At 72.0% G+C, this 112,589-nt stretch carries 100 protein-coding genes, 1 tRNA gene and 2 pseudogenes (2 of these 103 cut by a window edge); 57 read left to right on the top strand and 46 right to left on the bottom strand.

The window, feature by feature from the left end:
* On the top strand, positions 1 to 1,280 hold the 3' portion of the coding sequence (gene leuA, locus ABT158_RS10515; RefSeq protein ID WP_352352491.1) for a 2-isopropylmalate synthase. 427 nt of this gene lie to the left of the window's left edge; only the last 1,280 of its 1,707 coding nucleotides appear in the window; the start codon falls outside the window, past its left edge; the stop codon is at positions 1,278 to 1,280.
* A gap of 67 nt (positions 1,281 to 1,347) precedes the next feature.
* On the opposite strand, the gene ABT158_RS10520 is transcribed toward leuA, so the two are convergent.
* Complete coding sequence (locus tag ABT158_RS10520; protein ID WP_352352492.1) at positions 1,348 to 2,043, bottom strand: TetR/AcrR family transcriptional regulator; 696 nt, start codon at positions 2,041 to 2,043, stop codon at positions 1,348 to 1,350.
* A 117-nt stretch (positions 2,044 to 2,160) separates the two neighbouring features.
* Here ABT158_RS10520 and ABT158_RS10525 point away from each other — a divergent pair, with 117 nt between their 5' ends.
* From ABT158_RS10525 to ABT158_RS10535, 3 genes are read left to right on the top strand one after another with little or no spacing between them, the layout of a single operon-like run.
* On the top strand, positions 2,161 to 2,514 hold the full coding sequence (locus ABT158_RS10525; RefSeq protein ID WP_352352493.1) for a YrdB family protein: 354 nt from the start codon (positions 2,161 to 2,163) through the stop codon (positions 2,512 to 2,514).
* Positions 2,515 to 2,516: 2 nt separating this feature from the next.
* Positions 2,517 to 3,428: an NAD-dependent epimerase/dehydratase family protein gene (locus tag ABT158_RS10530; RefSeq protein ID WP_352352494.1), complete on the top strand. Its 912-nt coding sequence runs from the start codon at positions 2,517 to 2,519 to the stop codon at positions 3,426 to 3,428.
* Positions 3,425 to 4,309, top strand: coding sequence for a Gfo/Idh/MocA family protein (locus ABT158_RS10535; protein ID WP_352352495.1), 885 nt, complete (start codon positions 3,425 to 3,427; stop codon positions 4,307 to 4,309). Before ABT158_RS10530 ends, ABT158_RS10535 begins: the two co-directional genes overlap by 4 nt.
* Here the strand turns inward: ABT158_RS10535 and ABT158_RS10540 are convergent.
* The 4 genes from ABT158_RS10540 to ABT158_RS10555 all read right to left on the bottom strand — a co-directional run bounded on the left by ABT158_RS10540 (position 4,293) and on the right by ABT158_RS10555 (position 8,697).
* Entirely contained in the window at positions 4,293 to 5,117 is an 825-nt protein-coding gene (locus ABT158_RS10540) for a trypsin-like serine peptidase (protein WP_352352496.1), read from the bottom strand. The genes ABT158_RS10535 and ABT158_RS10540 overlap by 17 nt on opposite strands.
* A 71-nt stretch (positions 5,118 to 5,188) precedes the next feature.
* Positions 5,189 to 6,193: an acetamidase/formamidase family protein gene (locus ABT158_RS10545; protein ID WP_352352497.1), complete on the bottom strand. Its 1,005-nt coding sequence runs from the start codon at positions 6,191 to 6,193 to the stop codon at positions 5,189 to 5,191.
* Positions 6,190 to 7,560 (bottom strand): APC family permease, encoded by a 1,371-nt coding sequence (locus tag ABT158_RS10550; RefSeq protein ID WP_352352498.1) that lies wholly within the window; start codon positions 7,558 to 7,560, stop codon positions 6,190 to 6,192. Before ABT158_RS10550 ends, ABT158_RS10545 begins: the two co-directional genes overlap by 4 nt.
* Positions 7,561 to 7,617: 57 nt before the next feature.
* A complete protein-coding gene (locus ABT158_RS10555; RefSeq protein WP_352352499.1) occupies positions 7,618 to 8,697 on the bottom strand; it encodes a substrate-binding domain-containing protein in 1,080 nt (359 codons plus the stop codon).
* Positions 8,698 to 8,748: 51 nt separating this feature from the next.
* Between ABT158_RS10555 and ABT158_RS10560 the strand changes: the two genes are divergently transcribed.
* Positions 8,749 to 9,234 (top strand): MarR family winged helix-turn-helix transcriptional regulator, encoded by a 486-nt coding sequence (locus tag ABT158_RS10560; protein WP_352352500.1) that lies wholly within the window; start codon positions 8,749 to 8,751, stop codon positions 9,232 to 9,234.
* Here the strand turns inward: ABT158_RS10560 and ABT158_RS10565 are convergent.
* The 3 genes from ABT158_RS10565 to ABT158_RS10575 form a co-directional block, all read right to left on the bottom strand.
* Positions 9,203 to 9,685, bottom strand: coding sequence for a cupin domain-containing protein (locus ABT158_RS10565; protein ID WP_352352501.1), 483 nt, complete (start codon positions 9,683 to 9,685; stop codon positions 9,203 to 9,205). The genes ABT158_RS10560 and ABT158_RS10565 overlap by 32 nt on opposite strands.
* 28 nt (positions 9,686 to 9,713) lie before the next feature.
* Positions 9,714 to 9,908, bottom strand: a complete 195-nt coding sequence (locus ABT158_RS10570) for a hypothetical protein (RefSeq protein ID WP_352352502.1) — start codon at positions 9,906 to 9,908, stop codon at positions 9,714 to 9,716.
* Between the two features lie 72 nt (positions 9,909 to 9,980).
* Entirely contained in the window at positions 9,981 to 11,258 is a 1,278-nt protein-coding gene (locus ABT158_RS10575; protein ID WP_352352503.1) for a Glu/Leu/Phe/Val family dehydrogenase, read from the bottom strand.
* Between the two features lie 216 nt (positions 11,259 to 11,474).
* On the opposite strand from ABT158_RS10575, the gene ABT158_RS10580 reads away from it, so the two are divergent.
* From ABT158_RS10580 to ABT158_RS10595, 4 genes are all read left to right on the top strand, one after another.
* Positions 11,475 to 13,028: an alkaline phosphatase D family protein gene (locus ABT158_RS10580; protein WP_502911507.1), complete on the top strand. Its 1,554-nt coding sequence runs from the start codon at positions 11,475 to 11,477 to the stop codon at positions 13,026 to 13,028.
* Positions 13,029 to 13,037: 9 nt separating this feature from the next.
* Positions 13,038 to 13,763: a class I SAM-dependent methyltransferase gene (locus tag ABT158_RS10585; RefSeq protein ID WP_352352505.1), complete on the top strand. Its 726-nt coding sequence runs from the start codon at positions 13,038 to 13,040 to the stop codon at positions 13,761 to 13,763.
* Between the two features lie 73 nt (positions 13,764 to 13,836).
* Entirely contained in the window at positions 13,837 to 14,427 is a 591-nt protein-coding gene (locus ABT158_RS10590; protein ID WP_352352506.1) for an RNA polymerase sigma factor, read from the top strand.
* Positions 14,420 to 15,613 carry a CU044_5270 family protein gene (locus ABT158_RS10595; RefSeq protein WP_352352507.1) on the top strand — a complete coding sequence of 398 codons (1,194 nt, stop codon included), beginning with the start codon at positions 14,420 to 14,422 and terminating at the stop codon, positions 15,611 to 15,613. Before ABT158_RS10590 ends, ABT158_RS10595 begins: the two co-directional genes overlap by 8 nt.
* A gap of 92 nt (positions 15,614 to 15,705) precedes the next feature.
* On the opposite strand, the gene rocD is transcribed toward ABT158_RS10595, so the two are convergent.
* From rocD to ABT158_RS10610, 3 genes are all read right to left on the bottom strand, one after another.
* Positions 15,706 to 16,911, bottom strand: a complete 1,206-nt coding sequence (gene rocD / locus ABT158_RS10600) for an ornithine--oxo-acid transaminase (protein ID WP_352352508.1) — start codon at positions 16,909 to 16,911, stop codon at positions 15,706 to 15,708.
* A 1-nt stretch (position 16,912) separates the two neighbouring features.
* Positions 16,913 to 17,710, bottom strand: coding sequence for a dimethylargininase (gene ddaH / locus ABT158_RS10605; protein WP_352352509.1), 798 nt, complete (start codon positions 17,708 to 17,710; stop codon positions 16,913 to 16,915).
* Between the two features lie 124 nt (positions 17,711 to 17,834).
* Positions 17,835 to 18,323, bottom strand: a complete 489-nt coding sequence (locus ABT158_RS10610; protein WP_352352510.1) for an Lrp/AsnC family transcriptional regulator — start codon at positions 18,321 to 18,323, stop codon at positions 17,835 to 17,837.
* Between the two features lie 91 nt (positions 18,324 to 18,414).
* Here ABT158_RS10610 and ABT158_RS10615 point away from each other — a divergent pair, with 91 nt between their 5' ends.
* Entirely contained in the window at positions 18,415 to 20,763 is a 2,349-nt protein-coding gene (locus ABT158_RS10615; RefSeq protein WP_352352511.1) for a GH1 family beta-glucosidase, read from the top strand.
* On the opposite strand, the gene ABT158_RS10620 is transcribed toward ABT158_RS10615, so the two are convergent.
* From ABT158_RS10620 to ABT158_RS10635, 4 genes are all read right to left on the bottom strand, one after another.
* A complete protein-coding gene (locus ABT158_RS10620) occupies positions 20,760 to 21,707 on the bottom strand; it encodes an isopenicillin N synthase family dioxygenase (protein WP_352352512.1) in 948 nt (315 codons plus the stop codon). The two genes, ABT158_RS10615 and ABT158_RS10620, sit on opposite strands and share 4 nt — an antisense overlap.
* A gap of 82 nt (positions 21,708 to 21,789) precedes the next feature.
* Complete coding sequence (locus tag ABT158_RS10625; RefSeq protein WP_352352513.1) at positions 21,790 to 23,187, bottom strand: glycoside hydrolase family 16 protein; 1,398 nt, start codon at positions 23,185 to 23,187, stop codon at positions 21,790 to 21,792.
* A 248-nt stretch (positions 23,188 to 23,435) separates the two neighbouring features.
* On the bottom strand, positions 23,436 to 24,155 hold the full coding sequence (locus tag ABT158_RS10630) for a DUF5941 domain-containing protein (protein ID WP_352323408.1): 720 nt from the start codon (positions 24,153 to 24,155) through the stop codon (positions 23,436 to 23,438).
* Complete coding sequence (locus tag ABT158_RS10635) at positions 24,152 to 25,660, bottom strand: CDP-alcohol phosphatidyltransferase family protein (protein WP_352352514.1); 1,509 nt, start codon at positions 25,658 to 25,660, stop codon at positions 24,152 to 24,154. The genes ABT158_RS10630 and ABT158_RS10635 overlap by 4 nt, the downstream gene beginning before the upstream one ends.
* A 140-nt stretch (positions 25,661 to 25,800) precedes the next feature.
* Between ABT158_RS10635 and recO the strand changes: the two genes are divergently transcribed.
* The 4 genes from recO (at position 25,801) to ABT158_RS10655 (ending at position 29,930) form a co-directional block, all read left to right on the top strand.
* Positions 25,801 to 26,535 (top strand): DNA repair protein RecO, encoded by a 735-nt coding sequence (gene recO, locus ABT158_RS10640; RefSeq protein ID WP_352352515.1) that lies wholly within the window; start codon positions 25,801 to 25,803, stop codon positions 26,533 to 26,535.
* Positions 26,532 to 27,314, top strand: a complete 783-nt coding sequence (locus tag ABT158_RS10645) for an isoprenyl transferase (protein WP_352352516.1) — start codon at positions 26,532 to 26,534, stop codon at positions 27,312 to 27,314. Before recO ends, ABT158_RS10645 begins: the two co-directional genes overlap by 4 nt.
* A 121-nt stretch (positions 27,315 to 27,435) precedes the next feature.
* Entirely contained in the window at positions 27,436 to 28,344 is a 909-nt protein-coding gene (locus ABT158_RS10650) for an ABC transporter ATP-binding protein (RefSeq protein WP_352352517.1), read from the top strand.
* On the top strand, positions 28,341 to 29,930 hold the full coding sequence (locus tag ABT158_RS10655) for an ABC transporter permease (protein WP_352352518.1): 1,590 nt from the start codon (positions 28,341 to 28,343) through the stop codon (positions 29,928 to 29,930). Before ABT158_RS10650 ends, ABT158_RS10655 begins: the two co-directional genes overlap by 4 nt.
* A 257-nt stretch (positions 29,931 to 30,187) precedes the next feature.
* Here the strand turns inward: ABT158_RS10655 and ABT158_RS10660 are convergent, their stop codons facing one another.
* Positions 30,188 to 30,715, bottom strand: a complete 528-nt coding sequence (locus ABT158_RS10660) for a CGNR zinc finger domain-containing protein (protein WP_352323427.1) — start codon at positions 30,713 to 30,715, stop codon at positions 30,188 to 30,190.
* A gap of 91 nt (positions 30,716 to 30,806) precedes the next feature.
* Here ABT158_RS10660 and ABT158_RS10665 point away from each other — a divergent pair, with 91 nt between their 5' ends.
* Positions 30,807 to 31,724 carry a DMT family transporter gene (locus ABT158_RS10665; protein ID WP_352352519.1) on the top strand — a complete coding sequence of 306 codons (918 nt, stop codon included), beginning with the start codon at positions 30,807 to 30,809 and terminating at the stop codon, positions 31,722 to 31,724.
* Here the strand turns inward: ABT158_RS10665 and ABT158_RS10670 are convergent.
* The 5 genes from ABT158_RS10670 to ABT158_RS10690 all read right to left on the bottom strand — a co-directional run bounded on the left by ABT158_RS10670 (position 31,664) and on the right by ABT158_RS10690 (position 35,020).
* Complete coding sequence (locus ABT158_RS10670) at positions 31,664 to 32,053, bottom strand: Fur family transcriptional regulator (protein WP_352323403.1); 390 nt, start codon at positions 32,051 to 32,053, stop codon at positions 31,664 to 31,666. The genes ABT158_RS10665 and ABT158_RS10670 overlap by 61 nt on opposite strands.
* Complete coding sequence (locus ABT158_RS10675) at positions 32,050 to 32,922, bottom strand: metal ABC transporter permease (RefSeq protein WP_352352520.1); 873 nt, start codon at positions 32,920 to 32,922, stop codon at positions 32,050 to 32,052. The genes ABT158_RS10670 and ABT158_RS10675 overlap by 4 nt, the downstream gene beginning before the upstream one ends.
* Positions 32,919 to 33,698 carry a metal ABC transporter ATP-binding protein gene (locus ABT158_RS10680; protein ID WP_352352521.1) on the bottom strand — a complete coding sequence of 260 codons (780 nt, stop codon included), beginning with the start codon at positions 33,696 to 33,698 and terminating at the stop codon, positions 32,919 to 32,921. Before ABT158_RS10680 ends, ABT158_RS10675 begins: the two co-directional genes overlap by 4 nt.
* Positions 33,695 to 34,600 (bottom strand): metal ABC transporter substrate-binding protein, encoded by a 906-nt coding sequence (locus ABT158_RS10685; RefSeq protein ID WP_352352522.1) that lies wholly within the window; start codon positions 34,598 to 34,600, stop codon positions 33,695 to 33,697. The genes ABT158_RS10680 and ABT158_RS10685 overlap by 4 nt, the downstream gene beginning before the upstream one ends.
* Before the next feature lie 75 nt (positions 34,601 to 34,675).
* Positions 34,676 to 35,020, bottom strand: a complete 345-nt coding sequence (locus ABT158_RS10690; protein ID WP_352352523.1) for a DUF6703 family protein — start codon at positions 35,018 to 35,020, stop codon at positions 34,676 to 34,678.
* Between the two features lie 57 nt (positions 35,021 to 35,077).
* Between ABT158_RS10690 and ABT158_RS10695 the strand changes: the two genes are divergently transcribed.
* Both ABT158_RS10695 and ABT158_RS10700 read left to right on the top strand, forming a co-directional pair.
* Positions 35,078 to 35,365, top strand: a complete 288-nt coding sequence (locus ABT158_RS10695; RefSeq protein WP_352352524.1) for an antibiotic biosynthesis monooxygenase family protein — start codon at positions 35,078 to 35,080, stop codon at positions 35,363 to 35,365.
* Positions 35,366 to 35,459: 94 nt separating this feature from the next.
* Positions 35,460 to 36,845, top strand: a complete 1,386-nt coding sequence (locus tag ABT158_RS10700) for a glycine--tRNA ligase (protein WP_352352525.1) — start codon at positions 35,460 to 35,462, stop codon at positions 36,843 to 36,845.
* Positions 36,846 to 36,935: 90 nt separating this feature from the next.
* On the opposite strand, the gene ABT158_RS10705 is transcribed toward ABT158_RS10700, so the two are convergent.
* Positions 36,936 to 37,847: a dienelactone hydrolase family protein gene (locus tag ABT158_RS10705; protein WP_352352526.1), complete on the bottom strand. Its 912-nt coding sequence runs from the start codon at positions 37,845 to 37,847 to the stop codon at positions 36,936 to 36,938.
* 150 nt (positions 37,848 to 37,997) lie between these two features.
* Here ABT158_RS10705 and ABT158_RS10710 point away from each other — a divergent pair, with 150 nt between their 5' ends.
* Complete coding sequence (locus ABT158_RS10710) at positions 37,998 to 38,660, top strand: response regulator transcription factor (protein WP_352352527.1); 663 nt, start codon at positions 37,998 to 38,000, stop codon at positions 38,658 to 38,660.
* Entirely contained in the window at positions 38,657 to 39,829 is a 1,173-nt protein-coding gene (locus tag ABT158_RS10715) for a HAMP domain-containing sensor histidine kinase (RefSeq protein WP_352352528.1), read from the top strand. Before ABT158_RS10710 ends, ABT158_RS10715 begins: the two co-directional genes overlap by 4 nt.
* Before the next feature lie 100 nt (positions 39,830 to 39,929).
* On the opposite strand, the gene ABT158_RS10720 is transcribed toward ABT158_RS10715, so the two are convergent.
* Positions 39,930 to 40,373: a hypothetical protein gene (locus tag ABT158_RS10720; RefSeq protein WP_352352529.1), complete on the bottom strand. Its 444-nt coding sequence runs from the start codon at positions 40,371 to 40,373 to the stop codon at positions 39,930 to 39,932.
* 419 nt (positions 40,374 to 40,792) lie between these two features.
* Here ABT158_RS10720 and ppdK point away from each other — a divergent pair, with 419 nt between their 5' ends.
* On the top strand, positions 40,793 to 43,429 hold the full coding sequence (ppdK, locus tag ABT158_RS10725; protein WP_352352530.1) for a pyruvate, phosphate dikinase: 2,637 nt from the start codon (positions 40,793 to 40,795) through the stop codon (positions 43,427 to 43,429).
* 285 nt (positions 43,430 to 43,714) lie between these two features.
* Positions 43,715 to 44,185, top strand: a complete 471-nt coding sequence (locus ABT158_RS10730) for a GNAT family N-acetyltransferase (protein ID WP_352352531.1) — start codon at positions 43,715 to 43,717, stop codon at positions 44,183 to 44,185.
* On the opposite strand, the gene ABT158_RS10735 is transcribed toward ABT158_RS10730, so the two are convergent.
* Positions 44,182 to 45,672, bottom strand: coding sequence for a M48 family metalloprotease (locus ABT158_RS10735; RefSeq protein ID WP_352352532.1), 1,491 nt, complete (start codon positions 45,670 to 45,672; stop codon positions 44,182 to 44,184). The two genes, ABT158_RS10730 and ABT158_RS10735, sit on opposite strands and share 4 nt — an antisense overlap.
* Positions 45,673 to 45,752: 80 nt before the next feature.
* Between ABT158_RS10735 and ABT158_RS10740 the strand changes: the two genes are divergently transcribed.
* Positions 45,753 to 46,973 (top strand): deoxyguanosinetriphosphate triphosphohydrolase, encoded by a 1,221-nt coding sequence (locus ABT158_RS10740; protein ID WP_352352533.1) that lies wholly within the window; start codon positions 45,753 to 45,755, stop codon positions 46,971 to 46,973.
* Between the two features lie 77 nt (positions 46,974 to 47,050).
* Positions 47,051 to 48,214, top strand: a complete 1,164-nt coding sequence (locus tag ABT158_RS10745) for an NAD(P)/FAD-dependent oxidoreductase (RefSeq protein WP_352352534.1) — start codon at positions 47,051 to 47,053, stop codon at positions 48,212 to 48,214.
* Here the strand turns inward: ABT158_RS10745 and ABT158_RS10750 are convergent.
* Positions 48,177 to 49,094 (bottom strand): M23 family metallopeptidase, encoded by a 918-nt coding sequence (locus ABT158_RS10750; RefSeq protein ID WP_352352535.1) that lies wholly within the window; start codon positions 49,092 to 49,094, stop codon positions 48,177 to 48,179. The two genes, ABT158_RS10745 and ABT158_RS10750, sit on opposite strands and share 38 nt — an antisense overlap.
* Positions 49,095 to 49,303: 209 nt before the next feature.
* Here ABT158_RS10750 and dnaG point away from each other — a divergent pair, with 209 nt between their 5' ends.
* On the top strand, positions 49,304 to 52,102 hold the full coding sequence (gene dnaG / locus ABT158_RS10755; protein ID WP_352352536.1) for a DNA primase: 2,799 nt from the start codon (positions 49,304 to 49,306) through the stop codon (positions 52,100 to 52,102).
* Between the two features lie 355 nt (positions 52,103 to 52,457).
* The gene (gene rpoD, locus ABT158_RS10760) at positions 52,458 to 53,561 is read left to right on the top strand and encodes an RNA polymerase sigma factor RpoD (protein WP_241563834.1); all 1,104 of its coding nucleotides are present in this window, start codon (positions 52,458 to 52,460) and stop codon (positions 53,559 to 53,561) included.
* Positions 53,562 to 53,661: 100 nt separating this feature from the next.
* Here rpoD and ABT158_RS10765 read toward each other — a convergent pair whose 3' ends face one another.
* The 7 genes from ABT158_RS10765 to ABT158_RS10795 are packed head-to-tail and all read right to left on the bottom strand — an operon-like array spanning position 53,662 to position 61,955.
* Entirely contained in the window at positions 53,662 to 54,468 is an 807-nt protein-coding gene (locus ABT158_RS10765) for a transporter substrate-binding domain-containing protein (RefSeq protein ID WP_352352537.1), read from the bottom strand.
* Positions 54,465 to 55,847 (bottom strand): GlnX family signal transduction membrane protein, encoded by a 1,383-nt coding sequence (locus tag ABT158_RS10770; protein ID WP_352352538.1) that lies wholly within the window; start codon positions 55,845 to 55,847, stop codon positions 54,465 to 54,467. The genes ABT158_RS10765 and ABT158_RS10770 overlap by 4 nt, the downstream gene beginning before the upstream one ends.
* Entirely contained in the window at positions 55,844 to 56,479 is a 636-nt protein-coding gene (locus ABT158_RS10775) for an FHA domain-containing protein (RefSeq protein WP_352352539.1), read from the bottom strand. The genes ABT158_RS10770 and ABT158_RS10775 overlap by 4 nt, the downstream gene beginning before the upstream one ends.
* Positions 56,479 to 57,765, bottom strand: coding sequence for a vWA domain-containing protein (locus tag ABT158_RS10780; protein ID WP_352352540.1), 1,287 nt, complete (start codon positions 57,763 to 57,765; stop codon positions 56,479 to 56,481). Before ABT158_RS10780 ends, ABT158_RS10775 begins: the two co-directional genes overlap by 1 nt.
* Positions 57,758 to 58,615, bottom strand: a complete 858-nt coding sequence (locus ABT158_RS10785) for a PP2C family protein-serine/threonine phosphatase (protein WP_352352541.1) — start codon at positions 58,613 to 58,615, stop codon at positions 57,758 to 57,760. The genes ABT158_RS10780 and ABT158_RS10785 overlap by 8 nt, the downstream gene beginning before the upstream one ends.
* Positions 58,612 to 60,792 carry a serine/threonine-protein kinase gene (locus ABT158_RS10790; protein WP_352352542.1) on the bottom strand — a complete coding sequence of 727 codons (2,181 nt, stop codon included), beginning with the start codon at positions 60,790 to 60,792 and terminating at the stop codon, positions 58,612 to 58,614. The genes ABT158_RS10785 and ABT158_RS10790 overlap by 4 nt, the downstream gene beginning before the upstream one ends.
* On the bottom strand, positions 60,789 to 61,955 hold the full coding sequence (locus ABT158_RS10795; protein ID WP_352352543.1) for a hypothetical protein: 1,167 nt from the start codon (positions 61,953 to 61,955) through the stop codon (positions 60,789 to 60,791). The genes ABT158_RS10790 and ABT158_RS10795 overlap by 4 nt, the downstream gene beginning before the upstream one ends.
* A 176-nt stretch (positions 61,956 to 62,131) precedes the next feature.
* Between ABT158_RS10795 and ABT158_RS10800 the strand changes: the two genes are divergently transcribed.
* Genes ABT158_RS10800 through ABT158_RS10810 form a run of 3 tightly spaced genes read left to right on the top strand, consistent with a single transcriptional unit; the run spans position 62,132 to position 64,067 of the window.
* The gene (locus ABT158_RS10800) at positions 62,132 to 62,290 is read left to right on the top strand and encodes a hypothetical protein (protein ID WP_352352544.1); all 159 of its coding nucleotides are present in this window, start codon (positions 62,132 to 62,134) and stop codon (positions 62,288 to 62,290) included.
* A gap of 32 nt (positions 62,291 to 62,322) precedes the next feature.
* Positions 62,323 to 63,597 (top strand): amylo-alpha-1,6-glucosidase, encoded by a 1,275-nt coding sequence (locus tag ABT158_RS10805; protein ID WP_352352545.1) that lies wholly within the window; start codon positions 62,323 to 62,325, stop codon positions 63,595 to 63,597.
* Positions 63,594 to 64,067 (top strand): hypothetical protein, encoded by a 474-nt coding sequence (locus ABT158_RS10810; protein ID WP_352352546.1) that lies wholly within the window; start codon positions 63,594 to 63,596, stop codon positions 64,065 to 64,067. The genes ABT158_RS10805 and ABT158_RS10810 overlap by 4 nt, the downstream gene beginning before the upstream one ends.
* 69 nt (positions 64,068 to 64,136) lie before the next feature.
* Here the strand turns inward: ABT158_RS10810 and ABT158_RS10815 are convergent, their stop codons facing one another.
* Positions 64,137 to 64,454, bottom strand: a complete 318-nt coding sequence (locus ABT158_RS10815) for a YtxH domain-containing protein (protein WP_352352547.1) — start codon at positions 64,452 to 64,454, stop codon at positions 64,137 to 64,139.
* Positions 64,455 to 64,580: 126 nt separating this feature from the next.
* Between ABT158_RS10815 and ABT158_RS10820 the strand changes: the two genes are divergently transcribed.
* The 7 genes from ABT158_RS10820 (at position 64,581) to ABT158_RS10850 (ending at position 70,805) form a co-directional block, all read left to right on the top strand.
* Positions 64,581 to 64,652: transfer RNA gene (locus tag ABT158_RS10820), tRNA-Asn, on the top strand.
* Between the two features lie 175 nt (positions 64,653 to 64,827).
* Positions 64,828 to 65,292 (top strand): hypothetical protein, encoded by a 465-nt coding sequence (locus ABT158_RS10825; RefSeq protein ID WP_352352548.1) that lies wholly within the window; start codon positions 64,828 to 64,830, stop codon positions 65,290 to 65,292.
* The gene (locus ABT158_RS10830) at positions 65,289 to 65,549 is read left to right on the top strand and encodes an effector-associated constant component EACC1 (RefSeq protein ID WP_352352549.1); all 261 of its coding nucleotides are present in this window, start codon (positions 65,289 to 65,291) and stop codon (positions 65,547 to 65,549) included. The genes ABT158_RS10825 and ABT158_RS10830 overlap by 4 nt, the downstream gene beginning before the upstream one ends.
* Positions 65,550 to 65,797: 248 nt before the next feature.
* Positions 65,798 to 66,940 carry a nitric oxide synthase oxygenase gene (locus ABT158_RS10835; RefSeq protein ID WP_352352550.1) on the top strand — a complete coding sequence of 381 codons (1,143 nt, stop codon included), beginning with the start codon at positions 65,798 to 65,800 and terminating at the stop codon, positions 66,938 to 66,940.
* Between the two features lie 41 nt (positions 66,941 to 66,981).
* Complete coding sequence (locus ABT158_RS10840; protein ID WP_352352551.1) at positions 66,982 to 67,755, top strand: enoyl-CoA hydratase-related protein; 774 nt, start codon at positions 66,982 to 66,984, stop codon at positions 67,753 to 67,755.
* A 158-nt stretch (positions 67,756 to 67,913) separates the two neighbouring features.
* Positions 67,914 to 68,951 (top strand): NAD(P)-dependent alcohol dehydrogenase, encoded by a 1,038-nt coding sequence (locus ABT158_RS10845; RefSeq protein WP_352352552.1) that lies wholly within the window; start codon positions 67,914 to 67,916, stop codon positions 68,949 to 68,951.
* A 24-nt stretch (positions 68,952 to 68,975) separates the two neighbouring features.
* Complete coding sequence (locus ABT158_RS10850) at positions 68,976 to 70,805, top strand: glycoside hydrolase family 15 protein (protein WP_352352553.1); 1,830 nt, start codon at positions 68,976 to 68,978, stop codon at positions 70,803 to 70,805.
* A gap of 5 nt (positions 70,806 to 70,810) precedes the next feature.
* Here the strand turns inward: ABT158_RS10850 and galK are convergent, their stop codons facing one another.
* Positions 70,811 to 71,923, bottom strand: coding sequence for a galactokinase (gene galK, locus ABT158_RS10855; RefSeq protein WP_352352554.1), 1,113 nt, complete (start codon positions 71,921 to 71,923; stop codon positions 70,811 to 70,813).
* 43 nt (positions 71,924 to 71,966) lie between these two features.
* Between galK and ABT158_RS10860 the strand changes: the two genes are divergently transcribed.
* Positions 71,967 to 72,803: a 1-aminocyclopropane-1-carboxylate deaminase/D-cysteine desulfhydrase gene (locus ABT158_RS10860; protein ID WP_352352555.1), complete on the top strand. Its 837-nt coding sequence runs from the start codon at positions 71,967 to 71,969 to the stop codon at positions 72,801 to 72,803.
* On the opposite strand, the gene ABT158_RS10865 is transcribed toward ABT158_RS10860, so the two are convergent.
* The 3 genes from ABT158_RS10865 to ABT158_RS10875 form a co-directional block, all read right to left on the bottom strand.
* The gene (locus tag ABT158_RS10865) at positions 72,737 to 73,399 is read right to left on the bottom strand and encodes a DUF6766 family protein (RefSeq protein WP_352352556.1); all 663 of its coding nucleotides are present in this window, start codon (positions 73,397 to 73,399) and stop codon (positions 72,737 to 72,739) included. The genes ABT158_RS10860 and ABT158_RS10865 overlap by 67 nt on opposite strands.
* A gap of 88 nt (positions 73,400 to 73,487) precedes the next feature.
* Positions 73,488 to 73,868 carry a hypothetical protein gene (locus ABT158_RS10870; protein ID WP_352352557.1) on the bottom strand — a complete coding sequence of 127 codons (381 nt, stop codon included), beginning with the start codon at positions 73,866 to 73,868 and terminating at the stop codon, positions 73,488 to 73,490.
* Positions 73,869 to 73,918: 50 nt separating this feature from the next.
* Positions 73,919 to 74,464 carry a hypothetical protein gene (locus ABT158_RS10875; protein WP_352318877.1) on the bottom strand — a complete coding sequence of 182 codons (546 nt, stop codon included), beginning with the start codon at positions 74,462 to 74,464 and terminating at the stop codon, positions 73,919 to 73,921.
* A 114-nt stretch (positions 74,465 to 74,578) separates the two neighbouring features.
* On the opposite strand from ABT158_RS10875, the gene ABT158_RS10880 reads away from it, so the two are divergent.
* The 4 genes from ABT158_RS10880 to ABT158_RS10895 are packed head-to-tail and all read left to right on the top strand — an operon-like array spanning position 74,579 to position 78,899.
* Entirely contained in the window at positions 74,579 to 75,310 is a 732-nt protein-coding gene (locus tag ABT158_RS10880; protein WP_352352558.1) for a TetR/AcrR family transcriptional regulator, read from the top strand.
* Positions 75,307 to 77,784 (top strand): PEP/pyruvate-binding domain-containing protein, encoded by a 2,478-nt coding sequence (locus ABT158_RS10885; RefSeq protein ID WP_352352559.1) that lies wholly within the window; start codon positions 75,307 to 75,309, stop codon positions 77,782 to 77,784. The genes ABT158_RS10880 and ABT158_RS10885 overlap by 4 nt, the downstream gene beginning before the upstream one ends.
* 49 nt (positions 77,785 to 77,833) lie before the next feature.
* Positions 77,834 to 77,980 carry a hypothetical protein gene (locus ABT158_RS10890; RefSeq protein WP_352352560.1) on the top strand — a complete coding sequence of 49 codons (147 nt, stop codon included), beginning with the start codon at positions 77,834 to 77,836 and terminating at the stop codon, positions 77,978 to 77,980.
* The gene (locus ABT158_RS10895; RefSeq protein ID WP_352352561.1) at positions 77,967 to 78,899 is read left to right on the top strand and encodes a phosphotransferase; all 933 of its coding nucleotides are present in this window, start codon (positions 77,967 to 77,969) and stop codon (positions 78,897 to 78,899) included. The genes ABT158_RS10890 and ABT158_RS10895 overlap by 14 nt, the downstream gene beginning before the upstream one ends.
* A 38-nt stretch (positions 78,900 to 78,937) precedes the next feature.
* Here the strand turns inward: ABT158_RS10895 and ABT158_RS10900 are convergent, their stop codons facing one another.
* Both ABT158_RS10900 and ABT158_RS10905 read right to left on the bottom strand, forming a co-directional pair.
* Entirely contained in the window at positions 78,938 to 80,920 is a 1,983-nt protein-coding gene (locus ABT158_RS10900) for an APC family permease (RefSeq protein ID WP_352352562.1), read from the bottom strand.
* Positions 80,921 to 81,003: 83 nt separating this feature from the next.
* A complete protein-coding gene (locus tag ABT158_RS10905) occupies positions 81,004 to 81,975 on the bottom strand; it encodes a PP2C family protein-serine/threonine phosphatase (RefSeq protein ID WP_352352563.1) in 972 nt (323 codons plus the stop codon).
* A 138-nt stretch (positions 81,976 to 82,113) separates the two neighbouring features.
* On the opposite strand from ABT158_RS10905, the gene ABT158_RS10910 reads away from it, so the two are divergent.
* The 5 genes and pseudogenes from ABT158_RS10910 to ABT158_RS10930 form a co-directional block, all read left to right on the top strand.
* Positions 82,114 to 84,219: an ATP-binding protein gene (locus tag ABT158_RS10910; protein ID WP_352352564.1), complete on the top strand. Its 2,106-nt coding sequence runs from the start codon at positions 82,114 to 82,116 to the stop codon at positions 84,217 to 84,219.
* Positions 84,220 to 84,350: 131 nt separating this feature from the next.
* Complete coding sequence (locus tag ABT158_RS10915) at positions 84,351 to 85,565, top strand: cytochrome P450 family protein (RefSeq protein WP_352352565.1); 1,215 nt, start codon at positions 84,351 to 84,353, stop codon at positions 85,563 to 85,565.
* Positions 85,566 to 85,805: 240 nt separating this feature from the next.
* Positions 85,806 to 86,750: an alcohol dehydrogenase catalytic domain-containing protein gene (locus ABT158_RS10920; protein WP_352352566.1), complete on the top strand. Its 945-nt coding sequence runs from the start codon at positions 85,806 to 85,808 to the stop codon at positions 86,748 to 86,750.
* Positions 86,751 to 86,753: 3 nt separating this feature from the next.
* Positions 86,754 to 88,046 (top strand): annotated as a pseudogene (melA, locus tag ABT158_RS10925) (alpha-galactosidase).
* 123 nt (positions 88,047 to 88,169) lie between these two features.
* A pseudogene (locus tag ABT158_RS10930) lies at positions 88,170 to 88,715 on the top strand (amidohydrolase family protein); the annotation flags it as partial.
* Between the two features lie 4 nt (positions 88,716 to 88,719).
* On the opposite strand, the gene ABT158_RS10935 reads toward ABT158_RS10930, so the two are convergent.
* Positions 88,720 to 89,634: a sigma-70 family RNA polymerase sigma factor gene (locus ABT158_RS10935; RefSeq protein WP_352352568.1), complete on the bottom strand. Its 915-nt coding sequence runs from the start codon at positions 89,632 to 89,634 to the stop codon at positions 88,720 to 88,722.
* 220 nt (positions 89,635 to 89,854) lie between these two features.
* Here ABT158_RS10935 and ABT158_RS10940 point away from each other — a divergent pair, with 220 nt between their 5' ends.
* Positions 89,855 to 91,162, top strand: a complete 1,308-nt coding sequence (locus ABT158_RS10940) for an FAD-binding oxidoreductase (protein WP_352352569.1) — start codon at positions 89,855 to 89,857, stop codon at positions 91,160 to 91,162.
* Here ABT158_RS10940 and ABT158_RS10945 read toward each other — a convergent pair whose 3' ends face one another.
* Complete coding sequence (locus ABT158_RS10945) at positions 91,163 to 92,437, bottom strand: C39 family peptidase (protein WP_352352570.1); 1,275 nt, start codon at positions 92,435 to 92,437, stop codon at positions 91,163 to 91,165.
* 245 nt (positions 92,438 to 92,682) lie between these two features.
* Here ABT158_RS10945 and ABT158_RS10950 point away from each other — a divergent pair, with 245 nt between their 5' ends.
* Positions 92,683 to 93,669, top strand: coding sequence for a polysaccharide deacetylase family protein (locus ABT158_RS10950; protein WP_352352571.1), 987 nt, complete (start codon positions 92,683 to 92,685; stop codon positions 93,667 to 93,669).
* Positions 93,670 to 93,741: 72 nt separating this feature from the next.
* Entirely contained in the window at positions 93,742 to 94,200 is a 459-nt protein-coding gene (locus tag ABT158_RS10955; RefSeq protein ID WP_352352572.1) for a GNAT family N-acetyltransferase, read from the top strand.
* Between the two features lie 28 nt (positions 94,201 to 94,228).
* Here ABT158_RS10955 and ABT158_RS10960 read toward each other — a convergent pair whose 3' ends face one another.
* Positions 94,229 to 94,675, bottom strand: coding sequence for an Lrp/AsnC family transcriptional regulator (locus ABT158_RS10960; protein WP_352352573.1), 447 nt, complete (start codon positions 94,673 to 94,675; stop codon positions 94,229 to 94,231).
* A gap of 93 nt (positions 94,676 to 94,768) precedes the next feature.
* On the opposite strand from ABT158_RS10960, the gene ABT158_RS10965 reads away from it, so the two are divergent.
* The 3 genes from ABT158_RS10965 to ABT158_RS10975 all read left to right on the top strand — a co-directional run bounded on the left by ABT158_RS10965 (position 94,769) and on the right by ABT158_RS10975 (position 103,974).
* Positions 94,769 to 98,254, top strand: a complete 3,486-nt coding sequence (locus ABT158_RS10965) for an indolepyruvate ferredoxin oxidoreductase family protein (RefSeq protein ID WP_502911509.1) — start codon at positions 94,769 to 94,771, stop codon at positions 98,252 to 98,254.
* Entirely contained in the window at positions 98,251 to 99,384 is a 1,134-nt protein-coding gene (locus ABT158_RS10970) for an acyl-CoA dehydrogenase family protein (protein ID WP_352352574.1), read from the top strand. The genes ABT158_RS10965 and ABT158_RS10970 overlap by 4 nt, the downstream gene beginning before the upstream one ends.
* A 783-nt stretch (positions 99,385 to 100,167) precedes the next feature.
* Positions 100,168 to 103,974 carry an ATP-binding protein gene (locus ABT158_RS10975; RefSeq protein ID WP_352352575.1) on the top strand — a complete coding sequence of 1,269 codons (3,807 nt, stop codon included), beginning with the start codon at positions 100,168 to 100,170 and terminating at the stop codon, positions 103,972 to 103,974.
* Positions 103,975 to 104,388: 414 nt separating this feature from the next.
* On the opposite strand, the gene ABT158_RS10980 is transcribed toward ABT158_RS10975, so the two are convergent.
* Positions 104,389 to 104,949, bottom strand: a complete 561-nt coding sequence (locus ABT158_RS10980) for a GNAT family N-acetyltransferase (protein WP_352352576.1) — start codon at positions 104,947 to 104,949, stop codon at positions 104,389 to 104,391.
* A gap of 167 nt (positions 104,950 to 105,116) precedes the next feature.
* Here ABT158_RS10980 and ABT158_RS10985 point away from each other — a divergent pair, with 167 nt between their 5' ends.
* The 6 genes from ABT158_RS10985 to ABT158_RS11010 all read left to right on the top strand — a co-directional run bounded on the left by ABT158_RS10985 (position 105,117) and on the right by ABT158_RS11010 (position 110,136).
* A complete protein-coding gene (locus tag ABT158_RS10985; protein ID WP_352352577.1) occupies positions 105,117 to 105,437 on the top strand; it encodes a hypothetical protein in 321 nt (106 codons plus the stop codon).
* A gap of 388 nt (positions 105,438 to 105,825) precedes the next feature.
* On the top strand, positions 105,826 to 106,725 hold the full coding sequence (locus ABT158_RS10990) for a lipase family protein (protein WP_352352578.1): 900 nt from the start codon (positions 105,826 to 105,828) through the stop codon (positions 106,723 to 106,725).
* A 258-nt stretch (positions 106,726 to 106,983) separates the two neighbouring features.
* Positions 106,984 to 107,157: a hypothetical protein gene (locus tag ABT158_RS10995; protein ID WP_352352579.1), complete on the top strand. Its 174-nt coding sequence runs from the start codon at positions 106,984 to 106,986 to the stop codon at positions 107,155 to 107,157.
* 28 nt (positions 107,158 to 107,185) lie between these two features.
* The gene (locus ABT158_RS11000) at positions 107,186 to 107,710 is read left to right on the top strand and encodes a MauE/DoxX family redox-associated membrane protein (protein WP_352352580.1); all 525 of its coding nucleotides are present in this window, start codon (positions 107,186 to 107,188) and stop codon (positions 107,708 to 107,710) included.
* Between the two features lie 9 nt (positions 107,711 to 107,719).
* A complete protein-coding gene (locus ABT158_RS11005) occupies positions 107,720 to 108,247 on the top strand; it encodes a TlpA disulfide reductase family protein (RefSeq protein ID WP_352352581.1) in 528 nt (175 codons plus the stop codon).
* Entirely contained in the window at positions 108,244 to 110,136 is a 1,893-nt protein-coding gene (locus tag ABT158_RS11010) for an ABC transporter ATP-binding protein (protein ID WP_352352582.1), read from the top strand. Before ABT158_RS11005 ends, ABT158_RS11010 begins: the two co-directional genes overlap by 4 nt.
* Here the strand turns inward: ABT158_RS11010 and ABT158_RS11015 are convergent.
* The 3 genes from ABT158_RS11015 to ABT158_RS11025 form a co-directional block, all read right to left on the bottom strand.
* The gene (locus tag ABT158_RS11015) at positions 110,052 to 110,540 is read right to left on the bottom strand and encodes a S26 family signal peptidase (protein WP_352352583.1); all 489 of its coding nucleotides are present in this window, start codon (positions 110,538 to 110,540) and stop codon (positions 110,052 to 110,054) included. The genes ABT158_RS11010 and ABT158_RS11015 overlap by 85 nt on opposite strands.
* Before the next feature lie 100 nt (positions 110,541 to 110,640).
* Complete coding sequence (locus tag ABT158_RS11020) at positions 110,641 to 111,315, bottom strand: TetR/AcrR family transcriptional regulator (RefSeq protein ID WP_352352584.1); 675 nt, start codon at positions 111,313 to 111,315, stop codon at positions 110,641 to 110,643.
* A 93-nt stretch (positions 111,316 to 111,408) separates the two neighbouring features.
* Positions 111,409 to 112,589: the 3' portion of a cytochrome P450 gene (locus tag ABT158_RS11025; protein WP_352352585.1), read on the bottom strand. Its footprint extends 109 nt past the window's final position; 1,181 of the gene's 1,290 nt are visible here — the last part of the coding sequence; its start codon lies off the right edge, out of view; it ends in the stop codon at positions 111,409 to 111,411.

The following is a 112,589-nucleotide window of genomic DNA, read 5'->3' on the forward strand; positions in this document are numbered from 1 at the left end:
TCGTGTTCGGCCAGGACAAGGACGGCATCACCGCCATCGCCGTCGAGGGCGCCAAGCTGGTCAGGAAGCTGGCCGAGGCCACCGACGTCGACGTCTTCTACCAGTACTCGCCCGAGTCGTTCACCGGCACCGAGCTGGAGTACGCCGTCGAGGTGTGCGACGCCGTCAACGAGGTGTGGCAGCCCACCCCCGACCGCAAGGTCATCATCAACCTGCCCGCCACGGTCGAGATGGCCACGCCCAACGTCTACGCCGACCAGATCGAGTGGATGCACCGCAACCTGCGGCACCGCGACTCGATCGTGCTGTCGCTGCACCCGCACAACGACCGGGGCAGCGCCGTGGCCGCCGCCGAGCTGGGCTACATGGCCGGCGCCGACCGCATCGAGGGCTGCCTGTTCGGCAACGGCGAGCGCACCGGCAACGTGTGCCTGGTCACCCTGGGCATGAACCTGTTCTCGCAGGGCGTCGACCCCGAGATCGACTTCAGTGACATCGACGAGATCCGCCGCGTCACCGAGTACTGCAACCAGCTGCCGGTGCACCCGCGCCACCCGTGGGGCGGCGAGCTGGTCTACACCGCCTTCTCCGGCTCCCACCAGGACGCCATCAAGAAGGGCTTCGAGCACCTGGAGCGCGACGCCGCGGCGGCCGGCACGCCGGTGGCCGAGTTCACCTGGGCGGTGCCCTACCTGCCGATCGACCCCAAGGACATCGGCCGCACCTACGAGGCCGTCATCCGGGTCAACAGCCAGTCGGGCAAGGGCGGCGTGGCCTACATCATGAAGGCCGACCACCAGCTCGACCTGCCGCGCCGGCTGCAGATCGAGTTCTCCAAGGTCGTGCAGGCCCGCACCGACGCGGGCGGCGGCGAGATCAGCCCCAGCGCCATGTACGAGATCTTCCGCGACGAGTACCTGCCCACCCCCGCCAACCGCTGGGGCCGGCTGAGCCTCATGGCCCACCGCCACGAGTCGACCGTCGACGACAAAGACCGCATCGGCGCCGACGTGCGTCTCGACGGTGAGATCCGGGAGATCGCGGGCGTGGGCAACGGCCCGATCTCGGCCTTCATCGACGCCATCGCGGGCGTCGGCATCAAGGTGCGGGTCCTCGACTACGTCGAGCACGCGATGAGCGCAGGCAGCGACGCCAAGGCCGCCTCCTACCTGGAGTGCGAGGTCGACGGGCAGGTGCTGTGGGGCGTGGGCATCGACGCCAACACCACCACGGCCTCGCTCAAGGCCATCATCTCGGCGGTCAACCGCGCCGCGCGCTGACGTTCTCGCGCAAGGGGCAGGAGTGCACGTGCACCCCTGCCCCTTTCGGCGTGCGGGGACGTTCCGGTCACGTGGCGAGGCCGAGCGCCGCGGCGGCCAGCCGGAGCGCGTGGTCGAAGGCCGCCCGCCGGCTCTCGATCGTGTTGTTGAACTGGCCGAACACCTCGAAGTTGACCCAGCCGTAGAGCGTCGACCAGGACGCCATCGCCCGCCACACCACGTCGTCGGGCACGCCGGGCATCAGGGCGCGGATGTTGTCGGCGTCCGCGGCCACCTCGGCGGGCGGCTCGGGGACGGCCGGCGGGTGCAGCTCGCCCGCGTTCCAGGCGTCGGCGACGATCGCGCCGAGCACGGTGACGTCGCGCAGCCGGGCCGCGACGGTGTCCTGCGGCGCCTGGTAGCCGGGCACGGGGGAGCCGTAGATCAGGGCGTACTCGTGGGGGTGGGCCACCGCCCAGTCGCGCACGGCATGGCCGGCGGCCAGCCAGCGGCCGAGGTGGGCCGTGCGCGGGCAGGCGGCCTCGGCCTGCTCGACGGCCTGGCCCAGCGCGTTGTAGCCGTCGATGATCAGGGCGGTCAGCAGGTCGTCGCGGCTCGGGAAGTAGCGGTAGATGGCCGAGGAGACCATGCCCATCTCCCGGGCCACGGCCCGCAGCGACAGGCCGCCCGCGCCGTCGGTGGCCAGTTGGCGGCGGGCGATGTCGGTGATCTCCCTGGTGAGCTCGGCTCTGACGCGCTCTCGCGCGGTACGGCTGGCTGTCATGCACAGCAGGTTACCAGAGCACTGGCAAAAAACGAGAGCACTGCTCTTGACGAATGCCGCTCTTTTGAGAGAGCATTGCTCTCGTAAGCGAACAGCGCACCCCCTCAGGAGATCCCCATGCTCGCCCTCGCCAAGAACGCCAACGCCGTCCTGATGTTCTTCCTGGAGCTCGGCGTGCTCGGCGCGGTGGCCTACTGGGGCTTCACGCTCAGCCCCAACTGGGCGATCAAGCTCCTGGCGGGGCTGGGCGGCCCGGCGCTGTTCATCGCGGTGTGGGCGCTGTTCGGCGCGGGAGGCGGCGCGAACGCCACGATCCCGCTCACCGGCCTGGCCCGCGTCGTGCTGGAGATCGTCTGGTTCGGCGGCGGCGCGCTCGCGCTCTACGCCGCCGGCCGGGTCACCCCGGCGATCGTCTTCGCCGCCGTCTTCGTCGTCAACGCGCTGCTGCGCTTCATCTGGAAGCAGGTCTGATCATGGGTAAGCACGTCGTCGTGGGGTCCGGCCAGGTCGGCACGCACCTGGCCGCCAAGCTCGCCGCGCAGGGGCACGAGGTCGTCGTCGTGACCCGGTCGGGCCGCGGGCCGGAGGGCACGGTCAGGGTGGCCGCCGACGTGGCCGACCAGGCCCGGCTGTCCGAGCTGGCCAAGGGGGCCGACGTCCTGTACAACTGCGTCAACCCGGCCTACCACCGGTGGCTGACCGACTGGCCGCCGATGGCCGCCTCGTTCCTGACCGCCGCGGAGTCGAGCGGGGCGGTGCTCGCCATCCTGGGCAACCTCTACCCGTACGGGCCGGTCTCCGGCCCGATGACCGAGGACCTGCCGCTGGCCTCCACCACCCCCAAGGCCCGGGTACGGGCGCAGATCTGGCACGACGCGCTGGCCGCCCACCGCGAAGGGCGGATCAGGGTGACCGAGGTGCGCGGCTCGGACTTCTTCGGCCCCGGCGCCACCGACCAGTCCCACCTGGGCACCCGCTTCATCCCCGCGCTCAGGGCCGGCCGGACGATCCGGCTCGTCTTCCCCGCCGACGTCCCGCACAGCTGGACCTACCTGCCGGACGTGGCCGACGCCCTGATCACCGCCGGCGCCGACGAGCGGGCCTGGGGCCGCGCCTGGCACGTGCCCACCAACGACCCGATGACCTTCCGCGAGGTCGGCACCCGGATGGCCGCCCTGCTGGACCTGCCGGCGCCCAGGATGACCACGCTGCCGTGGCCGCTGCTGCGGGTGTCCGGGCTGTTCTCGCCCATGATCGGCGAGCTGCGGCACGTGCGCTACCAGTTCACCGCGCCCTACGTGCTCGACTCCTCGGCGTTTCAGCAGGTCTTCGGCGTCGCGCCTACGCCGGTGGAGGCCGCGCTGAAGGCTACGCTCGACGGATGAAGATAGCCATGATCGGCCTGGGCGACATCGCGGAGAAGGCGTACCTGCCCGTGCTCGCCGCCCAGTCCCTCGACCTCCACCTGTGCACCCGCAACACCGCGCGGCTCGACCGGCTCGGTGACGCCTACCGCGTCGCCGACCGGTCCACCAGCGTCGACGAGGTGATCAAGGCGGGGGTCGACGCCGCGTTCGTGCACGCCGCGACCGAGGCGCACCCGGAGATCGTCGAGCCGCTGCTCAGCGCCGGGATCCACGTCTACGTCGACAAGCCGATCGCCTACAGCCTGGCCGAGTCCGAGCGTCTGGTGCGCCTGGCCGAGTCCGAGGGCAGGTCGCTGATGGTCGGGTTCAACCGCCGCCACGCCCCCGGCTACGCGGGGCTCATGGCCCTTCCCCGTCATCTCGTGCTGCTGGAGAAGAACCGCGACAACTACCCCGACGCCCCCCGGCGGGCCATCTTCGAGGACTTCATCCACGTCGTGGACACGCTCAGGTTCCTCGCCCCCGGCCCGGTCACCGAGACCAGGATCCGCACCCGCGTCCGCCGCGACCTGCTCGAACACATCGTCCTCGAACTGTCGGGCGCCGGGTTCACCGCGATCGGCGTCATGAACCGGGTCAGCGGCGCCGCCGAGGAGACCTGCGAGGTCATGGGCGACGGCATCAAGCGGCGGGTGGTCAACCTCGGCGACGTCCTCGACTACGAGGGCGGCGAGACGCTCACCAGGCGGCCCGACTGGGTGCCGGTCGCCCGGCAGCGCGGCATCGAGCAGATCTGCCAGGAGTTCCTGCTCGCGGTCCGCGAGGGCCGGGTGATCAGCGCCGAGGACGCCCTGCTCACCCATGCCATCTGCGAAGAGGCCGTCAGCCTGGCTTCCTGACCCGCATCGACTCGTCGGCCCTGGTGAACATGCGGTCGAACGTCGTCCCGCCCAGCCGGGCGAGCACCGTGTAGCCGTCGGTGTCGCTCAGCGGGCTGGAGGACGAGACCACGCCCGCCACCGAGTCGCCGTACAGCACCGGGCCGCCGCTCCCTCCGGCGGCGGCATGGCAGTTGCGGGTGACCATCACCCCGGGGCCCACCGTCGAGCCCTCGACCGCGTCGCCCAGGCAGCGGTACATCTGCGTGCCCGGGTAGCGCTTGCCCGCCGGGTAGCCGAGCAGTTCGAGCCCGCGCAGCTCGGCGCCGCGGCTCGTGCGCAGGGGCGGCAGGCCCTGGCCGACCACGTCCTCCAGCGGGCGCCTGCCCTTGACGACCCCGACCAGGCCGACGTCGTACGGCAGCACGTCGGGGGAGTCGGGGTTCGCCCGCCAGCGGTCCGGCGCCCACGTGCGCACCGCGGACCAGACGCCGTGCCGCGGGTTGCCCCTGTCGAACCCGGGCATGAAGACCAGCCGCTTGAGCGGCCGGCCGTCGTGGTAGAGGCAGTGCGCGGCCGTCAGCACCAGGCTGCGGCTGCGCGAGCCGATGATCGCGCCGCCGCACCACACGTCGGTGCGGGTGACGGGGTCATGACCGAGCAGCACCCCGGTCAGCCGCCGCGCCCCCGTGTAGGGGCGCGGGACCGGCGCGTAGCCCAGGCGGTCGCCGTCCGGGGTCAGCACCTGGGGGACGGGGACGCTGCGCTGCGCGACATCGGTGACGCCAGCCGGATCGAGCAGGACCAGAGACAGTACCAACCTGAGCACTTTCCCACTCTACGTGGAAGATGATCAATGCCCTGACCTGCGACACCAAGGTTTACCTAAGTGGGGGATTGTCATGCGTCGTACTGGGCTCCCAGGGCGCGCAGGCGGGCGTGGACGTCCTCGTACACCGAGGGGGCGCCCAGGTAGGTCTTGGGCAGCTTGGCGACCATGGTGTAGTTGGTGTCGCACACGTTCCCGACCGGCGCCTGGCCGGCCTGGCTGACGAGCTGGTACGCGTCCAGCGTGTCGAGGCCGGTCAGCTCCGACGTCCAGGTCACCAGGTCGTGCTGGCTGATGCGGTAGGCGTCCTCCAGGGGCCTGGCCGAGCCGGTGGACATCAGGTGCAGGTCGTCCTCCAGCCGGGGCCACGGCGTGGCCACGCCCTTGATCAGCTCGACCGCGACCACGGTGTTCATGGCCGACTCGACGGCCGTGCCGCAGACCTCGCCGTGCCCCTGCAGGCCGTGGCCGTCGCCGATCGAGAACATGCCGCCCTCGACGTTGACGCCCAGGTAGACGGTGACGCCGGCGCGCAGCTCAGGGGTGTCCATGTTGCCGCCGTGCGCGTCGGGGGTGATGGTCATGCGGGCCTCGTTCGCGCCCGGGGCCACGCCCACCGTGCCGTGCATCGGGTCGAGCGGCAGCGCGACGCTGAAGTCGCTGTTGCGCGCGTGGTAGACGGCCACGCCCTTGTCCACGTCGATGTCGTAGCGCCAGACCCGCTCCTCCAGCGGCGGCTGGAGCGTCGCCGTGGTGTGGGTGCCGGTCAGCGCGCCGAAGTGCGGGAACGTGGTGGAGACCGCCCAGTCGCGGGCCGGGGTGATCCTGACGAAGTGCAGCGCCAGCGTGTCGCCCGGCTCGGCCCCCTCCACGTGGAAGGGACCGGTGACGGGGTTCAGGTACGGGAACTCGCAGACCCGCGACGGCAGGTCCTCCACGGTCCGCACCCGGCCGCCGAAGCAGTCCTCGGTGTACAGCTCCATCACCGTCCCGGGCCGCACCCTGCCCAGGGCGGCACGGCCGCCGAAGGTGTAGCTGAGCTCCTCCGGCGTGGGGTGGTAGGAGACGACGTTCACTTGACCTCCGAGGGAAGAACGGGCCTGCGGCCGACGAGATAGCTGACACCCAGGATGACCAGTCCGGCCGCCAGCCAGATCAGGCCGACCGTCTGGGTCACCAGCTTGGTGTTGTACACCACGGCGGCCAGGACGAGGAAGCCGATCGCCGGCGCGATCACGTGCGCCCACACGTTCCCGCTGCGCCTGCGGAACCAGTGGTGGACGACGACGGCCACGTGCAGGATCAGGAAGGCGGTCATCGCGCCGAAGTTCACGAGCTGGCTGAGCAGCGGGATGCCGTAGTTCTCCAGGCTGCTCATGTAGAGGCCGATGCCCAGCGACAGCACGGCGACGGCCAGCGTGGCGTTCACCGGCACCTTGTGCCTGGGGTGGACCTTGGCCAGGAACGAGGGGAGCATGCGGTCGCGGGCCATCGCGAACAGCAGCCGCGAGGTGGCCGCCTGGGCGACCAGCGAGTTGGCGAAGCCCCACGCGATCGCGGTGGCGACGGCGGTCAGCACGCTCAGCCAGTGGCCGCCGGCGAACTCCGCCATGCGGTAGAAGGCGTCACCGTTCTCGTCGCCCTTGGCGATCAGCTGCGCGCGGTCCGGCATGAGCAGCGCCGCGACCCAGGTCTGCGCCACGAACAGCACCGCGGCCAGTCCGAGCGCCGCCACCATCGAACGGCCGAGCCGCCTGCCGTCCTCCTTGTTCTCCTCGGCCAGCGTGGAGATGCCGTCGAAGCCGAGGAAGGACAGCACCGCCGTGGCCGCCGCGCCGAACACCAGCGTCCAGGTGAACGTCGAGGGCTCGAAGATCGGCGTGAACGCGCCCGCCTGGGCCTTGCCCTGCGCCAGCGCGATGCCGCCGACCACCAGGAAGATCGCCAGCACGGCCAGTTCGGCGACCAGCATCACCCGCGTGATGCGCGCGGTCATCTGGATGCCCATGTAGTTGACGGCCGTGTTGAGCAGCACGAAGATGACCAGCCAGCCCCAGACCGGGATGCCGGGGACGAACGAGTTCATGGCCAGGCTGGCGATGAGGTAGAGCAGCGACGGCACCAGGATGTAGTCGAGCAGGATCGCCCATCCGGCGATGAACCCGACGGGCGCCGAGATGCCGCGCCCGGCGTAGGTGTAGACGGAGCCGGCCATGGGGAACGCCTGGGCCATCTGCGAGTACGACAGCGCCGTGAACGCCATGGCGACCAGGCCGATGATGTAGGCCAGCGCGACCATGCCGCCGGACGACTGGAACACGCCGCCGAAGATGCCGAACGGTGCGATCGGCACCATGAAGATCAGGCCGTAGATCATCAGGTCGGCGAAGCCCAGAGAGCGTTTGAGCTCTTGGCGGTAGCCGAACTGCTCAACGGTGCTCATGTTGCGCGGCTCCTTGTTGAGGTTGGGGGGCGTCTCGCACCTTAGAGCCAAAGCTTTCTAGTGAAAAGGTTTCTCAAGCAAGAAATCCAGGCCGTCCGCCCTGCCGAGGTGCACCGTGCGCCGCACCTGCCGGTTCAGCAGCGTGAGCGGGCCGCGCGCGCTGACGATCGTGGTGCCGTCGGCCACCGCGTCGAGGGCCGGGACGGCCAGGCTGCCCGCCCGCGCGGACAGGGCGGCGAGCATCGCGACGGCCTCGTAGCAGCCCTGGCCGTGGGCGTTGAGCATGGGGGCGTGCGGGCCGAAACGTTTGGCGTACCGCTCGGCGAAGTGCAGGCTGGCCTCGGTCGGCAGGTCGCGGAAGTAGCCCATCGACGCGTAGAGCTCGCCGGTGCCGTCGCCGCCGATGCCGAGCAGGCCGTGCTCCTCCAGCGCCCCGCACAGCCGGGCCGCGCCGAGACCGGCGGCAGCGTAGGCCCGGTTGAAGGCGACCAGGTCGCTGCCGATCAGCGTGAGCAGGATCGCGTCGGGGCGGGCGTCGGCGATCCGGCCGAGCCAGGAGGCCGCCTCGCCGTACCGGACGAACGCCTCGCCGACGACGGTCGCGCCACGCGCGCGCAGCCGGCGGCGGGCGCCCGCGTGCACCAGGCGCGGCCAGACGTAGTCGTTGCCCAGCAGGTACCAGCGGCGTGCCCGGTGGACGCTGACCAGCCATTCGATGCCCGGTTCGAGCTGCCTGCCGGGGGTCTCGCCGAGGAAGTAGACGCCCGGCGCGTGCCCCCCGCCCTCGTACGGCGGCGCGTACACGAACGGGACCCGCCCGCCGATGGCCGCGACCACGTCGATCCGCACGTCGCTCGCGTGCGTGCCCACCACCGCCTCGACCGTGCCGGACGCGACCAGGCCGGCCACCTCGGCCGCCACCTCGCGCCCCGGCCGCCCGCCGTCGACCAGCACCAGCTCGACCTGCCTGCCGAGCACGCCGCCCCGGGCATCGACCTCCTCGGCGGCCAGCACCGCGCAGTTGATCGCACACGGCCCCACCAGCCCGAGCACCCCCGACACGGGCACGACCAGGCCGATCCGGACCGCGTCCGAGGGGATGAGCCGGGCCTCGAAAGGATCGACGATCGCCGCCACGCCGACGAGTATCCTCCGAACTAGCTCTCCGGTGAAAGGACCTGATCTCTCATGGCTAAATCCGGGCTGGGGTCCTCACTCGCGTACGTGCTCAGCCGCGCCGAACGCGAGGTCACGCGCGGCCTGGCGGCGACCCTGGCCGGGGAGGACGTCACCGTCGAGCAGTGGCGCATCCTGCGCGCGCTGGCCGACGGCCGCGGCCACTCGATGGGGGAGCTGGCCGAGGCGGTGCTCATGCCGCACCCGACGCTCACCAAGGCGGTCGACCGGCTGATCGACCGGGCGCTGGTCCACCGGGGCGCGTCGGCGGGCGACCGGCGGCGGGTGGCGGTGTTCCTGGCCGACCGGGGGCGCGACCTGCTGGCCCGCGTGGACGGCTCGGTGGCCGAGCACCACCGGGCCATCGCCGCCGCGTTCGGCCAGGAGCGCACCGAGCGGCTGATGCGCGAGCTGGAAGAGCTGGCCGCGGCCCTCGACCGGGCCTCGGCGCAGGCGCCGGGCCCCGTCAGTCCAGCCAGTACGTGTCGTGGCGGATGAAGAACTCGGCCTTCTCCTCCTCGCTCTTGCCGGCCAGGTCGAGCAGCCCCTCGAAGTAGCCCTCGCGAGGGGCGCCGGGGGCGAAGTGCAGCAGCATGGTCGCGGGCTCGCCCGACTCGTTGCGGAAGGCGTGCACGCCGCCCTCGGGCACGTGCACCCAGTCGCCGGGACGGGTGTCGATCCAGCGGCTGCCGTCGTAGATCCGCACCGATCCGTCGAGGATGTAGAACGACTCGGAGATCGACTTGTGGAAGTGGGGGCTCGGGCCGGACGGCTCGGGCCCCATCACCCAGCGGTAGAGCCCGAACTGGCCGTTGGTGGTGGCCCCGGTGGCCAGGTAGTGGGCGGTGTTGCCGCTCGGGTAGGTCAGCTCGGGGCCGTGCTCGTAGGGGCGGTACGTGGCGGACAGCTCGCCGGTGTCGCCCGAATAGCGTGGTTCCGGATAGGTCATGAGGCCATCCTGCCCGACCCGCCCGCGATCAGCTCTCGCGGTTCTTCCTGTCGTGGTCGGACCACAGCAGCAACGCCAGGCCCGCGACCGCGAGCCCCAGGTAGGCCGCCAGCGGCAGCTCCACGAACCGCCCCACGAACCCCCACTCCGTGTCGAACCAGACGCGCCCGGCGAACCCGCCGAGTCCCTGGATGATGGCGATGACCCCGATGAAACCCCTCATGCCCCTGACCGTCGCAGAACGGGACCCGCCCCGGCATCCGACCTTGGGCGGGTCACGTGCGACCAAAGTAGGTCAGGGGTAGAGGCCCCGCATGCTGTGGGCCTCGGCGACCCGGCCCACGCCGATCACGTGCGCCGCCTCCCGCAGCGTCAGCCCGCGCTCGGCGGACATCGACTTGACCTCGGCGAAGGCGCCCTCCATCAGGTCGCGCAGCTTCACCTCGACCTCGCGCGAGCTCCAGGAGAAGGCCTGCATGTTCTGCACCCACTCCAGGTAGGACACGATCACCCCGCCCGCGTTGGCCAGGATGTCCGGCACGACGGTGGTGCCGTTCGCGGCCAGGATCTCGTCGGCCTCCGGCGTGGTGGGGCCGTTGGCGCCCTCCACGATCAGCCGGGCGCGCACGCGGGGCGCGTTCGCCGCGGTGATCACGCCTTCGAGCGCGGCCGGGACGAGCACGTCCACGTCCAGCTCGAACAGGTCGTCGTGGGCCATCGCGTCGGCGTGCGGGTAGCCGGCCACGCCGCCGGTCTCGGCCACCCAGGCGCGCACGCGGGCGACGTCGAGGCCGCCGGGCGCGTAGAGCGCGCCGGTGACGTCGGAGACGGCGACGACCTTGCAGCCCTCGTCGGACAGGTACTGCGCGGCCAGCGCCCCCACCTTGCCGAAGCCCTGCACGGCGACCGTGACGCCCTCCGGCGAGCGCCCGAGCGCGGCCAGGGCCGCGATCTGCACGCCGCGCGAGGTCGAGCCGGTGCGGCCGAGCGAGCCGCCGAGCGTCATCGGCTTGCCGGTGACCACGCCGGGCACCGAGTAGCCGGCGTTGACGCTGTAGGTGTCCATGATCCAGGCCATGGTCTGCTCGTCGGTGCCGACGTCGGGGGCCGGGATGTCCTTCTCCGGGCCGATCAGCGGCAGGATCTCGTTGACGTAGCGGCGGGTGAGCCGTTCGAGCTCGATCGTGGTCAGCGCGCCCGGGTCCACGGCCACGCCGCCCTTGGCGCCGCCGTACGGGATGCCGACCAGTGCGCACTTCCACGTCATCCACATCGCCAGGGCGGTGACCTCGTGGATGTCGGTGCTGGGATGAAAGCGGATGCCGCCCTTGGCCGGGCCGCGCGAGACGTTGTGCTGGACGCGGAAGCCCTGGACGACGTCCATGCGCCCGTTCTCGCGGCGCACCGGGACCGAGACGGTCAGCGAGCGGCGGGGCGTGGCCAGCATCGTGCGGAGGCCGTCGTCGAGCCCGAGGTGGGCGGCGGCCTGGTTGAGTTGGTGAAGAGCGGAGTCGAGCGCTTGTTGACCAGGTGTGATCAGCGCCGGCGTCTTTGACGGCACCATGATGCTCATGGTCGAGTTTCCTCCTGTATGCGCGCCCATTTTGTGGGAGAAGGCGCCGTTGCCTTCCCTCTTGGGCGTGTTGTCTCGATCATCCTAGGCCGGGCAGTTTGACCTTGCCTAGGTTATGAAGGGATATCCAAGCCGTTGATCAACGTGCTGGGAACGTGCCACTCTGGCAGGCTATCGAGCGAGAGTGTGCCGAATCGTCGAAAACCGGAGGGTTGGATGCCCGCACTCGTGGTTGGGCCGATGTTGCGTCACGTCGACTCGGTCAGTGCCTCGATCTGGGTGGAGACCAGCGAGCCCTGCACGGTCACCGTCGAGACGGCAGGCGGGGCTTATCGGTCGCCCACCTTCACCGTGCACGGTCACCACTACGCGATCGTGGATCTCGTTGACCTGTCCCAGGATATCGCCTCCTATTCCGTCAGCCTCGACGGGGACCAGGTCTGGCCCCTGGCGGGTCGCCCGGCCAGCCGGGTGCGGCTGCTGCCCGCCGAAGGGCCCCGCAGGCTGGCGTTCGGGTCGTGCCGCACGAGCGTGCCGCACGACTCGGCCCACGTCCGCACCCACGGCGACGACGTGCTGCGCGCCTACGGCGTGAGCCTCATGCGCGCCGACGAGGAGGAGTGGCCCGACCTGCTGCTGCTCCTCGGCGACCAGGTCTACGCCGACAGCCCCTCGCCCCAGATGCTCGACTACATCCACGCGCGCAGGACCACCGAGCCGCAGGGCGAGATCGCCGACTACGAGGAGTACGCCGAGCTCTACCGCCAGGCGTGGACCGAACCGGAGATCCGCTGGCTGCTGTCCACCGTGCCCACCGCCATGATCTTCGACGACCACGACCTGCGCGACGACTGGAACACCTCCCAGCCCTGGCGGGAGAAGATGGCCCTGACGAGCTGGTGGCCGCGCCGGGTGATCGCCGGGCTCGGCGCCTACTTCGTCTACCAGCACCTGGGCAACCTGACGCCGGCCGAGCGCGCGGCCGACCCGCTGGTGCGCGAGCTCACCGAGGGCGGCGGCGACGGCGGCCCGGCCCTCGACGCCTTCGCGGCCAAGGCCGACGCCGAGCCGAGCAGCAACCGCTGGAGCTACACCCGCGACCTCGGGCACACCCGGCTCATCATGATCGACACCCGGTGCGCCAGGCAGCTCACCCCGGGCGACCGGCGCATGCTCGACCCCGAGGAGTGGGCCTGGCTCCAGGAGCAGGCCGCCGCCCCGGCCGAGCGGCTGGTCATCGGCTCCTCCATCCCGTTCCTGCTGCCCGAGGGCGTGCACGGCGTCCAGAACTGGAACGAGGCGCTGTGCGACGGCAAGTGGGGCCGTACGGTGCAGCGGTGGTCGGAGCAGCTCCGCCAGGCCGTCGACCTGGAGCACTGGGCGGCCTTCCGGCGCTCGTTCGAGGACCTGGGCAGGCTGCTGGTCCGGCTCGGCAAGCCGGCGGTGATCCTGTCCGGCGACGTCCACTACTCCTATCTGGCCAAGGCCTCGGCCGGGCAGATCTACCAGGTGGTCTGCTCGCCGATCCGCAACCCGCTCAGCCGGCTGCTGCGCTGGGCCAACGTGCTCACCCAGTTCGGGCTGGCGACGCTGGTGGGCAGCCTGCTGGCGCGGCTGGCCGGCATCCCGCGGCCGCCGTTCCGCTGGCGGGTGACCAAGGGCCCGCTGTTCCAGAACGCGCTGGCCACGCTGACCTTCCCCGACACCGTCACCTGGTACGAGTCGGCGGGCGACGGTGTCAGGCCGATCGACTCGGCCCGGCTGGCGTAGAAATGACCCATGAATGACGACCAGTACTCCAGAGCCGTGCCGTTCTACGACCTGTGGCACGAGGACGGGCACGTCCCCGAGATCCGCGAGCTGCTCCCGCCGCTGCTGAAGGGGGTGCGGGGCGGCGTCATGGAGATCGGCGCGGGCACCGGCCTGATCACCGAGGTGATCGTGCGCGCGACGGAGGGCGAGGTGTACGCCGTCGAGCCGGCGCTGGCCATGCGGTCGGTGCTGCTGTCGCGGCTGGCCGCCGACGAGGAGGCCCGGCGCCGGGTCACCGTGCTGGCCTGCGGGGCGCTCGACGTCGACGTCGACGAGCCGGTCGGGGCCGTCGTGATGATCTCGGTGCTGCAGGCGTTCCCGGCCGGGCGGCGGGAGGAGTTGTGGCGGGTGCTGGCCAGGCAGCTCGAACCGGGCGGGCTGCTGCTGTTCAACTGGCGCGAGCGGCCCGCGCCCACGCCGGGTGAGCTGGAGCTCATGGGGTCCTACCAAGTCGGGCGGCACGCCTACGAGGTCTGGGGCCAGGTGCTCGACGTCACCGGCGAGACCGTGCGCTCCCGCTTCCGCTACCGGGTCAGGCAGCGCGGCGTGGTGATCGGCGAGGACGAGGTGACCAGCGAGGCCCACCGGCCCGGCGGCGACCGGCTCGCCGCCGAGCTGACGGCGGCCGGGTTCATCAGGGACGAGGCCCCCGACGGCCTGTCCGCCTGGCGAAAGCGGCGAAAGGTGGCGTAACCCGAAAAAGGTGGAACCGGGCTTCCGGGTGCGGCCAACAACAGGGTGACCGCATGAGAGAGGACCGGATGTGGTGAGTGTCGAGGACACAACCGCAACGCTGGATGACTCGACCCTGATCGGGCATTCGCTGAGCGATCCTGAGCGTTTCGCCGCGCTGTTCGACCGGCACGCCGACGAGATCCACAGGTACGCCGCCCGCCGCCTGGGCGCCGAGCTGGCCGACGACGTGACGGGGGAGGTGTTCCTCGTCGCCTTCCGCGGCCGCGGCCGCTACGACCGCACCCTGCCCGACGCCCGTCCCTGGCTGTACGGCATCGCCACCAAGGTCGTGTCCCAGCACCGCAGGGCCGAACGGCGGCGCACCGCGGCCATGGCCAGGGTCGGCGCCGAGCGTCCGGGCACGTTCGACGAGCGCAGCGCCGACCGGGTCACCGCCGAGCAGCTCCAGCCCCGCCTGGCCAGGGCGCTGACCAGGCTCAGCGCGAGCGAGCGCGACCTGCTGCTGCTCGTGGCGTGGGCCGACCTGACCTACGAGGACGCCGCGCGCGCCCTCGGGGTGCCCGTCGGCACCGTCCGGTCCAGGCTGCACCGGCTCCGCGTCAAGGTACGCAGGGCGCTCGGCGGCATCGATCCCTTCGCAGAGGAGCCCCAGCATGGATGACGAGATCCGGACGTTCGCCGACGGCAGGCCGCCGGCGCCGCCGTACGAGCCGCAGGCCCGCGCGCGGGCCAGGGAACGGCTGCTGGCCGAGGCGCGCGGCGGGCGGCGCCTGCGGCTGCCCAGGCTGGGCTGGCAGACGGCCGCGGCCTTCGGCGTCACGGTGGTCCTGGTGGGCGGCGTGGCGGTGGCGCTGTCCGGCCAGGGTGGGACGGACGCCCGCCCGGCCACCTCCGTGATGCTGTCGGCCGGCGAGCTGAACCCCCGGCCGGACCAGTTCATTTTGATCGAGTCCGACACCATGTACGGCTCGCAGTCGATCGACAGCTCCGGCGCGCAGAGCCGCTACCTCTACCGCCAGCACCGCAGGATCTGGAAGTCCGTGGACGGCAGCAAGGACGGCCTGCTGCAGATCGAGGGCCGCGAGCCGCGCCCCTGGCCGGGTCAGTCGCTGCCGACGGACGCCACGAGCCGGCAGGGCAGCGAGTGGAACTGGCTGGCCGCCTGCCCCGACCTGCGCGGCCCCTACCGCGACGACTACGCCTACCTGAGCACGCTCCCGGCCGACGCCACGGCCATGCGCGACCGTCTGTACGAGTCGGCCCCCAAGGGCGGCAAGGACGTCGATCCCGACGCCGTCGCCTTCACCCGCGCGGGCGACCTCGTCAGGGAGAACTACCTGCCCAAGGCGCAGCGGGACGCCCTGTTCGAGGCGGTCAAGTCGATCCCCGGCGTCGAGGCGGCCGAGGGCGTCGCCGACTCCTCCGGACGCGTGGGTGTGGCGCTGGGCCGGGTCACCGACTGGGGCGTGCGCGAAGAGCTGATCTTCGACCCGGCCGGGCACACGTTCCTGGGCGAGCGGCAGGTCGCGGTCGGCGCCAAGGCGGGCGCGCCCAAGGACAGCGTCCTGGCGCTGACGGCCCAGCTCGACGTCTCCGTGGTGGACGCGCTGCCGGAGGCCCCCGACGCCGCCGCCGACGCGAGCTGCACACCGGAGACAGTGGCCCCCACGCCCATCCCCTCGGAGCTCGACTCCACGATGGCGGGGCTGCCGACGGCCGAGGCGACGATCACGTTCACCCCGGAGCCGACCAGCGAGCCCGCGGTCGAGTCGACCGACACGCCGGAGCCGACGGTGACGCATACCGTCACCCTTACCCCGATGGAGAGCACCCCCGCCGGCTCCTGACCCGTGGCCGGCCGGCCACCCAGGAGGCCCACATGGGCGCGCCGTCACGGCGGCGCGCCCATGCAGGGCCGGCGGCCGAAGCCGCAGGAGACCTAGAGTTCTTCGAGGACGGCGGCGAGCTGGTCGACCGCCCAGACCAGGTCCTCCTCGGAGATCACGATCGGCGGCGCGAGCCGGATCGTGGACCCGTGGGTGTCCTTGGCGAGCACGCCGCGCGCCATGAGCGCCTTGGAGACCTCGCGCCCGGTGCCGAGGGCCGGGTCGATGTCCACGCCCGCCCACAGCCCGCGCCCGCGCACCGCCACCACGCCCTTGCCGGCCAGCTCGCGCAGCCGCGCGTGCAGCACCTCGCCGAGCCGGGCGGCCCTGGCCTGGAACTCGCCGGTGTTCAGGATGTCGATGACGGCGATGCCGACCGCGCAGGCCAGCGGGTTGCCGCCGAACGTGGACCCGTGCTGGCCCGGCTTGATGACCCCGAGGACGTCCTCGTCCGCGGCGATCGCCGAGACCGGCACCACGCCGCCGCCGAGCGCCTTGCCCAGGATGTAGACGTCGGGGACGACGTTCTCGTGGTCGCAGGCGAACGTGCGGCCGGTGCGCCCGAGACCCGACTGGATCTCGTCGGCGATCATCAGCACGTTGTTCTCGGTGCAGATGCGCCGGACCTCGGTCAGGTAGCCGTCCGGCGGCACCAGCACGCCCGCCTCGCCCTGGATCGGCTCGACGAGCACGGCCACGGTGTTGTCGTCGATCGCCTCCCTGATCGCCTCGGCCGAGCCGTAGCGGACGATCCTGAACCCGGGCGTGTACGGCCCGAACCCGTCGTGCGCGTCGGGGTCGGTGGAGAAGCTGATGATCGTGGTGGTGCGGCCGTGGAAGTTGTCCTCCATCACGATGATGTTGGCCTGCTCCGGCGCGACGCCCTTGACCTCGTAGCCCCACTTGCGGGCCACCTTGATCGCGGTCTCGACGGCCTCGGCGCCGGTGTTCATCGGCAGGATCATGTCCTTGCCGGTGAGGTCGCCGAGCCCGGCGCAGAACTGGGCGAACTGGTCGTGATAGAAGGCCCGGCTGGTCAGCGTGAGGTTCTTCAGCTGCTCCTGGGCGGCCTCGATGATCTTCGGGTTGCCGTGGCCGAAGTTCAGTGACGAGTAGCCCGACAGGCAGTCGAGATAACGCTTGCCCTCGACGTCGGTGACCCACGCGCCGTGCGCCTCGTGGATGACCACGGGCAGCGGATGGTAGTTGTGCGCGCTGCGGCGCTCGCTTACTTCGATCAGCTCTGCGCTGGTGCTCATGTTACTTTTCCCCCCTGATCTCCAGTGTGCAGCACTTCGGACCGCCGCCCGCCTTGCGCAGCTCCGACAGCTCGACCGGGATCACCTCGTAGCCGTGCCGCTTGAGCTCCAGCTGGAGCCCGGACGCCTCGGAGTTGATCACCACGTTCCGGCCGTCGCTGACGGCGTTGAGGCCGAGCACCTCGGCGTCCTCGGCGGTCGCGATCACCGCGTCCGGGAACATCGCGCGCAGCACCTCCTGGCTGCCCTGGGAGAAGGCGCCGGGGTAGTAGGCGACGTTGCGGCCGTCGAGCGGGAACAGCGCGGTGTCCAGGTGGTAGAAGCGCGGGTCGACCAGCTTCAGCGAGACGACCGGGCGGCCCAGGTACTCCTGCGCCTCCTGGTGGGCGACCACGTCGGTGCGGAAGCCGGTGCCGGCCAGGATGACGTCGTCGAGGGTGAGGAAGTCGCCCTCGCCCTCGTTGACGTGCGTGGGCTCCAGCGCCGGGTAGCCGCGCTCGACGAACCAGCGCAGGTAGGCCGGGCCCTCGGGGCCGCGCTCGGGGAAGGTGAAGCGGGCGCCGTAGACCCGGCCGCCGACGACCAGCGCGCCGTTGGCGGCGAACACCATGTCGGGCAGGCCCTCGATCGGGTCGATGAGGCTGACCTGGTGCCCGAGCTCCTCGTACGCCGACTTCAGCCCTTCCCACTGCCGGATCGCCACCTCACGGTCGGCGCCGGCCTCGGGGTCCATCCACGGGTTGATGGCGTACTCGACCGCGAAGTAGTCCGGGCGGCACATGAGGAAGTGTTTGGGCATGCAGGGCTCCGTCGTCGTCAGTTCAGGGGAAGTTCCCGTGTCGGGGGAGACGGGGACAGCCTAAGAATTGACGTTTGCGCAGGCCAAGCGGTGCGCATTGCGCGTTGGCGCAGGTCTGTTGCGTCTATCGGCCGGCGACGTGCGATCCGTTGCGCGGGTCCGTCAGGGCGGCTCCCGGCGGGATGTCCACCAGCCGCGACAGCACGATCGAGCTCTTGGTCCGCACCACGAAGGCCTCCGCCGCGATGCGCTCGATGACCCGCTCGACGTGCCGCACGTCGGTGGCCCTGATGTGCAGCAGCGCGTCGGCCTCGCCGGTGATCGTGGCCGCCGCCACCACCTCGGGGAACCTGGCCACCGCCAGGGCGATGTCCGACGGCTTGGTCTTGCCCTGGCAGAACAGCTCGACGTACGCCTCGGTGGTCCAGCCGAGCGCCTGCGGCGCAACCCGCGCGCTGAAGCCGGTGATCGCCCCGCTCTTCTGCAGCCGGTCGACCCGCCGCTTGACGGCCGACGCGCTCAGCCCCACCTGCTGGCCGATGTCCGCGTAGGTCGCGCGGGCGTCGTCGACGAGCGCCGCGATGATGTCACGATCGAGCCGGTCCAGTTCCACGGGCTCTGTATACCGCCTGGCCAGGCTGGCGCGCGACGAGCGCCGCGCGGGAGACTGGGCGTTCGGTCCACTGCCGGAGGATTGCCGCCACATGAATATCGCACGTTTTCCCGAGGGTTTCGTCTGGGGGGTCTCGACGTCGGCCTTCCAGATCGAGGGCGGCACGGCCGCCGACGGCCGCGGGCCGTCCATTTGGGACGCCTTCGCCGGTGGCCCGGCCGACGCCTGCGACCATTACCACCGATATCGCGAGGACGTCTCGCTGATGAAAGAGCTGGGAATGGCCGCGTACCGGTTCTCGGTGAGCTGGCCGCGCATTCTTCCGGACGGCTCGGGAAAGGTGAACGCGGCCGGTCTCGACTTTTACCAGCGACTGGTCGACGCCCTGCTGGAGGCGGGCATCACGCCGTTGGCCACCCTTTATCACTGGGATCTGCCGCAGGCGATGGAGGAGCGCGGCGGATGGCCGTCCCGCGACACCGCCCGCTGTTTCGCGGACTACGCGGCGATCGTCGCCGAGCGGCTCGGCGACCGGGTCGGCACCTGGTTCACCGTCAACGAGCCGTGGGTGGCGGCCTTCGTCGGCCACGGCTCGGGGGTGCACGCGCCGGGCCGCCGGTCGGCCGCCGAGGCGTTCAGAGCCGCCCACCACCTGCTGCTCGCCCACGGCCTGGGCGCCCAGGCCCTGCGCGCCGCCGGGGCCGCCGAGGTGGGGGCGGTGCTCAACTTCTCGCCCGTGCTGACGCCGGCCCAGGTCGGCGACTTCGACCGGCCGCTGTCGGAGGAGGACGCCGAGGCCGTGGCCAGGATCGACGCGCTCGTCCACCGGCAGTTCCTCGACCCGATGCTGCGCGGCGCCTACCCGGCCGACCTGCTGCCGGTCATCGAGGAGCATGCCGGGCTCGGGCACGTCCACGACGGCGACCTGGCCGACATCGCCCAGCCGCTCGACCTGCTCGGCGTCAACTACTACGCCCCGGCCGTCGTCCAGGCGCAGCCCGGCGAGCCGGCCGACCCGGCTTATCCGGGAAGCGCGGGCGTGCTTTTCAGCACCATTCCCACGGCGGTCACCGCGATGGGCTGGCCGATCGTCCCGAACGCCCTGTCCGTGTTACTGCGACGACTCGCCGGCGAATATCCGGACCTCGAACTGATGATCACCGAGAATGGCGCGGACTTCGTCGACACGGTCACTCCCGACGGCATTCACGACGTGGACCGCGTGCATTTCATCGAGGAACACCTGCGGGCCCTGCGGACCGCCGTCGAGGAGGGCGCGAACGTCCGCGGATATCTCGCCTGGACACTGCTCGACAATCTCGAATGGGCCGAGGGATACCGGCGCAAGTTCGGCCTCGTGCACGTCGACTTCGACACCCAGCGCAGGCGGCCCAAGGACAGCGCCCTGTGGTACCGCGACGTGATCAGGCGCAACGGCCTGACCGGGGCCCCGCCCAGGCGTCCCACGCTGGAGACGGTGGCCGCCCGCGCCCGCGTCTCCCGGGCCACGGTCTCCCGCGTCGTCAACGGCGAGGCGTCGGTCAGCCCCGAGGTGCGCTCCACGGTCCTGCAGGCCGTCAAGGAGCTCGGCTACGTGCCCAACGCCGCCGCCCGCAGCCTGGTGACCCGGCGCACCGACACCGTCGCGCTCGTGCTGCCGGCCCCCAGGCGCGCCGCCGACCCGATGGTCGCGGCCGTCGTCCAGTACGTGACGAGCCTGCTGGAGGGCGCGGGCAAGCAGATTACCCTCATGCTCGCCGACACCGCCGAGAGCCAGCGCCGCATCGTCCGGCACGCCGAGGCGCGCCTGGTGGACGGCGTCGTCCTGCTGCCGCCCGAGCGGGGCGACACCCTGGCCGAACGGCTCTCGCGCACCGGCGTGCCGCTCGTGCTGCTGGGCCGGCCGCCGGTCGCCTCGCTGGTGCCGTACGTGGACGCCGACAACGCCGCGGGCGCGGCGGCGGCCACCGAGCACCTGCTGGCCGCCGGCCGCCGCCGGATCGGCATGATCTGCGGCCCGATGGACCTGGTCGCCACCCAGGACCGGCTCGCCGGCCACCGCACGGCCCTCGACCGCGCCGGGCTGCGGCCCAGACTGGCGATCGGCGACCTGACCCGGGCCTCCGGCACGGCGGCGGCCGGGCAGCTCCTCGGCGACGCCCCAGACCTGGACGCGATCTTCGCGGCCGACGACCAGATGGCGATCGGCGCCCTGCTGGCCGCCCGCGCCACGGGCCGGCGGGTGCCCGACGACCTGGCGATCGTGGGCTTCGACGACATCGACGCCGCCTCGGCCACCACCCCGGCACTCACCACCGTCCGGGTGCCCGTGACCGAGCAGGCGCTGGCGCTGGCGCGGCTGCTGCTGTCGCGGCTGGAGGGCCGGAGCACCACGCCGGTCGTCCTGCCCACCCGGCTGATCGTGCGGGAGTCGGCCTAGATCTGCCGCTCGAACAGGCTCGGGAAGACCTTGGACACCTTCGACAGCAGGTACTCGCCGTAGGTGCCGGTGAAGTCGACCTGGCCGTCCCAGCGCTCGCCGGCGGCGTAGGGGAGGGGCGGCACCACGCTGTCCCAGCCGGGGTCGAAGAAGAACGGGTAGCTCAGGCGTTCGTTGCCGCTGCGGTTGCGCACGCGGTGCGGGGTCGAGCGGTAGCGGCCGCCCGTGAGCTTGTCGAGCATGTCGCCGATGTTGCAGACGAACGTGCCCGGCAGCGGCGGCGCCTCGATCCAGCCGTCCGCCGTCCGGACCTGGAGGCCGCCGTTGGCGTCCTGGAGGAGCAGGGTGAGCAGGCCGTAGTCGGTGTGCTCGCCCACGCCCCAGGTCTCGTCGTCGTCCGGGGGCGCGGGCGGGTAGTGGAAGATGCGGAACAGGACGGTCGGGTCCGCGGTGTAGCCGGTGCGGAAGTAGCCCTCGTCCAGGCCCAGGCTGAGCGCGATCCCCGACATGACGGCCTGCGCGACCCCTGTCATCGTGTCCAGGTAGGCGAGCACGGCCTCGCGCAGCTCGGGCACCTGGACGGGGAACTGGTTGGGGCCGTGCAGCGGGAGCGGGCCGGGCGGCTGCTCGGCGCCGAAGTAGACGCCCTCCTTCAGGTCCGGACGCCCCGAGGTCAGCTCGCCGCCCACCGGGAAGAAGCCGCGCCAGGCCGGGCCGCCGCGGTCCATCGAGATCTCGTCCTTGACCTCCTCGGGCAGCGCGAAGAAGCGCCGGGCGGCCGCGTCGAGCCGGTCAAGGAGGTCCTGCGGCACGCCGTGCCCGCGGACGTAGAAGAAGCCGCTGTCCCTGCAGGCCGCGCCGATCGCCGCACCGACGGCCTGCCTGTCACCGCCCGGGGTGTCGCCGAGCAAGGGGGAGATGTCGATCACCGGCAATTCGCGCACCGTCTCATTGTCCCCCAGCCCGGGGGCGGCGAGCCGGGCCTTGGGCACGCCCGCCGCCCCCGAGGAGGACCCTGAGAGGGGGTCAGGCCGTCGAGAAGGTGAACCAGTTGACGTTGACGAAGTCGGCGGGCTGGCCGCTGCTGAAGGTCAGGTAGACGGTGTGCGTCCCGGTCACGCCGCTGATGTTGGCGGGGACCGTGCGCCAGCTCTGCCAGCCGCCCGTACTGGCCAGCGCGAAGTCGCCGATCGGCGGGGCGGACGGGCTGTCCAGCCGCACCTGCACCAGCCCGCTCACGCCGGCCGCCGCCCCGGACGCCACCCTGGCCTTGAACTGGCGGGCGGGCTCGGAGCCGAAGTTCACCCCGTCGTAGCGCAGCCAGTCGCCGCTTGCGATGGCGCCGACGTTCTGGCCGCCGCCGGTGTCGGTGGTGGCCTCGACGATGGTGCCCGACTGGGCCTGGTAGCGCTCGGCCTGGATGGTGGAGCGCGCGTCCACGCCGCCCGGGACGGTCGGGGTCGCCGTCGGCGTGGAGACCGTGCCGCTCTGCCAGACGGCCACGTAGTCCACCAGCAGCGGGTGCCCGGGGACGGTCGCCGCCGTCGGCGTGCCCGTGCCGGCCAGGGCGTTGGGGAACGCGCCGCCCATGGCCAGGTTGAGCAGCAGGAAGTAGCCGCCGTGCCCGGTCATGTTGGTCCAGGTGGTGGCGTCGAGCTGGTTCTGGCTCACGCTGTGGAACTGCTGGCCGTCGACGTACCAGCGGAGCTGGTTCGGGCTGGCGGCGCGGTCCCATTCGAAGCGGTAGGTGTGGAAGGCCGACTGGCAGGACGATCCGGGGCAGGCCCGGCTCGCGCCCAGGCCGGTCGTCTCGTTGCAGGGCCCGCCGGGGCTGACGCCGCAGTGGAGCACGCCCCACACCGAGTTGATGCCGTTGACGTTCTCCATGATGTCGAACTCGCCGATGCCCGGCCAGTTCCAGTAGTTCCCCCGGTACGGCGCCCCGAGCGCCCAGAACGCCGGCCAGTAGCCGAGCGCCGCCTGACCGGTCACGTCCGGCATCTGGATCCGGCCCTCGATCCGCAGGACGCGCCCGTCGGCCGGCTTGAAGTCAGCCCGCCTGGTCTCGATGCGGGCCGAGGTCCACTCGCCCGAGCCGCTGCGCAGGGGCGTGATGCGCAGGTTGCCGGAGCCGTCGAGGCTGACGTTGGAGGTGCTGGAGGTGTAGTTCTGGATCTCGCCGGTGCCCCAGTTGCCCGGCCCGCCGGGGTAGCCGTGCCCGGTGTCGATGATCCACTCGGCGGACGAGGGCGGCGTGCCCGCCGAGCCGTTGAAGTCGTCGGACCAGACCAGCGACCAGCCGGACGGCGTGGACGGCACGGACGCCGAGGCGCTGACGGCCACTTTGACGAGCAGGCCGGTGAGTGCCACGAGCACCACCGCCACGGCCACCAGGCGGCGCCTGTGCCGGATCTCTGTTGTCATCCCTGCTCCATGGGGGGTGGTGGAGTCGAGTGAGAGAGCGCTCTCTTGAGGTGACGTAAACACGCTGCGGACGGCCTGTCAATATGGGAGAGCGCTCCAGAGCAGAGCGACGGACGACGTCCCGGCGGCCTCGGACGCCGCCCGCCGGAAGCTCTCCGGCATCGGTGGCCCGCACGCGAAACGGCGGCCACCGGCGCCCTGGTCGGGAGCCCGTGACCGCCGTCGTGTCCGGAGGGGGAGGTGGCCGCTCAGCCCTTCTCCGCCTCGCCGGTGGCCTGTTCGAGCGCGTCCTCGGGCGAGGCCTCAAGGTCCTGCTCGGCGTCGGCGCCGGCCTGCGCAGAGGCCTTGTCCAGGCGCACCCAGCTCGTCACGCTCTCCACCGCGAACAGCACGAACAGGTACGCCGTCAGCACCGCGAGCACCGGCGTCAGCCAGCCCAGCGCCGCACCGGCACCGATGATCAGCAGGCGCAGCTCCCAGCCGAGCCCCGCGTGGAACACCCACGCGGGCGGCCAGATGCTCTGCCGGGTGCGGTAGACGGTGTCGTAGGTGTGGTAGCCCACCACGTAGACCAGCACGAACAGCAGCCACTTCGGCGCGCCGGCGGCCAGGCCGATCGCGATCATGGCGAGGAACTCGGTGCCGCGCAGCAGCGGCGGGGTGAGCCAGTCGAAGCGGCCCAGGTGGTCGCGCGGCGCGGTCGGCAGCACGAGCAGCAGCGTGATGGCCACCGGCACGAGCAGCAGCGGCCCCTTGTCGGGCAGCCCGACGACGGTGACGGCGACGACGGCGAGCAGCGCCACGAGCGTGGCGGGCACGGGCGGCAGGCCCTTGCCCAGCTTGCCCGCGAGGGCGTGCACGAGCGGGCCGTCGTCGCGGTAGGCGAGCAGGCGGGCGGTCTGGATGCGGCGGCGTTCCTCGTCGGGGTCCGGCGTGGGGGTGGCCATGGCCTGCGGTTGAGTGATCATACGAGCGACCTCATGAGGCGTCCGGTGAGGGTGTAGGCGGCGGCGACGGAGCCCCAGATCACGAGGGTGAGGAAAGTGATCCGGGCGTCGAAGAGGGCGGCGGTGATCGCGATGGCCGCGAACCGCTCGCCGATGGGGAACACGATCATCTTCCGCGCCCAGTGGACCGCGCGGAACTTGCCCGCCCTGGTCCACATCTTGAGCACGCCGCGCAGGCCCTGGCTGCGCTCGGCCTTGCGCCGCTCCAGCGCCCTGCGCAGGTCGCGGTCGTCGGGGGCGTCGAGCGGGAGGGTGGGCAGCTGCGCGGGCGGCTTGCGCCGGTTGGAGATGCCGAAGGAGAAGTCGAGCAGGTGGCGCACGGACTGGAGCCCGATGGCGGCCAGCGCCAGGATCCAGATGTCGTCGCCGTTGCCCGAGACGACCCAGCCGACGGCCAGACCGGCGAAGACCACGTATTCCTTGAAGCGGTCGAAGGTGGCGTCGAGCCAGGCCCCCAGCACGCCGAACTTGCGGGCGTACCGGGCCACCTGCCCGTCGACGCAGTCGAAGACGAAGGCGAAGTAGATCAGCAGGCCGCCGGCGACCATCCACGGCCGGTCGCCGGTGGCGAAGCAGGCGGCGGCGGCCACGCCGAGCGTGATCGAGATCAGCGTCACCTGGTTGGGCGTGAGCCCGCGCCGCGCCGCCCAGCGGGCGATGAAGCGCGAGTAGGTGGAGACGAAGTACGTGGTGAAGAAGCCGTCGGCGCCCTTGACCGCGTTGTTGAGCCGGGCGCGGTCCTCGTTCATGCCGGCCATCTCGGCGCCGGCCTCGTTGACCTCCTCCGGCGTGCTCACCCGGCGGTAGAACAGGTCGCGGCGGCCGCGCACGCCGACCGACACGCCGTTGCGCACCAGGCCGAACACCACGAGCTGGACGAGGTCGTCGTCCGCGCCGAAGCGGTCGGCCATGAGGGCCAGCTCGCGGCAGGTCTGCGCGAGCACGGGGGCGTTGCGGGCGCTGATGTGCAGCGGGCCGAGCACCACCGCGTTGGGCCTGGTCACCGCGTGGTTGGCGGTGCCGACCGACACGATGCGCGACTTGCCGACGCGCGCGCGCACCGGCAGCCCTTCGAGCCGGCCGTAGCCGATCTCCGGGTCGGCCTCGTCGATCGGTACGGTGTCCTCCTGCGCCTCCTCGGTCACCTCCAGACGCGGCTCCTTGGCCACGAGCGCCAGCGCGCCGCGCTTGGCCTTGGTGATCTGGTAGATCAGCTCGTCGTGGACGACCGAGTTCTGGGGGATGATGAAGAGGCTCTCCGTTGCCGATTCTGCGACGTCGGCCAGGGCACGCAGGGCGGCGGCCACGTCGCCGGTCTCGATCGTGGCGGGCCGCGGGTCATAGGAGACGAGCTGGCTGCGCAGCCGCTCGGCCACGGTGGGATTGCCGGGCAGCGCGGCCAGCCTCAGGCCGGTCGGAGAGGTGTCGGGGCCGGGCGAAGAGCCCAGCAGGACCACGCGGGTCATGACTCCCTTTCGAGGCAGTAGCGGGGGGTTGAACAACGGGTGATGCGGGGACAGACGTCAAAGTCTAGTGACGGCAGGGCAAACTCGCGTCACCAGAGCATGCCCGGAACATGCCGCGCGGGCGGCCGTAAGATGGGCAAGTGAGTCTCTACCGCGACGAAGGCGTCGTCCTGCGGACGCAGAAACTCGGTGAGGCCGATCGCATCGTCACCGTTCTGGCCAAGCGCACCGGCAAGATCCGGGCGGTGGCCAGGGGCGTGCGCCGCACCAAGTCCCGCTTCGGCGCGCGGCTGGAGCCGTTCACGCACGTCGACCTCCAGCTCCACACCGGCCGCACGCTCGACGTGATCACCCAGGCGGAGACCATCAGGCCCTACGGCGAGGCCCTGGCCGTCGACTACCCCCGGTACACCGCCGGCAGCGCCATGCTGGAGACGGCCGACCGGCTGACCCACGGCGAGAAGGAGCCGGCGCTGCGGCAGTTCCTGCTGCTGGTCGGCGGCCTGCGCACGCTGTCCGAACGCGCCCACGAGGCCAGGCTGGTCCTCGACGCGTACTTCCTGCGCTCGCTGGCGGTGGCCGGTTACGCGCCCGCGCTGGAGGCGTGCGCCAAGTGCCAGGCCCCGGCGGTCAGGGCCTTCGCCATCGTCGCGGGCGGCGTGGTGTGCGGGGCGTGCCGTCCGGCGGGCTCGGCGGTGCCGGCGGGGGAGACGATCGGGCTCATGACGGCGCTGCTGCGCGGCGACTGGGCCACCGCCGACGCCTCGGAGTCGCGCCACCGCAGCGAGTGCAGCGGCCTGGTGGCCGCATATCTGCAATGGCATCTGGAACACGGAATACGCTCTCTGCGACACGTCGAAAGGGAGCATGCGTGAACGTCCGGCCTCCGACCCCTCATCCGTCAGGCGCCACTCCGCCGCCGATCCCGCGTGACCTCGTGCCCCGGCACGTCGCCATCGTGATGGACGGCAACGGCCGCTGGGCCAAGGCGCGCGGCCTGCCGCGCACCGAAGGGCACAAGGCGGGCGAGTCCTCGCTGTTCGACGTCATCGAGGGGGCTCTTGAGCTGGGCGTCCCCTACCTGAGCGCCTACGCCTTCTCCACGGAGAACTGGAAGCGCTCGCCCGACGAGGTGCGCTTCCTGATGGGCTTCAACCGCGACGTCATCAGGCGGCGGCGCGACGAGCTCAACGCCATGGGCGTGCGGGTGCGCTGGGCGGGCCGGCCGGGCCGGTTGTGGAAGAGCGTGATCTCCGAGCTGCAGAGCGCCGAGGAGATGACCGAGGGCAACAGCAAGCTGACGTTGCAGTTCTGCGTCAACTACGGCGGCCAGGCCGAGATCGTCGACGCGGCGGTCAAGCTGGCGGCCGACATCGCGGCCGGGCGGGTCAAGCCGTCGAAGGTGAGCGAGAAGGTGTTCGCCCGCTACCTCGACGAGCCGGAGATCCCGCCGGTCGACCTGTTCGTGCGTTCCTCGGGCGAGCAGCGCTTCTCGAACTTCCTGCTGTGGCAGTCGGCCTACGCCGAGATGGTCTTCCTCGACCGGCTCTGGCCCGACTTCGACCGCCGTGACCTGTGGGCGGCGTGCGAGATCTACGCCAAGCGCGACCGCCGCTACGGCGGCGCGATCCCCAACGAGGTCGCCGGCGCCTAGACGAACCCCCGGGGTTCACCCCTGCTGAGCTGCCGCGCTGGACAGTGACTATACGCCGATATAGCGTCCTGCTCGTTCGGATAGTCAACTGTACGAGCGAACAGTCACGAGGCAGATCATCATGAGCGACGCCATCTCGGTGGCCGCACTCGTCAAGACGTACGGACGGACCAGGGCCCTCGACGGGCTCGACCTGAGCGTGCGCACCGGCGAGGTGCACGGCTTCCTGGGCCCCAACGGCGCGGGCAAGAGCACGACCTTCCGGATCCTGCTCGGCCTCGCGCGGGCCGAGGCGGGCAGCGTCCGACTGCTCGGCGGCGACCCCTGGCGCGAGGCCGCCGAGCTGCACCGCCGCCTGGCGTACGTGCCGGGCGACGTCACGCTGTGGCCCGACCTGTCCGGCGGCGAGGTGATCGACCTGCTGGGCCGGCTGCGCGGCGGCCTCGACCGCGGGCGCAAGGGGGAGCTGCTCGACCGGTTCGGCCTCGATCCGCGCACGAAGGGCCGGGCCTACTCCAAGGGCAACAGGCAGAAGGTCGCGCTGGTCGCGGCGCTCGCCTCCGACGCCGAGCTGCTGCTGCTCGACGAGCCGACCTCCGGGCTCGACCCGCTCATGGAGGAGACGTTCCGGGAGGTCGTCAGGGAGGAGCGGCGGCGCGGCGACCGTACCGTGCTGCTGTCCAGCCACGTCCTGTCGGAGGTCGAGGCGCTGTGCGACCGGGTCACGATCATCCGCGACGGCCGCGCGGTCGAGAGCGGCACCCTGGCGGCGCTGCGCCACCTGACCCGCACCACCGTGCACGCCGAGCTCGACCGGCCCGCCGAAGGGCTGGCCGGGCTCCCCGGTGTGCACGACCTGCGCGAGGAGGGCGGCCGGGTGCGCTTCGACGTGGACGCCGACGCGCTCGGCCCGGCGCTGCGCCGCCTGAGCGCGGCGGGCGTGCGCACCCTGGACAGCCGCCCGCCCACGCTGGAGGAGCTGTTCCTGCGCCACTACGCGGGCGGCCGGGCGGCGGGGGCCGTGCGATGAGCGGCACGTGGACGCTCGTCCGCCTGGCGCTGCGCCGCGAGCGCGCCGTCGCCCCCTGGTGGCTCCTGCTGCTGGTGGCCCTGAGCCTGGCCATGGTCGGCTACATCAACCGCAACATGGGCACCTACGAGCTGAAGCTGGCCTACACCGAGGTCGTCCGCCGTTACGCCTTCTTCCGTGCGCTGGGCGGCGGGGTCGTCGAGCCGCGCCTGGAGGTGCTGGCGACCTGGCGCAGCGGCGGCTTCCTCTACGTGATCAACGCGTTCGCCGCCCTGACGACCGTGATCAGGCACACCCGCGGGGAGGAGGACGCGGGCCGGACCGAGCTGGTCCGCGCGGGCGTGGTGAGCCGCCGGGCGCCGCTCGGCGCGGCCCTGCTGGTGGCCGGGGCGACCGGCCTGGCCGGCGGGGCGCTGACCGCCGCCGCCCTGCTCGCCGCCGGCCTGGAACCCGCCGGCACGCTCGCCTACGGCGCCGCCGTCGTGGCGGCGGGCTGGGTGTTCGCGGGCGTCGGCGCCGTCGCCGCGCAACTGGCGCGCGACGCCCGCACCGCCACGGTCATCGGCCTGTACGCCCTCGGCCTGGCCTACGTCCTGCGCTACGCCGCCGACGCGAGCGACCGGCCGTGGCTGAAGGCCCTGTCACCGCTCGGCTGGAGCCACCTGGTGGACGCCTACCGGGCCGACCGCTGGTGGCTGCTCGGCGTCTCCACACTGGCCGCCGGTGGGCTGTGCGCGCTGGCGTACGCGCTGCTCGGCCGCCGGGACCTGGGCTCGGGCCTGCTGCCGGAACGGCCAGGCAAGCAGGAGGCCCCCCGGCTGCGCGGCCCGGTCGCCCTGGCCTGGCGGCTGCACCGCGGCCTGCTGCTGAAGTGGGCGGCGGGGACGGCGGCGTTCGCGGCGGCGGGCGGCGCGATGGGCCCGCTGGCCAAGGACGTGCTGGCCCGTCCGAGCATCGTGGTCACCAACATCACGCACCTGCTCGGCGTGCCCGCGGCGGACGCCCTCGACGGTTACATGTGGTACTACCTGCTGATCCTGGCCTACGGCAGCGCGCTCTACCCGGTGCTCATGGTCGTGCGGCTGCGTTCGGAGGAGACCTCGGGCCGCGCCGCCCAGCTGCAGGCCACGCCGCTGACCCGGGTCCGCTGGGCGGCCGGGCACCTGGCGGTGGCCGCGCTCGGCACGGCCGCGCTGATGGCGCTCGCCGCCCTCGCCTTCAGCGCCGTGTACGCCGCGCTCCTCGGCGACTTCGCCGGCACCGCGCCGCGCTTCCTGGCCGCCGCCCTGAGCCAGGCCCCGGCGGCGTGGTGCGTCGGCGCGGTCTGTGTGGCGGCCTACGGGCTGCTGCCCCGGGCGAGCGTGCCGCTGTGCTGGGCGGCCTGGATCCTGACCGCCCTGCTCGGACAGGTCGTCGCGCCCTTCTACGGGGTGTGGGGCGGCACGCCGTTCGAGCCGTTCCACTACCTGCCGAACATCATGGCGGGGCGGGCGTTCGGCACGGTGCCGGAGCTGACGCTGCTCGCGCTGACGGCCGCGCTGACGGCCGGCGGGCTGCTCGCCCTGCGGCGGCGCGACGTCGGCTGAGGAGACGTGGCTTCCCGGCGGTATCCGGAATTCTGGCACGAGGGTCAGGCTGAGAGCCGGTGAAGGCGGGTACAACCCGTTCCCCCACGATGAAGGAGGGCCGATGATCCCAGGTTGCGGCTCGTGCAACTGTTCCGACGTCTTCGCCACCGCCAAGCCGCCGTGGTGGCAGACGTCCAGCGAAGCACCCTGAATCACCCGCACCTGCCGCCCGTCCCCCGATCGTCGCGGGGACGGGCGGCTCGCGTGCGGGACGGTCAGGCGCGGCGGCGGGCCCGGTAGGCGGCGACGTGCATGCGGTTGCCGCAGGTGCGGCTGTCGCAGTAGACCCGCGAGCGGTTGCGGGACTCGTCGACGAACACGCGGTCGCAGTCGGGGGCCGAGCAGGTGCGCAGGCGCTCCATCTCGCCCTCCACCAGCAGGTGCGCCAGCGCCACGCCGCAGTCGGCGGCCACGTGCTCGGCCAGGGAGGCGTCGGTGGCGAAGTAGTGCACGTGCAGCGGGTGGCCGTCGTGCTCGGTCAGCCTGGGCGTGATGCGCGTCTCGGCGAGCAACGCGTTGAGCGTGCGCACGGCGCTCGCCACGTCGGAGGCCGTGAACACCCGGTGGAACGCCTCGCGCACCATGCGCACCTGGCCGAGGTCGCGGGCGGTCAGCGCGCCGATGCCGCTGATCTGCCGGGACTCCACGAACGCCTGCAGCTCGGCCAGGCTGGCCAGACCGTCGTCGCCGCCGGTGGACGGCGAGGTGTTGACCAGGTCGACAACGGTCGCCAAAGAATGCACCATGTCATGGCCAAACGGCATGTTGACTCCTGTCGGGGCCGGTTCTAGCGTGGTCGCAGCGTATCTCTCCCATGGGGCTCCGGGGGTTTCCGTGAGTGCATATCGGCGTATCGTCCTGATCGCGATCGCCGGAGCACTGATCATCTCCACCTCGGCGCCCCTGGTGCGGCTGTCCGGGGTGTCGCCCGCGACGTCGGCGTTGTTCCGCTGCGCGTACGCGGTGCCGCCCATGCTGCTGCTCGCCTGGCTCGAACGGCGGAAGCTGGGGCCCCTGCCCTGGCGGAACGCGCTGCCGGCCTGGGCGGCGGGCGTGCTGTTCTCGCTCGACCTGCTGTTCTGGCACCAGTCGATCAAGCTGGTCGGCGCGGGCCTGGCGACCGTGCTGGGCAACCTGCAGGTGTTCATCGTGGCCTTCGCCGCCTGGGGCCTCTTCCGCGAGCGCCCGTCCAACCGGCTCATGGCGAGCACGCCGATCGTCTTCGGCGGGGTCGTGCTGATCTCCGGGGTGTTCGACGGCGCGGCGTACGGGCTCGACCCCGTCATGGGCGCCGTCACCGGGCTGGCGACGTCCGTCGTGTACGCCGCCTACCTGCTGCTCATGAAGGCCGGGCCGGGCCGGACGGCGGGCCCCCTGGCGCACGCGACCGTCGTGGCCACCGTGCTGATCGCCGCGCTCAGCCCGCTGTTCGGCGGCGCCGACCTGGCGCCGGAATGGCCGGCGCACGGGTGGCTGCTGCTGCTCGCGCTGGGGCCGCAGGTGGCCGGTTGGCTGCTGATCACGTACTCGCTGCCCAGGCAGCCCGCGGCGCTCACGGCGCTGCTGCTGCTCGTGCAGCCGATGACCACGGTCGCCATCTCCACGCTCACGCTGGGGGAGCGGCCCTCCGCGCTGCAGCTCGCCGGATGCGCCGCCGTCGTGCTCGGCGTGCTGTACGGCTCCCGCGGACCTCAGCCCACGCGGGCCGGCGCCGAGCAGGACGAGCAGGTGCCGAAGACCTCGACCGTGTGAGTGATCTCGGTGAAGCCGTGGTCGCTGCCGACCGCCTCCGCCCAGCGCTCGACGGCCGGCCCGGCCACCTCGACCGTGTGCCCGCAACGACGGCAGACCAGGTGGTGGTGATGGTCGTCGCTGGCGCACGCCCGGTAGACCGACTCGCCCTCGTCGGTGCGCAGCACGTCGACCTGGCCGCAGTCGGCCAGCGCCTGCAGCGCCCGGTAGACGGTGGTCAACCCGATCTTGGCGCCGTGCAGGCGCATCTCCGCGTAGACGTCCTGGGCGCTGCGGAACCCCTCGCTGCGGCGAAGGGTGTCGTGCACGGCATCGCGCCTCGTCGTCATGCGACCTCCTCGACACGGACATGTGGTCGCCGGCTCACTGGGGACTCCTGGATACGGCCTCGCCGTACGAATTTACCGACAGCCAGGGCCAGGACGAAGCCGGCGAGGGCGAGAAGCACGATCGCCGCGCCCGGAGGCACCCGCGACGACATCGTCGAGGCCAGCAGACCGCCCACCGAGGCGAGCACGCCGAACAGCATCGCCAGGCCCATCGTGGCCCGAAAGCCCCTGGTGAGCTGCTGGCTCGTGGCCACCGGGATCACCATCAGGGCGCTGACCAGCAGCAGGCCGACCACGCGCATGGCGATGACCACGGTGAGCGCGGCGGTGACCGCGATCAGCAGGCTGAGGAAGCGCACCGGCAGGCCGCTGGCCTTGGCCATCTCCTCGTCCTGGCAGAGCACGAACAGCTCCCTGCCGAAGACGACGACCACGCCGATCACCGCCACGGCCAGCCCGCCGATGATCCAGATGTCCTCCCGCGTGACGCTGGCGATGGCGCCGAACAGGTAGGAGTTCAGCTTGGCGTTGCTGCCGCCGGGGGCGATGCCCATGAGCATGACGCCGCCCGCGATGCCGCCGTAGAACAGCAGGGCGAGCGCGACGTCGCCGCTGGTCCGGCCGCGGGCCCTGACCAGCTCGATCGCCACCGCGCCCAGCACCGAGACGACCACGGCCGTCAGCACCGGCGCGGTGCCGGTCAGGAAGCCCAGCGCCACGCCGGTCAGCGCGACGTGCCCGATGCCGTCGCCGAGCAGCGACAGCCTGCGCTGCACGATGAACGTGCCCACCGCGGGCGCGCACAGCCCCACCAGCAGCGCGGCGATCAGCGCGAGCTGGAAGAGGTTCTCCTGCAGAAGGTCGATCATCGCGGTTCTCCCTGCCAGCCGGTCAGCGGGCCGGCGGCCGGCTCCTCGGCGTGCGGATGCTGGTGCTCGTGTCCGGGCCTGGCGCACTCGCCCTCGGGCCGCGGCGGCTCGCCGTCGTGCGCGACGCGGCCCTCGCGGACCACGACGCCGCGGGTGATCAGCGGCTCCAGCGGGCCCAGCTCGTGGGCGACCAGGACGATCGTCTTGCCGTCGCGGACCAGGCCGCCCAGCGTGTCGGCCAGGAGCTGCTGCGTCTCGGCGTCGACGCCCGCCGTGGGCTCGTCCATCACGTACGTGTCGGGCTCCCCGGCCAGGGCGCGGGCGATGAGCACGCGCTGCTGCTGGCCGCCCGAGAGCGACTGCACGGGGTCGCCGGCCCGGCCGGTCAGGTCGACCGCGTCCAAGGCGTGCGCGACCGCCGCCCGGTCGGCCGCGCTGGTCCTGCGCAGCCGGCTCTGCCTGGCGACGCGGCCCGAGGCCACGACCTCGCGGACCGTGGCGGGCACGCCGCCGCCGACCTGGAGGCGCTGGGGCACGTAGCCGATGCGCCACCAGTCGCGGAAGCGGGCGGGCGGGCGGCCGTACAGGAGGGTCTGGCCGCCGGACAGCGGGGTGAGGCCGAGCAGCGCGCGGACCAGGGTGGACTTGCCCGAGCCGTTGGCCCCCAGGAGGGCCACCACCTCGCCGGGGCGGACGGTCAGGTCGACGCCGCGCAGGATCTGGCGGCCGTCGAAGCTGACCCGGCCGCCGGTCATCGCGAAGGCCGTCTCGCTCATGCCGCGCACCCCAGAGCCGTCCGGAGGGTCTTGAGGTTGTCGCGCATGGCCGTCAGGTAGTCGCCGGCGGGCTTGCTCTCCAGCGGGTCGAGCACGGCCGTCTTCGCACCCACCTCGCCGGCCAGCACCTCGGCCACCTTCGGGCTCACCAGGGACTCGGTGAAGATCGTGGTGGCGCCCTCGGCCCTGGCCAGCGCGGCCACCTCCGACAGGCGCTTGGGCGACGGCTCGGTCTCGGGGTCGAGCGTGATGCCCACCTGCTTGAGCTTGTAGCGGTCGGCCAGGTAGCCGAACGCCTCGTGCGCGGTGACCAGGGTCTTGCCGGCGCAGCCGGCCAGGCCCTTGGCGAACTCCTGGTCGAGGCCGCCCAGCACGCCCGCCGCGGTGGCGGCGCGGTCCTTGTACGCCTGCGCGTGGGCGGGGTCGGCGGCGGCCAGGCGCCCGCCCAGCTTCCCGGCGACCGTGGCCAGCCGGGACGGGTCGAGCCAGATGTGCGGGTCGTAGGAGACGCCGTGCTCCTCGGCGTGCCCCTCCTCACCGGCGTGCCCGCCCGCCGGGATCGTGGTGACGACGGCGGCGGCGTCGAAGGCGGTGTCGGCGGAGACGGCGTCGTCGACGGCCGGCTGCACGCCCTTGACGTAGACCGTGAGCGCGGCGTCCTGGAGCTTGGTCATCTGCTGGATGCCGAGCTCCAGGTCGTGCGGCTCGACGCCGGGCGCGGTCAGGACGGTCACGTCGGCGTCGGGCCCGGCCACCTGCTCCGTGAGCCACTGGAGCGGGTAGAAGGCGGCGATCACCGCGGGCCTGCCGCCCGCGGCGGTCTCGGTGCTCTCCGCGGCCCCGGCGCCACAGGCGGACGTGGCCAGCAGGGCTGCTCCGGCGAGGAAGGTTACGGCGCGCATTGGGGGCGTACGGGACATCACGCCCTCAAGTATGGAGAAAATGAAAATGATTGTCAAAATCTCCGGCGGGCCGGACTAGAACGCCCCAAACCGGTCAGCGGCCAGGAGCGCCAGGAAGACCAGCATCACGACCCGCAGCAGCCGCCCGCCGATGCCCAGCGACGGCCACGACAGGTACGCCAGCCACCCGACGAACGCCAGCACCACCAGCGCCGCCACGCCGCCCAGCCAGTTGGCCAGCGCGAAGGCGGCCAGCAGCAGGATCACCAGCACGGCGGGGGCCACCCACCTGGGCACCTGCGTGAACAGAAACGTCATCGGGACCGCGCTGCGCCGCTCGACGGCCTTGCGCGCGCCGCCCGCGCCCGGCGTGAAGAACTGCTCGCCCCGGGGCAGCGGGCGCTTGTTTTTGGAGGCCACGTCGAGAGCCTATGGGAGTTCGCGTGACAGCAGGGTGCGCACCTCTAGGCTGGGCTGGTGCTCGCCGTGATCCGATACACCGTGCCAGAGTCCCAGTCCCAGGACTTCCTCAAGCAGGGCCACGCCATCCTCGACACCTTCGCCGCCCAGCCGGGTTTCCACCGCGGGCGGCTGGCCCGTTCGGTCGACGAGCCCAACCTGTGGGCGCTGGTCAGCGAATGGGAGGGCGCGGGGTTCTACCGCAGGGCGCTGTCGGCCTCCAGGATGGTCATGTACCCGTTGATGATCCTCATGGTCAACGAACCCAGCGCGTACGAGGACGTGTACACGCAAGAGGGTGCGTAGCGATACTCGCGCGCGGGACCGGGTGAGCGTCCCCTAAGCTGGGATCTCACCGAATTCACTCGCCGACCTCCAGCCGGAAAGAGACGCAACCAAAATGGCACGACGCACCGACGTCATGGACACCATCGTCAGCCTCGCCAAGCGCCGCGGGCTCGTTTACCCGTCGAGCGAGATCTACGGCGGACTTCGCGCGTCGTGGGACTACGGTCCTCTGGGTGTCGAGCTGAAGAACAACGTCAAGCGGCAGTGGTGGCTGTCGATGGTCCAGTCGCGCGACGACGTGGTGGGCCTCGACTCCTGCGTCATCCTGGCCCCCGAGGTCTGGCGGGCCAGCGGCCACGTCGAGACCTTCACCGACCCGCTGACCGAGTGCCAGTCGTGCCACAAGCGCTTCCGCGCCGACCACCTCGTCGAGGCGTACGAGGAGAAGAACGGCAAGGAGCCCGAGAACGGCCTGGCCGACATCACCTGCCCCAACTGCGGCAACAAGGGCACCTTCACCGAGCCCCGGCAGTTCAGCGGCCTGCTCAAGACCTTCCTCGGCCCGGTGGAGGACGAGTCCGGCCTGGCCTGGCTGCGTCCGGAGACCGCCCAGGGCATCTTCATCAACTACCTCAACGTGCAGCAGTCGGCGCGCAAGAAGGTCCCGTTCGGCATCGGCCAGGTCGGCAAGTCCTTCCGCAACGAGATCACCCCGGGCAACTTCATCTTCCGCACCCGCGAGTTCGAGCAGATGGAGATGGAGTTCTTCGTCAAGCCCGGCACCGACGAGGAGTGGCACCAGTACTGGATCGACGAGCGTTTCCGCTGGTACTCCGACCTGGGCATCAACAAGGACAACCTGCGCCTCTACGAGCACCCGAAGGAGAAGCTGTCCCACTACGCCAAGCGCACCGTCGACGTCGAGTACCGCTTCAACTTCCAGGGCTCGGAGTGGGGCGAGCTCGAAGGCATCGCCAACCGCACCGACTTCGACCTCACCGCCCACTCCAAGGCCTCGGGCGTCGACCTGAGCTTCTTCGAGCAGGACACCGGTGAGCGTTACGTCCCCTACGTCATCGAGCCGGCCGCCGGCGTCGACCGGGCCACGCTGACCTTCCTGCTCGACGCCTACACCGAGGACGAGGCGCCCAACGCCAAGGGCGTCCTGGAGAAGCGCACGGTGCTGCGGCTCGACCACCGGCTCGCGCCGGTCAAGGCCGCGGTGCTGCCGCTGTCGCGCAACGCCGACCTGTCGCCGAAGGCCCGCGACCTAGCCGCGCAGCTGCGCAGGCGGTGGAACGTCGAGTTCGACGACGCGGGCGCGATCGGCCGCCGCTACCGCCGCCAGGACGAGATCGGCACCCCGTTCTGCATCACCGTCGACTTCGACACCCTCGAAGACCACGCCGTGACGATCCGCGAGCGCGACAGCATGGCCCAGGAGCGCATCGCCATCGACCAGGTCGACTCCTACCTGCGCCAGCGTCTCAACGACTGACCGCGGCTTCACCTCGCCAGCGCCGCCCCGGCTCTCCGCCGCGGGCGGCGCTCGCGTTTTCCAGCCAGACCGCAGGACAAACCGGGTCGGTCAGGATAGGTGGCGGCCGAACCAGGTCAGCACGTAGTCGTAGGCCTGCGAGGCGGCCCGCTCGTCGTAGCGGGCGCCCGTGTCGTTGAAGAAGGCGTGGCCGACGCCGGGGACGGTCACCAGCTCGTGCGTGAGCCCCGCCTTCGTCAGCGCCGCCTCGGCCGCGTCCCTGGTGGCGTTGACGCGGTCGTCCTGCTCGGCGTAGATCGCCAGCACGGACGCCTTGGCCCCGCTCAGGTCGGCGTCGTCGGGCAGCGGGCCGTAGAAGGGCGCCGCGGCGGCCAGCCGGGTCTCCCCGGCCGACAGCAGCAGCCACGTCATCCCGCCGCCGAAGCAGAACCCGATCATGCCCAGCCCGGCGCCCTCGGCCCGCTGCTCCAGCTCGCCGACGGCCGCCTTCATGTCGGCCACGAACCGCTCCTGGGGGATCTCGCCCAGTCTGGCCGTGACCTGGGCGGTGTCAGCGAACGCGGCCGTGCCGCCGTCCCGGGAGAGCAGGTCGGGCGCCAGGGCCGAGTAGCCGCTCGCGGCCAGCCGGCCGGTGACCGAGCGGATGTGGTCGGTCAACCCGCGGTTCTCGTGCATGACCAGCACCGCGCCCTTGGGGACGGCGGCGGGGGCCCAGGCGGCCCGCAGGGTGGTGCCGTCCGGGCCGGGGAACGTGATCTCCTGCGTGGGCAGCGGGGCCGGGCCCGCGGGGGAGGCCGCGCCGGACGGCGCGGCGGCGGGCGGCGTCGACGTGCTCGCCGGGTCGGTGTCCGGGGTGGCGCCGCAGGCGGCGAGGAGAGCAGTGGCGGCGGGGAGGGTGAGCCCGAGGAGGCCCAGGCGGCGCAGGGCCTCGCGCCGCGAGATCAGGCCCTCTACGTGGTCGAGTGCCACTTCTTCTGCCAAATATCGCTGGAAGGGCGTCATGGTGGAAAGATCTAATGGCGAGCACCGAAAAATCGTGTAAAGGCGATAGTTATGTGGTCTTTCGCTGGCGTTTGGTGAGGTGGTGCGGAAGCCGGGAACGCCGCTCCGGCCCCATGGCGTGACCCCTCATCCGGAACTATGGTCAAGATCATGCGACTGCTGGTGGTCGAGGACGAGGAAGACCTGGTCGACGCGTTACGGGTGGGTCTGGTCCGGGCGGGCTACGCGGTGGACGTGGCCTACGACGCGCCGTCGGCGCACGAGAAGCTGGAGGTCAACACCTACGACCTGGTCCTGCTCGACCTGAACCTGCCCGGCGGCGACGGCTTCGAGCTCTGCCGTTCGGTACGGGCCGCCGGCCGCGGGGTGCGGATCATCATGGTCACCGCCCGCGACCGCCTCGACGACCGGGTGCGCGGCCTCGACGAGGGCGCCGACGACTACCTGGTCAAGCCGTTCGCCTTCCCCGAGCTGCTGGCCAGGGTGCGGGCGCTGCTGCGCAGGGACACCGGCGGCACCGCCGTCCTCCAGGTGGGCGGGCTGCGCATCGACACCGCCCGCATGGAGGTCTCCCTCGACGGCCGCTCCCTGGCCCTGACCCCCAAGGAGTACGGCGTGCTGCACTACCTGATGACCCGTCCCGGCCATGTGGTCTCCACCGAGGAGCTGCTCGAACACGTCTGGGACGAGCACGCCGACCCGTTCACCAACACCGTCCGGGTCACCGTCGGCAACCTGCGCCGCAAGCTCCAGGAGGACGGCCTCATCGAGACGGTGATCGGCCGCGGCTACCGGCTCAGGGAGCCGGCGTGATCCACACCATCCGCTTCCGGCTCACCGTGCTCTACTCGGGGCTGCTGTTCGTGCTGGCCGCGCTGGTGCTGGGCGGCATCTACGTCGCGGTCTCCAAGACCACCGAGGAACGCCCGTACTCGACCGAGTACGCCAAGGCGTACCGCGGCAACCAGTACGTGGGCAAGCAGGAGGTCGTCTTCATCGAGGAGGTCGAGAACGAGGTCAACATCAGGACGCTGGCCACGCTGCGCGACTACTCGCTGGCCACCCTGGCCGGGCTCTACCTGGCGTCCCTGGGCATCGGCTGGGTGTTGTCGGGACGGGTGCTGCGTCCGGTGCGGTCGATCACCCGGACGACGGAGGAGATCCAGGCGACCGACCTGACGCGGCGGATCAGGCTGGGCGGCTCGCGCGACGAGCTCAAGGACCTGGCCGACACCATCGACACCATGCTCGACCGGCTGGAGGAGGCGTTCAGCGCCCAGCGCCGGCTGATCGACGACGCCTCGCACGAACTGCGCAGCCCCCTGACGATCATCCGGGCCAACGTGGACGCCGTGCTCGCCTCGCCCGACGCCAGCGAGGCGGAGCGGGCCAGGGCCGTGCAGATCGTGGACCGGGCGACCACCCGCATGACCAGGCTCGTGGAGGACCTGCTGGCCAGCGCCCGGCGGCAGGCGACCGCGTTCGCCGACACCGACCTCGACCTGGGCAGGGTGGCGCGGGAGGCGTGCGAGGAGTACGCGGCGCCGGCCGCCGCCCGCGGCCTGACGATCACCCGGCGGCTGGACCGGAACCTGGAGATGACCGGCGACCAGGACGCGCTGCGCCGGGCCGTGGCCAACCTGCTGTCCAACGCCGTGCGCCTGACCCCGCCGGGCGGCATCGTCCGGGTGGAGGCCGGCCGGTCGGGCGGCTGGTTGTGGGTCGCGGTCAGGGACGACGGCCCCGGCCTCGGCGTGGCCGAGCAGGAGCGGGTCTTCGACCGGTTCTGGCGCGGCGAGGCCAGCCGGCGCGACCGGCACACGGGCCTGGGCCTGGCGATCGTCCGGCAGATCGTGGAGTCGCACGGGGGACGGGTGGCGGTGTTCTCCAGGCTCGGCCAGGGGGCCACGTTCGTGTTGTGGCTGCCGCCGCGCGACGGCGCGCCGGGCCCGGCGCCCGAGACCAACCCCATCCCCGCCTGACCGTCCCGCCTGACCGCCCGGCCCCGCTTGACGCCCCGCCTGATCGCCCGCCCGCGCCTGATCGCCTCGCGGGGCCCGCGCCGGCGCGGGCCTGTGCGTCCTACTCCACCACGCGCCCGACGAGCTGCCCGTCCCGCGCCACCGCCACGCAGTAGGCCGTGCGGTGGCGCGGCCACTCCTCCTCCAGCGGCGGTAACGCGGTCACCTCGACCTCGCCCCGCCTGCCCGGCGCGATCCGCAGCCGCGGCGCGCAGAATTCCGTGGCCTGCCGCCTGGCCTGCTCGGCGCCCGGCCACGCCCCCTCCGGCACGACGTAGATCATGCCGAACTCGGCCGCGTGCGGGTTGCCGCACGGCACGAGCGTCGCGATCAGGTCGTCGGGGATGGACACGAGGCAGTCGCCCGGCCGGAGCTGGGTCGCGTGCCGCTGTTCCGCTCCCGGCACCGTCGACCCCCCGGAGGGCTCGGGCGTTCCCGAGCCGCAGGCGGACAGCGCCAGGACCAGGCAGGCGGCCATCAGACCTCGGGGCGTCGTGCGGGGCATGCGAGCAGAGTGTCATGCCTCGATCACGTCCATATCGCGGAACGACCCGAGCTGGGTCACGTTGAGCGATCACGACGGCCGCCGGCCGGTCGCGGGGGCCTGAGGTCCAGGTAGATCACCGTGTCCGCGGGGGCTTGGCCGATCCCGCGACGAAGCCTGCACGACGCTTGGGCTTGGCGCGGGCGGCCATGGGCGTCTCCTGGCGGGACCGGATCCGATTCCCCACCTCTCGCTCCTCTTTCTCAAGAATTGGTGTAAACCAATTGGTATAAACCAATTTATCGGGCAGCGGTCCTATAATTGGATTAGACCTGTCACGGGCCGTTGACCTGCAAAAACGATGACTTAACCGAGGAGTGCAGTTTCATCATCAATTTCGCCGGTAGAGTCCGGGACAGAAGCGTTGGATTGGAGCTGTGGTGGCCAAGTACGTTTACGACTTCACCGAGGGCAACAGGAATCTCAAGGATCTTCTCGGTGGAAAGGGCGCGAATCTCGCCGAGATGACGAATCTCGGGCTGCCCGTACCCCCCGGATTCACGATCACCACTGAAGCCTGCCGTCACTACCTGACGGAAGGCGCTCTTCCCGACGGCCTGGAGCGCGAGGTCGCCGAGCACCTGGACGCCCTGGAGGCCCAGATGGGCCGCCGGCTCGGTCAGGCCGACGACCCGCTCCTGGTCAGCGTACGGTCGGGCGCGAAGTTCTCCATGCCGGGCATGATGGAGACGGTCCTCAACATCGGGCTCAACGACGAGTCGGTGCACGGCCTGGCCAAGCAGGCGGGCGGCAACGACCGCTTTGCCTGGGACTCCTACCGCCGGTTGATCCAGATGTTCGGCAAGACGGTGCTCGGCCTCGATGGCGACCTGTTCGAGCACGCGCTCGACGAGCTGAAGGGCCGCCGCCAGGACACCGACCTCGACGCGGCCGAGCTGCAGGGTCTGGTCGAGACCTACAAGGGCATCGTCAGGGAGCAGACCGGCAAGGACTTCCCCGCCGACCCTCGCGAGCAGATGCGGCTGGCCGTCATGGCGGTCTTCGACTCCTGGAACGCCCCGCGCGCCGTCCTCTACCGCCGCCAGGAGCGCATCCCGGCCGACCTCGGCACCGCCGTCAACATCGTGGCCATGGTCTTCGGCAACGTCGGCAACGACTCCGGCACCGGCGTCGCCTTCACCCGCGACCCCGGCTCCGGCCAGCAGGGCATCTACGGCGACTACCTGCAGAACGCCCAGGGCGAGGACGTCGTCGCCGGCATCCGCAACACCATCCCCCTCCAGGAACTCGAACGCCTCGACAAGCGCTCCTACGACGAGCTGCTGCAGATCATGGAGACGCTGGAGAACCACTACAAGGACCTGTGCGACATCGAGTTCACGATCGAGCGCGGCAAGTTGTGGATGCTCCAGACGCGGGTCGGCAAGCGCACCGCCGCGGCTGCCTTCTGCATCGCCACCCAGCTCGTCGACCAGGGCCTGATCACCCTCGACGAGGCCGTCACCCGCGTCACCGGCGACCAGCTCGCCCAGCTCATGTTCCCCCGCTTCGACGGCGGCGCCGAGAAGAAGAAGATCGCCAAGGGCATGAACGCCTCGCCGGGCGCGGCCGTGGGCAAGGTCGTCTTCTCCTCCGAGCGCGCCGTCGAGCTGGCCGGACGGGGTGAGGACGTCATCCTCGTCCGCCGCGAGACCAACCCCGATGACCTGGCCGGCATGATCGCCGCCAAGGGCATCCTGACCAGCCGCGGCGGCAAGACCTCGCACGCCGCCGTGGTCGCCCGCGGCATGGGCAAGACGTGCGTGTGCGGCGCCGAGGAGCTGGAGGTCTCCACCGGCGAGCGCAGGTTCACCGCCCCCGGCGGCGAGGTCGTCGCCGAGGGGGACGTCATCTCCATCGACGGCACCACCGGCGAGGTCTACCTCGGCGAGGTCCCGGTCGTGGACTCGGCCGTCGTCGAGTACTTCGAGGGCGCGCAGCCGGACGACGACCTGGTCAGGGCCGTGGACCGGATCATGGGCCACGCCGACTCCGTGCGCCGGCTCCGGGTCCGCGCCAACGCCGACACCCCCGAGGACGCCGCGCGGGCCCGCCGCTTCGGCGCCCAGGGCATCGGCCTGTGCCGCACCGAGCACATGTTCCTCGGCGAGCGCCGCCAGCTCGTCGAGGACCTCGTCCTGGCCGACGGCGACCAGGAGCGGCAGGCCGCGCTCGACGCCCTCGAACCCCTGCAGAAGGCCGACTTCATCGGCATCTTCAAGGCCATGGGCGGCGACCCGGTGACCATCCGGCTCATCGACCCGCCCCTGCACGAGTTCCTGCCCGACCTGGTGGACCTGTCGGTCAAGGTCGCCACCTCGCCCGACGTGACCGACAAGGACCGCAGGCTGCTGGCCGCCGTCAAGAGGCTGCACGAGCAGAACCCGATGCTGGGCCTGCGCGGCGTGCGGCTCGGCCTGGTGATCCCCGGGCTGTTCGCCATGCAGGTGCGGGCGATCGCCCAGGCCGCGGCCGAGGTCCCGGGTGCGCGTCCGGAGATCATGATCCCGCTGGTGGCGTCGGTCCAGGAGCTGGAGTCGGTACGCGAGGAGGCGACCAGGATCCTCGCCGAGACCGGCGTCGAGGCGCTGATCGGCACCATGATCGAGGTGCCGAGGGCGGCGCTGACCGCGGGCCAGATCGCCGAGGCCGCCGAGTTCTTCTCCTTCGGCACGAACGACCTGACCCAGATGACCTGGGGCTTCAGCCGCGACGACGTGGAGGCCGCCTTCTTCTCGCGCTACCTGGAGCTCGGCATCTTCGGCGTCAGCCCGTTCGAGACCCTGGACCGCGACGGCGTCGGACGGCTGGTCAGGATCGCCGTCGAGGAGGGCCGCGCGGCCCGCCCCGACCTGCACGTCGGCATCTGCGGCGAGCACGGCGGCGACCCCGACTCGGTGCACTTCTGCCACGAGGTCGGCCTCGACTACGTCTCCTGCTCCCCGTTCCGCATCCCGGTGGCCCGGCTGGAGGCCGGTCGCGCGGCCCTGACCGACACCGACTCCGACACCCGCTGACGAGCGCGGCGGCCGGGCCTCCGGGTCCCGGCCGCCCCTACCCGCGGCGCCGGTTGGCCAGCGCCACGGCGGTGAACACCACGATCCCGATCAGGAGGAAGAAGAGCACGAAACCGATGATGATCTCCGGGACGCCTAAGTTCACGGGGGTTCCCTCCCTGCCGGCGCCCCTGGAGGAGCGCTCCTTGCGACGGATCGTAGGAGCGCCCGGTTGAAGATCTGTTGATTTCCTGTCCATGAACCCCGGAGATCACGCGAAAAGCGGCTTTTGGGATACTTTCCGGCATGAAAGATCTCCTGGAATGGGAGCTGCGGCCCGCCGGGCCGGACGAGGTGGAGGCCATCGCGGAGCTGCGGGCCACGGTGATGCGCCCCGACCTGGAACGGCTGGGCCGCTTCGACGAGCACCGGGTACGGCAGCGCTTCCGCGACTCCTTCGCCCCCGGGCACACCTCCGTCATCCTGGCCGGCGGCGCCTTCGCCGGCTGCGTCACCCTGCGCCCCGCCGAGGACGGGCGCTGGCTGGAGCACTTCTACCTCGCCCCCGCCGTCCAGGGACGCGGGCTCGGCTCGGCCGTGCTGCGGGCGCTGCTGGACCGCGCCGACGCCGAGCGGGCGACCGTGCGCCTGGTCGTCCTGCGGGGGAGCGCCGCCCAGCGGCTCTACGCGCGGCACGGCTTCACCGTCGAGGGCGAGGACCAGGTGGACGTCCTCATGGTCCGCCGGCCGGCCGCCGGGCCGCCCGCGACCGGCTAACGGGGCAGGGGCTCCTCGGCCGGCACGTAGTCGTGGCGCATCCCGTGGTCGCCCAGCCACTGCCGCAGCCCGGCCACGGCCTCCGGATCACCGGCGACCCGGGCCGCGTACTCGGCCAGGGCCACCTCCTCGCCGTCGTCGTACAGCAGCCGGGCGGGGCCCGACCAGGACAGCGTCCACCTGGCCTCGCCGAGCTGGATCAGCACCGCCTCCAGCGCCTGCCCCAGCACCCCGGCGAGCAGCGTCTCCGACGGCTTCCAGCCCAGCTCGCGCAGCCGTTCGGCCAGCTCGGCCTGGCGGCCCCTGGCGATCGCCTCGAAGGCCGCGTCGAGGTAGGGGCGCGCCGCCCCCATCACCCGCTGTCCGGCCACCGCCAGGTCGTGCAGGGCCTCGGCGTTGCGCCCGGCGTACATGCCCTGGGCCACCAGCTCGTCCCACGGCACCGGGCGCAGCCCGGCCAGCGCCTCCGGTGTCCACATCGAGCGCTCGACCGCCTCGGCCGCGATGTCGGGGTCGCGCAGCAGCGTCAGCGCCGGACGCGGGTCGGGGACGTGCTCGGGCTCGGGCAGCACCGCGATGGCGGCCAGCCGGTCGGCCAGGCTGGGATGGGAGTCGTACGGCGAGACCTCCTCGGGCCGCTCGCCCAGCCGGGCGATCTCGGCCCGCCGGACGGGGTCGTTCATCAGCGCGTGGAAGCCGCCGAACACCGAGGCGGGCCGGGCGCCGCCCACGCCGGTCAGCGCGAGGTAGTCGCCGGCGTACAGGTCCCAGCCCAGGGAGGTGTCGTGGATCTTGCGGAGCGCGCCCGACATGGCCTGGCGCCCGCCGATCGCCACCGCGAACGCGTCGGCCTCCAGCTCCTGGCGGCGCGACACGGCCTGCGAAACCCGCAGGTAGAGCTTGGCGTACCAGGCGAAGAGCCGTTGAATGAGCGGATGGTTGCCCAGCCCCTGCACGGTCGCGATCAGGGAGACCCGCCCCCGGTAGACGGGCGCGCCGAGCCGCGTGTGCGCCCCGCTGTAGTGGCCCAGCTCGTGCCCCAGCACGGCGCGCAGCTCGTCGACGGTGAGCGTCTGGAGCAGCGGCAGCCCGATGTACATCCGCCGCCGCGTGGCGCGCAGCCCCAGGAACCGGGTGTCCTCCGAGACCGCCGCGTTCACCTCGGGGACGAGCCGGATCTCGTCGGGCGGCGCGGTGCGCACCCGCCGGGCCAGGTCCTCCACCGCCTGCCAGAGCGCGGGCTCGTGCTCGCGCCCCACCGGCACGCCCGGCAGGTCGCCCCCCTGGTTCCTGCCGACCATGAACAGCGCCCGCACCAGCGCGCCCGCCGCCAGCGTGAGCACGATCGCGACCTTCAGCGCCGCGATGTGGAAGTCCACCAGCAGCAGGACGTCGAAGAACACGGCGGCCACCAGGATGACGCCGACCAGCACGTAGAAGCCGGCGAGCAGACTGAAGGCCAGCACCGCTCGGAACGCTGTCGTCATGGGGGAGGGCTCCCGGGGAAGGGGTTCTCGCGAGGCTCGACACTAGCGGAGACAGGAAACTGGATAAAATCACTGCACCAATGTCGTACTACGACGAGCACGACCAGGAACGATGGGTCCCGGAACCACCCGGCAACCCCGGCCGCGGTGCGTTCGAACGCGACCGCGCCCGCGTGCTGCACAGCGCCGCGCTGCGCAGGCTGGCGGCCAAGACCCAGGTCGTGGGCCCCGGCGAGACGCTCGGCGGCGGCCAGCACATCCCGCGCACCCGGCTGACCCACTCGCTCGAATGCGCCCAGGTCGGCAGGGAGATGGGCGCCACGCTCGGCGTCGACCCCGACCTGGTCGAGACCGCCTGCCTGGCCCACGACCTCGGCCATCCGCCGTTCGGGCACAACGGCGAGGTCGCGCTCAACGCGCTGGCCACCTCGTGCGGCGGCTTCGAGGGCAACGCCCAGAGCCTGCGCCTGCTCACCAGGCTGGAGGCCAAGGTCCTGACCGACGACGGCCGCAGCGCCGGCCTCAACCTCACCAGGGCCGCACTCGACGCCTCCGTCAAATACCCCTGGACGTGCGAGAAGTCCCCGAAGTTCGGCGTCTACCACGACGACCTGCCGGTCTTCGAGTGGATCAGGGACGGCGCCCCGGAGGGCCGCGTGAGCTTCGAGGCCCAGATCATGGACTGGGCCGACGACGTCGCCTACTCCGTCCACGACCTGGAGGACGCGCTCCACTCCGGCCACGTCACCCCCGAGGCGCTCCAGTCGCCCGTGGAGCGCGGCGCGGTGGCCCGCGTCACCCGCGCCTGGTACGCGCCCGGCGCCGACCTCAACGAGCTGGAGGAGGTCTTCGCCAAGCTGATCGCCGACCCGCTGTGGCCGCGCCGCTTCGAGGCCACCCTCGCCGACCTGGCCGGCCTCAAGGCGCTCACCAGCGGCCTGATCGGCCGGTTCTGCCGCTCGGCCCAGACCGCCACCAAGGAGGTCCACGGCGCCCGCCACCGCGCCGACCTCGTCGTGCCGCGCGCCACGCTGCTGGAGTGCGCCCTGCTCAAGGGCGTCACCGCCCACTACGTGATGACCACCGAGGGCCACCACGCCAACCAGGCCAGGCAGCGCGAGCTGATCACCGAGCTGGCCTCGCTGATCACGCTCGGCGCCCCCGCCACCCTCGAACCCGCCTTCCGTCCCGCCTTCCTGGACGCCCCCGACGACCCCGCCCGGGTGCGCGTCGTGATCGACCAGATCGCCTCGCTCACCGACACCTCGGCCGTGGCCTGGCACCGGCGGCTGTCGAAGTGACGGCAGGCCGCCGGGGCCGCTGAAACCGCCCCCACAAGCGGCTTTGCGGACCTGCCTCGTCGGCGGATACTGCGCGCATGGCTACATATGTCATCGTCGGCGCGGGCCTTGCGGGAGCCAAGGCAGCGCAGACGTTGCGCGAGGAGGGCTTCGCCGGCGAGGTGGTGCTCGCCGGCGCGGAGAGCGAACGCCCGTACGAACGGCCGCCTCTGTCCAAGGAGTACCTGCGGGGCGGCGGCGAGCGGGAGAAGATCTACGTCCACGCCCCCGGCTGGTACGCCGACAACGACGTGGAGCTGCGGCTCGGCCTGCCCGTCACCCGCATCGAGCCCCGCAACCACGTCGTCAGGTTCGCCAACGGGTCCCGGCGGGCCTACGACAAGCTGCTGATCGCGACCGGCGCGACGCCGAGACGCCTGCCCGGCCCCGCCTACTACCTGCGTACCGTCGAGGACTGCGAGGCGCTCAGGCGGCGCTTCGCCGAGGGCGGCAGCGTCATCGTGGTCGGGGCGTCCTGGATCGGGCTGGAGAGCGCGGCGGCGGCCCGCGCGGCGGGCTGCCCGGTCACCGTCGTCGAGCCCGAGCCCACCGCGCTCCACCGGGCGCTCGGCCCCGAGCTGGGCGCGGTGTTCGCCCGCCTGCACGCCCGCAACGGCGTGGACCTGCGCTTCGGCACCGCCGTCGCCGAGGTCACCGGCACCGGCGTGCGGCTCAGCACGGGGGAGCGGCTGACGGCCGACCTCGTGGTGGCCGGCATCGGCGTCGCGCCCGAGGTGGAGCTGGCCCGCGACGCGGGCCTGGAGGTCCGGCACGGCATCCGCACCGACGCCTCCCTGCGCACCTCGCACCCCGACGTGTACGCCGCCGGCGACGCCGCCGAGCCCTTCCACCCCCTGTACGGCCGGCACGTCCGCGTCGAGCACCGCTCGGGCGCGCTCAAGGGCGGTCCGGCCGCCGCCCGCGCCATGCTCGGCCAGGACGTCGTCCACGACGACATCCCCTACCTCTACACCGACCAGTACGACCTGAGCATGGAGTTCACCGGCGACACCGACGGCCACGACGAGATCGTCTGCCGGGGGGCGCCGGAGGACCTGCGGTTCGTCGCCTTCTGGCTGCGCGAGGGCCGGGTGGTCGCCGGCATGAGCGTCAACACCCGGGACGCCGTGCCGGAGATCCAGGAGCTGATCAGGTCGGGCGTCGTCATTGACCGAAAGGAGTTGACGACGGGTCCGCCGTGATCGGGTTGTCGTCCTTCGGCTCGGCGGTCTTGCGCGGCTTCCTGGGCTGCTTGGTGGCCTGCGGCACCTTCTTCGACGTGCACTGGACCGCGCAGCGCGGCGTCTCGCCGAGTTTGCCGCGCAGCGCCAGCGTCTCCTTGCGGGGGGAGAGCGTGCGGTTGCCGGAGCGCCAGGCGTCCAGGTAGTCCCACGGCTCGACCATGCCCCGGCGCACCCACCAGTAGGCCGGGCCGGTCTTCCAGGAGATCGCGAAGTAGAGGTTGGAGCCGGCGTCGCGGGCGTTGCCCGACCTGCCCACCCGGCCGAGCAGCTGCCCCGCCTTGACCCGCACGCCGGGCCGCACGCCGTCGGCGACGGAGTCGAGGTGGCCGCCGAGGTAGCGCACGCCGTCGTCGCCGATGATCGTGACGAACCGGCCCTCGCGGTCGGCGCCCTTGTCGGTGGAGGGCGCCCACCGGTTCTTGACGTTGACCTCGTCCACGACGCCGTCCACCGGCGCGACGAACGAGCAGCCCTGCGGGGCCCAGATCGTCGTCTTGGGCAGCACCAGCAGGCTGCGCTGGTAGGTCGTGCCGCAGCCCTTGACCGGGAACGTGTAGGTGAACTTCGACAGCTTGGGCGGCGGCACCTTGACCGGGTCGTCCCCCTTGGGCGGCCGCTCGGCCTGCTGCTCGCCGTCCTGGCCGGACGGGCCGGGCGAGGGGATGGTGGCGGTGACCGCCGGGGTGACGGTGGGCGTGCCCGTGGCCGTGCTCGTGGGCGGGGCCGTGGAGGGCGACTGGGCGCTGACGCCTGCCACCCCGGTCGCCTGGGCGCAGGCGCCGGTGAGCAGCACGGCGCCGGCGACAACCGCCCACCGTACGATATGCCCGGAATGCATAGTCTTCCTCACCCGTGTCACCGTTTCCACCGACAACCCTCACCTTTGTAGCCGACCACGGGACTCCGCATCACCAGTTTCCCGCTTTAGCAACCCAGAGGTGACGCGCGTCTTCCCCGGCCGTCGACAGCCCGTGCCACGCCGTTCACCGGCCGCGGCACACCCCGCGCGGGGCGGAACCGTCGGTCGGGCGGAATAGACTCACCGGCGTGGCTGGCCGGATCCGTGATGTCGACATCGCGCTCGTACGCGAGCGTTCCCCCATCGCCGACGTGATCGGCGAGCACATCCAGTTGCGCAACGCCGGAGGGGGCAACCTCAAGGGCCTGTGCCCCTTCCACGACGAGAAGAGCCCGTCCTTCAACGTCACCCCCGAGCGCGGAATGTACTTCTGCCTCGCCGCGGAGACGCGGGTCATGACGTGGGAGGGCGTGCGCCCCATCGCCGAGCTCGCCGGCGGCGTCCATCGGGTGCTGGCCGCCGACGGCACCTGGGTCGACGCGCCGTTCAGGTCGTTCGGCGTGCAATCGCTGATGAAGATCGTGGTGACCCGCAACGGGCAGCGCAAGGAGATCTTCGCGACCCCCGAGCATCGCTGGTTCGTACGATCCGGGCGGCGCCGCGACAAACGCGCCGAGGTCATCACCAAAGACCTGAAGCAGGGGCACCGCCTGGCCTCGGTGTTCCCCGGGTCGCGCATCAAGCGCACCACCCCGTCCCCGTTCGGCGTGGCCCACGGCATCACCTTCGGCGACGGCACCCGCGCGGGCTCCGGCAGCAGGGCCACGCTCGACAGCGTCAAGGACGCCCAGCTGCTCAAGTGGTTCCCGCTCAGCTTCGTGACGGAGGGCCGGGGCGGGAAGTCGGGCAGGAGGCAGCTCCTGGTCCACCACCTGCCCCGGTTCTTCAAGGAGCTGCCCGCGCTCGACGAGTCCGTCTCCTATCTCTACGGCTGGCTCGCGGGCTACCTCGCCGCCGACGGGCACGTCGCCAAAGACGGCACGATCATGCTCAACTGCGCCGACCGGGAGACGCTGGAATACGTCCGGACGGTCTGCACCAGGCTCGGCATAGGCACGTACGGCGTCACGGAGCAGGTCCGTGTGGGCTTCCCCGGCCGCGAGCCGAGTTCGATCTTCCGCGTCCACTTCGTCAACGACGATCTGACCGAAGACTTCTTCCTCATCGACGAGCATCGGCTGCGGTTCTCCGGCGCCTCCAAGGCGTTCGCGCGGCGCGGCTGGGTGGTCCAGTCGGTCGAGGAGACCGACCGGGTCGAGGAGGTCTTCTGCGCCACGGTCGAGCACGGGCACGCCTTCGTCCTGGAGGACAACCTCCTCACCGGCAACTGCTTCGGTTGCGGGGAAGGCGGCGACGTGATCACGTTCGTCGAGAAGATCGAGCATCTGCCGTTCGGTGAGGCGGTCGAGCGGCTGGCCCAGCGGGCCGGCATCCAGCTCCAGTACGAGCAGGGCGGCTACGTCCCCAAGCGCGACCACGGCGAGCGGGCCCGGCTGATCGAGGCCCACCGGGTGGCCGCCGAGTTCTACGCAGAGAAGTTGTTCGGGCCCGACGCGGCCCCGGGGCGGCGGTTCCTGTCCGAGCGCGGGTTCGAGCGCGCCGACGCCGAGATGTTCGGCGTCGGCTACGCGCCGGCCGAGTGGGAGGCGCTGGCGCGCCACCTGATGGGGCGTGGGTTCACCGCCGACGAGCTGGTCAAGGGCGGCCTGGCCAAGGAGGGCAGGCGGGGGCCGATCGACCGGTTCAGGGGGCGGCTGATCTGGCCGATCAGGGACGCCACGGGCGACGTGATCGGATTCGGCGCACGCAAGTTGCTCGATTCCGACGATGGTCCGAAATATCTGAATACGCCTGACTCGCCGCTTTACAAGAAGAGCCAGGTCCTTTATGGCATCGATCTCGCCAAACGAGAGATCAGCAAGCGCGCCCAGGCGGTGATCGTCGAGGGATACACCGACGTGATGGCCTGCCATCTGGCCGGCGTTCCGACCGCGGTGGCCACCTGCGGCACGTCGTTCGGCGAGGAGCACATCAAGATCCTGCGCCGGTTCCTGCTCGACCAGGCCGAGTTCCGCGGCGAGGTCATCTTCACCTTCGACGGCGACGCGGCCGGCCAGAAGGCGGCGCTGCGGGCCTTCGCCGACGAGCAGAAGTTCGTCACGCAGACCTACGTCGCGGTGCAGAGCGACGGCCTCGACCCGTGCGACCTGCGGATCAAGCAGGGCGACGCGGCGGTGCGCGACCTCATCGCGAGCCGCGAGCCGCTGTTCCAGTTCGCCATCAGGAGCACCATCTCCCGCTACGACCTGCGCAGCAACGAGGGCAAGATCGCCGCCCTCGACGCGGCGGCGCCCATCGTGGCCGGGATCAAGGACGTCGGCCTGCGCAAGCGCTACGCCATCGACCTCGACCGCTGGCTCGGGTTCATGGACGAGCGCTTCGTCATGCAGCGCATCGGCGAGGTGGCCAACACCCAGCAGGGCCGCCCCCAGCGCGCCCCCAAGGCGGCCCCCGTCGATCCGAGCGTGCGGGTGGAGGGCGAGCTGCTCAAGCTGGCCGTCCAGCGGCCGGCGCTGCTCGGGCCGCGCTTCGACGCCCTCGACCCGCAGGCGTTCACCGCCCCCGACCACGTCGCGCTGCACAAGGTCGTCCAGGCCGCCGGCGGCGCCGGCTCGGCCGGTCACGGCGGCCGCGAGTGGGTCGACCGGCTGCTGGAGCACGCCCACGACGAGGGCACCAGGGCGCTGGTGACGCGGTTCGCGGTGGAGCCCGTCCAGGCCGACGCGCACGCCGAGGAGCGTTACGCGGGGGCCATGCTGGCGGCCATCGAGGCGATCGCCGTCGACCGGGCCATCGCCCAGGCCAAGTCCCGCATGCAGCGCCTCAACCCGGTGGAGGAGCAGCAGGAGTACAACAAGCTGTTCGGCGAGCTGGTGGCGCTGGAGCAGCAGCGCCGGGTGCTGCGCGATCGCGCCGCGGGAAGCTGACCGCCGGGGCGTTTTGATAACAGTTCGGCAGCGGGGACAGGCGGTGAACCGGGAGGCGTACGGGGAATCCCGGCCGGTCCACGCTGCCGTAATGGGGCATCTCCGGCGTCTTCCGGGCAGCGAAAGAGATACGTCCGGCCGGCGGACGTCGCCGGACGTGGGATTCCAGACCGCGTAATTGACTTTTCTTTCCTGATCAAACTCGGGCCAAACCTTTACTCGATCTCAATTCGGTAATGCTGATCGTCTTACCTTCCGCAACAAAAATGGGTCTGCCATTTGATGGAACCAATACTGCAGACTGTCTCCCGTGGGTGCATCGGTGCTGCCAAGCGGGCCGCCATCGGTAGATCAGGTGGCGGACCTCGTCGCGAAGGGAAGGGAGCGCGGAAGCGTAACCGTCGATGACGTCGCCGCCGCGCTTGACCGATCCGAGCTGCCGTCCGACGCGCTGGAACGCGTCGTGCGGATGCTCGCAGAGAACGGCGTGGAGGTCCTCGAGCCCCAGGGCGACGAGGAGTCCACCCGCGCCGATGAGGAGGACGTAGGCAAGCGGGCGCCGACCAGCGATCTCGTCCGTATCTATCTGCGGGAGATCGGCCGCGTCCCCCTGCTGACCGCCGAGGAGGAGGTGGAGCTCGCCAAGTCGATCGAAGCCGGCCTGTTCGCCGAGGACAAGCTGGCCAACGGGGTCTCGCGTCTGGCCTTCCCGGAGTTCAGGGAGCTCGTCTGGCAGGGCACCAGGGCCAAGCAGCGGCTGATCGAGGCCAACCTCAGGCTCGTGGTGTCGATCGCCAAGCGGTACGTGGGCCGCGGCATGCTGTTCCTCGACCTGATCCAGGAGGGCAACCTCGGGCTCATCCGGGCGGTCGAGAAGTTCGACTACACGAAGGGCTACAAGTTCTCCACCTACGCCACCTGGTGGATCAGGCAGGCGATCACCCGGGCGATCGCCGACCAGGCGCGCACCATCCGCATTCCGGTGCACATGGTGGAGACCATCAACAAGCTCGTCAGAGTGCAGCGTCAGCTCCACCAGGACCTCGGCCGCGAGCCCATCCCCGAGGAGATCGCCAAGGAGATGGACCTCCCGGTCGACCGCGTGGTGGAGATCCAGCGCATCGCCCAGGAGCCGGTGTCCCTGCAGTCGCCGATCGGCGAGGAGGACTCCGACCTCGGTGACTTCATCGAGGACGCCGACGCCGTCGTGCCCATGGAGGCCGCCGCCTTCATCATGCTGCAGGACCAGCTCGACGACATCCTGGCCACGCTGTCCGACCGCGAGCAGCGCATCATCCAGCTCCGCTTCGGCCTGGCCGACGGGCATCCGCGCACGCTGGAGGAGGTGGGCAGGGAGTTCGGCGTGACGCGCGAGCGCATCCGGCAGATCGAGTCGAAGACCCTGGCCAAGCTCCGTCACCCGACGCGCGCGCAGATGCTCAGGGACTACCTGGACTGACCCTTCGACCCCGCGACGGGCCCGGCGAGCGTGCCGGGCCCGTCCGCATGCCGGGCGGCGGGCTCAGGAGCAGCCCTCGAACGGATGCCGGGCGGCGGGCCTAGGAGCAGCCCTCGAACTGCGGCACGGCGATGTTGGTCAGGTCCAGGCCCGCCTTGCTGAACCACTTGTGCAGCAGCTTGCTCGCGGTCCCGTCCTGGTACATGTCGGTGATCGCCCGGTTCACCGCCTCGCAGCCCGGCACGTCGTCCTTGTGCAGGCCCACCCCGCTGCGCTGCTCGTTGAACTGGGCGTTGGCCAGCCGCAGCCCCGAGCCGTCCTGGTTGGCCAGGCCGGCCAGGATCACGTCGTTGGTGGTGACCGCGTCCACCTGCCGGTTCTTCAGCGCGCTCAGGCACGACGCGTAGTCCTTGAACGGCACCAGCTTGGCCGCCACGCTGCGTTCCTCCACGACCCGCTCGGCGGCGTTCGAGCCCTCCACCGCGCAGATCCGGCGGCCCTTCAGCTGCCGGACGTTGTCCACCTTGTCGTCCGGCCGCGTCAGGATGTCCTGGTAGGAGATGTGGTACGGCCCCGCGAACAGCACCTTCGCCTTGCGGTCCATGCTGATCGTGTACGTCGCCACCACCATGTCGGCCCGCCCCTGGACCAGCACCTTGTCCCGGTCGCCCGCCAGCACGGGGATCAGCTTGAAGTCCTTGCCGAGCCGCTTGGCCACGTAACGCGCGACGTCGACGTCGAAGCCCTCGAAGGTGCCGTCCGGCTTGCGGAAGCCCACCGACGGCAGGTCGGGGCGGACGGCGATGACGATGGAGTCCTTGTCGAGGATCGACTCCCGGCCGCCGGTGCCGCAGGCCGCGGCGGCCACCGCGGTCAGGGCCAGGGCCGCTACCAGTGCCCGCTTCAACGGTACTCCTTGAGTCTCGGCCACACTCCGGCGATCATCAGCAGCCCGATCCCGGCGATCGCGAACGGCAGCAGCCGCCACAGGTTGTCCAGCGCGTTCTCGCCGGCGTCGATGGCCTGGTCGAAGGTGCGCTCGTGCCGTTCGGCCAGGGCCACCAGGGCCCGGTCGTAGGCGTCGAACGCGGCGGTGACCGGTTCGAGCTTGGCGGTCACGGCCTCGGCGGTCCTGCCCTCCAGCGCCAGCGCCCGGAAGGAGGTGTCGGCCTTCTGGAAGGCCCGGTACGCCTCCAGCACGCGGACGCCCTCCGGGCCGGTCAGCTCGGGCCCCAGCATGCCGCGGGCCGCCCCGGCGTCGGCGGCCACCTTCGCGTGGTACTGGGTGAGGTTGCCCGACTCGAAGTAGACGATCGTCTGCGACTTGTCGAGGAACGTGTGCTCGTAGGTGTCGGCGCGGTCCTTGTCCAGCAGGTACCGGCTCTGGTCGCCCTGCATGCTGTTGCTGATCGCGCGGGCCTTGGCCAGCGTCAGGACCGAGTCGAAGCCCTGCGTCTTGGCCGTGCGCAGGTCCGTCTGGTCCTGGCCGAGCACGTTCACGCCGAGGATCAGCGAGACGACGGTGGCCAGCGTGGCGACCAGCAGCGCCGGGCCGAACACCCGGCGGAACCGCCGGGCCAGGTAGATCTGGAGCCAGACCAGGCAGCCCAGCGCGAGCAGCCCGGCCAGCAGCACCGCGGAGCGCAGCAGCGGGACCATGGCGTTCTTGTCGTCGTAGGTGCGGCGGACGATCGTGCCGCTCTCCAGGGTCAGGTTGTAGGCCTGCGGCAGCAGCACCAGCCGCATCAGGTCGGTGGCCTGCCGGTAGGTGCCCACGACGGTGTCCGGCGGCGCGCCGGGCGCGTGCCGGGACTGCTCGTTCAGCAGCAGCGCCTGCCCGGCGAGCCGTTCGTAGCGGCCGAGGCCGTCGAGCACCGACTGCACGGTCCGCCGCTCGGCGGCGTTGTCGCCGGCCAGCTCGAACGCCTTCAGCAGCGCCTGGTTGGCCTCGGTGCGCCGCCGCTCGTACCGGTCGACCGCCTGGCGGCGCTGCTGGCCGTACTGGTCGCCCATGACCAGCGCGTTGGCGACCTGGGCGTCCATGTCGCTGAGCGCCAGGTAGAGCCCGGCGGTGGCGACGACCTGCGGCCCGGCGCCGCGGCCGATGACCTGCAGCCCGTCGCCGGCGGTCAGGCTGCCCACCCCGAGCGCCGCGAACAGCAGCGCGAGCGCCGCCACGGTGACGCCGGAGATGACGCGGATGCGGCCGGGCACGCTGCGGCGCGGCGGGGGGGCCGGGGCGCCCGCCGGGACGACGGCGCCCGGGTGGTTCTGCACCAGGGTCACGGTGTGCCCTCCCTGATGGTGATGACGGTCCAGGCCCCCAGGTGGATCCGGTCGCCCGGACCGACCCGGACGGGCGTGTTGATCTCCACGGTCCTGCCGTTGACCTGGGTGCCGTTGGCCGAGCCCGGGTCCACCAGCGTCCAGGTGCCGTCGGGCTGGGCCAGCAGCACGGCGTGCAGGTGCGACACGCCCGGGTCCTCGGGCGGGCCGGTCAGGTCGATCTCCGGCGCCAGGTTCCTGGCCTTGCTGCGCCGCCCGATGCGCACCTGCTCGCCGACCAGCCCGAACGAGCGCTCGGGACAGTACGGCGGGAAGGCCATGCGCGCCGCGTCGGGACCGCCCTCGGCGACCACCTTCTCGTAGTAGGTGCGGTCGGCGGCGGCGACGGCCTCCCACCGCGCCCCCCGCACCGGGAGCGGGACGCCGCCCCCGCCGCCGGTGAAGTCGTGGCCGCACACCTCGCAGAACTGCCCGGCGCGCGGCGTCTGGCAGACCGGGCAGGCGTCGTCACCCCCGCCGCCGGCCGCCGCCGGCTGGGGCTGGGACGCGGCGGGCGTCCCGGCCATCTGCGCGCCGCAGACGTCGCAGTAGTCGTCGGAGCCGGAGGCGTGCCCCTGGGGACAGGTCGCCATCAGCCCTCGCCCTTACGCAGCCGGCTGGTGCGGACGGAACCGGTGTCCAGCTCGATCTCGTCGGCCTTGTCCACGTTCCTGCGCAACCGGGCCGTGCCGGTCGCGGGATCGACCTCCACGACCTTCTCCAGCAGCCGGGCGGTGTCCTCGCGGCCCGACTCCGCGGCCAGCTCCCTGGCCTTGGCCAGGCGCGCGGTCGCGGCCTCCACGTCCCCGGCGGCGCGGGCGCTGAGGCCGTCCTGGATGAGCTCGTGCAGCTCGGCCTGGCCGGTGTAGTGGGCGACCTTCCGGTTGATCTGGGTGGACTGCGCCAGGTCGTCGGTCCACTGGGCCAGCACGTTGCCGCTGGCCACGACGTCCTGGGTGTCGGGGCGCACCAGCTTCACCCAGCCCGCCCTGATCTCCTGGCCGATCTGGCCCGGCGGCACCTCGACGCACAGGTGGTACTCGCGTTCCTCCTGGCCCCACGAGCCGGTCGGGTAGTCGCCGGTCAGCGGGTTGACGTCGGTGCGCTTGCCGGTCAGGTCGAGCAGCGTGGGGGAGACCTGCTTGACGAACTTCAGCTTGGCGGTCTGCGGCACCCACACCCGCAGCGACAGGTCCGCCACGGTCTTGCTCATCGACGTCTGCGTCACCCGGCGGAAGAACTCGGCCAGATCGCTCTGGTTCCGTACGAACTCGAACGAGCCGAGCATCGCCTCGGCGACCTTCCGCAGCTCGGCGGGCACCCAGTCGTCGCCCACGCCCAGGCTGTCGCAGACGAACTTGCCGCTCCACCCCTGCAGCACGGCGCCGAACACCTCGGGGCGCTCGTTGTTCTGCCCGTCGGTCATCAGCAGCGCGTGCCTGATCGCGTTCGGGTAGCCGCTCAGCAGGTGCCCGGCCAGCTTCAGCCACTCGCCGATGGCCGTGCCGCCGTGCGCGAGCAGCCTGCTGATCGCCCGCTCGGCCTCGGCGCGGGTGGCGGGCGTGGCCCTGACCAGGTTGGCGTTGCCGCCGGGGTAGACGACCCTGGCCTTCTCGGTCCCGGCGATCACCGCGAAGTGCACGCCGTCGCGCAGCGCGTGCACGGCCGCCGCCGCGGCCTGCCGGGCCTCGCGGATCTTGCCGCCGCTCATCGAGCCGGAGGTGTCGACGATGATGACCTCGGCCGCCTCGGTGGGCGCGGCCTGGGCGAAGCCGCCGCCGGAGGAGGCCACGGTGAGGATCGCGTGCACCTCCCTGGCGTCGGTGGACAGGTACTTGTTCTGGTCGATGTTCAGCGTGAACGTGGGCTGGTCACCCATGCGTTTCTCCTAGGGGGATGAGAACGATCGTCACGTTGTCCTGGCCGCCGGAGGCCAGTGCGTGGCGCAGCATCTCGCGGGCCATGTCGAGGGGGGTTCCCGTCTGCGGGAACCGGTAGCCGTCCAGGTAGCGCCACAGCCCGTCGCTGCACACCAGCAGCAGGCCGGGCGCCCCCGGGGCGAGCGTGCGCACATGCAGCGACACCTCGCCGGAATCCGCGCCGAGCCACGCGGTGATCTCGCCGGTCGGGACCACGTCGTCCTCGGTCAGCAGCACGCCCTGCCCGGGGGCCTCGGCGGGCAGCCAGTACGCCCGCGTGTCGCCCGCCCAGCTCAGCGTGATCCCGCCGGGGCCGGCGACCGCGGCGACGTAGGTGCAGGCGGGGGCGTCGTCCACGGAGGTCGCCAGGGCGGTCACCGCCTTTCCGGCCAGCTCGAACGCCTCCTGCGCGGAGGCCCCCCTGGCCAGGGCGGCGCCCGCGGTCTCCACCGCCGCGGCCGAGGCCTGGTCGGCCCGCGGCGAGCTGCCCACGCCGTCGCACACCACCGTGATCACGGCGTCGCCGGTGGTCAGCAGCGCCATGGCGTCCTCGTTGCGGGCGCGCCGCAGGCCCTTGTCGGTGACGGCGGCGGCCCCGCCGTCCAGGACGGTCTCGGCGTGGTCGCGGCCGGTGGGCTGGCGGGCGCCGCAACGTTCGCAGTAGCCCTCCGCGTCCACCGCGGCCGCGCCGCAGGAGGTGCAGACCGGCGCGCCGAGCGCGTGCCCGCACCGCTCGCAGTAGACGTCCCCCTGGACGACGGGGGACGCGCACATCGGGCAGCTCTGGGGGGTCGTCACGGATTCGGTCACAGCCACGTCCTCGGTCGTACGGCGTTCGCCTCGTCGATGAGCGCGTGGCGTTCATGGCGGGAGCCGGCCGCCACCGCGAGCTTCCGGTAGATCGACTCCAGCCGCCTGCGCAGCCCCGGCTCGGTGAAGTCGGCCTCGGCCAGCTTCGTCCCGGGCGGGGCGGGGTTGTTGTCCAGCCAGGCCAGCGCGCAGCGCAGCAGCTCGGCGGTGAGCAGGTCGCGGCGGCGCGGGTCGAGGTCGGCCAGGTTGGCCAGCCGTCCGGCCGCGCCGACCAGGTCGGCGGCGGACACCGTGCTCAGGTCGGCCCGGCGGAACACCGAGGCGGCCAGCGCCACCTGCGCCGCCACCCGGTAGCTGGAGGTGGGCGGCACCTCGTCCAGCACGTTGACGCGGCCCGTCCTGGCCAGCCCGAACGCGGCGCTGACGTAGGAGTGGTCGGTCCGCCAGACGGCGTTGTACCAATGGGCCGACTGCCTGCCGGCGCACTCCAGCGCGAACGCCAGCGCCAGCTTGGGCGCGAGCTCGCCGGGCAGCGCCGACACGCACGCGTCGAACATCGTCACCGCGGTGTCCGTCTGGTGCGTGGCCAGTGCGAGCACGCCGCGGTACCAGGTCGTCCGCCAGTCGCCGGGGAGCTGCTGGTCCAGCTCCGACAGCGCCACGGGGGTCTCGGCGGCGCCCGCCTCGGCCAGCAGCCTGGCCCGCATGAGCCGGGTCTCGGGCGTCGGCGGCATCGCCGAGAGCTGGTCGAACAGCTCCTTGCCGTCGAACCCGAGCAGGCCCGCCAGCGCGCCCGCCGCCGGGTCGAGCGGATCGACGTGCGGCACCGGCAGCTCGACCGCGACCACGGCCGGGTCGAGCGGCCCGAACACCTCCTGGCGGGAGTCCGACAGCGCCGTCCACACGGCCGAGCGCTCGGGCCCGAACAGGGTCGAGGGCGCCGGGAACGGCACGCCCTCCTCGGCCGCGCTGATCTCCCGCAGCACCCCGACGAGCTGCTCCTCCATCTCCCACGCGCTCTGGAACCGGTCGGCGGGGTTGGGCGCGGTGGCCTTGCGCAGCAGCCGCGCGAACGACTCGTGCCCGCAGTCCTGCGGCAGCGGGCTGGCCACGCCGCCCTTGGCCGGGCTCCAGGACGGGATCGTCAGCACCGCCAGGGTCCTGGCCACCGTGTAGAGGTCGGAGGCCACGGACGAGGGATGGGTGTCCAGCTCGGGCGCGTGGTAGCCGACCGTCGCCCAGGACGTGCCGGGCGGCGAGCCGACCGGCTGGACGGCGCCCAGGTCGATCAGCTTGAGCCGCCGGCCGACCCGGATCACGTTGGCCGGCTTGAGGTCGCAGTAGACCAGGCCGTTCTCGTGCAGGTAGCCGAACGCGTGCAGGATCTCGCGGCCGTAGATCAGGGCCTCGCGCAGCGGCAGCGGGCCCTGGCGGCGCAGCTCGTGCAGGGACTGGCCGCCGACGTACTCCATGACGATGTAGCCGAGGCCGCCGGAGAGCTGGAAGTTGAGGATCTTGACGATGTTCGGGTGGTCGACCGTGGTGAGGAACTTGCGCTCGGCCTCGGCCGCCGCCAGCGCCTCGGCGTCGTTGGTGTTGAGCAGGCCCTTGAGCACGACCCAGCGGCCGTCCAGGGCCTCGTCGGCGGCCAGGTAGATCCAGCCGAGGCCGCCGTGCGCCAGGCAGCCGAGCACCCGGTACTGTCCGGCCACCATGTCGTCCTTGGCCAGCTTCGGGGTGAAGGAGTACGGCGTGCGGCAGTGCGGGCAGAACCCCTCCGTCAGCCCCGGACGGCCCTGCCGGGACCGGCCCACCGGCTCCCCGCAGGCCGGGTTGGCGCAGAACCGCTTCTCCTCCGGCACCTGCGGATCGGCCATCACGGCCGTCGCCGGGTCCCGGTACGGCACGGACGGCAGGTCGGCGATGCCGCCCAGCACCCCGGCCCGCGACCTGCCGCTGCTGCTCACCGGCGAGGTCAGCGACCGGCTCACCGGCTGGGTGTGCACCGGGCCCGAGAGCGGCCCCGAGAGTGGCCCGGAAGACGTCCCCGAGGCCGGGGCCGACGCCTGCCGGGGGACGGACACCGCCGGGGGCGGCGCGGCCGCCGCGTTGCCGCACAGGTCGCAGTAGCCGTCCTCGATGGTGCCGGTGCAGCCCGGCTGCGCGCAGCGGGTCATGGCTTACCTCCGTGTATCGCGCGCTGGTAGGTGTCGACCGCGGCCGCCGCCTCGGTCAGGTCGCAGGGGGCGCTCCACAGCAGGGATCGTGCCCGCTCGAAGCACGCGGCGGCGTCGGGGTCCTCGGCCATGCCCTTGCGCACCGCCATGGCCTGGCAGGCGCCGAGCCGGCCGCGTAACTCGTCGCGCCTGCCGACCAGGCCGTACAGGGCCTTGGCGGTGGCCCGCGCCCGGTCGGCCGCCTTCTCCGCCTCGCTCTCCACGCTCGCCAGCCGCCTGGCCCGCACCACCCAGGTGTCGGCCGAGGCGTCGAGCGCGGCCAGCTCGCCGGTCAGCTCCTCGACCCGGCTGCGCGGGCCGGCCTGCGGCGGCAGGGCGATCTTGACCACGACCGCGCCGTGGGCCAGCCTGGCCTCGCTCTCGGCCGCGCGTACCCGGTCGAGGGCGGCCACCAGGTCCTCGCGGCGCCTGGCGTACTCGCGTTTGACCACGATCGCCTGGTCGACCTCCGCGCGGGCCTCGGCCAGCACGCGGGCGACCCCGCCGAGGTCGGGGCCGACGCCCGCGCCGAGCGGGTCGGCGAGCAGGGCCGCGCGCATCCGCCGCAGCTCCGCCTCCTGCGGCTCCAGCCCGGCGCTCTCGCCCAGCTCGCGCTCCAGGTCGCGGATCTCGCGCAGGACGCGGTCGGCGTCGTCGAGCCGGGGCAGGACGGCGTTCCACACGGCGTCGATGTCGTTGAGCGCCGAGGTGACCTCGCGGAAGGCGCCGTCCATGCGGGCGACGGTCTCGTCGAGGGTCAGCCGCTCGTCGGCCTCGGGCAGCAGCGAGCGCTGCTCGACGGGCTTGGCCGCGGCCCGCAGCACGACGGACGTGCCCGACAGCAGCCGGGTCAGCTCGTCGAGCTGCTCGGCGCCGAGTTTCGCGCGCGCGGCCCTGACCTGCTCGGCGTCGCGCAGCACGGCCCGGTAGGCGTCGTTCAGCAGCCACAGCCGGGTCAGCGCGGCCTGGACGGCGGCCCAGCGCCGCGCCGTCACCCCGTCCAGCGTCGCGCCCTTGAGCAGCTGGTACGTGGTGTGGGATTCGAGATCGAGCAGGTCGCCGGAGATCCGGTCACGTTCGTCGGCCCGAGCGCGCAGCGCGTACTCGGCGCCTTCCCTGCTCATGGGTGGTCCCAGACTCATCACGCTCCCCGTGAAGAGGGCCCCCGAAGCCCCGTGTCCTACCGGCTCAACGGGAGTCTTGACCGGTTGGTTCCAAAGGGTAGGGGTGACCCTGACTTGTCCCTGATTCAACCCTCGGTCACCTGCAAACGGCTTAACGGATCTCCTACGGTGGAGACATGGCACGCATCCTTCTGATCATCGCCGCGATCATCGTCGCACTGCTTCTCGTCGGCCCGCTCGTGGGTTTCGTCTTCACGCTCCTCAAGTGGGCTCTCATCATCGGCGCCGTCGTCCTCGGTGTCACGTTCGTCGCGAAGTGGGCCAAGAAGCCGTAGCTTCCGCCCGCGTCCCAAGGCATAGTGAGTGAATGGAGGCGCGGCCGGCGGTTGACGATGCCGCGCTCGGGCGCGAGGCCCTGGCCGTGCTCGAGGCGAACTGGACGGGCAGCGGCACCGTGCCCGCGCCGGGTCTCTACCCGCACCAGTGGAGCTGGGACTCCGCGTTCGTCGTCATCGGCCTGGCCAGGCACCGTCCGGAGCGCGCCCGGGAGGAGCTGCTCAGCCTGCTGAGCGGCCAGTGGGCGACCGGCATGGTGCCCCACATCGTCTTCCACACCCGCGAGGCGTACTTCCCCGGGCCGTCGGTCTGGCGTTCGCAGGAGCACGCCTCCGCGCCCAGGGTCTACACCTCCGGGCTCACCTCCCCGCCGCTGCAGGCGCTGGCGCTGCGGTGGCTCTACCGGCACACCGGCGACGTCGCGTTCGTCCGGCGGACGTTCCCGCTGCTCGTCGCCCAGCACCACTACCTGGCCTCGGCCCGCGACCTCGGCGGCGCCGGACTGGCGGCGATCGTCCACCCCTGGGAGTCGGGCATGGACGACAGCCCGGCCTGGGACCAGCCGCTCGCCGCGCTGCCCGCCATCGGTTACGGCTACCGCAACGTTCAGCTGGCCGACCGCCACCCCGACAGCGACCACGACCGCTACGTCTGGCTGGCCATGCGTTACCGCGACGCCGGCTACCGCGCCGAGTACCTGCGCGACGAGCACCCGTTCGCGGTCGAGGACCCGATGTTCAACGGGATCTGGCTGGCGTCCTGCCAGGCGCTGGCCGAGCTGGCGCCGGTGGCGGGGGCCGACCCCGCACCCCACGCCGAACAGGCCGAACGCATCAGGCAGGCCATGCTCGACCGGCTCTGGGACGGCTGCTTCTACCCCCGCGACCTGCGCACCGGCCGGCTGATCAAGGTCTGCACGGTGGGCGCGTTCGGGCCGCTGCTCGACCCCGGGCTGCCCAGCGACCACCTGCACGCCTGCGTCGAGGTGCTGGAGTCGGCCCGGTTCATGGGCGCGACCGGCTACCCGGTGCCGAGCTGCGAGATCCGCGCCGCCCAGTTCGACCGCACCCGCTACTGGCGCGGGCCGTCCTGGGTGAACACCAACTGGCTGTTACGCCGGGCCGCCGCCGTCCACTCACTCGACCAGCTCGGCCGGCAGCTCGCCAACGGCACCCTGCGGCTGGTCCGGCAGGCCGGGTTCCGCGAGTGCTTCGACCCGTTCGACGGCAGCGGGCGCGGGTGCAGGGACTTCTCCTGGAGCGCGGCGCTCACCCTCGACCTGCTCGCCGATACCGTGGAGATATGAGCCTTCTTCGCCGCCTGCCCGCCGACGTGCGCCGATCCCTGGACACCCGGCCGGGGGAGCGGGTGCTGACGTTCACCGAGACCGCCGACGGTCACCTGGTGGCCACCAACCTGGCCCTGTTCCTGTCGGACGGGACGCGGGTGCCGTACGAGGAGATCGACAAGGCGTCCTGGGACGACGAGGGGCTGCGGGTCGTCACCACCGGCGGCGCCCGCCACTTCGAGCGCGTCGCCGAACCGCGGATGGTGCCCGAGACCGTGCGCGAGCGGGTGAACTCCACCATCGTGGTCAACAAGCACGTCAGCCTGCCGGGGCGCGGCGGCGTCCGGCTGGTGGCCAGGCGTCCGCCGGGCGGCGAGGTGCTGGGCTGGACGCTCGTCTTCGACGACGGGCTCGATCCGACGGACCCGGGCCTGCGGGCACAGGCCGAACAGGCCCTGGAAGGCGTCCGGCGCAGCATGGGCGTGTGAGGGATCACACGTCCGTGCCGCGCCGGATCTCGGGGCCGGATCAAGGGGCCGGATCTTGGGGCCGGGCCCTCAGTAGGGGATGCCGGTCTCGCGGGACCTCCGTTCCGCGAGATCCTCCTCCTCGGGCCAGCCGCTGCCGGACCTGTGGTGGCCGTCGGAGCCGAGGAACGGGATCTTCTCCTGAAGCGTCCCGCCCACCTTCTCCCTGGCCGCCCCGGCCAGCCTCGACGCCTGCGCGCCGACCACCCCCGCGGCCTCCTGGACCCTGGGGCTGTCGGCCACACGCTGGGCCGCCCGCTTGATCTGTTCGTACCGCTCACGGCCCGCCCTGCTGCCGAGCACGTAACCGACAGCCAGACCGACCGCAAATGTCATCCGATAACGCATCTCGCACCTCCGCTGTCTCCCGGCCTACCCCAGTTGCGATGCGACACGCACTCCAAGAGTGCGCTAATCTATTCCTGCGCACGACGGAAGGGCCCAACAAGCCCGACCAGCAGGGCGAACGTTCGATCCCGCGTAGCTCAACGGCAGAGCAGCCGGCTGTTAACCGGCAGGTTATAGGTTCGAGTCCTATCGCGGGAGCTGTAGCCAGACAGCAACTCAGGCCCTCTCACCGAGTCAGGTGAGAGGGCCTGAGTCGTTCCACGGAGACCTCCCCTCGCTGAGGCTCCAGGAAGTCGTCTCGCTGACACCGTCATCGGGAAGTTGTACATTCACAGCGGTTCCAGTGACGTCCTCCTCACTCCGCGAGAAGCCGTTGACCACGTCTGAAGCACCCCTCAGCCCGGAACAGGGCCGCACTCCGCCGGCGGGCCTGACGCGTGCCAGGGCGCGGCAGATCATCGGGCGTCTCACGCTCTGGGTGGTGTTCGGGGTGATTTTCGGGCTGCTTCCCATCTGGATCGATGCCCTGCGTGGCGTCATGTCGCCTCAGCGGTTCAGCTGGATGTCCATCCTGGCCAAGGGGGAGCTGTTCATCGCCTCCTCCGCGCTGGCCGCCGCGGCGGTGGGTGAATTGGTGTTCGCCCCCTTCGGTCATGAATGGCAGATCATGAGAGCCATGATGGTGGGGTCGTCGCTCCTGTGCTGCATCGGGAACGCGGTCGCGTACACCCAGGTGGCCATGGCGGGTCCGGGCACGGTCGCCAACGTCTCCCTGACGTTGTTCGTGCTCACCCTGGCCGCCAGTGCCGCCTGCGTCGGATTGGCGGCGGGCCGATGACCGATGTTCTCGGCCTCGCGGTCGTCCTGGCCGGATCGGGCGCCCTGGGCGCGTTCGCCTCCGCGCTGCTGGCCTGGTTCAGGCTGCGGCGACACGGTGCCGAGGTCCGCATCCGGGTGCGGAACGAGGGCGGGGCGACGATCGAACTGGCGGCGACGAACCTGCGCGGCCTCTCGGGCGAGGAGGTGCGGGAACTGACGCAGCGGATCTCCGACGCGCTCGAGGAGTCACGGATCGCCGATGATCCGAAACCCTGAGCGATCAGGACGTCGCCGAGCAGGCATGTCCTGAAAAGAGAGGGATTCACGCGTTGTAGTGGATGAGTCACCGATTTCGGTATTACGCGGACAACGGGCGTTCGCGGCGGCAAGATGGGGGAGCCGGCCGGGTGCGGCCGGCAGCCGCGGGAAGTCGTGACGGGGGCGTGGAGAGGGCGCCGCCGGCAGGACGTGCCGCCGACCCGGAATCGGCGGGGCGCTCCGCTGAGCGAAATGTTGGTTGCCGCGTGCGTACCTGGATCAGGTCACTGCGTCCCTTCGATGTGCATGCCGTGCACGCGCTGTTCGAGCGCACCACGGACCTCCGCGAGGCGGAGCGGTTCATCAGGCTCTTCCACGCCGAGAACCCCGCCGCCGGCGGCCTGGCCGCCCGGCTGCGCGACGTCGCCAGAGACGTCGCCCGCCACGGCACCTACGTCCACACCTTCGAGGAGCTGGAGTTCGGCGCCCGGGTCGCCTGGCGCAACAGCGGCCGGTGCATCGGACGCCTGTACTGGCGTTCGCTGAAGGTGCGCGACCGGCGGGAGGTGACGACGGCCGAGGGCGTGGCGGTGGAGTGCGTGGCGCACCTGCGCGAGGCGACGGGGGAGGGGCGCATCAGGCCCACCGTCACCGTGTTCGCCCCGGACACCCCGGCCATGCCGGGCCCGCGGGTGCTCAACGACCAGCTCGTCCGCTACGCCGGGCACCGGCTGAACGGCGGCGGCGTCCTCGGCGACCCGCGCAACGCCGAGCTCACCGACCTGGCCAAGGAACTCGGCTGGCGCGGCGGGCCGGGCCGGTTCGACGTGTTGCCGCTGGTCGTGCGGGCCGGGCTCGGCGACCCGCTGGTGTGCAACCTGCCGGGCGACGCCGTGCTGGAGGTGCCGCTGCTGCATCCGGAGTACGCATGGTTCGCGGAGCTGGGGCTGCGCTGGCACGCCGTGCCGGTCATCTCGGACATGTGCCTGGAGATCGGAGGCGTCTGCTACCCGTGCGCGCCGTTCAACGGCTGGTACATGGGCACCGAGATCGGGGCGCGCAACCTGGCCGACTCCGACCGCTACGACCTGCTCCCCGAGGTGGCCAAGCACCTCGGCCTGGACACCTCCACCGAGCGCTCGCTCTGGCGCGACCACGCGCTGGTCGAGCTCAACGTGGCGGTGCTGCACTCGTTCGAACGGGCGGGGGTGACGATCACCGACCACCACACCGAGTCCCGGCGCTTCCTGACCCACCTGGAACGCGAGGAGCGCGCCGGACGGCGCTGCCCGGCCGACTGGTCGTGGATCGTGCCGCCGCTGTCGGGCGGCGCGACCCCGGTCTTCCACCGCTACTACGACACCTGCGAGCTGACCCCCGCGTACGTGCACCGCCACCCCGCCCGCTGAGCCGCTTGCCAGCCCCGCCCAGAACATGGTTCGGTTAGCGCATGGCGGAACTCGTGCTCTCATCGTCGGACCGGGGCGTGCTCACGCTGACCTTCAACCGTCCCGACACGCTCAACGCCTGGACGGACGCCATGGGCCGGCGCTACTTCGACCTGCTGGCCGAGGCCGAGAAGGACCCCGACGTCCGGGCGATCGTGGTGACCGGCGCAGGCAAGGGCTTCTGCGCCGGCGCCGACTTCAGGACGCTCGCCGCCATCCAGACCGGCTCCTACGACGAGACCCCCGACCCCCGTCCCAACACCTTCCCCACGACCATCGGCAAGCCGATCATCGCCGCGGTCAACGGCGCCTGCGCCGGGCTCGGCATGGTGCACGCGCTCGTCTGCGACCTGGTCTTCACGGCCGAGGAGGCCAAGTGGACGACCGCCTTCCCGCGCCGCGGCCTGGTCGCCGAGTACGGCCTGTCCTGGGTGCTGCCCCGGGTGATGGGCCAGCAGCGGGCCATGGACGTCCTGCTGTCGGGCCGGGTGTTCAGCGGGCGGGAGGCGTACGAGCTGGGGCTGGCCAACCGCGCGGTGCCGGGGGAGTCGCTGCTGGCGCAGGCCCAGGAGTACGCCAGGGAGCTGGCCGTGCACAGCTCGCCGGCGTCCATGGCGGTGATCAAGCGGCAGGTGTGGCAGGACTGGGACGTCACCCTGGAGGAGTCGGCCAGGAAGGCCGTCCACGAGATGCTGGCCTCCTTCGGCCGGCCCGACTTCGCCGAGGGCGTCGCCAGCTTCCTGGAGCGCCGCCCGCCGGACTTCCCGGCGTTGTGAATCCGCAGGCCAGAGGGGGTGCGGGCGGAGCGCCCCGAGGTTAGACGGCGATCCCGGCAGGGTAGGGCTGGGCGTGTCCGAAGGGTTCCCGGCCAGGCCGGGACGTGGGGGGACGTCCAGCGCGGGCACGTTCGGGGGGCGCGGTGCAGGCTTTCGTCATGAAGGAGATCGGCCGGGTCGGCTTCATGGACAAACCGGTGCCGCGGCCGGGTCCGCGCGACGCCGTCGTCCGCACCACCACCGCCCTCATCTGCACCTCCGACTCCCACACCGTCCAGGGCGGCATCGGGCCGCGCACCGATCTCACACTCGGGCACGAGGGCGTCGGCGTGGTGCACGAGGTGGGCGAGGAGGTGCGCGACTTCCGGCCGGGCGACCGCGTCCTGGTGGGGGCCATCACCCCCGACTGGGGCGACCTCGCCTGCCAGGACGGCCATCCGTCGCAGTCGGGCGGCCCGCTCGGCGGGTTCAAGTTCGCCAACTCCAAGGACGGCGTCTTCGCCGAGTTCTTCCACGTCAACGAGGCCGACGCCAACATGGCGAAGATCCCCGACGGGGTGCCGGACGAGACGGCCGTCTACTGCGCCGACATGCTCTCGACCGGGTTCATGGGCGCCGAGAACGGCGACATCCCCATCGGCGGGGCGGTCGCCGTGCTGGCCCAGGGCCCGGTGGGCCTCATGGCCACCGCGGGCGCCCGGCTGCGCGGCGCCGGCCTGGTCATCGGGGTCGAGTCGGTGCCCCGCCGCAAGCGGCTGGCCCGCGACTTCGGCGCCGACGAGGTCGTCGACTTCAGCGCCGAGGACGTCGTCGAGGGCGTGCTCCGCCTGACCGGCGGACAGGGCGTGGACACCGCCATCGAGGCGCTCGGCGCGGACGCCACCTTCCAGACCGCGATCAAGATCACCAAGCCGGGCGGGACGATCTCCAACACCGGCTACTACGGCCAGGGCGAGTTCGTCCGCATCCCGCGCGTCGAGTGGGGCGTCGGCATGGCCGAGAAGAAGATCACGACCGGCCTGTGCCCGGGCGGGCGGCTGCGCATGGAACGCCTGCTGCGCGTCCTGGAGGGCGGCCGGGTCGATCCCACGCCGCTGACCACCCACACGTTCCCCTTCGCGGAGATGGAACGCGCCTTCGAGGTCTCGGACAAGAAGCTCGACGACGTCGTGAAGGTGATGATCACCTTCCGGTGACGACCTCGGAGGAGAACGCCGGTCATGCTCGATCTCGATCCACCCTTCCGCCCGGTGCGCCACCGGGAGGGCTACCCGGCGCTGGAGGACCTCGGGCTCATCGGCGACGGCACGACGGCGGCGCTGGTCGCCCTCGACGGCTCGATCCCGTGGTTGTGCCTGCCGCACTTCGACAGCGACCCGCTGCTGTGCGGCCTGCTCGACCGCGAGCGCGGCGGCTGCTTCACGCTGACCACCGACGACCTGCGCGAGGCCAGGCAGTACTACGAGCCGGACACCGCCGTGCTGGTCACCGAGCTGCGCGGCCCGTCCGGCGTGGTCCGGATCACCGACGCGCTGGTCCTGCGCGCCGGGGCCGACCTCAGCGACGACGCGGGCGGCGGACGGGGCGAGCTGGTCAGGTCCGCGGTCGTCCTGGCGGGGGACGTGCGCCTGCGGGCGGAGCTGGCGCCGCGCGGCGGCGGGCAGACCCGGATGCTCGGCAGCGGCCTGGAGGTGCGCGCCTCCCGCCGGCCCGACCTGCGGCTGCACCTGCGCTCCAATCGGCCGCTGGGCGGGCTGCGCACCGTGCACGACCTCCAGGAGGGCGAGCGCCTCGACCTGGTGCTGTCGTGGGGACGCATCCACCGTCACCACCGGTTCGACCCCGAGGCGATGGTGCGGCAGACCGCCGACGCCTGGCGGCGCTGGATGGGCGCGTGCACCTATCAGGGCCCGCAGGAGGCGCTGGTCCGGCGTTCGGTGATCACGCTGAAGCTGTGCGACGACTGGGTGAACGGCTCGCTGGTCGCGGCGCCGACGTCCTCGTTGCCCGCGCCCGTCGGCGGGGTGCGCAACTGGGACTACCGCTACACCTGGATCCGCGACGCCGCCTACGCCGTCTTCGCGCTGCGCCGCGTCGGCTTCGCGGAGGAGGCCGACGGTTTCCTCGGCTGGGTCCTCGACGCCTTCGAACAGAGCGGGCAGCCGCGGATCATGTACACGCTGCGCGGCGACCCCGTACCCGAGGAGGTCGTCGACGCCGACCTGGAGGGCTACCGGCGCTCGGCACCGGTGCGGTGGGGCAACGGCGCGGCCGACCAGCGCCAGCACGACGTCTACGGCGAGGTGCTGGACTGCGCCGACCAGTGGCTGCTGCCCGGCCGCGACCTGCAGCCCGCGCTGTGGTCGGGGCTGTCGGCGCTGGCCGAGGCCGCCGCGCACACCTGGCGGCAGCCCGACCAGGGCATCTGGGAGGTACGCAGCCAGGGCCGGGTCTTCACCTACTCGGCGGGCATGTGCCAGGTGGCGCTCGACCGGGCCGCGGCCATCGGCGAACGGCTGGGCCTGGCCGGTCCGATCGCCAGATGGCGCGCCACCGCCGAGGAGCTGCGCCGGCTGATCCTGGAGCAGTCCTGGGACGAGGAGGCGCAGTGCCTGAGCGAGCACCTCGACGGCGGCGGCGGCCTGGACGCCAGCCTGCTCGCGCTGCCGCTGCGCAAGGTCGTGCCGGCCAATGACCCGCGGATGGCGGCGACCACCGCCGCCGTCGCCGAACGCCTGTCCGCCGGTGACGGCCTGCTCTACCGCTACCTGCACGACCGGTCGCCGGACGGCCTGCCCGGCGACGAGGGCGCCTTCCTGCTGTGCAGCTTCTGGCTGGTGGACAACCTCATCCTGCAAGGTCACCGGGCCCGCGCCGAGGAGCTGTACGCCTCCCTGTGCGCCCGCGCCGGCCCGCTCGGCCTGCTCCCGGAGCAGATCGACCCGGCGACGGGCGCGTTCGCGGGCAACTACCCGCAGGCGTTCAGCCACATCGGGGTGATCGCCAGCGGGGTCAACCTGGCACGGGCGGGAGCGGCCCGCACGCCCTGACCGGCTCAGGCCAGGCGGTGGGCGCCCTGGGCGGCGGTGGCGGCCAGGAAACGCGGGGCCTGGAAGCCACGCTCGGCGTAGGCGGCCGAGACCGACTCGCGCACGCCGTCCAGGCGGTCGTCCGGGACCAGGGCGATGGCCGAGCCGCCGAAGCCGCCGCCCGTCATCCTGGCGCCGCGGGCCCCGCCGCGGAAGGCGGCCTCCACGGCCACGTCGAGCTCCGGCGAGGACACCTCGTACTGGTCGCGCAGCGACAGGTGGGAGGCGTTGAGCAGGGCGCCGATCTCGGTCACCTTGCCCGCGCGCAGCAGGCCGACCAGGGCCTCGACGCGGTGGTTCTCGGTGACGACGTGCATGACGCGCTTGCGCTCGTCGCCCTGGAGCCGGTCGAGGGCCGCGGCCAGGTCGGTGACGTCGCGCAGGGACGCCACGCCCAGCTTGCGGGCGGCGGACTCGCACTCGGCGCGGCGCTTGGCGTACTCGCCGCCGGCGTGCTCGTGGTGGACCTGGGTGTCGATGATGAGGATGCTCAGGCCCTCGGCGGCCAGGTCGAGGGGGATCTTCCTGGAGCCGAGCGAGCGGCAGTCGAGGAACAGCGCGTGGCCCTCCTCGCACAGCGCCGAGGCGGCCTGGTCCATGATCCCGCACGGCATGCCGACGAAGTCGTTCTCGGCCCGCTGGCTGAGCAGCGCGATCTCCATCGGCGTCAGGCCGAGCCCGTGGACGTCGTTCAGCGCGGAGGCGACGGCCACCTCCAGCGCGGCGCTGGAGCTGAGCCCCGCGCCCTGGGGCACGTCGCCGTCGATCGCGATGTCCGCGCCGGCGACCCGGTCGCCGAGCATGGCCGGCACGCCCACGGCGTAGCGGGCCCAGCCGGTCGCCGCCTCCCTGGCCGAAAGCTCGATCGGGCCGCCGGAGGACTGGAGGGACAGCAGCCGGATGGTCTGGTCGGCGCGCGGGGTGACGGCGGCGCTCACGCCCCACGGCACCGCGAAGGGCAGGACGAAACCGTCGTTGTAGTCGGTGTGCTCGCCGATCAGGTTGACCCGGCCGGGCGCGCGCCAGACCGTGCGGGGATCGGCACCGAAGGCGGCACGAAAAGCTTCAGCAACGCGCATAATCCAACACTCCTCAACAAAGGCCCGACCGTAGACTAGCGCCATGGAGGAGCTCCTGGATCCAGCGCTCGGCCAGGTCCGGGTGTTCCTGATGCACGACGACAACAAGCGCCGCAAGCTCAGGTACAACCTGGGCCATCGGCGGCTGCTCACCTTCGGCGGGGCGTACTCCCATCACATCAGGGCCGTGGCCCAGGCGGGAAGGCTGCACGGCATCGAGACGATCGGGGTGATCAGGGGCGAGGAGCACCTGCCGCTCAACCCCACGCTCGCCTTCGCCGCCTCCTGCGGGATGACCCTCACCTACCTCGACCGGGCCGCCTACCGGCTCAAGCACACGCCCGAGGTGCAGGCTCGGCTGCGGGAGCGGTGGGGCGACGTGACGATCCTGCCCGAGGGCGGAAGCAACGCCGCGGCCGTGCGCGGCTGCGCCGAACTGCCGCCCGAGATCGACGTCGACTACGACGTCGTCTGCTGCCCGGTCGGCACCGGCGGCACGCTGGCCGGCATCTCGGCCGGGCTGCCCGAGGGCAGGCGGGCGCTGGGCTTCGCGGTGCTCAAGGGGGCCGGCTTCCTGGCCGGCGAGGTGGCCCGGCTCCAGCACGAGGCCTACGGCCGCACCTGGACGAACTGGTCGCTCAACCTCGACTACCACTTCGGCGGCTACGCCCGCACGACCCCCGCCCTCGACCGGTTCGCCGCCGAGCACCGGGTCGAGGGCGTCTACGTGGCCAAGATGCTCTACGGCGTCCTCGACCTGGCCCGGCGGGGGGCGTTCGCGCCGGGCACCCGCGTCGTGGCCGTGCTGACCGGTCAGCCCTCGACGTCCGTGGCCGCGTGCGGGGCGCCGACCGGCTTCGACTCGGGCGAGCCGCGCTGACGCAGGTAGATCGACAGCACCACCATCGACAACACGGCCAGCAGCTCCGACTGCCAGTTCTGCAGGCTGCGGTTCCAGAACTCGGCGGAGGTCACGTACTGGCCCCACGAGACGGGGTCGCGCAGGTCGCCGAGCCGTCCGGAGTTGTAGGCCGCCTGGCCCGCCACCGACTGGGCCAGCCACGACAGCACGAAGATGGCCCCCATCACCAGCCCGAGCGAGTTGCTGAACAGCCACAGCCGGGCGCCGCGGACCTTGGCCCAGGCGGGGGAGTAGCCGGCGGCGTGCGCGCCGACCTGCTGGTCCTCGTCCGACTCGGCCCCGGCGTCCTCCACCTTCTTGGACTCGGGGGAGCCCTTCTGGACGAGCCAGACGGTCAGCATGATGTACAGGAAGAACTGCAGGTACTCCGACTGCCAGTTCTCGGCCACGTCCACGGCGAAGTCGGAGGAGGTGACGTACTCGGCGAACGACACCGGGTCGGCGCCCTGAACCAGCTGCACGTCGTTGAACTGCAGCATGCCCGCCACCGCCTGGCCGCCGAGCGCCAGCAGGAACATGACCAGGAAGGCCAGCGAGAGGGAGTTCTCCTTCACCCACTTCACAACCGCGCCCACCCGATGGCCAGGAACCAGGCCAGCCCCGCCGCGATGACCAGCAGGGTCAGCGTGAACATCACCCGCATCAGTTCTCCACCTCGCATTCGTAGGGCAGGTCGTGCACGGGCCGGCAGCCCGCGGCCTTGACCCGCCAGCCGTCGTCGAAGCGGTGCAGGAACAGGGTGTCGCCGGCCAGCCGCACCTGGGCCTCCTTGCCCCACACGCGCACCTCGGTGACCGCGCCGCCGGGCCCCAGCTTGAGGTCGCCCAGCGCCTGGGCGCAGGTCTGGCCGCGGTCGGGCAGCTTCTCGGCGGTGCTGCGGGCCAGCAGCCCGCACGCGGCGTCCTCGTGGTGCGCCTCCAGGGCCGCGTGGAAACGCTCGGCCGCGCGGGCGGGGGACGTCGTGTCCACGGCGCAGCCGACGGCCGCCAGGAGGAGCGCCGTCACGACGAACGGAAATCTCATGGGCCTCCCGCTACCCACGGGGGCGGCGGGCATGCTGGCCGGCGGGCGGGCTACCCGAGCTGGTCGAGCACCGGGGCGACCAGCGCGTTGAGCTCGCGGACCAGCACGAGTACGGCCCGGTGGGCGCGCTGCTCGACCTCGTCGTGCGGCCCCTCGGGCTCCGGCGGGAGGTCGCCGAGCGGCACGGGCGCCTCGACGAGCAGCGTGGCGCGCAGGAACGGGATGCGGGCGAGGTCCTGCTGGCTCGGCTCGACGTACTGGCCGAAGGTCTCCTGCCAGCCCAGCCAGCCGCGGTCGCGCCACCAGGCGCGCGACCTGGTCAGCTCGGCGGGCAGCGGCGAGACGATCCGGACGCGCGCGAACAGGGTGCCGTCCCAGGTGTTGCGGTGGCAGGTGGCCTCCAGGACGCGGCGGTCCCAGCGCACGTAGCCGGGGGTGAGGGCGGGCGGGGTGGCCAGCCGCCAGGCCGCGCAGGCGAACCTGACCGGTGCGATGTCACCCCACTCGAACTCGTCGAGGTTCTTGCGCACGTGCACGGCGTAGCGCCCGTCACGGTCCCTGTCGAACTCCTGGTCGATCCAGAACGCCTTGCCCATGCCCCCTACGCTACGGCCCGGCGGCGCCTTCCCGGCGGCGTACGGGAGATCCGGCCTTGCCGTCAATTACGTGACCGTTTAAGCTCATCTGGTCAAACAATTGGAGGACGACGTATGGCCAGAGCGGGCAGGCCCCCGCAGGACCCCGCGCGGCAGGCCGAGCGCGCCCACCGGATCCTCGACGCCGCCGCCGAGCTGATCCTGCGCTGGGGCTACGACAAGACCACCGTCGACGACGTCGCCAGGCGCGCCGGGGTCGCCAAGGGCACGATCTACCTGCACTGGAAGACGCGCGAAGAGCTGTTCGCCGCGCTGCTGCGGCGCGAGCGGGTGCTCATGCTGGACCGGGTGCGCGACGGCGCGCCCGCCACCCTCGGCGAGCTGTTCGGGACCCTGGCCTCGGCGCTGCTGCACCGGCCGCTGCTGCACGCGGTGCTGCTCGACGACTCCGAGGTGCTCGGCAAGCTCACCCGGCTCAAGCGGCAGGGCCCGGCGGCCGGCGGCCTCGAACTCGGCGGCCCCTTCGACGCCTACCTGCGCGAGCTGGTCCGGCTGGGCGCCGTGCGCGCGGAGCCGGCCGAGCACGTCACGGTGATCGGCTCGATCTTCTACGGCTTCATGTTCCTGCCCGGCGCGCAGCCGGAGTCCGAGCGGCTGCCCGGCGACCGCATCGCCGAGTTGCTGGCCGAGACCGTCGAACGCGCGGTGGGCACCGGGCGCGTGCTGCCGCCCGACGACGCCGCCGCCGTCGCGCGGGCCACGCTCGACCTCCTCGACGCCCTCGCCGACGTCGCCCGGCGCAAACTGGCGACATCCATGAGCCCGGCCAAGGAGCGCGTGCAATGAAGTCAGTCATCCCCCTCGACGACGAAGCCGCCGCCGACCTCGGCACCGCCGGCGGCAAGGGCGCCTCGCTGGCCCGGCTGGCCAGGGCGGGGCTGCCGGTGCCCGGCGGGTTCGTCGTGACCACGCGGGCGTACCGGTCGTTCGTGGCGGCGTTCGGCGACGAGATCGCCTCCAGCGGCGACCCCGGCGCGCTGTTCGCCGCGCACGAGATCCCGGCCGACCTGGCCGAGGCGATCCGGGCCGCGCACGCCGCGCTCGGCGACGACGTCGCGGTGGCCGTGCGCTCCTCGGCCACCGCCGAGGACCTGCCCGAGCTGTCGTTCGCCGGGCAGCAGGACACCTTTCTCAACGTCAGGGCCGACGGCCTGCTGGAGGCGGTCCGCCGCTGCTGGGCCTCGCTGTGGAACCCGCGCGCCGTCGCCTACCGCGAGCGCAACGGCGTCCCGCACGACGACGTGGCCCTGGCGGTGGTCGTCCAGGAGCTGGTGGACGCCGACGCGGCCGGGATCATGTTCACCGCCGACCCGGTCACCGGCGCGCGCGACGAGATCGTGGTCAACGCGTCCTGGGGGCTCGGCGAGGCGGTCGTCGGCGGGCTGGTCACGCCGGACACGCTCACCCTGTCCGGCGGCCGGGTCACCGGCTCCAAGGTCGCCGACAAGACCGTCATGACCGTGCGCACCGCGAGCGGCACCCGCGAGGAGCCGGTGCCCGAGGAGCTGCGCCGCGCTCCCGTGCTCGACCCGGCGCAGGCGATGGAGCTGGCCGCGCTCGGCGAACGCGTCCAGGCCCTGTACGGCATGCCCATGGACGTCGAGTGGGCCAGGCGCGACGGCACGTTCGCGATCCTCCAGGCCCGCCCGATCACCGGCCTGAAACCGCAGGTCGAGGAGTGGAACGACAGCCTCAAGGGCGACTACCTGTGGACGGCGGGCAACCTGGGCGAGGCCATCCCCGACGTGATGACCCCGGCGACCTGGTCGTTCGTCCGGATCTTCATCCACGAGGCCATGTCGGCCTCGGCGCTGCCCGGGTTCGACCTGGTGGGCAACATCGGCGGCCGCTTCTACATGAACCTCAGCGTCGTCCACTCCATCGCCGCCGCCCTGGGCATGCGGAGCAGGCTGGGCGCGGTCGAGCAGGTCTTCGGCAGGCTGCCGGCCGGGCTGGAGGTGCCGCTGGTGCGGCTGTCGCGCTGGGAGATCGTCCGGCGCGTCCTGCCGATGGCCGTCACCCTCCAGCGGCGGGTGCGCCGGAACATCAAGGACCTGCCGGCCTTCCTCGCCACCTCCCGGCAGCGCTGCGAGGAGCTGCGCGAACGCGTCGCCGCCACGTCCTCCGGCCCCGAGCTGGCCGACCTGTGGACGTCCGACATCGAGCCCCACCTGGTCATCTCCAGCCGCATGCTGGAGGCCGCCGGCCGCCAGGGCGGCGCCACGCTGGTCTGGACCCGCGACCGGCTGCGCAGGCTGATGGGCGAGGCGGACGCCGAGGCCATGCTCACCGGCGTCAACGCCGACGGCGAGCTGGCCAGCCTCGGGCCCGTCCTGGGCCTGGGCAGGCTGGCCAGGGGCGAGATCAGCAGGGAGGAGTTCGCGCTGGCCTACGGGCACCGCGGCCCGCACGAGTTCGAGGTCTCCAGGCCCCGGCCCGGCGAGGACCCGGCCTGGATCGACGCCCAGCTCGCCGGCCTGCGCGACCTGCGGGCCGGCACCGAGGCGCTGCTGGCCCGGCAGGAGAAGGCCAGGCAGGAGGCGTGGGCCCGGTTCGCCGCCCGCCACCCCGGCAAGGAGGCCCGGATGCGCGCCCGGGTACGGCGGTGGAACGCGGTCGTCCGCGACCGGGAGAGCGCCCGCTCGGAGAACATCCGGGCCTTCTGGGTGCTGCGGGCGTTCGTGGTGCGCGCCGGGGAGCTGACCGGGCACGGCGACGACCTGTTCCACCTCTACCTGGAGGAGATCCTCGACGTGCTGCGCGGCGACACCTCGGCCCTGGCCCGGGTCCCGGTCCGGCGGGCGACCCACGACCGGTACGCCGCGCTGCCGCCGTACCCGACGGTGATCGTCGGCCGGTTCGACCCCGTCCGGTGGGCCGCCGACCCGGATCGCCGGGCCGACGTCTACGACGCCCGCGGCTTCGACGTCCCGGTCAGCGACACCGTGACCGGGTTCCCCGGCGCGCCGGGCGTGGTCGAGGGCGTGGCCCGGGTCATCGCCGGCCCGGAGGACGGCGACCGGCTGGGGCCCGGCGAGATCCTGGTGACGACCCTGACGAACGTGGGCTGGACCCCCATGTTCCCGCGCGCCGCCGCCGTCGTCACCGACATGGGCGCGCCGCTGTCGCACGCCTCGATCGTGGCCCGCGAGCTGGGCATCCCGGCCGTGGTCGGCACCGGCAACGCCACCATGCGGCTGCGCGACGGCGACCGCGTCCGCGTGGACGGCGAGCGCGGCACGGTCGAGTTGCTCCAGTGAAAAGTCTGCGCCAAGTCGGCCGTCCCCCGGCGGCCGGTGTGTTCACTGGATGACCATGATCGAACAGTGGATCCTCGACGACGAGCGCGAGCTCGAAGCGCGCTGTGCCCGTTTCCGCCTCGCCCTGCTGGGCCTCGACCGCGACGCCGCCCAGCCCGACCTCCAGGAGGCCCGGCAACCGGATGACACCACCTGAACAGCGCCACTCGCCCGGCCTCCGGATCGGGCCGCCCGGGTGGGACGACCTGCCCGGCGCTCTCGTCCGGGAGGTCGAGCGGCGGCTCGGCCGGGCGGCGGCCGGCTTCGCGGAGCGGCACGGCGGCTTCACCGGCGGCGTGCGCGGCGTGCTCACGCTGACCGGCGGCGGCCGGGTGTTCGTGAAGGCCGTGCCCGCCGGTTCGCCGTACGCGGCCGACTACCGGGCGGAGGCCGTGGTGGGCGCGGCCCTGCCGCCGGGCGTGCCCGCCCCCGGGTTCCTGTTCTCCTGCGAGGCGGCGGGGTGGGTCCTGCTCTGCTCGGAGGTCGCGCCCGGCCGGCTCCCGCACGAGCCCTGGCACGACGACGAGCTGGCCGCCGCGCTCGCCCTGCTCACCGTGTGCGCCCGCGAGCTGACCCCGTCCCCGCTGGCGGGCCTGCCCACGCTGGCCGGGCGCATGTCGGGACGCTGCGAGCTGTGGAACACCCTCGACCCCGCCCGCGCCGGAGCCTGGGAACGCGCCCGCCTGCCCCGCCTGGCCGCGGTCGAACGCCGCTGGACGGCCCTGGTCACCGGCGGCACGCTGCTGCACTTCGACCCGCGCTTCGACAACATCCTCATCGACCGCGACGGGACCGCCCGCCTGGTGGACTGGGGGCGCGCCTGCACCGGCCCGGCCTGGGCCGACCTGGTCTGCCTGCTGCTGCAGTCGGACCTCGGGTCGCGCGACCCCGAGCGCCTGCTCACCACGCACCCGCTCGGCCGCGGGGCGCCCGCCGATCAGGTGGACGCCCTCCTGGTCGCCCTCCTCGGCTACTGGACGCGCTCGGCCACCGCGCCCGCGCCGCCGGCGCTGCGCGACCGGCGCGAACGCTCCCGCCGCGCCACCCTCGCCTGGCTGCGCACCCGCTGGCCCTGACGCGCCCCCGACCCGGCCCCCGAACTGGTTGCGGCCGGTCAGCCGCCGACGTGGATGCCGGGCCGCCGCTGCGGCTCGGGCTCGACCTTGCGGATGATCTCGCGGACGACCGGCGCGGTGTCGCCGCGGCCCAGGATGAGGTAACGCAGCAGGTGGACCATCGGCGAGCCCTCGGCCCACTCGAAGTAGCAGTGGGGACGCACCCCGGTGCCGTCGCGCAGCGCCAGCAGCACGGCCGCGATCGCGTTGGGCGCCGCCGGGCTCTCCGCGCGCAGCACGCGGTGGCCGTCGACCTCGACGCCGCGCACCCGCAGCACGTCGCTGAAGCTGGACGGGTCGATGACGTCGATCTCCAGGAACAGCACGTCGGCCCGGCCGGGCACCGGGTTCATGGACCGCTGCTCGCTCTCCTTGGCCAGGTATTCGGCCGCGTCGCCGGGGCCGCGCCGGTTGGCGATGATGTTGAGCGCGCCGTCGTGGTTCAGCGAGTCGGTGACGAACCGGCGGGCCGCCTCGTCGAACTCGATCCGGTCGGCGCGCAGCTCGGTGGTGCGCGACACCCGCGAGATCAGCGAGATCGCGACGATGCCGAGGATGAAGAACGCCGAGATGGTGATGCCGTCGGGCTTCTCCCTGATGTTCTCCACCAGCGCGTAGACCAGCACCAGGGTCAGCACGGCGAATCCCAGGACGGCCGGGGTCTGGCGGTGGCGGACGGCCGAGATGGTCACCGCCACCGCGCCGGAGACCATCATCGCCAGGATGCCGGTGGCGTACGCGCCGGCCTGGGCGTCGACGTCGGCGTTGAAGGCCAGGGTGAGCAGGACGCAGATGGCCGTGTAGACCAGCACGACGGGCCGGACGGCCTTGCCCCACTCGGGCGCCATGCCGTACGAGGGCAGGTAGCGCGGCACGATGTTGATCAGGCCCGCCATGGCCGAGGCGCCGGCGAACCAGAGGATGAGGATGGTGCTGACGTCGTAGACCGTGCCGAAGCCCTCGCCGAGCCGTTCGTGCGCCAGGTACGCCAGCGCCCGGCCGTTGGCCTGCCCGCCCGGCGCGAACTGCTCGGCCGGGATGAGCACGGTCGTGACGAAGCTGGTGGCGATCAGGTAGACGCTCATGATGAGCGCGGCCACGGTCAGCAGCTTGCGGGTGTTGCCGATGCGCGAGCGCAGCCGCTGCTCGGGGTCGTCGCCCTGGGCGGCCACGAGCGGCATCATGCTGACGCCGGTCTCGAACCCGGACAGGCCCAGCACCAGCAGCGGGAAGGCCAGCACCGCCGGGCCGACCAGCCCGGTGAAGCCGCCGCGCCCGTTGAGCAGCGCGTCCGTCCAGCGCGACAGGACCTCCGGCTCGGCCGCCACGTCGGCGAACCCGACGGCCACGACGACCGCGTTGAGCAGCAGGAACAGCGCCACCAGCGGGATGGCGACGCCGACCGCCTCGGTGAAGCCCATCAGGAACACCCCGCCGAGCACCACCAGCAGCACCACGGTGATGATCACCGCGTGCCCGTGCAGGAAGCTCGGGAAGTACGGGTTCTCCAGGATGTGCACCGAGGCGTCGGCGGCCGACAGCGTGATCGTGATGATCCACGACGTGGCCACGAACCCCAGCAGGACCAGCACGAACAGCTTGCCCCGCCAGAACGGCAGCAGGCGTTCGAGCATGGCGACCGACCCCTGCCCGTGCGGGCTCTCCTTGGCCACCCGCCGGTACATCGGCAGCATGCCCAGCAGCGTCAGCGCCACGATGAGCAGCGTGGCCAGCGGCGACAGCGCGCCGGCCGCGAGCGCGGCGATGCCGGGCAGGTAGGCCAGGGTGGAGAAGTAGTCGACGCCGGTCAGGCACATGACCTTCCACCAGGGCTGCGGCTCGCCGTGGCCCTCGGCCGACTCGGGGCCCACAGGCTGGACCTGGTGCCGCAGCAGCCATCGCGCCGGCCGGCTCGAAGGCGGCCCGGTACGGCCCGCGCTCTCGACCGACGCGGGTATGGCAAGCTCACCGGTACCGCTCACCGGAACTTCCTCTCGGGGACGCCGCCAACGAACGTCCCCACCCTAGGGGGTCGGATCTCGACGGCGTCCGCCGCGGTCCGCCCTCAGAAGCCGTCCTTGCGGGAGTCGGCCGGAAGGGCGGTGGCGGCCGGGCCGTCCGGCTCGGGACCGGCCGCGCGCTCGGCCGGGTCCGGCGCGGGCACCGGCTGCACCAGCAGCAGTGTCAGGTCGTCGCGCAGGTCGCCGGCGTGCTCGTCCAGCAGGTCGAGCAGGTTGGGCAGCGCGTGGTCGAGGCCGGGCGCGGCCAGGGCGTGCCGGACGTGCCGGTCGAGCGGGAACTCCACGCCGTCGGCGTCCCTGGCCTCGCTCAGGCCGTCGGTGTAGAGCAGCAGCCGCTGGGACAGGCCGAGCCCGGCGCGCCGCAGCCGCGGCTCGGGGCCCAGGCCGAGCGGCGGCGAGGGCTCGGGCGGCTCCAGCGCCTCCAGGCGGTGGCCGATGCGCAGCGGAGCCGGATGGCCGCAGTTGACCAGCCGCACCTCGCCGGGCACGAACTCGGCCAGCAGGACGGTCACGAAGTCCTCCTCGCCCAGGTGCGGGACGAGGTCGGCGTCGAGCGCCGTGGCCAGCGTCACCAGGTCGGGCACGTCGGGCGCGTGCCGCCGGAAGGAGGCCAGCACGACCGCGCTCAGGCGGACGGCCTCCATGCCCTTGCCCTTGACGTCGCCGACGATCAGCCGCACCCCCGTGGGCGCGACCAGCGCGTCGTGCAGGTCGCCGCCGATCAGCGCCTGGTCGGTGGCCGAACGGGTGTGGACGGCCAGGCTCATGCCGCCGAGCCGGGGCGGCAGCGGCCGGACGATCGCCTGCTGGGCCAGCTCGGCGATCTGCCGCACCCGGGACAACTCGCGTTCCTGGTCGCACTGGAACCGGTAGGCCACGGACGCCAGCCCCATCGCAGGGGCGAGGACGAGCAGGCCCGTCAGCGGGTCGAAACCGGCGCGCCCGAAGGTGACATAGAGCGCGACAACCCCTTCGACCAGCAGGAACAGCAGGAACCAGCCTCGCTGTGAACGCATGGTGTGTCTCCGGTTATCGGCTTCTTCTTTCCGGACGCGGCGAACAGGGTGAGTAGCTACTTTCTCACTTTTAGTCACGCAGTGCATCAGGTTCCGGCAAGCTGCTGTCACAACTTCATCCGATAGGTGGCGATCACGATGGCAGGTAAGTGGCAGGCGGGCAACCTTCCAGCGGAACTCACGAGCCTGATCGGCCGCGGCGCGGAGCTGGAGCAGGTGCGTAAGGCGTGCCGGCGGTCGCGGCTGGTGACCCTGACCGGGGTGGGCGGCGTCGGCAAGACCCGCCTGGCCCTGCGCGCCGCCGCGGACCTGCGGCCCGACTTCGCCGGCGGCTGCTGGCTGGTCGAGCTGTCGCCGCTGGACGACGGGACCCTGCTGCCGCACGCCATCGCCGAGGCGCTCCGGCTCACCGACCAGACCACCAGGCCCATGTCCGAGGTGCTGGCCGAGCACCTGTTCGGGCGCGAGCTGCTGCTCGTGCTCGACACCTGCGAGCACCTGGTCGGGGCCTGCGCGGCGACCGTCGAGGGGCTGCTGGCGGCGGTGCCCGGACTGCACGTGCTGGCCACCAGCCGCCGTCCGCTGGAGGTGGACCCCGAGCTGGTGATCGTGGTCGACCCGCTGCCGGTGCCGGCCGCGGGCGCCACCGCGCCGCTCGGCCACGACGCCGTGACCCTGCTCGTCGAGCGCGCCGCGGCGACGATGCCGACCTTCGAGATCACCGACACCAACCGCGACGACGTCGTCCGGCTGTGCCGCAGGCTCGAAGGCATCCCGCTGGCGATCGAGCTGGCCGCGGCCCGGCTGCGCGACCTGCCCCTCGGCCATCTGGCCGACCGGCTGGAGGACCGCTTCGCCACCCTGGAGGACGACCTCGCGCTCACCCAGGAGGCCGACCCGCCCTGGCACCAGGCGCTGCGTACCGCCGTCGGGTGGAGCCACGAGCTGTGCGAGCCCGCCGAGCGGCTGCTGTGGGCGCGGGTGTCGGTGTTCGCCGGCGACTTCGACGCCGAGGCGGCGCGCCGGGTGTGCGCCGACGAGCGGCTGCCCGAGGCCGACATCGGGCTGCTGCTCGACGCCCTGGCCGACGAGTCGATCCTGACCTGGCTGCCGACCGGCTCGGGCGAGCGCTACCGCATGCTCGACACGCTGCGCGAGTACGGCGCGGGCTGGCTGCGCGGCCTCGGCGAGGAGGCGGAGCTGCGCCGCCGGCACCGCGCCCACTACCAGGACCTGGCCGTGCGCGGCGCGGCCGGCTGGCTCGGCGCCGGCCAGCCCGCCTGGTACGACCGGATGGTCGGCGAGCACGACAACCTGCGCGCCGCGCTGGAGACCGCGCTCGGCGAAGGGGACGGCGAGGCCGCCCTCGACCTGGCCGGCACGCTGGCCTTCTTCTGGTACGGCTGCGGCTACGCCAAGGAGGGCCGCCACTACCTGGGCCAGGCCCTGGCGCTCGACCCGGCCTCCGGCCCGGTCCGCGCCCGCGCCCTGTGGGCCGACGGCCTGCTCGCCGCCACCCAGGGGGACGCCGCCGCGGTCGAGGCGCGGGCCGAGGAGTGCGAGGCCGCCGCGGCCGACGACGACGCCTTCGCCGCGCTGTGCGTCAAGGCGCTGCGCTCGTCGGCCGGCGTGATCCGCGGCGACCTGGAGCAGGCCATGACGGAGTCGGAGCCGGCGTACGCGATGCGCTGGAGCGGCGACGAGCTGACGATCGCGGGGCTGCTGGCGCTGATGTGCCGGGCGGTCGCGCACACCGTCGCCGGCCGGATCGAGGAGGCGATCTCGGTGCTGGAGGACCTGCGCGCCCTGTGCGACCAGCAGGGCGAGCAGGCCATGCGCTCCCACGGCGACCTGCTGCGCGGCCAGGCCGAGCTGGCCCGCGGGCAGGTGGCGGCGGCCGTCGCCTACGGGCAGGCGGCGTTGCGCACCAAGCGGAGGCTGCACGACGACTTCGGCATCGGGCTGACCGTCGACCTGCTGGCGCTCGGCGCGGGGGCCGCGGGCCGGCCCGAGCGGGCGGCCCGGCTGCTGGGGCTGGCGCAGCGGATCTGGAGCAGCCACGGTCAGGCGCAGGCCAGCGTCCCGGCCTGGGTGGCGGCCCGGCAGGAGTGCGAGCGGCAGGCGCGCGAGGCCCTGGGCGACGACGGGTACGGGTCGGCGTTCCGCGCCGGGTACGACGGCGAGGTCGACGCCGGGATCGCGTACGCGCTCGAAGCCGAGGGGGAGGGGCTGCCGAACGTGTGAGATCACCGATCCTGGGGCTCCGACGTGGCGGAGGAGGCAGATGTTGCCTGCCTGGCGGTGACAACCTCACCCCTTGGATCCATCGGCGTTACCACGGAGAGTAGGGAGACATCCGTACATGGGAGGCTGCATTGGACACCGCGCCACTTCCGTTCCCGGTTCCCGGCGAGCGGACGTCCGACACGATCCGCCGCCTGCGGGACGAGCACGGACCGGTCCTGCCCGTTCTGCTGCCGGGGGAGGTGAACGGCTGGCTGGTGACCTCCTACGAGGCGACGGACGAGGTGCTGGCCAACGACGAGGCGCTCTACAGCAAGGACGCCAGGAACTTCACCGGTCTTCATGACGGCACCGTCCCCGCCGACTGGCCGCTGCGCCAGGTCATCGAGGGCGACCACCTGCTGACCAAGGACGGCGCCGACCACCGGCGGCTGCGCAGCCTCATCAACCGCGCCTTCACCCCGGCCCGGGTGGCCGCGCTGGCCCCGCGCGTCCAGGAGATGACCGACGAGCTGCTCGACCGCATGGCCGAGCGGGACGGCGAGGTCGATCTCGTGACCGCCTTCACCGAGCCGCTGCCGGTCGCCGTGATCTGCGAGCTGTTCGGCGTCCCGCGGGAGGAGCGGGCGCAGATCCGCGAGTGGACGGGGGTGATGTTGTCGCACGCCGCCGCCCCCGACGAGGTGAACGCGGCGGCCGGGTCGCTGCTCGGCTACCTGGCGGCCTTCATCGCGCGCCGCCGCCGCGAGCCGGCCGACGACCTGACCACCGGCCTGATCCGCGCCAACGAGGACGACGGCGGCCGCCTGTCCGACAACGAGCTGCTGTGGATCCTGTGGGTCGTGCTCGTCGCCGGTCACGAGACGACCGTTCACCTGATCGCCAAGGCGGTGGTGGCCCTGTGCGCCGACCCCGCCCAGCTCGACCGCGCCCGTACGGAGGACGCGTGGGAGCAGGTGGTCGAGGAGGCGCTGCGCAGCCGCAACTCGGTCGTCGGCCTGGTCTTCCGCTACCCGCTCAAGGACGTCACGGTCGCCGGCACGACCATCCCGGCGGGCCGGCCCATCGTCGTCGGGCTCACCGGCGCGGGCACCGACCCGGCCCGCTACGGCCCGGACGCCGGCCGTTTCGACCTGGGCAAGGCCAAGGAGGGGCATCTCGGCTTCGGCCGGGGCCCGCACTTCTGCCTGGGGGCGCCGCTGGCCCGGCTGGAGGCCAGGATCGCGCTGTCGTCGCTGTTCGGCAGGTTCCCGGGGCTGCGGCTGGCGGTCCGCCCCGAGGAGATCGCCTACACGGCGTCAATCATCACCGAGGGGCCGCTGGCGGTGCCGGTGCTGCTGCGCTGATTCTGCCTGTCAAACCGGCTTTCCGCGATTCGGAACAGGGCGGCCGGGCCGAGGATGACGTCCTCGGCCCGGCCGTTCCTGGCTTGCCGGATGCGGTGACGCCGCCCCGCTTCGCCCCGGCCTCTTGACATGATCTTCGCCGCAATGGTCTCCTAGCGCCAGTTCGGAATAGCATTCCTCATGACGGAATAGGATGGGGATCTCCATGGAACGCGCGCATTCGACCGCCGGCCGGCCCTCGTGAGGGCTCTCGTCTTCACCGCCCCCGGCGTCGTGGAGCAGCGGGACGTGCCCGAGCCCGCGGCCGGGCCGGACGAGGTGCTGGTGCACGTGGTCGCCTCCGGCATCTGCGGCAGTGAGCTGCACGGCGTGAAGACCCCCGGGTTCCGGGTGCCGCCGCTGGTCATGGGGCACGAGTTCGCCGGGCGCACCGACGACGGGCGGCCGGTGACGGTCAACCCGATCCTGTCGTGCGGCGCGTGCGACGTGTGTCTGATCGGCCGGCCCAACGTGTGCAGGAAGCGGCAGATCATCGGCGTGCACCGGCCGGGCGCCTTCGCCGAGCGCGTCGCGGTGCCGGCCGCCGCCGTGGTGCCACTGCCCGGCGGGCTGGGCTGGACCGCCGCGGGCGTGGTGGAGCCGGCCGCGAACGCCGTGCACGCCTGGGGGCTGGCCGGGCGGCCGGCCGGGGCGCGCGTGGGCGTGATCGGCGCCGGGGCCATCGGCCTGGCCTGCCTGCTCGCCGCCCTTTCCGGCGGCGCGGCCGGCGTGGACGTGGCCGACCGCTCGCCCGAGCGGCTGGCCGTCGCCGCGGGGCTCGGCGGCGTGGCGGCGGGCGCCGAGCTGACCGGCGAGTACGACGTGATCTTCGACGCGGTCGGCGCCGCCGCCACCCACGAGCAGTCGCTGTCCCGGCTGCGCCCCGGCGGCGTGGCCGTCTGGCTCGGCCTGGCCGACCACGTCGCCGGGTACGACGCCGCCGACCTGGTGCGCGGCGAGAAGCGCGTGCTGGGCTCGTTCGCCTACGACGCGGCCGACTTCGCCGCGGCCGTCGACCTGGTCGGCCGCTGGGACCTGAGCTGGGTCCGGACCTTCCCCCTGGAAGAGGGCGCCGAGGTCTTCACCCGGCTGATGAACGGCCAGGCCACCCCCGTCAAAGCCCTGCTGACCCCGGAATCGAGGTAATCCATGGCCCGCATCGTCCTGGTGGGCGCCGGCAGCATCACGTTCGCCAAGAACCTTCTCTCCGACATCCTGACATTTCCGGAACTGTCGGAGTGCACGATCGTGCTCCACGACATCGACAGGGCCCGGCTCGACACCGCCGCGGCGATGGCCCGCTGGATGGTCGCCGAGCTGGGCATCGGCGCCCGGATCGAGGCGTACGCCGACCGCCGCCCCGCCGTCGAGGGCGCCGACTACGTGATCAACGAGATCGCGGTGGGCGGCCTGGAGGCGGTCAGGCGCGACCTGGAGATCCCCGCCGCGTACGGCGTGCGCCAGACGATCGGCGACACCCTGGGCATCGGCGGCATCTTCCGCGCCCTGCGCACGATCCCCGTCATGGTCGGCATCGGCGACGACCTGGCCGAGCTCGCCCCCGACTCGGTGCTGTTCAGCTACACCAACCCGATGTCGATGATCCCCTGGTCGGTCTACGCCGGCACCCCGTTCAAGAACGTCGTGGGCGTCTGCCACGCCGCCCGCGACACGCAGAGCACGCTGGCCGCCATGGTCGGCGTCCCGGAGGAGGAGATCTCCTTCCTCACCGCGGGCGTCAACCACCAGGCGTTCGTGCTGCGCTTCGAGCGCGACGGCGAGAACCTCTACCGGCGGCTCGACGAGCTGATCGACCGGGACCCCGAGCTGCGGCGGCGGGTGCGCGTGGAGGTCTACCGCAACTTCGGCTACTTCCCGACCGAGTCCTCCGAGCACGGCTCGGAGTACCTGCCGTGGTTCCTGCCGCACGCCGAGGAGGTCGAGCGGTACCGCATCCCGATCAACGTCTACCTGGAGTGACTGGCCGAGGGCTACGAGGAGTACGAGCAGTACAGGAGCTCGCTGGAGGCCGGCCGGGGCGTGCCGATCGAACGCGGCGACGAGCTGGCCTCGCTGGCCATCCACTCGATGGAGACCGGCACCCGCAGGCTGATCCACGGCAACGTGCGCAACGGCGGCCTGATCTCCAACCTGCCGCCGGAGGCCACGGTCGAGGTGCCCTGCCACGTCGACGGGTCCGGCGTGCGGCCGCTGCCCGTCGGCGAGCTGCCCGCCCAGCTCGCCGCCCTCAACCGGGCCTTACTCAGCGTCGGCGAGCTGACCGTCAAGGCGGCCCTGGAAGGGCGGCGCGACCACGTCTACCAGGCCGCGCTGCTCGACCCCAACACCGCCGCCACCCTGCCGGTCCGCAAGATCCGCGAGCTGGTGGACGCCCTCATCGAGGCCCACGGCGACCTGCTGCCCGAAGGCATCAGGAAGTGACCCCGTCCGGCGCCGGCCTGCCGCTGTCCCGCTACCGCCCGGTGTCGCAGCTCCGGGTGGCCGTGCACGAGGTCGACCGGGCCCGGCTGCCCGTCGTGGTCCGAGACCGCGACGCCCGGCTTCGGCGAGCGGCTGGCCGCCCAGCTGCGCCGCTCGGCCGCCGAGGGCGCGGCCGGGCTGAAGGTGTGGAAGGACGTCGGGCTGCGGGTGCGCGAACACCGGGGCGAGCTGGTCATGCTCGACGACCCCCGCCTGGACCCGCTGTGGGCCGCCGTGGGGGAGGCGGGCGTGCCCGTCGCCCTGCACACCGCCGACCCGGTCGCCTTCTTCCAGCCCGTGGACGAGCGCAACGAACACTGGACGCGTACCCGAACTTCCACATCGACATCGCGGCGCGCGTCGCCGAGCTGGGACGCCAGCCGCGCGCCACGCGGGCGCTCATGCTCCGCCGGCCGGGTGCTGTTCGGCACCGACGAGATCCCGCCGCACCCGGACGTCTACCGGATCCACTTCCGGTTCATGGAGACCGACGACGAGGCGTTCGCGCACTCCCTCGACGACCCGCCGCTGATGGGCCGGTGGACGATCTCCGGGCTCGACCTGCCCGACGACGTCCTGGAGCAGGTGTACGCGGGCAACGCGCTGCGGCTCGTGCCACGGCTGGCCTGACCGCTCAGGGCACGGCCACGCCGCCGTCCGGGACGGGGCCGGGCCCGGGGTCGAGGGCGGCGTCGAGGGCGACGTCGAGGGCGGACAGGCGGGCCGGGTCGGAGACGATGTCGATCCCCGTGATGCGCTCGTCGGACGTCGTGACGCGCAGCACCAGGAACAGCCGGCCGCCGCGCAGCACGCCGATGCCCGGCCTGCCGTCGATGAGCACGAGATCGGCGAAGCGCGCCCGGCCGGAGTCGGTGAGCGTGCCCTGGGCCACCGGACGGGCGCCGCGCCGCTCGCCGCCCGAGCCTGGCAGGTCCGACCGGTGCAGCACGTCGGGGTCGAGCACCGCGAGCAGGGCGTCCAGGTCGCCGGCGCGGGCCGCGGCGAGGAAGGCGGCCACGAGCCTGCGCTGCCTGGCGTGGTCGGCGGCGGGCAGGACGGGCGTGCCGTGCACCCGCTGCCGCGCCCGGCTGGCCAGCTTCTTGGCCGTGGCGGGGGAGCGCGCCACGATCTGCGCGATCTCCCCGAACGGCATCGCGAACAGGTCGTGCAGCACGAACGCGACCCGCTCGGCCGGGCTCAGCGTGTCGAGGACCACCAGCAGGGCGAGCCCGACCGAGTCGGCCAGCACCGCCGCGTCGGCCGGATCGCCGTCATGGACGCTCACCTGGTCGAACCGCTCGCCCTCGACGAGCTGCTCGTCCCTGCGCCCGCGGGCGCGCAGCATGTCGAGGCAGACCCGGCCGACGATCGTGGTCAGCCAGCCGGGCACGTTCGCGACCCCGTCCGTGCCGGCGCGGGCGGCCCGCAGCCAGGTCTCCTGGACGGCGTCGTCGGCCTCGTCGGCCGAGCCGAGCATGCGGTACGCCACCGCCCGCAGGTGGCTCCTGGTCAGGTCGAAGTGGCCGGCCAGGTCGGCTTGCGCGTTCATCGGTCACCTTTCGTCGCGCCGGGTCGTCATACAGGCGGCTGGGCGACGACGGGGGGCGACCATGGCGGCATCCTAAGCCCGTCAGGACATGGTGAGGGGCCCCGGCGCACGAGCGTGCCGGGGCCCGCCGGCATGTCGCCGGAGGCGATCTTCCTGACGGTCGGTCACCTTTCCCGGGCTCGCGTCGTCAAGGTGGTGAGTCTTCATGAAGGAGTGGACGATGACGTACGACAAGCTGCGCACCGCGGTCGAGGGACGCGTGTGGCTGCCCGGCGACGCGGGTTTCGAGGCGGCGGCCAGGGCGTGGAACCTGACCGTGGCCCAGCCGGTGGCCGCCGTGGTCGAGGCGGCCGACGCCGCCGACGTGGCCGCCCTGGTCCGCCATGCCCGCGAGGAGGGGCTGACCGTCTCCGCCCAGCCGCGCGGCCACGGCGCGAGCGGCTCCGCCGACGGCGTGATCCTGCTGCGCACCAACCGGCTGGACGAGCTGGAGATCCACCCGGCCGAGCGGCGCGCCCGCGCAGGGGCAGGCGTGACCTGGGGCGCGGTGCAGACCGAGGCGGGCAGGCACGGCCTGACCGGGCTGGCCGGCAGCAACCCCGCCGTCACCGTCACCGGCTACACCCTCGGCGGCGGCCTGAGCTGGTTCGGCCGCAGGTACGGCTGGGCGGCCGACAGCGTGCGCGCCTTCGACGTCGTGGACGCCGAGGGCCGGCCCGCGCGGGTGACCGGGGAGAGCGACCCCGACCTGTTCTGGGCGCTGCGCGGCGGCGGCGGCGACTTCGCGCTGGTCACCGCCGTCGAGTTCGACCTGTACGCCGAGCGCGCCCTCTACGGCGGCCGTCTCATGTGGCCCGGCCAGAAGGAGGCCGAGGTGTTCGCGGCCTTCCGCGAGCTGACCGCCGACGCGCCGCCCGAGCTGTCGGTGTGGGTGAACCGGGTCCAGTTCCCCAAGGCGCCCCCGATGGTGACCGTGGACCTGGCCTACCTGGGCGAGGCGGCCGAGGCCGAGGGTCTGCTGGGCCGGCTCGCCAAGATCGACGGCGTGCTGGGCGACACGCGGGCCGCCATGGCCACGGCCGACCTCGGCGCGATCACCGCCGAGCCGACCGACCCGGCGCCCGCGGTGGCCCGTACCGAGCTGCTGACCGGGCTCGACGCCGGCGCCGTGGAGATCCTGCTGGCCGAGCCGGTCGGGCCGCTGGTCGCCATGCAGGTCAGGCACCTGGGCGGCGCGCTGACCCGGCCGGGCGGCGGCGCCGGGGGAGCGCTGGCCGAGCCGTACCTGCTCTACCTGCTCGGGGCCGGGATCAGCCCCGAGCTGGGCCAGGCCGTACGGGCCAAGCAGGACGCGGTCGTCGCCGCCCTGGGCGACCGGGTCAGCGGGCGCAAGCCGTACACGTTCCTGTCGCCGGGCGAGCGGGCGGCTCAGGCGTTCCCCGAGCCGGCGCTCGCCCGGCTGCGCGAGATCAAGCGGTCGCGCGACCCGCAGGGCGTGTTCCGCGCCAACTACCCGGTGCTGGACTGATCACCAGTTGGCGGGCAGGCCCGGCGTCGTGGCGGGCAGGGCGTGGCCGGGCGGGCGGATGACGTAGGCGACGCCGCCGCTGCTCGAACTGCGCAGCCACACGTTCTCGAAGTCGGCGCGCGGATAGACGTGGCGGACGGCGTCGTTGCTGGACGAGGCCGGGTCGTTGGCGATCACGTCGCCCGTCGCGGTGAAGCCGACGATCACCATGAGGTGGCCGTCGGTGCCGTAACCGGCGCCGGGCAGCTCGCCCTTCCTGAACGACTGCGAGGTGATCACCGGGATGCCCGCCTTGATCAGCCGCTCCAGCTCGGTCAGGCTGCGCAGGCGGGTGACGAAGCCGTCCAGGCCGTAGCGGCCGGCGTAGGCGGTGTTGAACGGCCAGTTGCCGGCGCCCTGGTAGGCGTGGTCGTAGGTGTAGCGGGCCGCGTAATCCACCTCGGGGTTCGGGTCGGACGGGTCCACCCAGGCGGTGTCCTGCGCGCTCGGCCACTTGTCCCAGTAGCCGAGCACCATCGTGGTCGAGGTCGGGCTGCACCATGCCTCGCCGCCGCCGTCCCACTCGGGGTAGTGGCCCGCGTGCACGTTCTGGGAGCGGCGCGGGACGTTCAGCTCGACGCCCCACGCCCCGCCGCCGGGGCTGACCGGGACGGTCTTGCGGTCGGGCACGTTCGAGGCCATCGCGCCGAACGTGCGCACCCGGGGCGTCACGGCCGAGCCCGGACTGCGGTAGAGGGTCAGGCGGAGCTGGTACGCCGACAGCTGCCGTCCGGACGCCGCCACCAGCGTGTCCACGGCGACGGACCCGTCCGCGTCGCCCTGGCCGGCCACGGAGGTGCGCAGGATGTCGCCCTCCGCGTAGGACCAGCGGCCGAGGACGTACCACTTGCTCAGCCCGGCGGTGTTCCTGGCCCTGGCCTCGACCTGCAGCCAGCTTCCCTGAGGCACGTCGGCCGTCCAGGAGGCGATCAGCTGGGTGGCGGGGAAGCCGACCGTGCGCTCGGGGCCGGTCCAGCGGGCGTACTCCCACGTCCTGGTGCCCAGGGCGTCGGTGTAGGAGGTGGTGCCGGCGGCCGAGGCGAACGACAGCCCGTCGGCGGCGGACGTGCCCTCGCCGGCGCCGGTGGCGAAATCGGCCCGGTGGTAGACGACGTCGGGGACGACGGGGCCCGGCTTCGTCCCGGCGAGGTCCTTCCCGGCGACGGCGGCGACGGCGGGCGGTTGGAGGGTGGTGGCCAGCAGGAGTCCGGACAGGAGGACGGTCAGCGCGCGCATGAACCCACCTTGCTCGGAAGGCTTCGGATGGGCCCGACAGTAGGGACATCCGGCGGGCAAAGCATCGGGAAATCTACGTATGGCGATGAAGCTTTCCTTCCGCCGAAACTTTCTCTCCCGGTCGCCGCAGCTTGTCGTGGTACTGCTTGGCAGCTCCGCTCGAAACTTTCTGCAGTTGGTTGACATGTTTCGGCGCGGTCATCACACTCGCGATCGAGCTTCCCGTACCGCCTTGGAGGCAGACCATGATCAGGAAGTTGCTCATCCTCGGCGCCGCGTGCACGCTCGCCGCGGGCCTCGCGCTGACCTGGGCCACCACCCCCTCGAACGCCGCCGACTGCGGCGGCGGCTACGTCGGCCTCACCTACGACGACGGCCCCAACCCCGCCACCACCTCCAGCCTGCTCAACGCGCTGACCTCCAACGGCCTGCGGGCCACGATGTTCAACGTCGGCCAGAACGCGCAGAACAACCAGGCCCTGGTCCGCGCCCAGCAGAACGCGGGCATGTGGATCGGCAACCACAGCTGGACCCACCCGCACCTGACGCAGCTGAGCGCCGCCCAGATGCAGTCCGAGCTGCAACGCACCCAGCAGGCGATCCAGCAGGCCACCGGCGCCGCGCCGAGGCTGTTCAGGCCGCCGTACGGGGAGACGAACGCCACCCTCCGGTCGGTCGAGCAGCAACTCGGCCTCACCGAGGTCATCTGGGACGTCGACTCCCAGGACTGGAACGGTGCGAGCACCGCCCAGATCGTCCAGGCCGCCGGCCGGTTGCAGAACGGCCAGGTCATCCTCATGCACGACAACTACGCGACGACCATCGCCGCGATCCCGCAGATCGCCGCGAACCTACGCGCCCGCAACATGTGCGCGGGCATGATCTCGCCGGCGACCGGCCGGGCCGTCGCGCCCGACGGGAGCGGCCCGACCACCCCGCCCTCGTCCCCGCCGCCCGGCGGCGGCGCCTGCACGGCGACCGTCTCCGCGGGCCAGCAGTGGGCCGACCGCTTCAACCTGTCGGTCGCGGTCTCCGGCACGAACTCCTGGATCGTCACCGTCACCGTGCGCAGCCCGCAGAAGATCATCGCCACCTGGAACGGCAGCCCGGCCTGGGACGGCACCGGCAACGTCATGACGATGCGGCCGAACGGCAACGGCAACACCTTCGGGTTCACCGTCCAGCACAACGGGGACCGGACCTGGCCCGCGGTCTCCTGCCGGGTGGGGTGAGGCCCGTCCCGGTATGGAATGCTCTCCGCCATGCTGATAAGGAACGGGACAATTGACGACATTTCCCCGATCGTGGCGTTGCACGTGGAGAGCTGGCGCACGGCCTACGCGGGCATCATGCCCGACGGTTTCCTGAACGGCCCCCTGGACGACGACCGGCTCGCGCTCTGGCGGGCGCGGCTGGACCCGCCCGTCCGGGGGGCGGGCCTGTTCGTCGGCCACGACGACGAGGGGAAGCTGCTCGGCTTCGCCTACCTGCTGCCGTCCCAGGACGGCCGGATCCTGCTCGACAACCTGCACGTGCGGCCCGGGAGCACGGGCTCGGGCGCCGGATCGCGGCTGCTGCGGCACGGACTGGCCTGGGCGGCGGACGAGCATCCCGGCCGGGAGGTCTACCTGGAGGTGCTCAAGGAGAACACCCGGGCCATCGGCTTCTACGAACGGCACGGCGCACGCCGCACCGACGAGCGGATGTGCCGCTTCCGGCAGGGGTTCGAGCTGCCGGAGCTGGAGTACGCCTGGGTGAACTGACCCTCCGGCGGACGCGTGCCGCAGGCGGTCAGGTGAGGGCGTCGCGCGTCCAGGAGCCCAGGACCAGCAGGGACTTGGTGCCGGTGACGTTGCCGGCCCGGCGTAGCCGGTCGATGACCTGCTGGAGGTGCCCGAGGTCGCGCACCCGTACGTGGATGAGGGCGTCGGGGTCGCCGGCGATGGTGAAGACGGCCTGCACCTCGGGCACGTCCGTCGCCGTGCGGACGATCTCGCCCACCGGCGTGGTCCCCGGGTACCGCAGCTCGGTGAACGCCTCGATGCCCCAGCCGAGCTTGGCGTAGTCGATCTGGACGGTGAACCCGGTGATCACCCCGATCTCCCTGAGCCGGTCGACCCGCCGCTTGACCGCCGCCACCGACAGGCCGACCCGCTCGGCCATCTCGGAGAAGGTGCGGCGGCCGTCCTCGCGCAGCAGCCGGAGCACCTGATGGTCGATATCGTCGATGTCCGGCATGCGAGAATCCTCCTTGGTGACGCAAAGTTCTTCTGCGCCAGAATCGCCCAGCTCACATTATTTGCGTCTTCGTTGTGGTTTCACGTCTGATACTTGCGCACAGTAGCTCTCCGTTGCTGTGCTGGGAAACCCCACATACGCATTGCCCGCCAGGAGGTTCGCGTGAGCGTGAACAGCGCGACCGTGTCGCTCGACGACAAGTACGCCGCGCCGGACGGCCGGGTGCTGATCTCCGGCATCCAGGCCCTCGTCCGGCTGACCCTCGAACAGCGGCGCCTGGACCGGGACCGCGGCCTGAACACCAGGGCGTTCGTCTCCGGCTACCAGGGCTCCCCGCTGGGCGGCCTGGACCTGGAGATGGGTCGCGCGGCCCGCTTCCTGGACGAGGCCGGCGTCGTCTTCCAGCCCGGACTCAACGAGGAGCTGGCCGCGACGGCCGTGGCCGGCACGCAGCTCCTCGGCCAGGTCCCCGGCCGCAGCCACGACGGTGTCACCGCCTTCTGGTACGGCAAGAACCCCGGCCTCGACCGCGCCGCCGACGCCATCAGGCACGGCAACATGGCCGGCACCGCCGCGCTGGGCGGCGCGGTGGCCTGGATCGGCGACGACCCCGGCTGCAAGTCCTCCACCGTGCCCAGCTCGTGCGAGCCGATGTGCCAGAGCCTGTCGATGCCGCTGCTCGCGCCCGGCTCGGTCGCCGAGATCATCGAGTTCGGCCTGCACGCGGTCGCCCTTTCCCGCGCCAGCGGCCTGTGGACCGGGCTGAAGATCGTCGCCGACATCGCCGACGCCTCGGCCACCGTCGAGCTGGGCGCCCCGTACGACGGCATCCCCCTCCCCGACCACGCCGACCGCGGGAAGTCGCCGATCCTGGTCGGCCCCTCCGCCCTGGACGCCGAGTACGACCTGCTCACCCGCAGGCTGGAGCTGGCCCGCGACTACGGCCGCAGGCACGGGCTCAACCGCGTCATGCGCGACGCCCCCCGCGCCACGCTCGGCATCCTGGCCTCCGGCACCACGTACGCCGTGGTCCTGCGTGCCCTGGCCGACCTCGGCCTGGACGAGAGCGCCACCGAGGACCTCGGGCTGCGCCTGATCCGGCTCGGCATGCCCTTCCCGCTGGCCGAGGCCGACCTGGCCGCCATGACCTCCGACCTCGACCGGGTGCTGGTCGTCGAGGACAAGGTGCCGTTCCTGGAAGGGCAGCTCAAGCAGGCCCTCTACGGCGGCGAACGCGCCCCCGTCGTGTCGGGCCGGGACCTGCTGACCGCCCGCGGCACCCTCGGCGCCGAGGACGTCGCCAAGGCGCTGGCCACCTGCCTCGGCCCCGACCGGCTCCCGCGCGGGACGGTCCACCTGTCCCGGCCCGCGTCCGCCGCGCGCCGCCTGCTGCCGATGGTCGCCGCGCGCACGCCGTACTTCTGCTCGGGCTGCCCGCACAACTCCTCCACCCGCACGTCCGACGACACGCTGGTCGGCGTCGGCATCGGCTGCCACGCCATGATCGCCCTCGACGGGCACGGCCGAGGCACCCAGATCGGCATCACCCAGATGGGCGGCGAGGGCGCCCAGTGGATCGGGCTCGCGCCGTTCACCCGGGACCGGCACTTCGTGCAGAACCTCGGCGACGGCACCTTCCACCACTCCGGCTCCCTGGCCGTGCGGGCCGCGGTGGCGGCCGGGGTGACGATGACCTACAAACTGCTCTACAACGACGCCGTCGCCATGACCGGCGGCCAGCGCGCCGAAGGGCGGCTCGACGTGCCCGCGCTCACGCGCTCGCTGGCCGAGGAGGGCGTGCGCAAAATCGTCATCACCACGCCCGAGCCGGAGACGTACCGCGGGGTGCGGCTCGCGCCGATCGCCTCCGTGCGGCACCGCGACGACCTCGCCGACGTCGAGCGGGAGCTGGCCGCCCTCGACGGCGTGACCGTCCTGCTGCACGACGACAAGTGCGCGGCCGAGGAGCGGCGGCTGCGCAAGCGCGGCAAGCTGCCCACCCCGACGGCGAAGGTCGTGGTCAACGAGCGCGTCTGCGAGGGCTGCGGCGACTGCGGCGACGTCTCGACGTGCCTGTCCGTCCAGCCCGTCGAGACCGAGTACGGCCGCAAGACCCGCATCCACCAGCCGTCGTGCAACTCCGACCTGAGCTGCCTCAAGGGCGACTGCCCGTCGTTCCTGCTGGTCGAGCCCGGCACCAGGGCGCCGCGCGAGCTGCCGCCGCTGCCCGTGCGGCTGCCGGAGCCGGTCGTCCGGCTCGACGGCGACGCCGAGACGCTGATCCGGATGCCCGGCATCGGCGGCACCGGCGTCGTCACGGTCTCGCAGATCCTCCAGATGGCCGCCCACCTCGACGGCCTGCACGCCGCCGGCATCGAGCAGACCGGCCTCGCGCAGAAGGGCGGCCCGGTCGTCAGCGACGTGCGCATCGCCAAGCGGCCGGTGGACGGCTCGGTGCGCGCCTCGCGCGGCACGGCCGACGTGCTGATCGGGTTCGACCTGCTCGGGGTCGCCGCCGACGCCAACCTCGCCGTCGCCGCGCCCGGCCGGACGGTCGCCGTGGTGAACACCTCCATCGTGCCCACCGCCGCCATGGTCACCGGACGGGCGACCGTGCCCGGCTCCTCGGCCGACGCCGTGGCGAGGCTGGAGTCCGCCACCGAGGGCGCGGACAACCTGTACCTCGACGCCCACGAGCTGTCCGAGGCGCTGTTCGGCGACCACATGCCGGCCAACATGCTGCTGGTCGGCGCGGCGTACCAGCACGGCTGCCTGCCCGTCTCGGCCGCCTCGATCGAGGCGGCGATCAGGCTCAACAAGGCCGCCGTCGAGAAGAACCTCGCGGCCTTCCGCTGGGGCCGGGCCGCCGTCGCCGACCGTGAGGCGGTACGCCGGGCCGCGCTCGCCGAGCCCGCCGAGCGGCCCGCGCCCGGCCTGGAGGAGACGCTGGCCCTGCGGGTGGCGGACCTGACCGGCTACCAGAACCAGACCTACGCCCGTACGTACGAGAACGACGTCAGGCGCGTGACCGCCGAGGCGGCCAGGCGGGCGGGGGAGGAGGCCGGCGCGCGCGTCGGGCTCGCCTACGCCCGCTCCCTGCACAAGCTCATGGCCTACAAGGACGAGTACGAGGTCGCCCGCCTGCACCTCGACCCCGAGGAGCAGGCCAGGCGCGAGCGCGAGTACGGCGCCGACGCGGTCGTGTCCGTGCTGCTGCACCCGCCGCTGCTGCGCGCGATGGGCATGAAGCGCAAGATCCGGCTGCGCCGCTCCGCGCCGGTGCTGTTCCGCGGCCTGCGGGCCGCACGCGTGCTGCGCGGGACCGCCCTCGACGTGTTCGGCCAGGCCGAGGTCCGCCGGGTCGAAAGGGAACTGATCACCGAATATCGTGATCTCATGCGTGCCGCCCTCGCCCGGCTGACCCCCGGCACGATCGACGCCGTCGCCGAGATCGCCGGCCTTCCCGAGTCGATCCGCGGGTACGAGGACATCAAGCTCGCCCGCGTCGCCGAGTTCCGTGAGCGGGCCGCGGCCGCCCTGGCCCGCCTCGCCGAAGCCGCACCCAAGGAGTCGTCGTGACCGTTGACCGCCTGCTCCCCGACCAGGACGCCAAAGACCTGATCGAGCTGACCCGCGACATCGCCGACAAGGAGCTCGCGCGCCGGGTCGACGAGCACGAGCGCGCGGAGACGTACCCGGAGGGGCTGTTCGCCACCCTCGGCGCGGCCGGGCTGCTCGGGCTGCCCTACCCCGAGGAGTTCGGCGGAGGCGGCCAGCCGTACGAGGTGTACCTCCAGGTGATCGAGGAGCTGGCGGCCCGCTGGGCGGCGGTCGCGGTGGCGACGAGCGTGCACACGCTGGCCTGCTTCCCCGTGGCCGCGTACGGCACCCCCGAACAGCGCGAACGCTGGCTGCCCGACATGCTGGCCGGACGGATCGTCGGCGGCTACAGCCTGTCGGAGCCGCAGGCGGGCTCGGACGCGGGCGCGCTCACCTGCCGGGCCGAGCGCACCGAGAGCGGCGACTACCGCATCACCGGCAACAAGGCCTGGATCACCCATGGCGGCATCGCCGACTTCTACGCCCTGTTCGCCCGTACCGGCGAGCGCATCTCCTGCTTCCTCGCGCCCGGCGCGGCCGAAGGGCTGACGTTCGGCCGCCCCGAGGAGAAGATGGGCCTGCACGCCGTGCCGACCACCAGCGCCCACTGGGACGGCGCCGTCATCGACGGCGACCGGCTGATCGGCGAGGAGGGCCAGGGCCTGCAGATCGCCTTCAGCGCCCTCGACTCCGGCAGGCTCGGCATCGCCGCCTGCGCTGTCGGCCTGGCCCAGGCGGCCCTCGACGAGGCCGTCGCCTACGCCAAGGAGCGGCAGACCTTCGGCAAGCGCATCATCGACCACCAGGGCCTCGGCTTCCTGCTGGCCGACATGGCGGCGGGGGTGGACAGCGCGCGGGCGACGTACCTGGACGCCGCCCGCCGCCGCGACGCCGGCCTCGACTACAGCCGCCAGGCCAGCGTGGCCAAACTGGTCGCCACGGACACCGCCATGAAGGTCACGACGGACGCGGTCCAGGTGTTCGGCGGCTACGGCTACACCAGGGAGTTCCGGGTGGAGCGCTACATGCGCGAAGCCAAGATCATGCAAATCTTCGAGGGCACCAACCAGATCCAGCGCCTGGTGATCGCCCGGCAGTTGGCAAAGTAGCCCCTGACACGCGAAAACCCCGCTTCCCTGTGATGGGAGGCGGGGTTCTTTGTGGTGGATTTCGGCTTTGGAGGATCACTGTTCCGTCCCTGGCCCGTGTGAGACCTCGCGCGGACGGAACGGCCGGCCGTTCTTCGGCAGGGCATAGACATGCTCGCTGCCCAGCTTCTTGCTCTGTCGACGGACGCGGGGGACACTGAGCCCGCATGCGGCCCCGATCATCGACAGCAGGCGCTGATCTGTTCGGCAGAACGCCTGGGCACCCGGATGATCGGTGACATGGCGGGGCTCTTTCGTTCGGCGTCGGCCTTGCGGTTCAGGCGGTGAAGCAGTTCTTCCCAGACGACGCTGCTCGAAATACGGCCACTGGCCGAATTTGTCACGGTTTGTCATGACGCTCCCATGTCATGTGCCGGATGACCGAAAGGTTCGCCGAGGTCGGCCCCGAGCCGTGCGCTCCTTCTCCGTCGCAAATCCGAAAACACACGAACATCCATCCGAAAGGTGAGAGAATCGCCGCGTCGGGCAGGTGCGCAAAAGCATGAAGATGATTCATGTTTACGCGGTGGAGGGATTTGGACATAGCGTGCATAAGGATCAGTATCAGAGATAGGCGTATATATTACGCTCCTCCGGCGATGCTGATCGCTTGACGAACGAAGTAGCAGGCCGTTCGCCAAAGCGGCGAAATGTCTATATTTCACTGTAATTTTCGATCTCTCCCGTTGGAGATCCTTGCCTCCTGGGGTTACACCCCCCTTGATCCGCAGCTCAGGAGCCGCTATGTCGAACCCATATATCCGGCAGCTCGGAAACCTTACGCCCGAGCTCACTGATTTCGTCGGTCGGGGCCGACTGCTCGCCAACCTCGAAAAGCGGCTCGGCGAGTCGCAGCTGGTGACCGTGACCGGTATGGGCGGGGTGGGCAAGTCGCGCACGGTGTTCCGGCTGGCGAACATGGTGCGCTCCCAGTATCGAGACGGGGTGTGGTGGGTCGACCTGGACGGGCTGGAGGACGCGGGCCTGATCAAGCACGTCATCGCCACGGCACTGGGCCTCCCCGAGCAGTCTTCACAGTTCGAGCCGCAGAGTCTGTCGGAATGGGTGCGCGAGCGCGACATGCTGCTCATCATCGACACGTGCGAGCACCTGGTGCAGGGCTGCGCCGAGGTGGTGCGCGAGCTGCTGGAGGCGGCGCCCGATCTCAAGGTGCTGGCCATCTCGCGGCAGCGGCTGTACCTGACCCACGAGCACGTCGTACTTGTGCCTCCATTGGAAGTCCCAGGCGACGACGCGTTGGAGAGCTTGTTGCGCAACGAATCCATGCAGCTCATCAAGGCCCGGGCCAGCGTCAGCGTGCCTGATCTGGTACTTGACCAGGGCAAGGTCAAGGCTCTGGCGGAGCTATGTCGTCGACTCGACGGTCTCCCGCTGGCGATCGAGGTGGCGGCGGTCCGCTTGCGAAGGCTGTCGATAGAGCAGATGCTGGCTGATCGATTCGACCTGCTGGACAGCAAGGGGAACGGCACGCCACTTCGTCACCGTACGCTGCGCGCCGTGATCAGCCGGAGCCACGGGCTGTGCGAGCCCGCCGAGCAGCTGCTGTGGGCGCGACTGTCGGTGTTCGCCCGCGAATTCGACCTCGACGCGGCCAGAACCGTCTGCTCCGACGAAGGATTGCCGGCGGAGACCATTTCCGGTCTGCTGGGCCAGCTGGTCGACAAGTCAATCGTGCTCTTCAGGAACGATCAGGGAAGCGGACGCTATGAGCTGATCAACGCCCTTGCCGCATATGCCGAGGAGCGGCTCGACGAACTCGGTCAGAGCGAGCAGATCCGCCAGCGGCACCTGGAGTACTACCTGCGCCTGGCGCAGCGCAGCGAGGACGCCTGGTCAGGTCCGCGCCAGATCTACTGGCACGTGCGCCTGCGCCAGGAGTACGGCAACGTGCAGAAGGCCCTCGAATATGCCCTGAAATCGAGCGAAAAGGGGGTGCTGGCGCTACGACTGCTGTCGTCGCTGTGGTTCATGTGGGTCTGCTGCGGGTTCACCCAAGACGGACAGCGGTATCTCGAACAGGCGCTGAAGGCCAACGTCATTCCGAGCAAGGAACGGTGCAAGGCGTTGTGGGTCTTGTCCTACGTCCTCAGCGCCCAGGGCGACAGCATGGGCGCACAGGCGAGAGCCGAGTCCTGCCTTGAGGAGGCGGCCCTGGTCGGTGACTCGCGAGCGGCGATGCTCGCCTCCAAGATGCAGGGAACTGCGGCGCTGCTCCAAGGGGACTTGAACAAGGCCGGCGCGCTGTTGGGTATGGCGCTCGAGTTCAACACCGACAGCATGGAGCTCAATCCCGGCCTGCTGCCCGCCGTCATCGAGTCGGCGCTGCTGCTGACGGCGCAGGGCGCGACCTCCGACGCCGAGGCGTTGCTACAGGACTGCTTGCAGATGTGCAAGGAGCGCGGCGAACAGTGGGTCAGCTCTCACGCGTACTGGGCCTTAGCGGACAGTATGCTCACAGCCGGCCGCATCGACGAGGCTCTGCTGAACGTCAGAGAGAGCCTGCGTATCAAGCGGCGCTTTCATGACACGCTCGGCACCCTGCTGGCCTTGGAGACGGCCATGCGGATCTTCGTGAAGCTCGGACGGTTGCCCCTGGCCGCCCAACTCCTTGGGACGTTGCAGCACAACTGGCACATGGCAGGGGAACCCCAAATGGGCGCTCCATGGATGACGGAGCACCACAAGGAATGCCTGCGGGATTGCCGGCGACAGTTGGACGATCCGGCGTACAGGAGCGCCTTCGAGGAGGGGGCGCGGCTCGACCTCGACGAGGCCTCCGCGCTCGCGCTCGACGAGTGGGACGTCCCCCCGTCCAGCGCGCTGGAAATCAGAGTCACGGACGACGACGACAAGGCATTCGCCAAAGTGGAGGATGCGGTCGTACAGGTCGCGGGGGCCTTCGGGTTCGAAGTGCCCACCGCGCAGGGAGCCCGCCACGAGCGCTATGTCATGAAGTTTCGAGAGGCCGCTTCCGACGGAACGGCCGACGAGCAACTCGAGGAGATGGATCGGGCCCTGCGTGACGGGACCCCGCGGGGCGAAACGGCCCAGTCCAACGCGGTGGACTCCCTCATCACAGTGCTGGAGGATGTGAATCGCGCAGCCGTGCTGGTCGAGCAGACGCTTCTCGTCAAGATGAACGGCCGAATCGTGACCAGGCGACTGTCCACAGCCGAGCAGGCGTACCTGGACAATCATCGCCGTCTCTTCAACGAGCCGGCGGATCTGCTGCATGAGCTCGGCCAACTGGAGCTGGGCAGCACACCGGACTCCCGCCGTCGAGTCAAGCGTGGTGATCGCGAGATCATCGTCGAACATCTAGGGGAGTCCGCTGCGCGGGCTCTGGACGCGTGGGCCGATGCTGCAAACTATGAAATATCGGTTAATCTGCCGCTCTGGGTGAAAAGCGGGCACACGGACAGCCGCCTCCTGGCCTTGATCGTCAAAACCCCTCGCGACAGTGGCCAGCGCACGAGCAAAGTCATCGCAAAAGTGTGTCCTCCTGGCCCGTCATCACGTGAACCCTCACAGCATCAACGGGCGTGGGATGCGAGTTCCGAACCATTCCGCAGAGAGCATCTGGTCGCGGTCAAGCCGCATTCACCAGCCATCGGCAATGAAGGAGGCTACGTACTTCTGCAAGACATCGCGGGAGGCAGTTTCGCCGGCATGTGCCAGATGGCAGAACTGGAGTCCCCGTCGGAGATCATCGACGCTTTCACCGTGGTGCTGGACGGATTGATCTGCAAGTGGAACGGTAAGCGGACCGATCTCTTTTCTCACATAGACTCAGGCGAATACATACGCGGCGAGTTGCGCCAGAAATTCGAGCCGAGCGGCAAGCTGTATACCTGGGCAGAGGAGAACGGACTCCTCTCTCCGGACCGTCGTTGGATCATGTTCGAGGACGAGAGCAACGCCCGGCTTCTGCCGAACCCCGTGGCGATGGCCGCGGGAACCATCGTCGCCCGGGACAACGTTCAGCATCTGCGCGGGCTCGCACATGGCGACCTGCATACAGGCAATGTTCTCCTGGAGCGTACGCGGCAAGGGGAGCTCCTGTCGCAGCGGTTCAGGTTCGTCGACCTGACCACCTTCGACATCAGCGCACCCCTGACCCGAGACCCGGCCATGCTCCTGCTCTCCATCATCGCCCGACGCATACCCCTGGACATGCGCGCTCAGGAGAATCTGTTCGACCAAATCGCGCGAGGTGAGGGAAGCCAAAGCCACCAACTCTTCGCACTGCTGATGCGTTCGATCCGCGACATCGACCGTGAACTCCTCCACGACGACTTCCGCGAGGACTGGATCAATCAGCTGCCTTTGTCGTTGCTGGCCACCGCGCTCCTCCACTGCACGTTCGCGAACCTGGACGAGCGTACCCGATGGTGGTTCTTCCGGCTGGCTGCGCGATGCGGGGCGGAATATCTTCAAGCTACCAATTCATGGCCTTCCTCCAATGAACGGCCCTACATGCTTGGGCTGAAGGACATGGGAGGGTTCCTCATGCCTCCGCCTCGCCCGTGACTGAACGGACGAGTTCACGTTGACGCGACTGCGGGCCAGGCGGGCGGTGGACGCCATGCCTTTGTCCGCCCGTGTGGAGGCCGTGGCGGTGCACAGCGATGGCGAGGCGGAATGAGGTCCGCATGATCGGCCCGGTGACGCGGCCGTGCGCGGTCGGCGACAGCACGTAGCGGGAGTAGTCGTCCAGCCAGGGCCAAGATCTAGGTGTGGGTGCCGTCGGAGAGGTCTTCGGTCGTCAGGACCGGGCTTGAGGGGTGCCTCGCCCTCGGGGGCGATGGCGGCCACCGGCTTGGACACCCAGCACCAACCAGATCCAGCGCCTGGTGATCGCCCGCCAACTCGCCAAGTAGCCCCTGGCGCCGCAGCCCCGTCGGGCGCTGTGGCGACAGGACGAGGGCGGGGGGCGGTTCGCATTTAGCGGTTGGGGTTGGCAGGGGCTTCGAAGATGAGGCCGCGGCCGTCCTCTTCGTCCCAGTCCTCGCCGACCTGGACGAAGCCGAAGCCGGCGATCGTGGCCAAGGACGCCACGTTGTCGGGGCTGATCGTCGCCCGTACGGTCTTGACCGCCGGTTCGGCCGCGGCCCGGCGCAGCAACTCGATCAGGATGGCTCGGCCGTACCCCTGGCGACGGAACTCTGGAGCGACCGCGTAGCCGATCTCCACCATGCCGGCCTCGTCGGGCGGTCCGTGAAAGCCGGCATGGCCGACGACGACGCCTTCAGGCCCGGTCACCGCCTGCCGCGCCATCCACGGTGCGTGGTCGGGGTCGGCGGCCATCTGGTCGATCCGAATCCGCCACAGCCACCGTGCTCTGTCCGTCACGAAGTAATCGGTCAGGGCGACCCCGGCCGTATCGCCGGCTGTGGCCAGATCTCCGTCGAGCAGGGCGGACATCGCGGTGCTCGACAACTCGACGAAGCGCACCTGCTGCGGACTGGTGGGGAACGACGTCTGGCGATCGGGTTCATCTGTCACCGTGCGATGGTCGCAAAAACGTCCGGGAGACGTCCACGAGTTTTGGCGGGGGTGCCGGGGGCCAGGCCCTCATTACTATCGTAACGGATAGTAATTAATTAATCACTCTATGCTTATGGTGGGGGTTGGGTGGCATCCGCCGCTCCTGTCCCAAAGGGAAAACGATCATGCGATGCATCCCGATCGTGCTGGCCGCGCTCGCCGCCGTCGGTGCCGTGGTGATGGCCCCGCTCGCCACCGCCCAGGCCGCCACCGCTGTTTCGCTCAACGCGCCGATGGCGCGGGCGGGCGAGGTCTTCACGTGTCAGGAGGTGGATGCGGAACTTCCGGAAATCTTCGCCCGGGACTGCGACACCGGCCATTGGGGGCCGCTGTCCGACTTCGTCGTCAACTCCGGGGACCGGACCGTCTACCGCTGCGCCACCGGCTGGGCCGAGGGCAGCCTGTGGGTCCGTGGCCAAGGTTGCCGGCGGCTCCAGAGCTCCTGACCGGCCGGTGGTTCGGGCTCCGGTGGCCCGAACCGTCATGGGCGCGTCCGTCCGGGAAGTTCGGGGAGTTCGGGGAGTTCGGAGTCTGGGAGTCCGTGAACCGCTGGGACTGGTGACTGCATCGTGAGCGCCGCCGGTCCGGCGGCGGCCGGGAGCGGCCGGAGGGCCGCTCATCCGGCGGGCCGATCCGCCAGGCAGCGCCGAGCGTTCCCGACGGCCCTCCGCACGCGCCTCGCGGAGCCGGGCAGCGCGGGCTCGCGGCCGGTGCCTGACAGGCGTCCGAGCGTGCCGACATGGAGGGCGGCTTACCCGCACCGCGCGGACGCTTGGTCAAGCAGCGGGTACGGACAGTGACGACCGTTCGGTGAACTTCACACGGGGGACGTCCATGACCGCGATCACCTTCGACCACGCCGCCACCGGCTACACCCTGGCCCAGGCCCGCCGCCTGGCCCACGCCGCCGCCCTGGCCTACAAGGACGAACCCGAGGTGCGGGCCACCGCCAACGGCTGGGGCTTCGACCGCGTCAGATGCTTCCGCGTGCCGCACACCGCGCCGTTCCCGCTGGAGGACACCCAGGCGTACGTCGCCGCCAGCGACCACATGATCGTCGTCGCCTTTCGCGGCACCCAGCCCGAGGAGCTGCGCGACTGGCTCTCGGACGCCAACACCCTGCTCACCCCGTACACCGCCGCCGACGGCAACATCCACGCCGGCTTCTACCGCGCCCTGGACGTCGTGCACCCCGCCCTGTTGCACACCCTGGAGGAGTGGCACACCCCGCGCCAGTCGCTGTGGTTCACCGGGCACAGCCTGGGCGGCGCGCTGGCCATGCTGGCCGCCGCCCGTACCCACTTCGAGGACCCCACGCTGCTCGCGGACGGCGTCTACACCTACGGCCAGCCGCGCACCTGCTGCCCCAAGCTCGCCGCCGCCTACGACCAGGCCTTCGGCGGACGCACGTTCCGCTTCGTCAACAACAACGACATCGTCGCCCAGCTCCCGCCCGCCCCGCTGTTCCATCACGTCGCCGAAGAGCGGTACTTCGACACCCATGGCAAGCTGCACGACAGGATGCCGCCCGTGACCGGACTGATCGACCGGCTCGCCGGCGCCACCGCCGACCCGCTGGCCCCCGGCACCGACGGCATCCGCGACCACTTCATCAACGCCTACCTGGCCAGGTTCGACGCCGCCGAGCAGGAGGGGACCTCTCCGGTCACCGGCCGGAAGCCGAAGCCGGGCCGCGGGGGTGCCGGCGCCCTGACCGGCCTGCTGCCCGACTAGACCGGTCAACCCGGGCCGGCCCGTTCTGTACCGCGCGGCGCTCGCCCGGGCCGCCGGCGCGGCCCTCGCCCGGGCTGCCCGCGGCGGTCAAGGGGCTGAAGGACGCCTCGCGCGGGACGTGCCGATAACGGTCAGTCCGGAAATGTCAAGATCACTTGCTGCTCAAAGCCCTCTCCAGTCTCAGCCGATCTCTCCGTTAACTCCGGTCTCTTGCTGGGCGACGTTGATCGCGTAAAGATCCCCACGCAAGGAGCTGCCATGATCCGCGCACTCAACCAGCTGGGAGACCGCCTCCTCGACAAACTCCTCCCCTCGGCGAACGCCTCGGCCGCGTGCTGGACCGACTGGTGCTGCCAGGGCAAGTTCTGCCGGACGTGCTGCTACCACGACTCCACCGGCACGGTCAGCTGCGGCAGCTTCGACTACTGCTGACGCCTCCTCCCGATCTCCCATGACAGCCATGCAGTACGTCGCGCTGGCCTGCCGGGTGGCGCTGGGCGTCGTCTTCCTGGCCGCGGTGGCCGGCAAGGTGCGCGGCAGGTCCGCGTTCGCCGGGTTCCGCGGGTCCGTGCGCGGTCTGGTCCCTCTGGGGCCGCGGGCCGTCACGGTGCTGAGCGGCGCCGTCGTCCTGGCCGAAGGGTGTGTCGTCGTGCTGCTGGCCATCCCCGGGACTGTGCGGGCCGGCGTGCTGCTGGCCGGCACCGTCCTGGTGGGTTTCTGCGCCGGCGTCGTCAGGGCGATGCGCTCGGGCGCCACGACGCCGTGCCGGTGCTTCGGCGCCGCCGGGACGCCGCTCGGCGGCCGCCACCTCGTCCGCAACGCCGGACTGCTCGCGCTGGTCGCCGCCGGGCTCGTGCCGGGGCACGCCGTGCCGCATCCGGCGGGCGTCGCCCTGAGCGTGCTGGCCGGCGGCGTCCTCGCCGTCATCGTGATCTTCTTCGACGACCTCGCCGACCTGTTCGCCGCACAACCGCGTCACCCCTGAGGAGCCCGCATGCCCTATCTCGTCGCCGCCGTCGTCATCGTCGGACTGTTGTGCCTGGTGAACCTGGTGCTGACGCTGGCGGTGATCCGCCGCCTGCGCGCGCACACGCTGCGGCTGTCGGAGCTGGGGCCGACGCGTCCCCCGACGGTGCAGCCGGGCACGACGATCGGCGAGTTCAGCGCGACGACCGCCGACGGCGGGACCGTGTCGCGCGCGTTCTTCTCGGGGGTCTCCGTGGTGGCGGTGTTCTCCACCGAGTGCGCCTCCTGCCACGAGCTGCTGCCGGAGTTCACGTCCTACCTCGCCGACACGCGTCCCGAGCGGGTGCTGGCGGTCGTCACGGGCGACCCGGACGAGGCCCGGCGGTTCACCCGCGAGCTGACCCCGGCCACCGTCGTCGTGGAGCCGATGGGCGGCCCGGTGAGCAGGGCGTTGCAGGTCTCGCAGTTCCCCAGCTTCTTCCTGGTCGACGGTGACGCGGTCGTCGTGGCGGCCGACACCGCCCCGGGCAGGCTGCCGGCGGTCACCCGCCGATGACTCCTCCCGCCGGGCCCGGCGGCGCCGCCCGGGGACGGCGTGCGCGCGCGGCCGTGGCGCTCGCCTGGCGGGCGCATCCGGCCGCCGTCCTGGGGTCGGGGATCGCGGTGCTGCTCATGGGGCTGGTCCCGGTGGCCGCCGCGTGGCTGACCAAGCTCGTCCTGGACGGCCTGGCCGCCGGGGCGGGGCCCGCCGAGCTGCTGCCGCCGGGCGTGGCCCTCGGCGTGACCGGCCTGGCCGGCGCGGCCCTGCCCGCGGTCGCGGAGTACGCCCAGGAGCAGCTTCGCCGCGCGCTCCAGGTGCTGATCCAGGACCGGCTGTTCCAGGCCGTCAACGCCCATCCGGGGCTGAGCCGGTTCGAGAACCCGGCCTTCCACGACCGCGTACGGCTGGCGCAGGAGGCCGGGCAGAACGCGCCGCAGCGGATCGTCCGCTCGACCTTGGGGATCGCCCAGGGAGCCGTCACCCTCGCCGGGTTCACCGCGGCGCTGGCCGTGCTCGCGCCGGGGATGATCGCCGTCGTGGCGCTCTCCGCGATCCCGTCGGTCCGCGCCCAGCTCGACCTGTCCCGGCGGCGCGCGGGCATGATGTGGGGCGTCAGCTCCAGGGCCCGGCGGCAGATCTTCTTTGCCGGGCTGCTCACCAGCCCCGACGCGGCCAAGGAGATCCGCCTGTTCGGCCTGGGCGACCTGCTGCGCGGCCGGATGCTGGCCGAGCTGCGCGCGGTCAACGCCGCCGAGCAGGGGCTGGCCCGCCGGACCCTGCGTACTCAGGGCGTGTTGTCGCTGGTGGGGGCGGCCGTCGCGGCGGCCGGCCTGCTCTGGGCGATCGTCGCCGCCGCGTCGGGCGCGCTGAGCGTCGGCGACGTGGCCGTGTTCGTCGCGGCCGTGGCCGGGGTGCAGTCGGCGCTGGCGTCGATCGTCGGCCAGTCGGCGGACGCGCACAACGCGCTGCTGATGTTCGGGCACTACCTCGACGTGGTGGCCGACCCGCCCGACCTGCCCGTGCCGCGGCGGCCGCGGCCCGTCCCGGCGCTGCGCGAGGGCATCGAGGTGCGCGACGTCTGGTTCCGGTACGACGACGCCCATCCGTGGGTGCTGCGCGGGGTCGACCTGTTCGTCCCCCGCGGCGGCTCGCTCGCCCTCGTCGGCCTGAACGGCGCGGGCAAGAGCACCCTGGTCAAGCTGATCTGCCGGCTGTACGACCCGGTGCGCGGGTCCATCCTCTGGGACGGCGTCGACCTGCGCGAGACGGACCCCGCCGAGCTGCGCGGCCGCATCGGCGCGGTCTTCCAGGACTACATGTCCTACGACCTGACCGCGGCCGAGAACATCGGCCTCGGCGACGTCGCGGCGATCGGCGACCGGGAGCGGGTCGAGGACGCCGCCCGGCTGGCCGGGGTCCACGAGACGGTCGCCGGGCTGCCGCGGGGCTACGACACGCTGCTGAGCCGGATCTTCTTCGGCGACCGGGACGACCCCCAGGCCGGAGTGGTGCTGTCCGGCGGTCAGTGGCAGCGACTCGCGCTGGCCCGCGCCCTGATGCGGAAGGGACGCGACCTGCTCGTGCTGGACGAGCCGAGCTCCGGCCTGGACGCGCAGGCCGAGCACGCCATCCACCAGAGCCTGCGCCGCCACCGCGCCGGACGCACCAGCCTGCTGATCTCCCACCGGCTGGGCGCGGTCCGGGAGGCGGACGTGATCGTCGTGCTCGCCGAAGGCCGGATCGCGGAGCAGGGCTCGCACGCGGAGCTGATGGCGCTCGGCGGGGAGTACGCGAGCCTGTTCACCCTCCAGGCCCAGGGCTACGAGCCGGCCACCCCGCCGGACCCGCGGACGGGCGACATCGACCGGACGACGACGCCGAGCACCCGGTCGAACGGCACGTAACCCCACACCCGCGAGTCCTCGCTGACCGGCCCGTCACCCAGGACCACCAGCCGCCCGGCCGGGACCGTGTCGCCCGGCGACGCCCCCACCCGGCCCGCGACCTCGGGCGGGACCGGGTCGCCCGGCACGGCCACCGCCCGCTTGATGAACCACATGGCCGCCCCCGGCGCCGGCAGCGGCCCGGTGCGCCACTCGCCCCCGGGCGGCAACGTCTGCAGCACCACGACCTGACCGCGTCCGACGCGCGCCCCCGTCGTCCTGCGGACGAGCACGCGGTCGCCGGTGCGGTAGGTCGGCAGCATGCTCGCCCCGCTGATCCGGACGACGACCAGCCGCCGCCGGGCGACGGCCAGCCCGGCGGCCAGGGCCGCGACGGGGGCCAGCAGGATCAGGACACGCCGCACGACGCCCTCCCAAGTCGATCATCACCCGGTGACGTGCCGACACTAGCGGCGGATCTCCTCGCCGGACAGCCCGTACGGCCCGCCGAAGGGGCCGCTCACCTCACGGGCCGGGCCGGCCGGGGTGGTCGAGGCCGGCGGTGAGCTGGTCGATCGCCGTGTCGATGCGCCGTCCGAGCAAAGCGGTGTCCGGCGGTTCTGCGGAGGCCACGGTCTGCCGGAGCCACTGGTCGAGGACGACGCGCAGCGCCGTCAGGGCCGCGGCCGCGCACAGCAGGGGATAGCCGGTGTCGCCGGGACGCCCGGGGGCGGGGTGGCCGACGTGCTCGGCGATCGCCTCGGCCAGGGCCTGCTCCTGCGCCGCGAGCACGGCCAGTTGCTGCGGCACCAGCGTGGGCGCCGACCGGACGAGCTGCAACGCCCGGACGTGGTCGCGGCCGGCGGCGTCGCTCTCGTTCATGACCGTCAGCACGGCCTCGCGGAAGGCGCGCAGGACCGGCTCGGTGCGCGGCCGGGCCCTGAAGCGGGCGACGAGCTCCTGCGCGGCGGCGGCCAGCGAGGCCACGACCGCCTCCTCCTTGCTGGAGAAGTAGTTGAAGAACGTGCGCAGCGCGATGTCGGCCTCACCGGCGATCTGCTCGACGGTCACGTTCTCGACGCCGTGGCGCAGGGCCAGCCGGAGCGCCGCCGTGCGGAGGGCGGCGCGGGTGGCCTGCTTCTTGCGCTCGCGGCGGCCGGGCGACGCGGGCTCCCCGCCGCCCGATGCGAGCTGAACCACCCCGGCCTCCTCTGCCACAGTCCTCATTATGGGCTCCGGCGAGGTGACGGGGCTCCGGCGGGGTGACGGGGCTCCGGCGGGCATCGCGCCCGGTCAGGACCAGGCGACGGGCAGGGAGTGCACGCCGAAGATCAGCATCTCGTCGCGCAGCGGCACCTGACCGGCCGGCACGGCCAGCCGCAGGTCCGGCAGGCGGGTGATCAGCTCCTTCAGGCCGATGCGCATCTCCACCCGGGCGAGCTGCTGGCCCAGGCACTGGTGCACGCCGTGCCCGAAGGCCAGATGCGGGACGCGGGCGCGGTTGACGTCGAACCGGTCGGCGTCGGGCCAGTGGCGGGGGTCGCGGTTGACCTCGGGCGTGGCGATCACGACGGTCGCGCCCGCGGGGAGGTCGGCGCCGCCCAGCGTGACGGGCTCGGTCGTGACGCGGCTGACGCCGAGCTGGATGATGCTCAGGAAGCGCAGCAGCTCCTCGACCGCGTTGTCGACCAGGGAGGGGTCCGCCCGCAGGGCGGCGAGCTGGGCGGGGTGCTCCAGCAGGGCGAACGCGCCCAGTCCCAGCATGTTGGCGGTGGTCTCGTGGCCCGCGCCGAGCAGGACGAGGGCGACGTCCACGAGCTGGGCGTCGGTCAGCGGCGGGTCGGCGTCGTGGACGAGCCCCGACAGCAGGTCGTCGGCCGGTTCGGCGCGCTTGGCAGCCACCAGCCGCTGCATGAACGCGTACAGCTCGGCGCCCGCCGCCGCCCGCTCCTCGGCGGTGGCGTTGGCGTTCAGCCCGACGGAGGTGCGTTCCTGGAACTCGGCGCGGTCGGCGTAGTCGACGCCGAGCAGCTCGCAGATGACCAGCGACGGCAGCGGCAGCGCGAACGTCGGCACGAGGTCGGCCTCCATGCCGGCCGCCTTCATCGCCTCGATGTGCTCGACCGCGATCTCGGTGACCCGGGCCTCCAGCTCCCGCATGCGCCGGACGGTGAACTGGCCGGTCAGCAGCCGCCGGATGCGCGTGTGCTCGGGCGGGTCCATGAACACGAAGAAGCCGTCCTCGCGGCTCTCGACGGACGGGCCCGCCGGAAGGACGCCGGCCGCCTGCTCGGCCACCTCGTGCGGTTGCAGCGACGTGGCCTCGCGGTGGCGCACCCGGTCGGCGCTGAAGCGGGCGTCCGACAGGACGGTGCGGGCCTCGTCGAAGCCGGTGACCAGCCACGCCCGCGCGCCGTTGAGCAGCTCCACCGCCCGGACCCGGTCCTGGCCGCGCCGCTCCCGCAGGCCCGGCG

Origin of the sequence: Nonomuraea sp. NPDC001636, from assembly GCF_040298265.1 — a bacterium.
Taxonomy (GTDB): domain Bacteria; phylum Actinomycetota; class Actinomycetes; order Streptosporangiales; family Streptosporangiaceae; genus Nonomuraea.

Excerpts from the sequence above, each read along its gene's own strand:
- ABT158_RS10975 (WP_352352575.1), top strand. The coding sequence starts at position 100,168 with ATGTCGAACCCATATATCCGGCAGCTCGGAAACCTTACGCCCGAGCTC.
- ABT158_RS10685 (WP_352352522.1), bottom strand. The coding sequence starts at position 34,600 with ATGCGCGCCGTAACCTTCCTCGCCGGAGCAGCCCTGCTGGCCACGTCC.
- ABT158_RS10985 (WP_352352577.1), top strand. The coding sequence starts at position 105,117 with ATGCGATGCATCCCGATCGTGCTGGCCGCGCTCGCCGCCGTCGGTGCC.
- ABT158_RS10740 (WP_352352533.1), top strand. The coding sequence starts at position 45,753 with ATGTCGTACTACGACGAGCACGACCAGGAACGATGGGTCCCGGAACCA.
- ABT158_RS11000 (WP_352352580.1), top strand. The coding sequence starts at position 107,186 with ATGCAGTACGTCGCGCTGGCCTGCCGGGTGGCGCTGGGCGTCGTCTTC.
- ABT158_RS10800 (WP_352352544.1), top strand. The coding sequence starts at position 62,132 with ATGGCACGCATCCTTCTGATCATCGCCGCGATCATCGTCGCACTGCTT.
- ABT158_RS10905 (WP_352352563.1), bottom strand. The coding sequence starts at position 81,975 with ATGCGTTCACAGCGAGGCTGGTTCCTGCTGTTCCTGCTGGTCGAAGGG.
- ABT158_RS10885 (WP_352352559.1), top strand. The coding sequence starts at position 75,307 with ATGAAGTCAGTCATCCCCCTCGACGACGAAGCCGCCGCCGACCTCGGC.
- ABT158_RS11010 (WP_352352582.1), top strand. The coding sequence starts at position 108,244 with ATGACTCCTCCCGCCGGGCCCGGCGGCGCCGCCCGGGGACGGCGTGCG.
- ddaH (WP_352352509.1), bottom strand. The coding sequence starts at position 17,710 with ATGCCCAAACACTTCCTCATGTGCCGCCCGGACTACTTCGCGGTCGAG.
- ABT158_RS10585 (WP_352352505.1), top strand. The coding sequence starts at position 13,038 with ATGAATGACGACCAGTACTCCAGAGCCGTGCCGTTCTACGACCTGTGG.
- ABT158_RS10775 (WP_352352539.1), bottom strand. The coding sequence starts at position 56,479 with ATGGCGACCTGTCCCCAGGGGCACGCCTCCGGCTCCGACGACTACTGC.
- ABT158_RS10950 (WP_352352571.1), top strand. The coding sequence starts at position 92,683 with ATGATCAGGAAGTTGCTCATCCTCGGCGCCGCGTGCACGCTCGCCGCG.
- ABT158_RS10580 (WP_502911507.1), top strand. The coding sequence starts at position 11,475 with ATGCCCGCACTCGTGGTTGGGCCGATGTTGCGTCACGTCGACTCGGTC.
- ABT158_RS10560 (WP_352352500.1), top strand. The coding sequence starts at position 8,749 with ATGGCTAAATCCGGGCTGGGGTCCTCACTCGCGTACGTGCTCAGCCGC.
- ABT158_RS10700 (WP_352352525.1), top strand. The coding sequence starts at position 35,460 with ATGGCACGACGCACCGACGTCATGGACACCATCGTCAGCCTCGCCAAG.
- ABT158_RS10705 (WP_352352526.1), bottom strand. The coding sequence starts at position 37,847 with ATGACGCCCTTCCAGCGATATTTGGCAGAAGAAGTGGCACTCGACCAC.
- ABT158_RS10840 (WP_352352551.1), top strand. The coding sequence starts at position 66,982 with ATGGCGGAACTCGTGCTCTCATCGTCGGACCGGGGCGTGCTCACGCTG.
- ABT158_RS10870 (WP_352352557.1), bottom strand. The coding sequence starts at position 73,868 with ATGAGATTTCCGTTCGTCGTGACGGCGCTCCTCCTGGCGGCCGTCGGC.
- ABT158_RS10945 (WP_352352570.1), bottom strand. The coding sequence starts at position 92,437 with ATGCGCGCGCTGACCGTCCTCCTGTCCGGACTCCTGCTGGCCACCACC.
- ABT158_RS10750 (WP_352352535.1), bottom strand. The coding sequence starts at position 49,094 with ATGCATTCCGGGCATATCGTACGGTGGGCGGTTGTCGCCGGCGCCGTG.
- ABT158_RS10520 (WP_352352492.1), bottom strand. The coding sequence starts at position 2,043 with ATGACAGCCAGCCGTACCGCGCGAGAGCGCGTCAGAGCCGAGCTCACC.
- ABT158_RS10780 (WP_352352540.1), bottom strand. The coding sequence starts at position 57,765 with ATGGGTGACCAGCCCACGTTCACGCTGAACATCGACCAGAACAAGTAC.
- ABT158_RS10860 (WP_352352555.1), top strand. The coding sequence starts at position 71,967 with ATGGAGGAGCTCCTGGATCCAGCGCTCGGCCAGGTCCGGGTGTTCCTG.
- ABT158_RS10635 (WP_352352514.1), bottom strand. The coding sequence starts at position 25,660 with ATGACCCGCGTGGTCCTGCTGGGCTCTTCGCCCGGCCCCGACACCTCT.
- ABT158_RS10790 (WP_352352542.1), bottom strand. The coding sequence starts at position 60,792 with ATGACCCGCTGCGCGCAGCCGGGCTGCACCGGCACCATCGAGGACGGC.
- ABT158_RS10845 (WP_352352552.1), top strand. The coding sequence starts at position 67,914 with ATGAAGGAGATCGGCCGGGTCGGCTTCATGGACAAACCGGTGCCGCGG.
- ABT158_RS10550 (WP_352352498.1), bottom strand. The coding sequence starts at position 7,560 with ATGAGCACCGTTGAGCAGTTCGGCTACCGCCAAGAGCTCAAACGCTCT.
- ABT158_RS10810 (WP_352352546.1), top strand. The coding sequence starts at position 63,594 with ATGAGCCTTCTTCGCCGCCTGCCCGCCGACGTGCGCCGATCCCTGGAC.
- ABT158_RS10815 (WP_352352547.1), bottom strand. The coding sequence starts at position 64,454 with ATGCGTTATCGGATGACATTTGCGGTCGGTCTGGCTGTCGGTTACGTG.
- ABT158_RS10630 (WP_352323408.1), bottom strand. The coding sequence starts at position 24,155 with ATGATCACTCAACCGCAGGCCATGGCCACCCCCACGCCGGACCCCGAC.
- ABT158_RS10990 (WP_352352578.1), top strand. The coding sequence starts at position 105,826 with ATGACCGCGATCACCTTCGACCACGCCGCCACCGGCTACACCCTGGCC.
- ABT158_RS10670 (WP_352323403.1), bottom strand. The coding sequence starts at position 32,053 with ATGACGACGAGGCGCGATGCCGTGCACGACACCCTTCGCCGCAGCGAG.
- ABT158_RS10890 (WP_352352560.1), top strand. The coding sequence starts at position 77,834 with ATGACCATGATCGAACAGTGGATCCTCGACGACGAGCGCGAGCTCGAA.
- ABT158_RS10570 (WP_352352502.1), bottom strand. The coding sequence starts at position 9,908 with ATGAGGGGTTTCATCGGGGTCATCGCCATCATCCAGGGACTCGGCGGG.
- ABT158_RS10735 (WP_352352532.1), bottom strand. The coding sequence starts at position 45,672 with ATGACGACAGCGTTCCGAGCGGTGCTGGCCTTCAGTCTGCTCGCCGGC.
- ABT158_RS10730 (WP_352352531.1), top strand. The coding sequence starts at position 43,715 with ATGAAAGATCTCCTGGAATGGGAGCTGCGGCCCGCCGGGCCGGACGAG.
- ABT158_RS10710 (WP_352352527.1), top strand. The coding sequence starts at position 37,998 with ATGCGACTGCTGGTGGTCGAGGACGAGGAAGACCTGGTCGACGCGTTA.
- ABT158_RS10795 (WP_352352543.1), bottom strand. The coding sequence starts at position 61,955 with ATGAGCAGGGAAGGCGCCGAGTACGCGCTGCGCGCTCGGGCCGACGAA.
- ABT158_RS10880 (WP_352352558.1), top strand. The coding sequence starts at position 74,579 with ATGGCCAGAGCGGGCAGGCCCCCGCAGGACCCCGCGCGGCAGGCCGAG.
- galK (WP_352352554.1), bottom strand. The coding sequence starts at position 71,923 with ATGCGCGTTGCTGAAGCTTTTCGTGCCGCCTTCGGTGCCGATCCCCGC.
- ABT158_RS10895 (WP_352352561.1), top strand. The coding sequence starts at position 77,967 with ATGACACCACCTGAACAGCGCCACTCGCCCGGCCTCCGGATCGGGCCG.
- ABT158_RS10675 (WP_352352520.1), bottom strand. The coding sequence starts at position 32,922 with ATGATCGACCTTCTGCAGGAGAACCTCTTCCAGCTCGCGCTGATCGCC.
- ABT158_RS10625 (WP_352352513.1), bottom strand. The coding sequence starts at position 23,187 with ATGACAACAGAGATCCGGCACAGGCGCCGCCTGGTGGCCGTGGCGGTG.
- ABT158_RS10830 (WP_352352549.1), top strand. The coding sequence starts at position 65,289 with ATGACCGATGTTCTCGGCCTCGCGGTCGTCCTGGCCGGATCGGGCGCC.
- ABT158_RS10655 (WP_352352518.1), top strand. The coding sequence starts at position 28,341 with ATGAGCGGCACGTGGACGCTCGTCCGCCTGGCGCTGCGCCGCGAGCGC.
- ABT158_RS10530 (WP_352352494.1), top strand. The coding sequence starts at position 2,517 with ATGGGTAAGCACGTCGTCGTGGGGTCCGGCCAGGTCGGCACGCACCTG.
- ABT158_RS10745 (WP_352352534.1), top strand. The coding sequence starts at position 47,051 with ATGGCTACATATGTCATCGTCGGCGCGGGCCTTGCGGGAGCCAAGGCA.
- rocD (WP_352352508.1), bottom strand. The coding sequence starts at position 16,911 with ATGAGCACCAGCGCAGAGCTGATCGAAGTAAGCGAGCGCCGCAGCGCG.
- ABT158_RS11005 (WP_352352581.1), top strand. The coding sequence starts at position 107,720 with ATGCCCTATCTCGTCGCCGCCGTCGTCATCGTCGGACTGTTGTGCCTG.
- ABT158_RS10910 (WP_352352564.1), top strand. The coding sequence starts at position 82,114 with ATGGCAGGTAAGTGGCAGGCGGGCAACCTTCCAGCGGAACTCACGAGC.
- ABT158_RS10850 (WP_352352553.1), top strand. The coding sequence starts at position 68,976 with ATGCTCGATCTCGATCCACCCTTCCGCCCGGTGCGCCACCGGGAGGGC.
- ABT158_RS10650 (WP_352352517.1), top strand. The coding sequence starts at position 27,436 with ATGAGCGACGCCATCTCGGTGGCCGCACTCGTCAAGACGTACGGACGG.
- ABT158_RS10575 (WP_352352503.1), bottom strand. The coding sequence starts at position 11,258 with ATGAGCATCATGGTGCCGTCAAAGACGCCGGCGCTGATCACACCTGGT.
- ABT158_RS10720 (WP_352352529.1), bottom strand. The coding sequence starts at position 40,373 with ATGCCCCGCACGACGCCCCGAGGTCTGATGGCCGCCTGCCTGGTCCTG.
- ABT158_RS10805 (WP_352352545.1), top strand. The coding sequence starts at position 62,323 with ATGGAGGCGCGGCCGGCGGTTGACGATGCCGCGCTCGGGCGCGAGGCC.
- ABT158_RS10535 (WP_352352495.1), top strand. The coding sequence starts at position 3,425 with ATGAAGATAGCCATGATCGGCCTGGGCGACATCGCGGAGAAGGCGTAC.
- ABT158_RS10960 (WP_352352573.1), bottom strand. The coding sequence starts at position 94,675 with ATGCCGGACATCGACGATATCGACCATCAGGTGCTCCGGCTGCTGCGC.
- ABT158_RS10680 (WP_352352521.1), bottom strand. The coding sequence starts at position 33,698 with ATGAGCGAGACGGCCTTCGCGATGACCGGCGGCCGGGTCAGCTTCGAC.
- ABT158_RS10875 (WP_352318877.1), bottom strand. The coding sequence starts at position 74,464 with ATGGGCAAGGCGTTCTGGATCGACCAGGAGTTCGACAGGGACCGTGAC.
- ABT158_RS10615 (WP_352352511.1), top strand. The coding sequence starts at position 18,415 with ATGAATATCGCACGTTTTCCCGAGGGTTTCGTCTGGGGGGTCTCGACG.
- ABT158_RS10995 (WP_352352579.1), top strand. The coding sequence starts at position 106,984 with ATGATCCGCGCACTCAACCAGCTGGGAGACCGCCTCCTCGACAAACTC.
- ABT158_RS10595 (WP_352352507.1), top strand. The coding sequence starts at position 14,420 with ATGGATGACGAGATCCGGACGTTCGCCGACGGCAGGCCGCCGGCGCCG.
- ABT158_RS10565 (WP_352352501.1), bottom strand. The coding sequence starts at position 9,685 with ATGACCTATCCGGAACCACGCTATTCGGGCGACACCGGCGAGCTGTCC.
- ABT158_RS10525 (WP_352352493.1), top strand. The coding sequence starts at position 2,161 with ATGCTCGCCCTCGCCAAGAACGCCAACGCCGTCCTGATGTTCTTCCTG.
- ABT158_RS10940 (WP_352352569.1), top strand. The coding sequence starts at position 89,855 with ATGACGTACGACAAGCTGCGCACCGCGGTCGAGGGACGCGTGTGGCTG.
- ABT158_RS10935 (WP_352352568.1), bottom strand. The coding sequence starts at position 89,634 with ATGAACGCGCAAGCCGACCTGGCCGGCCACTTCGACCTGACCAGGAGC.